Annotated in this window: 98 protein-coding genes, 6 tRNA genes and 4 pseudogenes (2 of these 108 only partly in view); 68 read left to right on the top strand and 40 right to left on the bottom strand. The window is 66.8% G+C overall.

Going from position 1 to position 113,697, the window contains the following annotated elements:
- A protein-coding gene (locus BTH_RS25460; RefSeq protein WP_009891584.1) for a LysR family transcriptional regulator crosses the window boundary here: on the top strand, positions 1 to 798 show its 3' portion. 108 nt of this gene lie to the left of the window's left edge; the window shows 798 of its 906 coding nt (coding positions 109-906); the start codon falls outside the window, past its left edge; it ends in the stop codon at positions 796 to 798.
- A gap of 53 nt (positions 799 to 851) precedes the next feature.
- Here BTH_RS25460 and BTH_RS25455 read toward each other — a convergent pair whose 3' ends face one another.
- The 3 genes from BTH_RS25455 to BTH_RS35335 all read right to left on the bottom strand — a co-directional run bounded on the left by BTH_RS25455 (position 852) and on the right by BTH_RS35335 (position 2,780).
- Positions 852 to 1,283, bottom strand: coding sequence for a DUF1641 domain-containing protein (locus BTH_RS25455; protein WP_009891582.1), 432 nt, complete (start codon positions 1,281 to 1,283; stop codon positions 852 to 854).
- Between the two features lie 31 nt (positions 1,284 to 1,314).
- The gene (locus BTH_RS25450) at positions 1,315 to 2,505 is read right to left on the bottom strand and encodes an NAD(P)/FAD-dependent oxidoreductase (protein ID WP_009891580.1); all 1,191 of its coding nucleotides are present in this window, start codon (positions 2,503 to 2,505) and stop codon (positions 1,315 to 1,317) included.
- Positions 2,506 to 2,636: 131 nt separating this feature from the next.
- Positions 2,637 to 2,780, bottom strand: coding sequence for a hypothetical protein (locus tag BTH_RS35335; RefSeq protein WP_009891579.1), 144 nt, complete (start codon positions 2,778 to 2,780; stop codon positions 2,637 to 2,639).
- A gap of 88 nt (positions 2,781 to 2,868) precedes the next feature.
- Between BTH_RS35335 and BTH_RS25445 the strand changes: the two are divergent.
- The 12 genes and pseudogenes from BTH_RS25445 to BTH_RS25390 all read left to right on the top strand — a co-directional run bounded on the left by BTH_RS25445 (position 2,869) and on the right by BTH_RS25390 (position 14,975).
- Positions 2,869 to 3,922: pseudogene (locus BTH_RS25445) on the top strand (alpha/beta fold hydrolase).
- 72 nt (positions 3,923 to 3,994) lie between these two features.
- Complete coding sequence (locus BTH_RS25440; RefSeq protein WP_009891575.1) at positions 3,995 to 4,348, top strand: RidA family protein; 354 nt, start codon at positions 3,995 to 3,997, stop codon at positions 4,346 to 4,348.
- A 45-nt stretch (positions 4,349 to 4,393) separates the two neighbouring features.
- Positions 4,394 to 6,637, top strand: coding sequence for a RelA/SpoT family protein (locus BTH_RS25435; RefSeq protein WP_009891574.1), 2,244 nt, complete (start codon positions 4,394 to 4,396; stop codon positions 6,635 to 6,637).
- A 109-nt stretch (positions 6,638 to 6,746) separates the two neighbouring features.
- A tRNA-Val gene (locus tag BTH_RS25430) sits at positions 6,747 to 6,823 on the top strand.
- Between the two features lie 267 nt (positions 6,824 to 7,090).
- Positions 7,091 to 8,998: a threonine--tRNA ligase gene (thrS, locus tag BTH_RS25425; RefSeq protein WP_009909663.1), complete on the top strand. Its 1,908-nt coding sequence runs from the start codon at positions 7,091 to 7,093 to the stop codon at positions 8,996 to 8,998.
- 49 nt (positions 8,999 to 9,047) lie between these two features.
- A complete protein-coding gene (gene infC / locus BTH_RS25420; RefSeq protein WP_071810680.1) occupies positions 9,048 to 9,572 on the top strand; it encodes a translation initiation factor IF-3 in 525 nt (174 codons plus the stop codon).
- A gap of 193 nt (positions 9,573 to 9,765) precedes the next feature.
- Positions 9,766 to 9,963, top strand: coding sequence for a 50S ribosomal protein L35 (rpmI, locus tag BTH_RS25415; protein WP_004191477.1), 198 nt, complete (start codon positions 9,766 to 9,768; stop codon positions 9,961 to 9,963).
- 30 nt (positions 9,964 to 9,993) lie between these two features.
- Entirely contained in the window at positions 9,994 to 10,353 is a 360-nt protein-coding gene (gene rplT / locus BTH_RS25410) for a 50S ribosomal protein L20 (RefSeq protein ID WP_004192938.1), read from the top strand.
- A 148-nt stretch (positions 10,354 to 10,501) separates the two neighbouring features.
- Entirely contained in the window at positions 10,502 to 11,515 is a 1,014-nt protein-coding gene (gene pheS / locus BTH_RS25405) for a phenylalanine--tRNA ligase subunit alpha (RefSeq protein WP_009891560.1), read from the top strand.
- Between the two features lie 87 nt (positions 11,516 to 11,602).
- Positions 11,603 to 14,035, top strand: coding sequence for a phenylalanine--tRNA ligase subunit beta (pheT, locus tag BTH_RS25400; RefSeq protein ID WP_009891558.1), 2,433 nt, complete (start codon positions 11,603 to 11,605; stop codon positions 14,033 to 14,035).
- A 72-nt stretch (positions 14,036 to 14,107) separates the two neighbouring features.
- Entirely contained in the window at positions 14,108 to 14,512 is a 405-nt protein-coding gene (locus BTH_RS25395; RefSeq protein ID WP_009891557.1) for an integration host factor subunit alpha, read from the top strand.
- A gap of 58 nt (positions 14,513 to 14,570) precedes the next feature.
- Positions 14,571 to 14,975: a MerR family transcriptional regulator gene (locus BTH_RS25390; protein WP_009891556.1), complete on the top strand. Its 405-nt coding sequence runs from the start codon at positions 14,571 to 14,573 to the stop codon at positions 14,973 to 14,975.
- Between the two features lie 134 nt (positions 14,976 to 15,109).
- Here BTH_RS25390 and BTH_RS25385 read toward each other — a convergent pair whose 3' ends face one another.
- The gene (locus BTH_RS25385; protein WP_009891554.1) at positions 15,110 to 17,191 is read right to left on the bottom strand and encodes a hypothetical protein; all 2,082 of its coding nucleotides are present in this window, start codon (positions 17,189 to 17,191) and stop codon (positions 15,110 to 15,112) included.
- On the opposite strand from BTH_RS25385, the gene BTH_RS35330 reads away from it, so the two are divergent.
- The 4 genes and pseudogenes from BTH_RS35330 to BTH_RS25365 form a co-directional block, all read left to right on the top strand.
- Positions 17,118 to 17,291 (top strand): hypothetical protein, encoded by a 174-nt coding sequence (locus tag BTH_RS35330; RefSeq protein ID WP_223297060.1) that lies wholly within the window; start codon positions 17,118 to 17,120, stop codon positions 17,289 to 17,291. The genes BTH_RS25385 and BTH_RS35330 overlap by 74 nt on opposite strands.
- Before the next feature lie 339 nt (positions 17,292 to 17,630).
- Positions 17,631 to 18,131 (top strand): annotated as a pseudogene (locus tag BTH_RS25380) (helix-turn-helix domain-containing protein); the annotation flags it as partial.
- A gap of 85 nt (positions 18,132 to 18,216) precedes the next feature.
- Positions 18,217 to 19,427 (top strand): IS3-like element ISButh2 family transposase gene (locus BTH_RS25370; protein ID WP_085952878.1). Its coding sequence is split into 2 segments (ribosomal slippage): positions 18,217 to 18,532 and positions 18,532 to 19,427, totalling 1,212 coding nucleotides; the frame shifts between segments, so codons are not numbered across the junction.
- Between the two features lie 33 nt (positions 19,428 to 19,460).
- Positions 19,461 to 20,192, top strand: a pseudogene (locus tag BTH_RS25365) (ISL3 family transposase); the annotation flags it as partial.
- Positions 20,193 to 20,492: 300 nt separating this feature from the next.
- On the opposite strand, the gene BTH_RS25360 reads toward BTH_RS25365, so the two are convergent.
- The 4 genes from BTH_RS25360 to BTH_RS25345 all read right to left on the bottom strand — a co-directional run bounded on the left by BTH_RS25360 (position 20,493) and on the right by BTH_RS25345 (position 23,659).
- Entirely contained in the window at positions 20,493 to 21,260 is a 768-nt protein-coding gene (locus BTH_RS25360; protein ID WP_009905747.1) for an FkbM family methyltransferase, read from the bottom strand.
- Positions 21,261 to 21,659: 399 nt separating this feature from the next.
- Positions 21,660 to 21,736, bottom strand: a tRNA-Pro gene (locus BTH_RS25355).
- A 215-nt stretch (positions 21,737 to 21,951) separates the two neighbouring features.
- Positions 21,952 to 23,160, bottom strand: a complete 1,209-nt coding sequence (locus BTH_RS25350) for a DUF3443 domain-containing protein (protein ID WP_011402425.1) — start codon at positions 23,158 to 23,160, stop codon at positions 21,952 to 21,954.
- Between the two features lie 10 nt (positions 23,161 to 23,170).
- On the bottom strand, positions 23,171 to 23,659 hold the full coding sequence (locus tag BTH_RS25345; RefSeq protein ID WP_009891537.1) for a DUF2844 domain-containing protein: 489 nt from the start codon (positions 23,657 to 23,659) through the stop codon (positions 23,171 to 23,173).
- Between the two features lie 313 nt (positions 23,660 to 23,972).
- On the opposite strand from BTH_RS25345, the gene bamC reads away from it, so the two are divergent.
- Together bamC and BTH_RS25335 are read left to right on the top strand one after the other, a co-directional pair.
- Positions 23,973 to 25,178 carry an outer membrane protein assembly factor BamC gene (gene bamC / locus BTH_RS25340; RefSeq protein WP_009891532.1) on the top strand — a complete coding sequence of 402 codons (1,206 nt, stop codon included), beginning with the start codon at positions 23,973 to 23,975 and terminating at the stop codon, positions 25,176 to 25,178.
- Positions 25,179 to 25,737: 559 nt separating this feature from the next.
- The gene (locus BTH_RS25335; RefSeq protein WP_009891531.1) at positions 25,738 to 26,028 is read left to right on the top strand and encodes a putative quinol monooxygenase; all 291 of its coding nucleotides are present in this window, start codon (positions 25,738 to 25,740) and stop codon (positions 26,026 to 26,028) included.
- 44 nt (positions 26,029 to 26,072) lie between these two features.
- Here BTH_RS25335 and BTH_RS25330 read toward each other — a convergent pair whose 3' ends face one another.
- The 3 genes from BTH_RS25330 to BTH_RS25320 all read right to left on the bottom strand — a co-directional run bounded on the left by BTH_RS25330 (position 26,073) and on the right by BTH_RS25320 (position 27,718).
- Positions 26,073 to 26,330, bottom strand: a complete 258-nt coding sequence (locus BTH_RS25330; protein WP_004191628.1) for a hypothetical protein — start codon at positions 26,328 to 26,330, stop codon at positions 26,073 to 26,075.
- 148 nt (positions 26,331 to 26,478) lie between these two features.
- The gene (locus tag BTH_RS25325; RefSeq protein WP_009891529.1) at positions 26,479 to 26,751 is read right to left on the bottom strand and encodes a hypothetical protein; all 273 of its coding nucleotides are present in this window, start codon (positions 26,749 to 26,751) and stop codon (positions 26,479 to 26,481) included.
- Positions 26,752 to 26,995: 244 nt separating this feature from the next.
- On the bottom strand, positions 26,996 to 27,718 hold the full coding sequence (locus tag BTH_RS25320; protein WP_009891528.1) for a YdcF family protein: 723 nt from the start codon (positions 27,716 to 27,718) through the stop codon (positions 26,996 to 26,998).
- A 200-nt stretch (positions 27,719 to 27,918) separates the two neighbouring features.
- On the opposite strand from BTH_RS25320, the gene BTH_RS25315 reads away from it, so the two are divergent.
- Complete coding sequence (locus BTH_RS25315) at positions 27,919 to 28,236, top strand: hypothetical protein (protein ID WP_009891527.1); 318 nt, start codon at positions 27,919 to 27,921, stop codon at positions 28,234 to 28,236.
- A gap of 163 nt (positions 28,237 to 28,399) precedes the next feature.
- On the opposite strand, the gene BTH_RS25310 is transcribed toward BTH_RS25315, so the two are convergent.
- Together BTH_RS25310 and BTH_RS25305 are read right to left on the bottom strand one after the other, a co-directional pair.
- Complete coding sequence (locus tag BTH_RS25310; RefSeq protein WP_011402422.1) at positions 28,400 to 28,645, bottom strand: hypothetical protein; 246 nt, start codon at positions 28,643 to 28,645, stop codon at positions 28,400 to 28,402.
- A gap of 215 nt (positions 28,646 to 28,860) precedes the next feature.
- A pseudogene (locus BTH_RS25305) lies at positions 28,861 to 29,256 on the bottom strand (transposase); the annotation flags it as partial.
- 420 nt (positions 29,257 to 29,676) lie between these two features.
- Here BTH_RS25305 and BTH_RS25300 point away from each other — a divergent pair.
- The 8 genes from BTH_RS25300 to truB all read left to right on the top strand — a co-directional run bounded on the left by BTH_RS25300 (position 29,677) and on the right by truB (position 40,678).
- A complete protein-coding gene (locus BTH_RS25300) occupies positions 29,677 to 30,579 on the top strand; it encodes a LysR family transcriptional regulator (RefSeq protein WP_009891520.1) in 903 nt (300 codons plus the stop codon).
- A gap of 311 nt (positions 30,580 to 30,890) precedes the next feature.
- On the top strand, positions 30,891 to 32,267 hold the full coding sequence (gene scpB / locus BTH_RS25295; RefSeq protein ID WP_009891518.1) for an SMC-Scp complex subunit ScpB: 1,377 nt from the start codon (positions 30,891 to 30,893) through the stop codon (positions 32,265 to 32,267).
- A 62-nt stretch (positions 32,268 to 32,329) separates the two neighbouring features.
- Positions 32,330 to 33,982, top strand: a complete 1,653-nt coding sequence (gene rluB, locus BTH_RS25290; protein ID WP_025369412.1) for a 23S rRNA pseudouridine(2605) synthase RluB — start codon at positions 32,330 to 32,332, stop codon at positions 33,980 to 33,982.
- Positions 33,983 to 34,286: 304 nt separating this feature from the next.
- Positions 34,287 to 34,748: a ribosome maturation factor RimP gene (gene rimP, locus BTH_RS25285; protein WP_004193908.1), complete on the top strand. Its 462-nt coding sequence runs from the start codon at positions 34,287 to 34,289 to the stop codon at positions 34,746 to 34,748.
- Positions 34,745 to 36,220: a transcription termination factor NusA gene (gene nusA / locus BTH_RS25280; protein ID WP_009891501.1), complete on the top strand. Its 1,476-nt coding sequence runs from the start codon at positions 34,745 to 34,747 to the stop codon at positions 36,218 to 36,220. The genes rimP and nusA overlap by 4 nt, the downstream gene beginning before the upstream one ends.
- A 91-nt stretch (positions 36,221 to 36,311) precedes the next feature.
- Positions 36,312 to 39,242: a translation initiation factor IF-2 gene (gene infB / locus BTH_RS25275; protein ID WP_011402420.1), complete on the top strand. Its 2,931-nt coding sequence runs from the start codon at positions 36,312 to 36,314 to the stop codon at positions 39,240 to 39,242.
- Between the two features lie 105 nt (positions 39,243 to 39,347).
- Positions 39,348 to 39,716 carry a 30S ribosome-binding factor RbfA gene (gene rbfA / locus BTH_RS25270; RefSeq protein WP_009891499.1) on the top strand — a complete coding sequence of 123 codons (369 nt, stop codon included), beginning with the start codon at positions 39,348 to 39,350 and terminating at the stop codon, positions 39,714 to 39,716.
- 53 nt (positions 39,717 to 39,769) lie between these two features.
- The gene (truB, locus tag BTH_RS25265) at positions 39,770 to 40,678 is read left to right on the top strand and encodes a tRNA pseudouridine(55) synthase TruB (RefSeq protein ID WP_009891497.1); all 909 of its coding nucleotides are present in this window, start codon (positions 39,770 to 39,772) and stop codon (positions 40,676 to 40,678) included.
- Between the two features lie 183 nt (positions 40,679 to 40,861).
- Here the strand turns inward: truB and BTH_RS25260 are convergent, their stop codons facing one another.
- The 5 genes from BTH_RS25260 to BTH_RS35325 form a co-directional block, all read right to left on the bottom strand.
- Entirely contained in the window at positions 40,862 to 42,421 is a 1,560-nt protein-coding gene (locus BTH_RS25260; protein ID WP_011402418.1) for a DHA2 family efflux MFS transporter permease subunit, read from the bottom strand.
- A gap of 22 nt (positions 42,422 to 42,443) precedes the next feature.
- A complete protein-coding gene (locus tag BTH_RS25255; protein ID WP_009891493.1) occupies positions 42,444 to 43,676 on the bottom strand; it encodes an EmrA/EmrK family multidrug efflux transporter periplasmic adaptor subunit in 1,233 nt (410 codons plus the stop codon).
- A gap of 68 nt (positions 43,677 to 43,744) precedes the next feature.
- Positions 43,745 to 45,244 carry an efflux transporter outer membrane subunit gene (locus tag BTH_RS25250; protein WP_009891491.1) on the bottom strand — a complete coding sequence of 500 codons (1,500 nt, stop codon included), beginning with the start codon at positions 45,242 to 45,244 and terminating at the stop codon, positions 43,745 to 43,747.
- Positions 45,245 to 45,331: 87 nt separating this feature from the next.
- The gene (locus tag BTH_RS25245; RefSeq protein ID WP_009891489.1) at positions 45,332 to 45,829 is read right to left on the bottom strand and encodes a MarR family winged helix-turn-helix transcriptional regulator; all 498 of its coding nucleotides are present in this window, start codon (positions 45,827 to 45,829) and stop codon (positions 45,332 to 45,334) included.
- A 199-nt stretch (positions 45,830 to 46,028) separates the two neighbouring features.
- A complete protein-coding gene (locus BTH_RS35325; RefSeq protein WP_161654478.1) occupies positions 46,029 to 46,169 on the bottom strand; it encodes a pyridoxal-dependent decarboxylase in 141 nt (46 codons plus the stop codon).
- On the opposite strand from BTH_RS35325, the gene typA reads away from it, so the two are divergent.
- From typA to BTH_RS25215, 6 genes are all read left to right on the top strand, one after another.
- Positions 46,122 to 47,948: a translational GTPase TypA gene (typA, locus tag BTH_RS25240; protein ID WP_009891488.1), complete on the top strand. Its 1,827-nt coding sequence runs from the start codon at positions 46,122 to 46,124 to the stop codon at positions 47,946 to 47,948. The two genes, BTH_RS35325 and typA, sit on opposite strands and share 48 nt — an antisense overlap.
- A 352-nt stretch (positions 47,949 to 48,300) precedes the next feature.
- Positions 48,301 to 51,165, top strand: a complete 2,865-nt coding sequence (locus BTH_RS25235) for a 2-oxoglutarate dehydrogenase E1 component (RefSeq protein WP_009891486.1) — start codon at positions 48,301 to 48,303, stop codon at positions 51,163 to 51,165.
- A gap of 133 nt (positions 51,166 to 51,298) precedes the next feature.
- A complete protein-coding gene (gene odhB / locus BTH_RS25230; protein WP_011402416.1) occupies positions 51,299 to 52,576 on the top strand; it encodes a 2-oxoglutarate dehydrogenase complex dihydrolipoyllysine-residue succinyltransferase in 1,278 nt (425 codons plus the stop codon).
- A 99-nt stretch (positions 52,577 to 52,675) separates the two neighbouring features.
- On the top strand, positions 52,676 to 54,106 hold the full coding sequence (lpdA, locus tag BTH_RS25225; RefSeq protein ID WP_009891480.1) for a dihydrolipoyl dehydrogenase: 1,431 nt from the start codon (positions 52,676 to 52,678) through the stop codon (positions 54,104 to 54,106).
- A gap of 106 nt (positions 54,107 to 54,212) precedes the next feature.
- Positions 54,213 to 55,310 carry a cell division protein ZapE gene (gene zapE / locus BTH_RS25220; RefSeq protein ID WP_011402415.1) on the top strand — a complete coding sequence of 366 codons (1,098 nt, stop codon included), beginning with the start codon at positions 54,213 to 54,215 and terminating at the stop codon, positions 55,308 to 55,310.
- Between the two features lie 197 nt (positions 55,311 to 55,507).
- On the top strand, positions 55,508 to 55,918 hold the full coding sequence (locus BTH_RS25215; RefSeq protein WP_009891476.1) for a transposase: 411 nt from the start codon (positions 55,508 to 55,510) through the stop codon (positions 55,916 to 55,918).
- A gap of 135 nt (positions 55,919 to 56,053) precedes the next feature.
- On the opposite strand, the gene BTH_RS25210 is transcribed toward BTH_RS25215, so the two are convergent.
- The 4 genes from BTH_RS25210 to BTH_RS25195 all read right to left on the bottom strand — a co-directional run bounded on the left by BTH_RS25210 (position 56,054) and on the right by BTH_RS25195 (position 61,520).
- Complete coding sequence (locus BTH_RS25210; protein ID WP_009891474.1) at positions 56,054 to 56,515, bottom strand: DUF2147 domain-containing protein; 462 nt, start codon at positions 56,513 to 56,515, stop codon at positions 56,054 to 56,056.
- A 244-nt stretch (positions 56,516 to 56,759) separates the two neighbouring features.
- Complete coding sequence (locus tag BTH_RS25205; RefSeq protein ID WP_009891472.1) at positions 56,760 to 58,415, bottom strand: ShlB/FhaC/HecB family hemolysin secretion/activation protein; 1,656 nt, start codon at positions 58,413 to 58,415, stop codon at positions 56,760 to 56,762.
- A 182-nt stretch (positions 58,416 to 58,597) separates the two neighbouring features.
- Positions 58,598 to 59,860, bottom strand: coding sequence for a collagen-like triple helix repeat-containing protein (locus tag BTH_RS25200; protein ID WP_009891470.1), 1,263 nt, complete (start codon positions 59,858 to 59,860; stop codon positions 58,598 to 58,600).
- A gap of 52 nt (positions 59,861 to 59,912) precedes the next feature.
- The gene (locus BTH_RS25195; RefSeq protein WP_011402413.1) at positions 59,913 to 61,520 is read right to left on the bottom strand and encodes a collagen-like triple helix repeat-containing protein; all 1,608 of its coding nucleotides are present in this window, start codon (positions 61,518 to 61,520) and stop codon (positions 59,913 to 59,915) included.
- Positions 61,521 to 62,159: 639 nt separating this feature from the next.
- Here BTH_RS25195 and BTH_RS25185 point away from each other — a divergent pair.
- The 14 genes from BTH_RS25185 to BTH_RS25120 all read left to right on the top strand — a co-directional run bounded on the left by BTH_RS25185 (position 62,160) and on the right by BTH_RS25120 (position 75,835).
- On the top strand, positions 62,160 to 62,357 hold the full coding sequence (locus BTH_RS25185) for a Flp family type IVb pilin (protein WP_006026550.1): 198 nt from the start codon (positions 62,160 to 62,162) through the stop codon (positions 62,355 to 62,357).
- A gap of 81 nt (positions 62,358 to 62,438) precedes the next feature.
- Complete coding sequence (locus BTH_RS25180) at positions 62,439 to 62,939, top strand: A24 family peptidase (protein WP_011402411.1); 501 nt, start codon at positions 62,439 to 62,441, stop codon at positions 62,937 to 62,939.
- Entirely contained in the window at positions 62,936 to 63,403 is a 468-nt protein-coding gene (locus tag BTH_RS25175) for a TadE/TadG family type IV pilus assembly protein (protein WP_009891464.1), read from the top strand. The genes BTH_RS25180 and BTH_RS25175 overlap by 4 nt, the downstream gene beginning before the upstream one ends.
- A gap of 85 nt (positions 63,404 to 63,488) precedes the next feature.
- Positions 63,489 to 64,400, top strand: coding sequence for a Flp pilus assembly protein CpaB (gene cpaB / locus BTH_RS25170; RefSeq protein ID WP_009891462.1), 912 nt, complete (start codon positions 63,489 to 63,491; stop codon positions 64,398 to 64,400).
- 64 nt (positions 64,401 to 64,464) lie between these two features.
- Positions 64,465 to 65,790, top strand: a complete 1,326-nt coding sequence (locus BTH_RS25165; protein WP_009891455.1) for a type II and III secretion system protein family protein — start codon at positions 64,465 to 64,467, stop codon at positions 65,788 to 65,790.
- A 66-nt stretch (positions 65,791 to 65,856) separates the two neighbouring features.
- Complete coding sequence (locus BTH_RS25160; protein WP_009891453.1) at positions 65,857 to 67,095, top strand: fimbrial protein; 1,239 nt, start codon at positions 65,857 to 65,859, stop codon at positions 67,093 to 67,095.
- A gap of 3 nt (positions 67,096 to 67,098) precedes the next feature.
- Positions 67,099 to 68,439, top strand: coding sequence for a CpaF family protein (locus tag BTH_RS25155; protein WP_009891450.1), 1,341 nt, complete (start codon positions 67,099 to 67,101; stop codon positions 68,437 to 68,439).
- The gene (locus BTH_RS25150) at positions 68,432 to 69,442 is read left to right on the top strand and encodes a type II secretion system F family protein (RefSeq protein WP_011402409.1); all 1,011 of its coding nucleotides are present in this window, start codon (positions 68,432 to 68,434) and stop codon (positions 69,440 to 69,442) included. The genes BTH_RS25155 and BTH_RS25150 overlap by 8 nt, the downstream gene beginning before the upstream one ends.
- A gap of 5 nt (positions 69,443 to 69,447) precedes the next feature.
- Positions 69,448 to 70,467: a type II secretion system F family protein gene (locus BTH_RS25145; RefSeq protein ID WP_019256495.1), complete on the top strand. Its 1,020-nt coding sequence runs from the start codon at positions 69,448 to 69,450 to the stop codon at positions 70,465 to 70,467.
- Positions 70,468 to 70,503: 36 nt separating this feature from the next.
- A complete protein-coding gene (locus BTH_RS25140; RefSeq protein ID WP_025369410.1) occupies positions 70,504 to 71,415 on the top strand; it encodes a tetratricopeptide repeat protein in 912 nt (303 codons plus the stop codon).
- Between the two features lie 21 nt (positions 71,416 to 71,436).
- A complete protein-coding gene (locus tag BTH_RS25135) occupies positions 71,437 to 71,808 on the top strand; it encodes a DUF3613 domain-containing protein (protein ID WP_009891444.1) in 372 nt (123 codons plus the stop codon).
- Positions 71,809 to 71,815: 7 nt separating this feature from the next.
- Positions 71,816 to 73,624 (top strand): TadG family pilus assembly protein, encoded by a 1,809-nt coding sequence (locus BTH_RS25130; protein WP_009905686.1) that lies wholly within the window; start codon positions 71,816 to 71,818, stop codon positions 73,622 to 73,624.
- Positions 73,625 to 73,640: 16 nt separating this feature from the next.
- Positions 73,641 to 75,032 (top strand): sigma 54-interacting transcriptional regulator, encoded by a 1,392-nt coding sequence (locus BTH_RS25125; protein WP_009891442.1) that lies wholly within the window; start codon positions 73,641 to 73,643, stop codon positions 75,030 to 75,032.
- Between the two features lie 89 nt (positions 75,033 to 75,121).
- Complete coding sequence (locus BTH_RS25120) at positions 75,122 to 75,835, top strand: DUF2968 domain-containing protein (protein WP_009891440.1); 714 nt, start codon at positions 75,122 to 75,124, stop codon at positions 75,833 to 75,835.
- Positions 75,836 to 75,973: 138 nt separating this feature from the next.
- Here the strand turns inward: BTH_RS25120 and hfq are convergent, their stop codons facing one another.
- A complete protein-coding gene (gene hfq / locus BTH_RS25115) occupies positions 75,974 to 76,600 on the bottom strand; it encodes an RNA chaperone Hfq (protein ID WP_009891438.1) in 627 nt (208 codons plus the stop codon).
- Between the two features lie 305 nt (positions 76,601 to 76,905).
- On the opposite strand from hfq, the gene BTH_RS25110 reads away from it, so the two are divergent.
- Positions 76,906 to 77,175 (top strand): hypothetical protein, encoded by a 270-nt coding sequence (locus BTH_RS25110; RefSeq protein WP_009909620.1) that lies wholly within the window; start codon positions 76,906 to 76,908, stop codon positions 77,173 to 77,175.
- A 133-nt stretch (positions 77,176 to 77,308) separates the two neighbouring features.
- Here the strand turns inward: BTH_RS25110 and BTH_RS25105 are convergent, their stop codons facing one another.
- From BTH_RS25105 to BTH_RS25090, 4 genes are all read right to left on the bottom strand, one after another.
- Entirely contained in the window at positions 77,309 to 78,274 is a 966-nt protein-coding gene (locus BTH_RS25105) for a DUF1571 domain-containing protein (RefSeq protein ID WP_011402404.1), read from the bottom strand.
- 59 nt (positions 78,275 to 78,333) lie between these two features.
- Positions 78,334 to 80,106 (bottom strand): AMP-binding protein, encoded by a 1,773-nt coding sequence (locus BTH_RS25100; RefSeq protein WP_009891432.1) that lies wholly within the window; start codon positions 80,104 to 80,106, stop codon positions 78,334 to 78,336.
- Positions 80,107 to 80,278: 172 nt separating this feature from the next.
- The gene (locus BTH_RS25095; RefSeq protein WP_009891430.1) at positions 80,279 to 81,232 is read right to left on the bottom strand and encodes a TetR/AcrR family transcriptional regulator; all 954 of its coding nucleotides are present in this window, start codon (positions 81,230 to 81,232) and stop codon (positions 80,279 to 80,281) included.
- Positions 81,233 to 81,448: 216 nt separating this feature from the next.
- Positions 81,449 to 82,675 carry an MFS transporter gene (locus tag BTH_RS25090; protein ID WP_009891428.1) on the bottom strand — a complete coding sequence of 409 codons (1,227 nt, stop codon included), beginning with the start codon at positions 82,673 to 82,675 and terminating at the stop codon, positions 81,449 to 81,451.
- A gap of 357 nt (positions 82,676 to 83,032) precedes the next feature.
- On the opposite strand from BTH_RS25090, the gene BTH_RS25085 reads away from it, so the two are divergent.
- From BTH_RS25085 to BTH_RS25075, 3 genes are all read left to right on the top strand, one after another.
- Positions 83,033 to 83,587: a GNAT family N-acetyltransferase gene (locus tag BTH_RS25085; protein WP_011402403.1), complete on the top strand. Its 555-nt coding sequence runs from the start codon at positions 83,033 to 83,035 to the stop codon at positions 83,585 to 83,587.
- Between the two features lie 124 nt (positions 83,588 to 83,711).
- Entirely contained in the window at positions 83,712 to 84,338 is a 627-nt protein-coding gene (locus BTH_RS25080) for a ParB-like protein (RefSeq protein ID WP_009891424.1), read from the top strand.
- A 46-nt stretch (positions 84,339 to 84,384) separates the two neighbouring features.
- Entirely contained in the window at positions 84,385 to 86,097 is a 1,713-nt protein-coding gene (locus BTH_RS25075) for a SulP family inorganic anion transporter (RefSeq protein WP_009891422.1), read from the top strand.
- A gap of 202 nt (positions 86,098 to 86,299) precedes the next feature.
- Here the strand turns inward: BTH_RS25075 and BTH_RS25070 are convergent, their stop codons facing one another.
- Positions 86,300 to 87,886 carry a PA domain-containing protein gene (locus tag BTH_RS25070; protein ID WP_009891420.1) on the bottom strand — a complete coding sequence of 529 codons (1,587 nt, stop codon included), beginning with the start codon at positions 87,884 to 87,886 and terminating at the stop codon, positions 86,300 to 86,302.
- Positions 87,887 to 88,808: 922 nt separating this feature from the next.
- Between BTH_RS25070 and BTH_RS25065 the strand changes: the two genes are divergently transcribed.
- The gene (locus tag BTH_RS25065; protein WP_025404086.1) at positions 88,809 to 90,551 is read left to right on the top strand and encodes a methyl-accepting chemotaxis protein; all 1,743 of its coding nucleotides are present in this window, start codon (positions 88,809 to 88,811) and stop codon (positions 90,549 to 90,551) included.
- A 265-nt stretch (positions 90,552 to 90,816) separates the two neighbouring features.
- Here the strand turns inward: BTH_RS25065 and BTH_RS25060 are convergent.
- Positions 90,817 to 90,903, bottom strand: a tRNA-Leu gene (locus BTH_RS25060).
- Positions 90,904 to 91,059: 156 nt separating this feature from the next.
- Positions 91,060 to 91,146: transfer RNA gene (locus tag BTH_RS25055), tRNA-Leu, on the bottom strand.
- 224 nt (positions 91,147 to 91,370) lie between these two features.
- Here BTH_RS25055 and rnr point away from each other — a divergent pair.
- The 6 genes from rnr (at position 91,371) to BTH_RS25025 (ending at position 98,974) form a co-directional block, all read left to right on the top strand.
- Positions 91,371 to 93,806 (top strand): ribonuclease R, encoded by a 2,436-nt coding sequence (rnr, locus tag BTH_RS25050; protein ID WP_009891414.1) that lies wholly within the window; start codon positions 91,371 to 91,373, stop codon positions 93,804 to 93,806.
- 131 nt (positions 93,807 to 93,937) lie between these two features.
- Positions 93,938 to 94,681, top strand: coding sequence for a 23S rRNA (guanosine(2251)-2'-O)-methyltransferase RlmB (rlmB, locus tag BTH_RS25045; protein WP_009891412.1), 744 nt, complete (start codon positions 93,938 to 93,940; stop codon positions 94,679 to 94,681).
- Positions 94,682 to 95,017: 336 nt separating this feature from the next.
- On the top strand, positions 95,018 to 95,917 hold the full coding sequence (locus tag BTH_RS25040; RefSeq protein WP_009891410.1) for an N-acetylmuramoyl-L-alanine amidase: 900 nt from the start codon (positions 95,018 to 95,020) through the stop codon (positions 95,915 to 95,917).
- A gap of 232 nt (positions 95,918 to 96,149) precedes the next feature.
- A complete protein-coding gene (gene rpiA / locus BTH_RS25035; protein ID WP_009891406.1) occupies positions 96,150 to 96,845 on the top strand; it encodes a ribose-5-phosphate isomerase RpiA in 696 nt (231 codons plus the stop codon).
- Positions 96,846 to 97,182: 337 nt separating this feature from the next.
- Complete coding sequence (locus BTH_RS25030) at positions 97,183 to 97,896, top strand: FadR/GntR family transcriptional regulator (protein WP_009891404.1); 714 nt, start codon at positions 97,183 to 97,185, stop codon at positions 97,894 to 97,896.
- Between the two features lie 94 nt (positions 97,897 to 97,990).
- On the top strand, positions 97,991 to 98,974 hold the full coding sequence (locus BTH_RS25025) for a Gfo/Idh/MocA family protein (RefSeq protein WP_009891402.1): 984 nt from the start codon (positions 97,991 to 97,993) through the stop codon (positions 98,972 to 98,974).
- 199 nt (positions 98,975 to 99,173) lie between these two features.
- Here the strand turns inward: BTH_RS25025 and BTH_RS25020 are convergent, their stop codons facing one another.
- The 7 genes from BTH_RS25020 to BTH_RS24990 form a co-directional block, all read right to left on the bottom strand.
- Positions 99,174 to 99,833 (bottom strand): amino acid ABC transporter permease, encoded by a 660-nt coding sequence (locus BTH_RS25020; protein WP_009891400.1) that lies wholly within the window; start codon positions 99,831 to 99,833, stop codon positions 99,174 to 99,176.
- Positions 99,834 to 99,961: 128 nt separating this feature from the next.
- Entirely contained in the window at positions 99,962 to 100,756 is a 795-nt protein-coding gene (locus BTH_RS25015) for a cystine ABC transporter substrate-binding protein (protein ID WP_009891398.1), read from the bottom strand.
- Positions 100,757 to 100,865: 109 nt separating this feature from the next.
- Positions 100,866 to 101,903 (bottom strand): quinone-dependent dihydroorotate dehydrogenase, encoded by a 1,038-nt coding sequence (locus tag BTH_RS25010; RefSeq protein WP_009891396.1) that lies wholly within the window; start codon positions 101,901 to 101,903, stop codon positions 100,866 to 100,868.
- A 105-nt stretch (positions 101,904 to 102,008) separates the two neighbouring features.
- Positions 102,009 to 102,839: an arginyltransferase gene (locus tag BTH_RS25005; protein WP_009891394.1), complete on the bottom strand. Its 831-nt coding sequence runs from the start codon at positions 102,837 to 102,839 to the stop codon at positions 102,009 to 102,011.
- Positions 102,840 to 102,872: 33 nt separating this feature from the next.
- A complete protein-coding gene (gene aat / locus BTH_RS25000; protein WP_009891392.1) occupies positions 102,873 to 103,640 on the bottom strand; it encodes a leucyl/phenylalanyl-tRNA--protein transferase in 768 nt (255 codons plus the stop codon).
- Between the two features lie 8 nt (positions 103,641 to 103,648).
- The gene (locus BTH_RS24995) at positions 103,649 to 104,194 is read right to left on the bottom strand and encodes an NUDIX hydrolase (RefSeq protein ID WP_004193229.1); all 546 of its coding nucleotides are present in this window, start codon (positions 104,192 to 104,194) and stop codon (positions 103,649 to 103,651) included.
- Positions 104,195 to 104,526: 332 nt separating this feature from the next.
- Positions 104,527 to 104,603, bottom strand: a tRNA-Met gene (locus BTH_RS24990).
- A 266-nt stretch (positions 104,604 to 104,869) separates the two neighbouring features.
- Between BTH_RS24990 and BTH_RS24985 the strand changes: the two genes are divergently transcribed.
- Genes BTH_RS24985 through BTH_RS24975 form a run of 3 tightly spaced genes read left to right on the top strand, consistent with a single transcriptional unit; the run spans position 104,870 to position 106,882 of the window.
- Positions 104,870 to 105,367 (top strand): heme-degrading domain-containing protein, encoded by a 498-nt coding sequence (locus BTH_RS24985; protein ID WP_009891381.1) that lies wholly within the window; start codon positions 104,870 to 104,872, stop codon positions 105,365 to 105,367.
- Between the two features lie 11 nt (positions 105,368 to 105,378).
- A complete protein-coding gene (locus tag BTH_RS24980) occupies positions 105,379 to 105,711 on the top strand; it encodes a DMT family transporter (protein ID WP_373365264.1) in 333 nt (110 codons plus the stop codon).
- Between the two features lie 28 nt (positions 105,712 to 105,739).
- On the top strand, positions 105,740 to 106,882 hold the full coding sequence (locus tag BTH_RS24975; protein WP_009891377.1) for an enoyl-CoA hydratase/isomerase family protein: 1,143 nt from the start codon (positions 105,740 to 105,742) through the stop codon (positions 106,880 to 106,882).
- A 430-nt stretch (positions 106,883 to 107,312) separates the two neighbouring features.
- On the opposite strand, the gene BTH_RS24960 is transcribed toward BTH_RS24975, so the two are convergent.
- Positions 107,313 to 107,747, bottom strand: coding sequence for a hypothetical protein (locus BTH_RS24960; RefSeq protein WP_038708022.1), 435 nt, complete (start codon positions 107,745 to 107,747; stop codon positions 107,313 to 107,315).
- Between the two features lie 332 nt (positions 107,748 to 108,079).
- On the opposite strand from BTH_RS24960, the gene ssuD reads away from it, so the two are divergent.
- The 6 genes from ssuD (at position 108,080) to BTH_RS24930 (ending at position 111,978) form a co-directional block, all read left to right on the top strand.
- Complete coding sequence (ssuD, locus tag BTH_RS24955) at positions 108,080 to 109,234, top strand: FMNH2-dependent alkanesulfonate monooxygenase (protein ID WP_009891371.1); 1,155 nt, start codon at positions 108,080 to 108,082, stop codon at positions 109,232 to 109,234.
- 17 nt (positions 109,235 to 109,251) lie between these two features.
- Entirely contained in the window at positions 109,252 to 110,058 is an 807-nt protein-coding gene (gene ssuC / locus BTH_RS24950) for an aliphatic sulfonate ABC transporter permease SsuC (protein ID WP_009891370.1), read from the top strand.
- Positions 110,055 to 111,062: an ATP-binding cassette domain-containing protein gene (locus tag BTH_RS24945; protein ID WP_009909606.1), complete on the top strand. Its 1,008-nt coding sequence runs from the start codon at positions 110,055 to 110,057 to the stop codon at positions 111,060 to 111,062. The genes ssuC and BTH_RS24945 overlap by 4 nt, the downstream gene beginning before the upstream one ends.
- Before the next feature lie 82 nt (positions 111,063 to 111,144).
- Positions 111,145 to 111,360, top strand: coding sequence for a TOBE domain-containing protein (locus tag BTH_RS24940; RefSeq protein ID WP_006026606.1), 216 nt, complete (start codon positions 111,145 to 111,147; stop codon positions 111,358 to 111,360).
- 117 nt (positions 111,361 to 111,477) lie between these two features.
- On the top strand, positions 111,478 to 111,675 hold the full coding sequence (locus BTH_RS24935; protein WP_009891363.1) for a hypothetical protein: 198 nt from the start codon (positions 111,478 to 111,480) through the stop codon (positions 111,673 to 111,675).
- A gap of 48 nt (positions 111,676 to 111,723) precedes the next feature.
- Positions 111,724 to 111,978, top strand: a complete 255-nt coding sequence (locus BTH_RS24930) for a hypothetical protein (RefSeq protein WP_009891361.1) — start codon at positions 111,724 to 111,726, stop codon at positions 111,976 to 111,978.
- Between the two features lie 665 nt (positions 111,979 to 112,643).
- Here BTH_RS24930 and BTH_RS24925 read toward each other — a convergent pair.
- Together BTH_RS24925 and dusA are read right to left on the bottom strand one after the other, a co-directional pair.
- A tRNA-His gene (locus BTH_RS24925) sits at positions 112,644 to 112,719 on the bottom strand.
- A gap of 72 nt (positions 112,720 to 112,791) precedes the next feature.
- A protein-coding gene (gene dusA / locus BTH_RS24920; protein ID WP_009891353.1) for a tRNA dihydrouridine(20/20a) synthase DusA crosses the window boundary here: on the bottom strand, positions 112,792 to 113,697 show its 3' portion. The gene runs 114 nt beyond the window's last position; the window shows 906 of its 1,020 coding nt (coding positions 115-1,020); the start codon falls outside the window, past its right edge — the gene reads right to left on this strand; its stop codon occupies positions 112,792 to 112,794.

Below are 113,697 nucleotides of genomic sequence, written 5' to 3'. Positions count from 1 at the left end.
AAGCGGCTCGCGCAACTCGAGGCGCGACTGGGCGTGCGTCTGTTGCAGCGGACGACGCGCCAGCAGACGCTGACCGACGAGGGGGCGCTGTTCCATGCGCAAGTGGTGAGGATCCTCGCGGAGATCGAGCAGGCGGAATCGCTGATGCGCGAGCGGCGCGGCAGCGTGAGCGGCGTGCTGCGGATCACGGCGCCCGGGGAGCTCGGACGGCTGCGGATCGCGCCCATCGTCGCCGCGTTTCGGCGGCAGTATCCGCAGGTGACGGTCCAGATGCAGCTCACCGACGCCGTTGTCGACCTGATCGCGCACGACGTCGACGTCGCGGTGCGCATCGGCATGCTCGCGGATTCGTCGCTGATCGCGCGCGAGCTCGCGCCGAACTATCGCGTGCTGTGCGCGTCGCCCGCGTATCTCGCCGAGCACGGCGCGCCCGAGCGGCCGGCCGACCTGCTCGCGCATCGCTGCATCGTGATGGGCGAGCAGCCGCGCGTCGAATGGCGCTTCGACGGGCCGCAGCCCGTGGCGGTCGAGGTATCGGCCGCGCTCCTGACGAACGACGGCGGCGCGGCCCGCGCGCTCGCGCTCGAAGGCGCGGGCATCGCGCTGAAGTCGATCTGGGACGTGGGGCCGGACATCGCCGCGGGGCGGCTGCGGCGTGTGCTGCCCGAATGCGCGTCGAGCGCCGCGCCGCTGCACGCGGTATATCCGAGCGGGCGGCACCTCGCGCTGCGCGTGCGGACGTTCGTCGACTATCTCGGCGTCGAGCTGCGCCGCGCGTGGTGCTGGGACGAGCGATGAGCGGCTTGCGGCCGGCGCGCGGCCGCAGGGGCGGGCGATCGGGCGAGCGCCGGTCAGACGGCCGTATTCGCGTCCGCCGCCATTTCTCCATGCAGGCGTCCCGCGATCTGCAGCGCGCGCAACAGCACGCCGATGCCGCGCCGCGTGTCGGGATCGTGCAGCAGGCTCCATAGCGCGCGCAGGGACGGCGCATCGCGCTGCCGGCGCGCCTCGGCGCTCGCGACACGCAGCGCGCCGCCCGCCGTCGAGCCCGCCGCGACGACGTCCTCGAACAGCATGCTCAGCTTCTCGACGGCGGCCTGATCGGCGAAGTCGACGAGATCGGCGACGAGCGCGAGCAGGTCGACGAGATTGCCGAGCCGATCGCCGACGAAAAGCGGCTGCAGGCCGGGCGCGATCGCGGCCCAGGCGGCCGGGCCGGGTGCGCCCGGCGCGTCGAGCGTATCGGGGTGCGCATCGTGCGTGGGCGTGGGGGATGACGGCATGGCGACTCCTCGAAGCGGCGGGCGATTCGATTCACGCGAGGCCGCGCGCGACCGCCCAGTAAATGCCGCGATTGAAGCCGCCGCGCAGCAGGCCGCCCAGCTTCGTCGGCGGCGTCGGCTGCACGTCGCGGCGGTAGTCGTACCAGAGCGGCATGCCGGCGTCGAGGCCCATTTGCGCGACCGCCTGCACCTTGCCGTCGTAGCACGCGACCGGATGGCCGAGCCGGATTTGCGCGGCGATGTTCGCGGCGATCACGGGCGCCTGGTTGTGACACGCGCCGCCCGCCTTGCTGACGGGCAGATCGACCGTGTCGCCGATCGCGTAGACGTTCTCGACGCCGCGCACGCGCAGCGTTTCGTGATCGGTCGGCAGCCAGCCCTCGCCGTCGGCCGCCTCGGACACGCCGCTTTCGCGCACCGCGTCGACGGCGCGAATGGGCGGCGTCGCCATCAGGATGTCGAACGGCTGCTCCGCGCCTTCGTCCGAATACGCGATCTTGCGCGCCGGATCGACGCGCGCGAGCGTGAAGCTGCGTTGATAGCGGATGCCGCGCCGCTCGAAAATCGCAGGCAGTGCGTCGCAGGTCGGCTTTTGCAGGAACAGGCAATTGCGCAGCAGTTGCGAGACGCTCGGATACGTGTAGACGATCTCGACCTTGTCGCGCACGCCGCGGCGGCGCAGCAGGTCGTCGAGCATCAGCGTGGTCTCGATCGGCGCGATTCCGCACTGATGCGGCACGTTGTGCGTTTTCGGAAACGTGACGGTGACGAACACGGTGCCGCGCTCGATCGACGCGATCCGTTCGGCGAGCCGCCGTGCGGGTGCGTACTGGTAGAAATGGTCGCCCGCTTCGGCGAGGCCCTCGATGCGCTCGGGCGAGGGCACGCAGCCTGTCGCGATCACGAGATGGTCGTAGCCGTAGCGCTGGCCGCTCTTCGTGCGCACGTGCTGTGTCGCGAAATCGAAATGCGTGGCGCGATCGACGACGAACGCGATCTCGGGGCGCAGCAGCGAGCGCTCGGCGCGCACGAGCTCGTTGCGGAAGTACGCGCCGAACGCGACGTACATGAATGCCGGCTTGTAGTAGTGGTCCGGTGAATCGGACAGCAGCGTGATCCGCACGTCGCCGCGGACGACTTCGTCGAACAGTCTCGACGCGAGCTGGTTGGCGAGCATCGTGCCGCCGAGCCCGCCGCCGACGATCAGAATCTGCGTGGACATCGTTCTACTCCTTCTGCCTGCCTGACCTTGGAGGGCATCGGCGAGCAGCCGGCTGAATCGAGTGAAAAATGGGCGAGCTGGGTATGTGTTTTTGCTGAGCCGAGCGTAGGAAACGAATCAGGCAAAGTCAATTACACGGCGGCGTTGTCGCACGCGCCGCGGATGCGGGCCGCGCCGTTCTCGGGGCGCGGCATCGGCGTGCATGGGGGCAGGCGTGCGGCATATTGCAGCGGTGGCGGCGCGAGCGGAAGGGCGGGCTCGTCGAACACGCGCATCGACGATCGATTGGAGGCGAATCCGGCTTTTCAATAGCGCGATTGCCGAAACGGATCGGCCGCCCGTTTCTGTTTTGACGCAGATCGCGTGGGCCGTTTGGTGATCGCGCGATCATCCGTTCGGCCGACCGGCCGCGCATGGCGAAGCGGTTTACAATCGGCTCATGTGTTCGGCGGCCCGTCGCCACCGGGGCGCCGAGCGTCTGACCATGCCGATCGTTCGTCAGGATGCGCCGATGCCATCGAATCCCGTCACTTCCGTTGTTCCGCGCGAGCGTCGCGTGCAATGCGCGAACCCGCTGGGCCTGCATCATGTCGCGTACACCGAATGGGGCGACCCCGCGAATCCGCGTGTGCTCGTCTGCGTGCACGGCTTGACGCGCTCGGGCCGCGATTTCGACCGTCTCGCCGCCGCGCTGTCCGACGTCTATCGCGTTGTCTGCCCCGATGTGGCCGGGCGCGGCCGGTCGGATTGGCTGCCGGACCCGAAGCTTTACGCCGTGCCGCAATACGTTTCCGACATCGTCACGCTGATCGCGCGTCTTAACGTCGCGCGCGTCGACTGGTTCGGCACGTCGATGGGCGGCCTGATCGGCCTCGCGCTCGGTGGGCTGCCGGGCACGCCGATCGGCAGGATGCTCGTCAACGACATCGGGCCGCACATCGAGCCCGCCGCGCTCGCGCGCATCGGCGAGTACGTCGGGCTGGACAAGCGTTTCGCGACCGAGCAGGAGGGCATCGATTACCTGACGTCGTTGTCGTTGCCGTTCGGCCCGCTCACGCCGGACGAGTGGCGCGCGCTGAACCGGCCGCTCCTCGTGCGTGACGCGGACGGCTCGTGGCGCGCACGCTACGATCCGCGAATTGCCGAGCCGTTCAGGGCGGCCACGCCGGAGGCCAACGCGCAGGGCGAGGCGTGGCTCTGGCATGCGCTCGAGGCATTCGCGGGGGCGTTGCTCGTCGTGCGCGGCGCGCAGTCGGACCTGCTGTCGCGCGAGACGCTCGATGCGATGACGGCGCGCGGGCGAGCGGTAACGAGCGTCGAGATCGCGGGAGCCGGCCACGCGCCCGCGTTCGTGAGCGCAGAGCAAATTGCGATCGCTCGCCAATTTTTCGTCGGAGACGCGCCGTACGCGTCATAATATGCGGTTCGGCGCCGCACGCCCGCCGCATGCGGCGTCGCTCCCCGATCAACCATTCAACCGGGAATTCTCATGGCAGTTACTCGTCACCACGTCGGTCCCCGTCTTTCCGAAATCGCGATTCACAACGGTACCGTCTACCTCGCGGGCCAGATCGCAGAGGACACTGCGCAGGACATCAAGGGCCAGACGCGCGAAGTGCTCGCCCACATCGACCGCCTGCTCGGCGAGGCGAACAGCGACAAGTCGCATCTGCTGTCGGTGCAGATCTTCATCTCCGACATGGCGAACTTCCCGGGCATGAACGAAGTGTGGGATGCATGGGTCGCCCAGGGCGCGACGCCGCCGCGCGCGACCGTCGAGGCGAAGCTCGCGAATCCCGCCTGCCTCGTCGAGGTGGTGGTGGTCGCCGCGCAATGCACCTGAGCCGGCGCACGGCACGTTTTTTCAGGCAACTTGCAGTACCCGACGATGACAGCCGAATCCGCATCCTCCGCCACCGCCGCGGCGCCGTCGCTTGACGACGTGCTCGCGTTCGTGCGCGAGCACGCGGGCGACGCGCGCCTGCCGTCGGGAGAGCTGCTCGCCGATCATGCGACAGGCACGTCGACGATCATGCAGCGGCTGAACGTCGATCCGCCCGCGACGCAGGCGGCGGCGCTTTTCGCTCTCGCGCCGTATCTGAGCGACCCCGAAAAGCAGATTGCCGAGCGCTTCGGTGATGAGGTTGCGCACCTCGTCACCGACGTGCGCAAGCTGCTGCGTCTCGGCACCGTGAGCCTGCGCGCCGCGCAGAGCGTGCCCGTCGACGCGGGTCGCGACGCGCAGGCGGAGCGGCGCGCGCAGATCGAGGCGCTGCGCAAGATGCTGCTCGCGTTCGCGCAGGACATCCGCGTCGTGCTGATCAGGCTCGCATCGCGCCTGCAATCGTTGCGCCACTATGCTGCCGCGAAAATCGAGCCGCCGCCCGACGTCGCGCGCGAGACGCTCGAAATCTACGCGCCGCTCGCGAACCGGCTCGGCATCTGGCAGCTGAAGTGGGAGCTCGAGGATCTTGCATTCCGCTTCGAAGATCCCGTCACCTACAAGCGCATCGCGAAGCTGCTCGACGAGAAGCGCGTCGAGCGCGAGGCGTACGTCGCCGACGCGATCGCGCAACTGCAACGCGAACTCGCGGCCGCGCACATCCAGGCCGAAGTGAGCGGTCGGCCGAAGCACATCTACAGCATCTGGCGCAAGATGCGCGGCAAGGAGCTCGACTTCTCGGAGCTCTACGATGTGCGCGCGTTTCGCGTGATCGTGCCGGACATCAAGGATTGCTATACGGTGCTCGGCATCGTTCATCACCTTTGGCAGCCGGTGCCGAAGGAATTCGACGATTACATCTCGCGGCCGAAGCCGAACGGCTACAAATCGCTGCATACGGTCGTGATCGGCGACGACGGCCGCGCGTTCGAGGTGCAGATCCGCACGCATGAGATGCACCGCTTCGCCGAATACGGCGTCGCCGCGCACTGGCGGTACAAGGAGGCGGGCGCGCGCGGCTACGGCGGCCAGTTCTCGGCCAGCGAGAAGTACGACGAGAAGATCGCGTGGCTGCGCCAGTTGCTTGCGTGGAAGGACGAGATCGCGGACAGCGGCGGCGCGGACGCGAGCGGCCATGAAGCATGGGCGCAACTGCGCGAGACGACGCTCGACGACGATCACATCTACGTGCTGACGCCGCAGGCGCGCGTGATCGCGCTGCCGCAGGGCGCGACGCCGGTCGACTTCGCATACCACCTGCACAGCGAACTCGGTCATCGATGCCGGGGGGCGCGCGTCGACGGTGCGATGGTGCCGCTCAACACGCCGCTCGCGAACGGCCAGACGGTCGAGATCGTCGCGGTGAAGGAGGGCGGCCCGTCGCGCGACTGGCTCAATCCGCAGCTCGGCTATCTGAGCAGCTCGCGCGCGCGCCAGAAGGTGCGCGCGTGGTTCAACGCGGTCGATCAGCAGGAGAACGTCGCGCACGGTCGCGCGCTCGTCGAAAAGACGCTGCAGCGCGAGGGCAAGACGTCGGTGAATCTCGAGCACCTCGCGGCGAAGCTCGGCTTCAAGTCGCCGGACGAGCTGTTTTCGGTCGTCGGCAAGGAAGAGTTCAGCCTGCGCAACGTCGAGCAGGCGCTGTCCGACGCGCCGGCGCCCGAGCCCGAGCCGGAGGCACCCGCGCACTTCGAGAAGCGCGCGAGCGGCGCGAACGTCGCGCACGGCGCGTCGACGGGCGTGCTCGTCGTCGGCGTCGATGCGCTTCTCACGCAGCTCGCCCGCTGCTGCCGTCCGGCGCCGCCCGATCCGATCAGCGGTTTCGTCACGCGCGGCAAGGGCATGTCGATCCACCGCAGCGATTGCGCGACGTTCCGCCGGATGGCCGAGCGCGCGCCCGAGCGCGTGCTGCAGACCACCTGGTCCGCCGACGTGCTGGGCGGGCGGGGCGCGTCCGTCTATCCGGTCGATCTGATGATCGAGGCGAGCGATCGGCAAGGGCTGTTGCGCGATATCTCCGAGGTATTCGCGCGCGAGAAGATGAACGTGATCGGCGTGAAGACGCAAAGCCGCCGGAACGCGGCCTTCATGCAATTCACGGTCGAGGTGTCGAGCGCGTCGCAGGTGCAACGCGCGTGCACGCTGCTCGGCGAGGTTCAGGGGGTCGTTCGGGCGGCCCGCAAGGCGTGAGCGCCCGCCGCCCAATGCCTTGCGGCAACGGCTTGCGCATTTCCCCCCAGCGAAATGCACGAAAACACTTGCCAAGACCAAAAGAGCCCCATATAATTTCAGCTTCTTCAGGCTCGTAGCTCAGTTGGTTAGAGCACCACCTTGACATGGTGGGGGTCGTTGGTTCGAATCCAATCGAGCCTACCAACGACATTCGGCTGAGGCTCGGTTTTCCGGGCTTTGGCGGCAGTAGAAAATTTCTACGCAAAAGGCGAATACGGTTATGACACCGCGAACGTTGACCGAAACCCATTCGGAGCGACGCTAGTCGAGGAACGTTTTCGCCTTGTGATTTTGAAGTATCGGAATGCGGCCCCTCGAGAGCGGGGCCGCATTTTTTTTGTCGCGCGTTTTCGTTGTGGCTTCGCGCGTTGATAGTCTGCCGGTCACTGACGGCATCACGGAGATTGCTATATGGTTTCGATACGCTTGCCTGACGGCTCGATTCGCCAATACGAGCATCCGGTGACGGTCGCCGAAGTGGCGGCGTCGATCGGCCCCGGCCTTGCGAAGGCCGCGCTCGGCGGCAAGCTCGACGGCGAACTCGTCGATACGTCCGCGCTGATCGATCGCGACGCGTCGCTCGCGATCGTCACCGACAAGGACGCCGACGGCCTCGACATCATTCGCCATTCGACCGCCCACTTGCTCGCCTACGCGGTGAAGGAATTGCACCCGGACGCGCAGGTGACGATCGGCCCCGTGATCGACAACGGCTTCTACTACGATTTCTCGTATCACCGCCCGTTTACGCCCGAGGATCTGGAGGCGATCGAAAAGCGCATGCAGGAACTCGCGAAGCGGGATGAGCCCGTCACGCGCCGCGTCGTGTCGCGCGACGAGGCCGTGTCGTACTTCCGCAGCATCGGCGAGAAATACAAGGCTGAGATCATCGAATCGATTCCCGCGAGCGACGAGATCAAGCTGTATTCGCACGGCGGCTTCACCGATCTGTGCCGCGGCCCGCACGTGCCGTCGACGGGCAAGCTGAAGGTCTTCAAGCTGATGAAGGTCGCGGGCGCGTACTGGCGCGGCGATTCGAAGAACGAGCAACTGCAGCGGATCTACGGCACTGCCTGGACGAAGAAGGAGGACCAGGACGCGTACCTGCACATGCTCGAAGAGGCGGAAAAGCGCGATCACCGCAAGCTCGGCAAGCAACTCGACCTGTTCCACATTCAGGAAGAGGCCCCCGGCATGGTGTTCTGGCATCCGAAGGGCTGGACGCTGTGGCAGCGAGTCGAGCAGTACATGCGCCGTCGCCTCGACGCAGCCGGCTATCTCGAGATCAAGACGCCGATGATCATGGATCGTTCGCTGTGGGAGGCGTCCGGCCACTGGCAGAACTATCGCGAGAACATGTTCACGACGGAATCGGAGAAGCGCGACTACGCGATCAAGCCGATGAACTGTCCGGGCCACGTGCAGGTGTTCAAGCACGGGCTGCGCTCGTATCGCGATCTGCCGCTGCGGTACGCCGAGTTCGGCTCGTGCCACCGCAACGAGGCGTCGGGCGCGCTGCACGGGTTGATGCGCGTGCGCGGCTTCGTGCAGGACGATGCGCACATCTTCTGTACCGAAGACCAGATCAACTCCGAGGCGATCGCGTTCAACAAGCTCGCGATGAGCGTCTACGAGGATTTCGGCTTCGATCGGATCGACATCAAGCTGTCGCTGCGTCCCGAGCAGCGGATGGGCTCGGACGAGACGTGGGATCACGCGGAAGAGGGCCTGCGCAACGCGCTGAAGGCATGCGGCCTCGAATGGGAGGAACTGCCGGGCGAGGGCGCGTTCTATGGCCCGAAGATCGAGTACCACATCAAGGACGCGCTCGGCCGCTCGTGGCAATGCGGCACGCTTCAGCTCGACATGATGCTGCCTGAGCGGCTCGGTGCCGAGTACGTGGCCGAGGACAACAGCCGCCGCCGGCCGGTGATGCTTCACCGGGCGATCGTCGGCTCGATGGAGCGTTTCCTCGGGATTCTGATCGAGCACCATGCTGGTGCAATGCCGGCCTGGCTCGCGCCCTTCCACGCGGTTGTGCTGAATATCGCCGAAAGTCAGGCGGAATATGCTCAGACTGTTGTTCAATCGTTGCAAAAACAAGGGCTTAGAGTGTCGGCCGATTTGCGCAACGAGAAAATTAGCTATAAAATACGCGAGCACACGCTCGAAAAAGTTCCCTACCTGCTCGTCGTAGGCGATAAAGAGCGTGAAGCACAAACGGTAGCCGTGCGTGCCCGTGGCGGCGTCGATCTGGGTGTCATGCCCGTCGAGGCCTTCGTTGAGCGTCTGCGTGAGGACATCCAGGCGTTCAAGTAACCGCCCTGGCAGCGCGGCTCGTTTTTTTAATTTTTAGAGGAAACGTAACATCGCTACTGATAAGTCGTCGCATCGCATCAACGGTGAAATCACCGCACCGGAAGTGCGTCTGGTCGGGGTCGATGGCGAGCCCATCGGCATCGTGAAACTCGCCGAGGCTTTCCGTAAATCGGAAGAGCTGGATGTTGACCTGGTGGAGATTGCGCCGCAGGCGGCTCCGCCGGTTTGCCGTCTGATGGATTACGGCAAGTTCAAGTACCAGGAAGCCAAGAAGCAGCACGAGGCGAAGCTCAAGCAAAAGGTCATCCAGGTCAAGGAAGTGAAATTCCGCCCGGGGACCGATGACGGCGATTACAACGTCAAGCTGCGCAATCTGGTGCGCTTCCTCGAGGAAGGCGACAAGACGAAGATCACGTTGCGTTTCCGCGGCCGTGAAATGGCTCACCAGGAAATCGGCATGCGCATGCTCGAGCGTCTGCGCGGCGATCTCGACGAGGTCGGCCAGGTCGAGCAGATGCCGAAGATGGAAGGGCGCCAGATGATCATGGTGCTCTCGCCGAAGAAAAAGAAGTAACGAGCGTGCCGCGCGAGCGCGGCGGTTCGATGTAGTGGTTCGGCGCGTCGTCCGGTCAGGGCGGCGCGCCCGAAACGACGGCGGTCGCGCGAGCGCACGCGCCGTACACAAGTGGACTGGGTTCCGAAGGGCGGGTTGAGGGCGCAAGCCAACCGCACACCCACCTCCATCAAATAAACTGGAGTTGTTCGTCATGCCTAAGATGAAGACCAAGAAGAGCGCTGCGAAGCGCTTCGTGGTGCGTCCGGGCGGTACCGTCAAGCGCGGTCAAGCCTTCAAGCGTCACATCCTGACCAAGAAAACCACGAAGAACAAGCGTCACCTGCGCGGCGCCACGGCAGTTCATGATTCCGATCTGAACTCCGTCCGCGCGATGCTCCCGTTCGCGTAACCCCTCAACCGATACTCACAGGAGAGAAACATGCCTCGAGTCAAACGTGGGGTAACCGCACGGGCCCGTCACAAGAAGATCATCAACCTGGCCAAGGGTTATCGCGGCCGTCGCAATAACGTCTACCGCATCGCCAAGCAGGCGGTGATGCGTGCTGGTCAGTATGCGTACCGCGACCGCCGCAACAAGAAGCGTGTGTTCCGCGCACTGTGGATCACGCGTATCAATGCGGCCGTGCGTCAGCACGACATGACCTACAGCGTGTTCATCAACGGCCTGAAGAAGGCGTCGATCGAACTCGACCGCAAGGTGCTGGCCGACATGGCGGTGTTCGACAAGGCAGCCTTTGCCGCGATCGTGAAGCAGGTGAAGGCCGCCGTTGCAGCCTAATTGCGAAATTAGCACTGCGTGGTGAGCTGCAGCGATGTTCCGGTAGTCGCGGCCGCTGCAGCGAAAACGGGGCTCTTCCGAGCCCCTTTTTTGTTGGGTCGGGCGTTTCGCTCGACGAGCACAACTGACGTTGGAAGTGATGGGATCAATGGATCTGGACCAGATTGTCGCCGACGCGCAGCAGTCGTTCGAAGGGGCTGCGGATATCACCACGCTCGAGAACGAGAAGGCGCGGTTTCTCGGTAAGTCGGGCGCGCTGACCGAGCTGCTGAAGGGCCTCGGCAAGCTCGATCCCGAAGCGCGCAAGACGGAAGGCGCGCGCATCAATGTCGCGAAGCAGCAGGTCGAAGCCGCGCTCAACGCGCGCCGCCAGGCGCTCGCCGACGCGCTCCTGAACCAGCGGCTCGCCGCCGAGGCGATCGACGTCACGCTGCCCGGCCGCGGCGCGGGGGCGGGGAGCCTCCATCCGGTGATGCGCACGTGGGAGCGCGTCGAACAGATTTTCCGCTCGATCGGTTTCGACGTGGCCGACGGCCCCGAGATCGAAACCGACTGGTACAACTTCACCGCATTGAACAGCCCGGAGAACCATCCGGCGCGCTCGATGCAGGACACGTTCTACGTCGACGGCAAGGACGCGGACGGTCGTCGGCTGTTGCTGCGCACGCATACGAGCCCGATGCAGGTCCGCTACGCGCGGATGAACCGGCCGCCTATCAAGGTGATCGCGCCCGGACGCACGTACCGCGTCGACAGCGACGCGACGCACTCCCCGATGTTCAATCAGGTCGAAGGCCTGTGGATCGACGAGAACGTCAGCTTCGCGGATCTGAAGGGCGTCTATACCGATTTTCTGAAGAAATTCTTCGAGCGCGACGACATCCTCGTGCGCTTTCGTCCGTCGTATTTCCCGTTCACCGAGCCGTCGGCCGAGATCGACATGATGTTCGAGCATGGCAAGAACGCCGGCAAGTGGCTCGAGATTTCCGGCTCCGGCCAGGTGCACCCGACGGTGATCCGCAACATGGGGCTCGATCCCGAGCGCTACATCGGCTTCGCGTTCGGCAGCGGCCTCGAGCGGCTGACGATGCTGCGCTACGGCGTGCAGGATCTGCGCCTGTTCTTCGAGAACGACCTGCGCTTCCTGCGGCAGTTCGCGTAACGGCGCGACCGTCCCGCTCCGCGCCCGGCCGGCCCGTCGAGGCGGCGCGCCGGGCCTCGATCTAACCTGTTTCGAACGTGGATATCCATGCAATTCCCTGAATCCTGGTTGAGAACCTTTGTCGATCCGCAGTTGACGACGGACGAGCTGTCGCACGCGCTGACGATGGCGGGGCTCGAGGTCGAATCGCTGCGCCCGGCCGCGCCGCCGACCGAGAAGATCGTCGTCGGCCGCGTGCTCGAGGTGGTCAAGCATCCGGATGCCGACAAGCTCAACGTCTGCCAGGTCGACGCCGGCACCGGCGCGACGCTGCAGATCGTCTGCGGCGCGCCGAATGTCGCGCCGGGCATCAAGGTGCCGGTCGCGCTCGTCGGCGCGAAGCTGCCGCCCGCCGAGGAAGGCGGCGCGCCGTTCGCGATCAAGCTGTCGAAGCTGCGCGGCGTCGAGAGCCAGGGGATGCTCTGCTCGGCGCGCGAGCTGAAGCTGTCCGAAGATCACGGCGGACTCATGATCCTGCCCGAGGACACGCCCGTCGGCCAGGACATCCGTGACGCGCTGAATCTCGACGACACCGTCTTCGAAATCAAGCTGACGCCGAACAAGGCGGACTGTCTGTCCGTGTTCGGCATCGCGCGGGAGACGGCCGCGATCACGGGTGCGCCGCTCGCCGCGCCCGACATTCGTCCGGTGCGCGCCGAGCTGACCGAGACGCTGCCCGTGAAGATTTCCGCGCCCGATCTGTGCGGGCGCTTTTCCGGCCGCGTGATCCGCGGTGTGAACGCGCGCGCGAAGACGCCGCGCTGGATGGTCGAGCGCCTCGAGCGCGCGGGCCAGCGCAGCGTATCGGCGCTCGTCGACATCTCGAACTACGTGATGTTCGAGCTGGGCCGCCCGTCGCACGTGTTCGATCTGGACAAGATCCACGGCGGCATCGACGTGCGCTGGGGCAAGCGCGGCGAGTCGTTGAAACTGCTGAACGGCAACACCGTCGAGCTCGACGAGACGGTCGGCGTGATTTCCGACGACGCCCAAGTCGAAAGCCTCGCGGGCATCATGGGCGGCGACAGCACGGCCGTGACGCTCGACACGACGAACATCTATCTCGAAGCGGCGTTCTGGTGGCCGGACAGCATCCGCGGCCGTGCGCGCAAGTACAACTTCTCGACCGACGCGGCGCATCGCTTCGAGCGCGGCGTCGATTATTCGACGACCGTCGAGCACGTCGAGCGGATCACGCAGTTGATCCTCGACATCTGCGGCGGCCAGGCGGGCCCCGTCGACGACCAGATCGTGAACCTGCCGCAGCGCGCGCCGGTTTCGATGCGTGCGTCGCGCGCGAACCGGATCATCGGCGTCGAGATCGACAAGGACGAAATCGCGCAGATCTTCACGCGTCTTGGCCTCGCGTTCGAACGCGACGGCGACGTGTTCCGCGTGACGCCGCCGCCGCACCGCTTCGATATCGAGATCGAAGAGGATCTGATCGAGGAAGTCGCGCGGATTTACGGCTTCGAGAAGATTCCCGCGCGTCCGCCCGTCGCGCGAAGCGAGATGCGCGCGACCGACGAGACGCGCCGCTCGGTCCACGCGATCCGTCACGCGCTTGCCGCGCGCGACTATGCGGAAACGGTCAACTTCAGCTTCGTCGATGCCGAATGGGAGCGCGATTTCGCCGGCAACGACAACCCGGTGCGCCTGCTGAACCCGATCGCGAGCCAGCTGTCGGTGATGCGCACGACGCTGTTCGGCAGCCTCGTCGGCGTGCTGCGCCACAACCTGAACCGCCGCGCCGAGCGCGTGCGCGTGTTCGAAGCGGGGCGCGTGTTCATCGCCGATCCGGCGGTGAAGGCGGGCGAGCTCGCGGTCGAAGGTTATGCGCAGCCGAAGCGCATCGGCGCGCTTGCGTACGGGCCGGTCGTCGACGAGCAATGGGGCGCGACGACGCGCCAGGTCGATTACTTCGATGTGAAGGGCGATCTCGAGGCGCTGCTTGCGCCCGTCGTCGCGCGCTTCGTGAAGGCCGAGCACTCGGCGCTGCATCCGGGGCGCGGCGCGCGGATCGAGGTCGACGGCCGCGCGGTCGGCTGGATTGGCGAACTGCATCCGCGCCTGATGCAGAAGTACGAGCTGCCGCACGCGCCCGTGATGTTCGAGATCGACGCGGATGCGCTTGTCGCGCGCGCGCTGCCGGCGCCGTCGGAGGTGTCGAAGTTCCCGCCGGTGCGTCGCGACATCGCGGTCGTCGTCGATCAGAAGGTCGAAGTGCAGGCACTTTTCGACGAGATGAAGAAGGCGCTTGCCGAGGACGCGTGCAAATTCGTCCAGAAAGTTGCGCTCTTCGATGAATTTCGTGCAAAATCAAATACTTCCAGTGGGATGTCAGCCCACGAGAAAAGCCTTGCGTTCCGCGTCACGCTCCAGGATGCGGCCGGAACCCTGCAGGACGAGACGGTCGATCAGGCGATTCAGACCCTCGTGGACCGCATGGCTCGAGTCTATGGCGCGCGTTTGCGCGGATAGGGCGCAAAAGCGGCGGAAGTCGCCGCTTTTGTCAGTGTTTTTGTCCAAGTTTGACGCGCTAGTTTTGCACATATGAACGACATGAACTCGAGTGAATTTGAAGCCCTTCTGACGGCGCAGCGCAGCGCCATGTCACGCGACGTTCCGGCCTCGCCGCTCCCCGGCGATACGCCGACGCTGACGAAGGCCGAGCTGGCCGAACTGCTGTTCGACAGCGTCGGCCTCAACAAGCGCGAGGCGAAGGACATGGTCGAGGCGTTTTTCGAGGTGATTCGCGATGCCCTCGAAAATGGCGAGAGCGTGAAGCTGTCGGGCTTCGGCAATTTCCAGCTGCGCGACAAGCCGCAGCGGCCGGGGCGCAATCCGAAGACGGGCGAGGCGATTCCGATTGCCGCACGCCGTGTCGTGACGTTCCATGCGAGCCAGAAGCTGAAGGCGCTCGTCGAAAACGGCGCCGAGCCGGATCTCGTGCGTTAAGCCGGCGCTTTGCCTCCTGCGCGCTGCGCCCGCGCCCCTTACCGACGGTTAACTGACGATGACGTCGACGGTTGAGAAAGTCGTGTTGCCCCCGATTCCCGCAAAGCGCTACTTCACGATCGGGGAAGTGAGCGAATTGTGCGGCGTGAAGCCTCACGTGCTGCGGTATTGGGAGCAGGAGTTCACGCAGTTGCGTCCGGTGAAGCGACGGGGGAACCGCCGTTATTATCAGCATCATGAGGTGCTGCTGATCCGGCGGATTCGCGAGTTGCTGTACGAGCAGGGGTTCACGATCAACGGCGCCCGCAACCGGCTCGACACGGTCGGCAGCGAGCGAAGCGCGCCGCCCGAGCCCGATGAGCTCGAGCAGCACGCGGCCGAGCTGGCCGCGCGCGAGGCCGTCGACGTCGCGCAGTTGCGCCGGGCGCTGCTCGACGTGATCGACGGACTCAAGCGCGGCTGAACGCCGGGCAGGCCTGCGCGCGATTCGTAACTCAGGCGGCTGAACGTCATGGAAAAGCCCGAGCGAACCTTCGTTCGCTCGGGCTTTTTTTCGAGCTGTTTCGCCCCGGAGGCCGTGCCGCGCGTGCGGCACGGTCAACGCGCGAGCGGGTCCTTCCTGCCGACGTCGACGTATAGCGTGCCGTCGTGCACCATCCGCACGGAGCCGCGCGAGACGACGTCACGGTAGTCGTAGAGGTCGAAGCGCACCCGCTGCTTCGCCGTGTCCTGAACGAGAATGCGCATGTTCAGCACGAGTACGTTGAACATCTTCGTGTCGCCGCCTTCGAGCCACAGGTAGCTATTCGGGAGGTTCGCGGGCGGCCGCAGCACGGGCGCGTTCGGCGCGGAACGGAACGTGAGGCGCAGGCCGTCCGGCTCGACCGTCGCTTGCGACATGTGACCAACCAGCATGGGTGGCGGGAACACCGTGTACTGGTCGAGCACGAGCGAATTGCCGCGCAGCTCGGCGCCGCGGCGCTTGAGCGGCGCGAGCGACGACAGCTCGATGTCGAGCGCGCGCAGCAGCTTCGCCTGCGGGATGCCGAGCACCGATACCTGGGTCGGCGTGAACGCGAGATGGCGGTCGTCCAGCAGCGTGAGCGAACCCTTCATGTCGGCCGGCAGCCAGACGCCGGGCGGCACTTGGTTCCACAGCTTGATGCCGCCCTGCACGCGCAGCGCGTTGCCGTTCGCGCTTAGCTTCAGGTCGTTCAGCGAGCGCGGCGAATAGTCGAGCAGATGGCGGTTGAAGAGGTCGGACATCGCGTCCCATGGCGCGAGCACCGAGCCGCTCAGGATGCGGATGTCGTACTGGTTCGGATCGTCGAGATCGACGGGGTCGCCCGCGCGCTTCGACACGAGCTGGACGACGAGATCGTCGACGCGAAAGCCGATGTTGCCCGCGATGTAGAAGTCCGCGTTGTGCAGGTGGATCGTCGTCGTGCCGTTCGAGATATGGCGCGGTCCGAACGTCGATACGTCGCCGCCGCGCTTGGCGGTCACCTTGCGGAAGCTCGGCTGCGGCGCGCTGCCGTTCGGCATGATCGCGAACGCCTCCCACTGACGGCGCGCGTCGTTGAGGCTCGACTGCTGCGCGTCGATCAGGCTGTCGTTCATGTGCGCGGATGCACTGCCGACGCCGGGCGTGACGGGGCGCGCAACCTGCTGATACGACGGCATCAGGATCGACAGCGCGCCGCTCGGCTCGAAGTTGAAATAGCCGGCGACGAGCTGGTCGCGATAGTGATACATGTCGAATACGAACGGGGCGTTGGGCGGCGACTCGCGCGGCGGGTAGATCACGATGTCCGCGTTCATCGGCATTGTCCGCATGAATTTCACGTCGCCGCCGCGCAGATACATCGCATGCTTGGGCGCGTTCTCGGGCATCGCGAAGCCCGCCTTCGTGCCGTCGTCGAGCACGAGGTCGAGCCCGGCGGAAGTCAGCTTCAGCGCGACGATGTTGATCTTCAGATGGGGCGGCGGCAGCAGCTTGTCGACGTTGAGCACGAGGTCGTTGCCGTTCAGGCGCACGATCGGCGTGTCGATCTTCAGCAGGTCCGACACCTGCACCTTCGCGGCGCGCATCACGGGGCCCGCGTCGATGCCCGATACGTGCACGTCGGTCGGGCGGAACACGAGCGTCGAACCGTCGCGGATCTCCAGCCTGCCTCGCAGCGAGAACGGCACCCAACCGTCGCGCTGCATTTCGCCACGGATGTCGAGGACGCCGTCGCCCGCCGTCACGCGCACGTTGCGCAGCGGCGCGTTGCGATAGCCGAAGATGTAGCCGCCGAACAGCGCGTTGAGCTTCGTGTTGTCGAGCGTCACGGTGCCGTGGTGCACGGCGATGTCGAAGCTCGTGGGGTCGTCGAACACTGCGGGAGAGCCGGGATGCGTCGGCACGAGCGTCGCCGACAGTTCGTGGACCAGGAAACCGAGATCGCCGACGATGCGGAAATCGACGTCACGCAGGAACGCGAGCGTGCCGCTTTGGCCGGAATCGCGCAGCGTGAGCGGGCGCGGCTGATCGATCTTGATCGACGCGAGTGCTGGCACGGTTCGCGCGATCTGCTGTTCGCGCGCGAGGCGATCGGCTTTCGTGCGCTCGATCGTCGTCGAGGCGGTAACGCCGTTGCCGGATTTGGGCGTCGATTCCGCGCATCCCGCGCTCAAAACGGCGAGCGTGACCGCGGTTCCCGCGCACGAGCGCAAGAACCAGCGCGAAGCCGAAACGGCCGTGCGCATGACACGCCACGCGCCGGGCGTGCGGTGAGATGGCGCGCGATGGACCGGTGTCCACATCGTTGATGTCTCCCTATCTTTGTCGTGAATGGCGCGCGTGCGCGCGCGTCGGCTGACGCCGATGTTTGGGGGCAGTGTGGCATAGCCGTGCTAGAGAGGCGCTACCAAACGTTGGCGGTTGGTGCTGCGGTGCAAGAAGGCACATCGCAGCGCGGATGTCGCGATGTCAATGATACGAATCAAACGTCTATATGACGGGCGTGTGGCGGGCCGGGGTGCGGAAAAAATGGGTTCAACGCAGGAAACCGTGGAGGGTTTTCGAGTGATTGCATAATCTGACACCTGATTCTAAGGATGTCGGAGGAAGCAATTGCTCGATCGAAAGGCACTTCAGGCACTGGGCTGCTGGACCGGCTACCGGTTGGAACGGGTGGAGTGGCCGCAAGGAGAAGAGCGCACGCTATCGCTGTATCTGAAGCCGGTCAGCAAGGTCATGTACTGCGAGCAATGCGGGGCGCGCTGCCAGCAGATCCACGAGACGACCGTTCGTCGAGTGCGCGATCTGCCGCTGTTCGAATACCGGGTGGTGTTGCATGTGCCTCGTCGCCGGGTCTGGTGTGAGCACTGCGGTGGCCCGCGACTGGAGAAGCTGGCGTGGCTGGGCCGCTACCAGCGCGTGACGGAGCGGTTCGCCAAGGCCTGCGAGAAGCTGCTACAAGCGGCCAGCGTGCAAGCGGTCGCAGCCTTCTACGAGTTGGGTTGGCACACGGTGAAATCGATCGACAAGATACGCTTGCGAGCGCGCGTGGCCGAGCCGGACTGGTCGACGATCCGCTATCTGGCGATGGACGAGTTCGCGCTCTGGAACGGCCCCCTGAATCTCCGGACACAGTCTCCCGCTTAAACTAACGGGTAGGCATAGGACTGTGTTTTTGACTAACACCAGGCAGGAAGTGATGGAAGTGTTGACGGGCCCGGAGCGTCGGCGGCGCTGGACGGCGGAACAGAAGCTGGCGATGGTTCGCGAGAGTTTGGAGCCGGGGACGTCGGTTTCGATGGTCGCGCGCCAGCACGGCGTGAACCCGAACCAGCTGTTCCACTGGCGCAAGCTGTACCAGGACGGGAGCCTGTCAGCAGTCAAGGCTGGCGAGGAAGTAGTTCCGGCATCGGAGCTGGCCGACGCGCTCAAGCAGATTCGCGAGCTGCAACGGATGCTCGGCAAAAAGACCATGGAGAACGAGATTCTCCGGGAAGCAGTCGAGTACGGCCGAGCAAAAAAATGGATAGCGCACTCGCCCTTGCTGCCGGAGGACGGCCAGTGAAACTGGTTTGTGAAGTTCTCGGCGTGTCGCGCTCGAACGTATCGGCACGACTGTCGCGCCCGGCGACGTGGCGCGATGGCCGTCAATCGAGACAGGCCGACGATGCGAGCGTGGTCGAGGAAATCCGCCGTGTCGTCGGCGATTTGCCCAGCTATGGCTATCGCCGGGTTTGGGGCACGTTGCGCAACGAGCGTGTTGCCGTTGGGCTGGTGCCGTTCAATGCCAAGCGCATCTATCGCGTCATGCGTACGCACGGGCTACTGATGCAGCGCCGACCGATTCCACCTCGGCCGCAACGTCGCCATGACGGCAAGGTGGCTGTCGGTCGCAGCAATCAGCGATGGTGCTCCGACGGCTTCGAGTTTCGCTGCGACAACGGCGAGCCGCTGCGCGTAACGTTCGCGCTGGACTGCTGTGACCGCGAGGCGATGAGTTGGGCGGCCACGACGGCAGGCCATAGCGGCGACATCGTGCGCGACGTGATGCTGGCTGCGGTGGAAAATCGTTTCGGCAATGCGTTGCATACGCCATCCGAAATCGAGTGGTTGAGCGACAACGGTTCGGGCTACACGGCCGACGACACGCGCCGGTTTGCGATGGACATAGGCCTGAAGCCGTTGACCACGCCGGTGTGCAGCCCGCAAAGTAACGGCATGGCTGAGAGCTTCGTGAAAACCATGAAGCGCGATTACGTCGCCTTCATGCCGAAGCCGGACGCGGCGACCGCTGCACACAATCTGGCCATCGCGTTCGAGCATTACAACGAGAAGCACCCCCATAGCGCGCTGAAATACCGCTCGCCTCGCGAGTTCCGGCGCTCGATGGATTCAGCAACCTTAGTGTGAAGCTGTGTCCGGGATTACAGGGTCAATTCCACGCTCCATAAAGGCCATCGCTACGCCACGGTGGTGGTCGATCCGATCGGCCGGCAGGTGCTCTGGGTCGGGCCAGGACGCTCACGGGAAACGGCGCGAGCCTTCTTCGAACAACTCCCTGAAGGCGTGGCCGAGCGTATCGAAGCGGTTGCGATCGACATGACCACGGCCTACGAGTTGGAGATCAAGGAGCAGTGCCCGCAGGCGGAAATCGTCTTCGACCTGTACCACGTCGTGGCCAAGTACGGGCGCGAAGTGATCGACCGGGTACGGGTGGATCAGGCCAATCAACTCCGACATGACAAGCCGGCGCGGAAGGTCCTGAAGTCCAGTCGTTGGCTGCTGCTGCGCAACCGCCACAATCTGAAGCCGGATCAGGCCGTGCACCTGAAGGAGTTACTGGCCGCCAATCAGTCGCTGTTATGCGTCTACGTGCTGCGCGACGAACTCAAACGGCTCTGGTTCTACCGAAAGCCAGCCTGGGCGGAAAAGGCCTGGGGGCAATGGTTCGAGCAGGCTCAGCAAAGCGGGATTGCCGCCCTACAAAAGTTCGCCCAGCGCTTGCAGGGGTACTGGCACGGAATCGTGACTCGCTGTCGTCATCCGCTCAACACCAGCGTCGTTGAAGGCATCAACAACACCATCAAGGTCATCAAGCGCAGGGCTTATGGGTACCGCGACGAGGAGTACTTCTTCCTCAAGATCCGCGCCGCATTCCCCGGAATTCCACGATGAACCAAAAAATGGGGGGAGGTCAGGCACAGGCGCGGTGTCTACCGATATCGGGGCCGAGCCGAATGGATGCCGCGTGCGGCACGGGGCGGCTATCGGGAGGGCGCGTCGCGACTGGAGGCGCGCATCGTATGCTGATGTGCGTTGCGAGCGATGCATCCGGGATGCGATCGATGCGGGAGCGGTTGTATCGACGTCAGCGCGGGATTGCCGCCGTGCGGTCGCGGAAGGCGATGCCGGCGCCGCGTCGATGCCAGCCCGCGGCGCGGGCCGGCATCGGCGATTTGACGTTCGGTTTCTGCGTCAGAATGCCCGTCGGGCGACTCTCTCGGTAAAGACGTCGAGTTTCTCGGCGGGAACCAGGAAATAATCCCAGCAGATCGAATCGCAAACGATATGCCATTCGTCGCGCGTATCGATTCTATTGAGGAAAATATCAAATAGGACGTAATTCTTGGAGCTGGCGAAATTGAACAATGAATCTTTTGTCAGCCCATAGACGCTGTAGCTCGGATAGCCGTATTCAGTGGAAATGAGTGGGCGGAACTTGTCGATCGTCCTGGTTGCGCCTTCGAGGCAACCGATTTCACCCCCCTCGATGTCGATCTTGATGTAATCGACGGAACGCAGGTTCTCGGTGTGCATGTCGAGCGTGTCGACCTTGACGGGGATCAGCGTAGGCGTGACCGTCTCCGGCGAAATGTACAACCGCTTGCGCAGCCCGCTTTCTCCGGGACTGCCTTGTGCAAACGTGAATTCGGCATGCCCGGGCTCGTGTGCGAGTGCGACGTTGTTCAGCGTAAGAGTAGGGCAAGCGTGTTGTGTTGAAAGAATGTCGAACGCGAAGGGGAGCGGCTCGAAGCCTATGACCTGACCAGTCGGGCCGGCCAGTTCGATGAAGCGTGAAAGATGAAGGCCGAGATGCGCGCCGACGTCGATTACCGTATCGCCGGGCTGGATCCATCGGCGATAGTGCTTGGCCAATACCTCCTCGTAATCGAGCTGGATAATGCCGAAACTCATCAAATCGCCGATCTGGCTCAGCCTTGCTTGAATATACGGACTTCCCATCGCACCCCCTTGATGCGCTGCACTAGTTGATTTTCAGGAATCCTTTGCGGAGGTCATTGTAGTTCGATTTGCACGCTATGAGGTTGTTCGATTTTCGAGTAGGTACATGAGGAAGGCACATGCCTGACGCTAGCCCGGAATGCGTCGGCCTTCGGCTGACAGATCTTGGATCGCTGGCGTGTGGTTGCAGGTCTTTGTGCGCGCCGATCCGGCGATCGAATACGGACGAGCCGAGGCGCAAATGGACGCCAGTGGGCGGCGTTGCCAAGTCAGTCATCTCCGCGTTCTCGCGCGGCGGAATTGACACACCAAATTGACGCACCCGGAAAAAGGAAAGGCCCGGAAAGCTATGCCAGATAAGGAAACCCTTGGCTGACAAGCTTTCCAGGCCTTGATTCCTGGTCGGGGCGAGAGGATTTGAACCTCCGACCACCTGCACCCCATGCAGGTACGCTACCAGGCTGCGCTACGCCCCGAAAGCGTGAAAGTATAACAGACACTTTTCGTAAATAGAACTGTATCGACGTAAATTCTGTTCGATGCTCGTGTGCGGCTTGTTTTGACGTGATGCTGTCTGCCGCGGATCGACTTCGTCGAGCGCGGGGCATTGCGGATCAATACGAGTCGACACATCACTGCCGAGCTTTACGCCGCGTCCTCAACCGTGGCGTCGCACGTTCCGCGCATTCGTTCAGTACGCGTAGTACGGCCCCGGCCCTGCGGGCGTCGCTCTTCCTTCGATCGCCGTATAGATATTGCGTCCATAGAAGAGCGGCAGTCCGAGATCGACGACATTGCCGATCGGCCCGGCAAGGTCGTTGAAGGCGAAGTTGAACGTCGAGAACAGCACTTGCGAACTTGCGACCTGGAACGTCGTCGCTTTCGACGCGCCGTTGCCGCTGCTCAGTGTGATGCCGAACGTCTGCGTGCTCGCCGGGCAGAACCATGAACCGCACTGCGGCAGCGACGTGTCCGCGAAGAAGATCCCGTTCGAGCCGCTATCGAAGAACGTGCGTGCGTTGGTGTTGCCGTTGAGCAGGCTCGTCACGTAAGCGCCCGATGCGGTGGTCGCGAGCGGCGTAGCGGCGCCGAGCCCGTTGTTCGCCTGGGTGCCGATGCCGAAGATCAGCGAGCCGTTGACCGTTGCCGAGCCCGTTGCCGGAATCGCCGGCAACACGATTACCGAGCCGTTGTTGTCGCTCGAGAATGCGCCGACCGGATTCGCGATCTGTTGTGCGATCGGCTGCGATGTGCTCGCGCACGCGCCGCTCGCCGTGCATCCGTAATACCAGCCGGGCGGCGCGCTGTTCGCGCACGCGGTGCCGCAGTCGGTGACGAAGAGGCCGATGCCGAGAATGCCGTTCGCGCGCAGCGCCCCTTGGGTTTGCATCGGTCCGGCGCTTTGCGTGCAGTCGGCCGGCGCGTTCGGCGTGCTTGGATCGGCGATCACCTGGATCGGAATGTTCGCCGCGACTTCGCCCGCGATCCTCACGTCGGCACGACGCACCGAGCCCCATGTGAAACCCGTGCCGAATATCGCGCACGCGCCCGTGATCGGCGCATTCGCGGCCGGCACGACGGGCAGCGCGACGCTCGACGGCAGCGCGGCCGCGAGAATGCGCAAGCCGTCCGAGCCGGTATCCACCTGCACGTTGTCGATCGTCTGGCATTGGTTCGTATTCGGCGCACAAACGGTGACGGTCGTCATCAGCATGTTCGCCGCGCCGGTGATGCCTTCGGACACCGTGACGGGCCGCACGTTCGCCGCATTGGACGGCGTGATGCCGCTACCGCTCGAGTTCGGCGTCGACGAGCCGCCGCCCCCGCCGCCGCCGCCGCCGCCGCATGCGGCGAGCGTCACGGTCAGTGCGGCGGCGCGCCAGGTGATCTTGAGGGTCATGGTCGGCTCCTCACCGCAAGTCGTCGATCGATACGCCGGACGGCACCGCGCCGGGCAGCCATGCGCGGCCGACATACGCGCGCATGCGGCCGCCGGCCTCGACGACGAAGTCGGATTGCGCGACGCGTCCGGCATGCAGGCTCACGCGGGGGCGCGCGTCCGTCGAGACGGCGTGGCTCTGGTAGGTCGAGAAGCGTTCGCCGAGCAGTTGCCGCAGGTTGGGCGACGTCGGGCCGTCCCACGTGTAAGCGAAGACGAGTCCGGCGCGAGTCGCATACTCGCGAATCGTCGTGCCGCCCGCGTCGACATGGCTTCGCATCGTGACGGCGCCGCCGAGCAGCGGGGTCGACGTTTGCGCGAACGCGCGCGCAGACGAATCCGTGACGGTGCGTCCGAGCTGCGATTGTGCGGAAACGGGTACGAACGTGAGCGCGGCGGCAACGAGAAGGGCGCAAGCCGGGCGGCGCCGTACCGGGGGAAATGACTTCTTGTTGTTCATGCGACTGCCCTCCGCGGGGGGGATACGGTTGGGGTCACTGTTCAATCAATGATAGTGAGTCGCGGTGCGCACAGCCCCCAAAATTTCGGGAATCGGATGCTCGTTATCCCTAGTCGGCGACGCGGGTGCGCCGAGCATCGCGCGGACGCCGCACGCGCAGCGCGGCCCTCGCGCGAACAAGCGAAACGGCGGACGTGCAAACAAGCGCGCGAATGAGACAGTGCGCTTTTTGCACGGTCCGCCGCCGGACCGGTAAAATAGAAAGTTGACTCACGGAAAAGTCGCCGTGACCTAGTGGAAGGATTCCCAGAACATGACTGATCTTCGTCTTACCAAGCGGTTCGCAGCACTGCTTGCAACCGGCGCGTTCGTTGCCGGCTGCAGTTCGCCGTCGCCTACGAAAATCGACTACAAGAGCGATTCGAAATCGAAGGAGGTGTCGCTCGCGGTGCCGCCCAACATGCTCGACGAGACGCCGGATCAACGTTCGCTGCCGCCGCAGGGCGGCGCGACGTCGCTTTCCAGCCTGCAGCAGGTGCAGCAGGCCGCGCCGCCCACCGACTCGGTCGCGCCCACCGTGCCGGGCATGCGCATTCAGCGCGACGGCACCGAGAGCTGGCTCGTGATCGACGACAAGTCGCCCGCGCAAATCTGGCCTCAGGTGCGCCGCTTCTGGCAGGAGCAGGGCTTCCTGCTCGTCGTCGAACAGCGCGACAAGGGGGTGATGGAAACCGACTGGAACGAAACCCATCCGCAGATCAACGACGGACTGATTCGCGGTGTGATCTCGAAGGCTATGGGCAACTCGTACGTGACGGCGGAGCGCAACAAGTACCGCACGCGCCTCGACGCCGCGCCGAACGGCGGCACGTACGTGTTCATCAGTCAGAAGGGGATGCGCGAGGCGCTGACGGGCGCGAACAACGATTCGAGCAAGTGGGAGCCGAAGCCGAACGATCCCGGTCTCGAAACCGAATACCTGAAGCGCCTGATGGCCGTGATCGCGCAGAACGACGCGCGCGTGAAGGCGGGCGGCGTGTCGATCACCGACGATGCGGCGCCGTCGCGCGCGAAGGCGTCGACCAGCAAGAGCAAGGACGCGGCAGCGGCGATCGCCGCGAAGAACGTCGCGAGCGCGTCGACGTCGAGCGCCCCGAGCGGAGCGGCCGTGCCGGACGTGCCGCCCGAAGTGACGCTTGCCGAGCCGTACGATCGTTCGTGGCTGCATGTGGGCCTGGCGCTCGATCGCGCGAACTTCACGGTCGACGATCGCGATCGCACGAAGGGGCTGTACTACGTCCGCTACGTCGATCCGAAGGACTTGAGCGTCGAGGAGCAGGGCTTCTGGAGCCAGCTCTTCCACGGCAAGAAGGAAAAGAAGGCGAAGCAGTACCTCGTCAACGTGAAGGCTGTGACGGAGGGCGAGACGCGCGTCGCGGTTGTCGATGACAAGGGCAATGTCGACGCATCGGCGCCCGCACGGCAGATCATGTCGCTCCTCGTCAATCAGTTGCGCTGAGGTTGCCGCGCGCGGCACACCGCCGCCGAACTCAAGAAGCCCGCCTTTTGGCGGGCTTTTTTTCTGTGCCGATGCCGATGCGGGACCGAGCGCGTGCGCGTTCGCCTGTCACGCGCCTGTCGTGTTACGTAACGTCACCTCGTAACGAACGGAATGAATACACATTTTTATCGGCTCTTTGAGGATTATTCGTTAAAAATCAATCGTTTGGTGATCCGCTTCTAGCTGGCACGGAAGCTGCTTCTTTTGTCTTCAACAAGTCATCAGGGAGGCACCGCAAGACAGCGAGGCTCGACCACGCGTGCCTTCCGCCTAGTGTGGATATCGACGTTTCTGGCAGTCGCCGTTGCCGGCGAAGCTGCCGTACTGGACGATGACCCGCGCGTTCGCGCGGGTTTCGGTGGCCCCGTCGCCTATCCTCGTAGGGCGACGGTTTTGCCCGCGCTTCTCGTGAAGCGCGGGCTATTTTTTTTGAGGCAGGTGGGCCTCGAAACGCGAAAGCCCGCTTGCACCGATTCGCGTATGCTGGCCCCTTTGTCACGAAGCAAAGGAGATCTCCATGTCCGAAGTCGCCGTCGTCGCGCTGATCGTCGCCAAGCCCGGTGCGGAAGCGAAGCTGTTGGAACAGCTCGAGGGAATCGTCGGGCCGACGCGCAACGAAGAGGGCGCGCTGCAATACGATTTGCATCGCGATCTGCAGGAGCCGCGCCGCTTCATTTTCATCGAGCGCTGGGCGAGCGAAGCCGCGCTCGCCGCCCATGCGCGTTCCGCGCATATCGATGCATACAAGCGCGTCGCGGCGGATTGGATCGAGAGTTCGGAAATTCGCGTCGCGTCAAAGATCGCATAGCGAGGCGAGCGGCCGCGCGTCGCGCGGCCTGGCAGGCGGAAAGGTCAGTGCGATGCGTTCGGGACGTCGAGGATCAGGATGATCGTCCAGTCGGCGTCGCCGTCGTGGTGATATTGCCGTTCGGCGACGATGAACGGCTGCTGCTTGCCTTGCGGCCCGAGGAAAAGCACGTCGCCTTCCATCGGCAGGCATTCGATCGGCGGCAACGCGAGGAATGCGTCATCGGAGCCGCGCGGCATCAATTGCTTGATCTTGCGCGTCGCGGCTTCGGTCCATTCGATGTCCAGTTGGATGTTGCTCATTCAGTCCTCCGCACCGGAGTGCGCACGGTTGGAAAAGTCGGTGCGCGACTTTAGCACAATGCGCTGCACGCTCATTCGGGCGCGCCAATGAAAAAGCCGAACCCGGCAGGCCGGATTCGGCTTTCGCGCAAGCGGGACAGGCCGTGCGTTATTGGCTGGCTGCGCTTGCCGGAGCCGCCTTGGCTGCCTTCTTCGCGACCTTGTGAGCCTTCTTCGCGTGACGCTTGTGTTGCTCGTGCATCGGCTTCGCCTCGGCGGCCGGTTCGGCGGCCTGCTGCTGTTGCAGCGCTTGAGCGCGTTGCTCGATTTCAGCGATCTTCGCCGGATCGGTGATCGTCTTGATTTCCGTGCTCTCTTGCGCATGGGCCGCGCCAGCCAGAGCCGACATCGAAACCAGGATAGCCATGGTCATCTTCTTCATTGCTTACCTCCGCTAAGTGGTGATGGACCCGAGTGTTGCCGATTTGTCTGGCGTCTGCAATCGAGTGAGCCGAGTTTATCAAAAGTGACGGATCAGTGCATTCGATTGCGTCATGGCGCTTAGGCGCGTGGATCGAGCGCAACAGTGGCGCAATCCGTCATCGCCGCGCCGTTCGCGCGGCTGTAATGGGCATGGGCGGCGTCGAAGCCGCGACGATCCGGCGCGGGCAAACGGGCGCGCGCCGCTAAAACCAGCCGAGGCGGCGGTACACGTGAAACTGCGCGACGCCAATGATCTCGTGCAGCGCCAGCTCGGCGTTCACGAGGTTGACCGCGCGCGGCAGCCAGCCGAGCCGTGCGTCCCTGCGGTTCGCATAGACGGGTTGCGGCACGATTCCGAATCGTCTGAAATCGAGGAGCGCGCGTTTCATCTGATATGACGAAGTAACGAGAATCAGATCATCGTAATGTTGGGCGCGTAATATGGGAGCAGTGAAGCGCGCGTTTTCGTAGGTCGTGTGACTGCTGCTTTCGCGGATCAGGTCGGCGTTTGCGACGCCGCGCGCAAGCAAATAGGGCGCATACGTGTCCGCTTCGGTGATGCCGCGCACCTGCGGGTCGCCACCCGACACGACGACCGTGCAGCGCTTCGCCGTTCGTTGGCATGCCGAATAGAGTTCGGCGGTCTTGTCGATGCGCGCGAGTGCGTCGTGCGGTGGTGCCGCGACACCGTCGCGGCGCTTGATGCCGGCGCCGAGCATCACGATCGCGGTGTTGCCTGTCATCATTGGATGCGTGACCGGCTGTACGCCGGCTTGCGCGAGCGCGACGAGCGGCGCGGCGAGCCAGCCGGAAGCAATCAGCCATAAGAGTGCGATGCCGGCCGCGAGTATCGCGAATGCGCCACGCCGTTTGCGGCAGAGCAGAAAAACGACGAAGAGAAGTCCAAATGAATTAAACAGGATCAATTTGATTGGGGTAAGGTAGCTTTTTGTGGGAGCGGTTAATGATCTGTCCCCGTGAGATGAGAGCGAAGCACCAGGGAACAGGTCGGAAGGAGTGGAGGGATTATAAGGACCCCTCTTGAGCTGCGTGGCGGCGCCGGCGGGCGGAGACCCGCTTGGCTGGGCCGCTTTGCAATGTCGCCGCACTTTAAGAAAGAATCGAGATGGCCACGTATTCCAACGAAGCAGTGCTCGACGCGCTCAGGCGCGTCCAGTACCGTCAGGTTCCGTGGGCGAGGCGTCCGGGTGTATTCGAATACCTGCGTGCGCTCGGCTTGATGGATACGGTTCGGCAGAAGACTGTCGCACCCGCGCCCGGTTTCCATGCGCCCGTCGATATTGCCGTTTTGACGGATAACGGCCGGGCCGAATTTGCTCGGCTCGAACGAGGCGAGAGACAGCCCGATTGGGAGGCTCGCCGGATCGAAGACTATGCGCTCAGCGAAGCGAGCGCCGTCTCGATTCTCGAAAGCCGCTTATAGCGCAGGCAGCCGAGCATCGCATCTTTAGCACGAAAAAAAGCCCGTATCGCGAGGATACGGGCGGTACCGGGTACATTGCTGCTGCCACGCTGTGCTCATGGCAACTATCAGACTCGGCGTGCGTCGCGCAGTTCCCGGACGCGCGGATTTTTCCCGCGCAGCGTTAGTGATCGTTCGGGCGGTTGGGCTGGCGTGGCGTGTCGTTGCGCGCGCGCGCGTTGCTGGTGATGTCGCCGCGCAGATCGCCGCGCGGCACGTTCGGTCGCGCGCTTGGCGAACCTGCCTGCGAGCGGGTGACTTGTTCCCGCGGACCGTGCTGCCTGGGAGGAAACTGGTCGGCGCGCGAAGGAGCGGCGAGCGCCAGCGAAACGACAATGCCGCATGCCGTGAGCGGTGACATGGGTTTCATCGTTGGCGCTCCCTTTCAAGCCGTCGAACGGCTCGTTCGTCTATTGCTACGTTAAGCGGGGGAGCGAAGGCGCGCTGTAAATATTAGTAAATAGATGTATCGCCGGATCGCATCGTCAGGAATCCGTGCGAATGGGCGAGCGGGCGGCCGTGCGCCGAGAAAGTGGCCGCCAAAAATGATTCTGGGCGGCTAGTGCCGCCCAGAAATCGGGTTCATGCCATCTTGACGGGAGCGCGCCAGGATTCCGGATTGGTCCAGAACGCGCCGCGCAGACGGTCGCGGCTCGGCGGCGCGGGTGGTTTGACCGCGCTTGCGCCGATGCGCCCGCGCAGCGAGATCTGGCGGCCGCTCGTCCCGAGGCGCTTCACCACTTCGGCAAGCGTGCCGTCGGCCTGCCATTCGTCGAAGCGGCGGCGGCAAGTCGGCGGCGACGGGTAGCGGCCGGGCAGCTTCGACCAGCCTTCGCCCGTCGACAGCACCCAAAGAACGGCGTTCACCACCGAGCGCGCTTCCACGCGGGGACGACCGCGACGCTCACTGCGTGCGGGCTCGGAGCAGAATAGTCCCTCGAGCAGCGCCCATTCGTTGTCTCTCAAATCGTCGAACAGCATCATGTCCTCACCTCAGCGAAGCTAACTCCGGTGCGCCGCCCTGCGCCGCGCACTCGTCGAGCACTCGATCCAACGAGTGCCGGGTGAGGGCATCGGCTTCATGGAGCGGCGGATGTTGCGCGATCCGCCGCGAGAAGTCCGAGCGCCCGCAGCCCTGTGCGCCTGCTAATGCAGGAAGCGTGCCACGTTGGCGACGACCGCCCCAAAGCCGCCTGGCAGCGAGCTGACAGCCGCGTCAGCTAGGGGCGTATAAGACGCCAAAAAGGCGGTCGAGCAAATAAGGACAATCACCAATCTTGTGCAGTCCGGCCCGCGAGACGTGCGTTTCAGCCGGGTGCTGCACCGCACCGACACACGGCACGCGATCGTCGAGACGCAATACAATCGCGCATCGATGCGTCCGATTGATGAGGGAATCCCATGAATATCACGCTCAGGCAGTTACGCGTGTTCATCGAGGTCGCGCGGCTCAAGAGCTTCAGCCGGGCGGGCGACGAGATCGGTCTTACGCAGTCGGCCGTCAGTCGCTCGGTGCGCGAGCTGGAGGGGGAGATCGGACTCAAGCTGATCGATCGAACCACGCGCGACGTGCAGTTGACCGATGTCGGCACCAATCTGATCGCGAGCGTGTCGCGTTTGCTCGGCGACCTCGACGATGCGCTGCGCGAGATCCGCGAGATCGGCGAGCAGCGCCGCGGGCGCGTGATCGTCGCGGCGAGCCCGACGATCGCGTGCCGGCTGATGCCGCGCGTCGTCGCCGCATGCGAGCGGCGCTTTCCGTTCGTCGCGCTCGGCCTGCGCGACGACGTGCAGAGCGACGTGCTGCGCAAGGTGAAATCGGGCGAGGTCGACTTCGGCGTCGTGATCGGGCCGCTCGCGACGAGCGATTTGATCAGCGAGCCGTTGATGACCGATTCGTTTTGCCTCGTCGCGCGCGCCGACCATCCGCTTGCCGCGCGCGATCGCGTGCCGTGGACGGCGCTCGCCGGCGAGCGGCTCGTGTTGCTCGATTACGCATCGGGCAGCCGGCCGTTGATCGACGCGGCGCTCGCGACGCATCGGGTCGCGGCGAGCGTCGTGCAGGAGCTCGGCCATTCGGCGACGGTGTTCGGCCTCATCGAGGCGGGCGTCGGCGTGAGCGTGCTGCCGTGGCTGTCGTTGCCGCTGCCGGCCGGCTCGTCGCTCGTCGCGCGTCCGCTCACGCCGCGCGCCGAGCGTACCGTCGAGCTCGTGCGGCGGCGCGACCGCTCGCTGTCGCCAGCGGCGGACGCGGTCTGGGGCCTCGTGACGGAAATGCCGGCGCGAGTCGAGAATCTGGGCTGACGAGGCGCCGTGCGAAGGCTGCGCGGCGTGTCGCCGCGCCGTTCGCGCGGGGTGCCGGGGATATGTCTTTTGCCGTACGTTCTTTGTCTTTACGCACCGGATGATTTTGCGTAAGATGGCGCTCAGTCACGCGGTTCCGACGTGGTTCCGCGCTGTTCCGTCCGGTTTGGGTTGGGCTTGAGAGTTGGTTCGCCGCCCCCGGTTCGTGCTCCCATCAATATGACCGATCAGAATCGGGCGAGCGCGTCTTCCGTTCCTTTCGTCTGTTCGATTGATCCGGTTCGCTTGACCACAGGGTCTGACCTAGCTGCATGAATACCCAAGAGGCGAAGATCGTCCTCGAGACTGCTTTGATCTGCGCGCAGGAACCGCTGAAACTCGGCGATTTGCGCAAGCTCTTTGCCGACGGCGTGTCGGCGGACACAGTCCGAACACTGCTCGAAGATCTGAAACAGGAATGGACCGGACGTGGGGTCGAACTCGTCGCTCTCGCGTCGGGCTGGCGCTTCCAGAGCAAGCCGGCGATGCGCACGTATCTGGACCGGCTGCATCCGGAGAAGCCGCCGAAATATTCGCGGGCCGTGCTGGAGACGCTCGCGATCATCGCGTACCGGCAGCCGGTCACGCGCGGCGACATCGAGGAAATTCGCGGCGTCACGGTGAACACGCAGGTCGTCAAGCAGCTCGAGGATCGCGGCTGGATCGAGGTGATCGGTCATCGTGATGTGCCGGGCCGTCCGGCGCTCTACGCGACGACGAAGCAGTTTCTCGACGACCTCGGCCTGAAGGCGCTCGACGATCTGCCCGCGCTCGAGGAGCCGGCCGCGCATCTGGAGGCGAGCCTCCTCGCGCAGCAGGCGATCGACTTTCCCGATGATGCACGCGACGACGGCGAGGCGCTTGCCGGCGCATCCGACGAGGGCGTGACCGGCTCGGAAGCGGCAGGCGCGGAGGCGGGCGAGGCTATCGAACAGGCAATCGAGCCGTCGGTTTCGCCGGACGAGGGCTTGGCACGGGCCGGTGATGAGCCGGCGCGAGCGGACGTCGCGGCGGCGAGCGCCGGAGAGGCGCGACCCGAAGGGGCGGACGGCTCGGCGGCACGAATCGTCGATCCCGCCGATAATGACAAGCGAGCCGGCGCCGAGGCGGCGCAGGCCTTCGACGAAGCCGATGCACCGCACGACCACGACGCGGGGCAGGCGGCCGGCCGAGCCGCTCGCGAGACCGAATCGGGCGGCATGCGCGAGCCGGCGTTCGCGGGCGGCGAAGAGGTCGACGCGGCCGCGTCGCACGAGCACGCGGCCGAGCAGCTTGCAGCGGACGCAACCGCGGAGACGCATGCCGAGGCGGCGGGCAATGCCGCCGGCGACGGCGAGCGCATCGAATCGTCCGCGCGGGCGAACGAAAACGCAAACCCCGCCGCGCGGCCGGACGCAGAACCGGCCGGCGCGGCACACGCAGCAACCCGCGAGGCGGCCGCCGACCCGGCGGCGGGCCGAGCGACGAAGGAAGACCACGGCGCGATCGGCGGCATCCCGCACGATGCCGAGCCGGTCCGGGCGCACGCGGAGGAGATGTTGGACGATACGTCCGGCAGTCTCGCCGACGCCGTGCGCAGTGCAAGCGAGGCGGTCCCCGAGCGCGAGCAGCAGGACGACGAAGAAGCGCCTGCGAAGCGTCGCGCCTGAGACGGCGGCCGAACCCCAGCCGTGCCCGCGACGGGCGCGAGACCTGACATTTTGAGGTTGTTTTGACTGATACCCACGACATCGATTCGTCCGAATCCGCGCATGCCGTTGCGACGGCGCGCGCCGACGGCGCACCCGAGCAGTCCGCCGCGGACGCGGGCGGCGAAGACCGCCCGCGCCGCGGCCTGCGGCGCGGGCCGCGCAGCTTGATCGCGCGCCGCCGCGCGGCCGCGAAATCGAAGAATCCCGAGGCGGCGGAGAGCGCCGACGCACCTCCGGCGGCGGAAGCCGGGGCGGACGCCGGCGTCGCGAAAGCGCCGGCTCGCGCGCCGCGCAGCAAGGAGGGCGCGGCGAAGGCGCCGCGCAAGACAGCAGGCAAGCGGGAAGGCGCGGCGCGGCAAGGCGGCCAGGCGAAGCGCGGCGCGCCGGCGGCGGCCGCGCCGTCCGTCGAGGCTGGCCAGGACGATGTGTTTGCCTATGTGATTTCGCCCGCATTCGATGCCGACAACAACGCGTCGGGCGGCGGCGTGCGCGCGCCGATGCTGCGCCGGGGCCGCCAGAATCAGCCGAAGCGCGTGCTGTCGCCGGACGACGACGCGCCGAAGTTGCACAAGGTGCTCGCGGAAGCCGGCATGGGCTCGCGCCGCGAGATGGAGGAGCTCATCATCGCCGGCCGCGTGTCGGTGAACGGCGAGCCGGCGCATATCGGCCAGCGGATCATGCCGACCGACCAGGTCCGGATCAACGGCAAGCCGGTCAAGCGCAAGCTGCCGAACAAGCCGCCGCGCGTGCTGCTTTACCACAAGCCGACGGGCGAGATCGTGAGCCACGCGGACCCTGAGGGCCGCCCGTCGGTGTTTGACCGGCTGCCGCCGATGAAGACCGCGAAATGGCTCGCGGTCGGCCGCCTCGACTTCAATACCGAGGGCCTGCTGATGCTGACGACGTCCGGCGACCTCGCGAACCGCTTCATGCATCCGCGTTACAGCGTCGAGCGCGAGTATGCGGTGCGCGTTGTCGGCGAGCTGTCCGAGGCGTCGCGCCAGAAGCTGCTGCACGGCGTCGAGCTCGACGACGGCCCGGCTAACTTCCTGCGCATTCGCGACGGAGGCGGCGAAGGCACGAACCACTGGTATCACGTCGCGCTCGCCGAAGGGCGCAACCGCGAGGTGCGGCGGATGTTCGAGGCGGTCGGCCTGATGGTGAGCCGCCTGATTCGCACGCGTCACGGCCCGATTCCGCTGCCGCGCGGGTTGAAGCGCGGCCGCTGGGAGGAGCTCGACGAGGCGCAGGTGCGGCGCCTGATGTCGACGGTCGGCCTGAAGGCGCCGGTCGAGGAGAAGGGCAAGCGCGGCGGCGCGGCCGAGCGCCGCCAGCCCGATCCGATGCAGACGTCGATGGGCTTCATCAATCGCGAACCGGTGCTGACGACTCACGGCCAGCTCGACCAGCCGCGGCGCGGCCGGCGCGGCCCGGCGGGCGGCGGCTTCGGCGCGGGCCTCGGCGGCGGCTATGCCGGCCTGCCGGGCTACGGCGGCGCGCCGCGCCAGGGCGGCCGCGACGTCGACGGCAACCGTGCGCCCCACGGAGGCGCGGGCGCGAACAAGCGCGGCGCGGGCAAGGGCGCGCGCAACCCGAACGGCAATCGCGCCGAAGGCGGCGCGCGCGGCGGCCAGCGTTCGCCGCAGCAGCGCAATCGTTCGCGCAGCCGCTGATTGCGCGAGAACGGCATTCGCAACCGCCGCGTGCGTTGCGAATGCCTCGCAAAATCGCCGTTTCGGGCTGATTTTGCGGGGCCGAGCTTTGCGTTCGGGCCAAAAATCGCTATAATCGCGGAGTCGCTGGGCGTACGGATTCGATGTGTAGCTCAGGTGCGACCACCGGTAACAAGATGGGCGTTGCGCCCATTTTTTTTTGCCGAAACGGTTGGGCATCTCGGGTAGCGCTTCCTGCGCCGGCTAAGGCGCGCGTTCAGCGGGTGAATCGCGAGGGGCGGGCGCGGACACCTGAGAGGACACTGTGCAACTGACGGAACTGATAGAAACTACGGTCACGGGGCTCGGCTACGAGCTCGTCGATCTCGAGCGCACCGGGCGCGGCATGGTCTGCGTCTACATCGATCAGCCCGCCGGCATCACGATCGACGATTGCGAGAAGGTCACGCGTCAGCTCCAGCACGTACTGACGGTCGAAAACATCGATTACGAACGGCTCGAGGTCTCGTCACCGGGGCTCGACCGGCCGTTGAAGAAGCTGGCTGACTTCACGCGTTTCGCGGGCAGCGAGGCCGTCATCACCTTGAAAAAGCCGTTGGACGGGCGCAAGACGTACCGGGGCATTCTGCACGCGCCGAACGGCGAGACGATCGGTTTGGAATTTGAGAGGAAGAAGGGCGAGGCGGCCATGCTGGATTTCACGCTGGCGGACATCGACAAAGCCCGCCTGATTCCGCACGTTGACTTTAGGAGCCGCAAACAATGAGTCGCGAAGTGTTGATGTTGGTGGATGCGCTGGCGCGCGAGAAGAACGTCGACAAGGACGTCGTGCTGGGCGCGCTCGAAGCGGCCCTCGCGTCGGCTTCCAAGAAGCTGTTCGACGAAGGCGCCGAGATCCGCGTACATATCGATCGCGAGAGCGGTGAACACGAGACGTTCCGTCGTTGGCTCGTCGTGCCCGACGAGGCGGGCCTCCAGGAGCCGGATCGCGAGATCCTGCTGTTCGAGGCGCGCGAGCAGAAGCCCGGCGTCGAGGTCGGCGACTACATCGAGGAGCCGGTGCCGTCGATCGAGTTCGGCCGGATCGGCGCGCAGGCCGCGAAGCAGGTGATCCTGCAGAAGGTGCGCGACGCGGAGCGCGAGCAGATCCTGAACGACTACCTCGAGCGCGGCGAGAAAATCATGACGGGCACGGTGAAGCGCCTCGACAAGGGCAACTTCATCGTCGAATCGGGCCGCGTCGAGGCGCTGTTGCGCCGCGACCAGCTGATTCCGAAGGAAAACCTGCGCGTGGGCGACCGCGTGCGCGCGTACATCGCGAAGGTCGACCGCACCGCTCGCGGCCCGCAGATCGAGCTGTCGCGCACCGCGCCCGAATTCCTGATGAAGCTCTTCGAGATGGAAGTGCCGGAAATCGAGCAGGGGCTTCTCGAGATCAAGGCGGCGGCTCGCGATCCGGGCGTGCGCGCTAAGATCGGCGTCGTCGCGTACGACAAGCGGATCGATCCGATCGGCACGTGCGTCGGCATCCGCGGCTCGCGCGTGCAGGCCGTGCGCAACGAGCTCGGTGGCGAAAACATCGACATCGTGCTATGGTCGGAGGATCCTGCCCAGTTCGTGATCGGCGCGCTCGCGCCGGCGGCCGTCCAGTCGATCGTCGTCGATGAAGAAAAGCATTCGATGGACGTCGTCGTCGACGAGAACGAATTGGCTGTCGCGATCGGCCGCAGCGGCCAGAACGTGCGTCTTGCCAGCGAACTGACCGGCTGGCAGATCAACATCATGACGCCGGACGAATCCGCCCAGAAGCAGAACGAAGAGCGCGACGCGCTGCGCGGCCTGTTCATGGCGCGCCTCGACGTCGACGAGGAAGTTGCGGACATCCTGATCGACGAGGGCTTCACGAGCCTCGAAGAGATCGCTTACGTGCCGCTCAACGAAATGCTCGAGATCGAGGCATTCGACGAGGATACCGTCCACGAGCTGCGCAACCGCTCGCGCGACGCGCTGCTCACGATGGCGATCGCGAACGAGGAGAAGGTCGAGACGGCCGCCCTCGATCTGAAGAGTCTCGACGGCGTCACGCCCGAACTGCTCGCGAAGCTGGCCGAGCAGAGCGTGCAGACGCGCGACGATCTCGCGGAGCTTGCCGTGGACGAGCTGGTCGATATGACCGGCATGGAAGAGGAAGCCGCGAAGGCGCTGATCATGAAGGCGCGCGAACACTGGTTCCAGTGAGAAATGACCATGGCGCACTGATTTGCTGGCGGCCGGAAGGCCTGACCCGATGCTAACCGCAAGGAATCGGTCCTTGCACTAAGAGGAATGAATGGCGAGTAACAACGTAGCCCAATTTGCCGCGGAACTGAAAATGCCTGCTGGTGTGCTGCTCGAACAGCTGCAGGCAGCGGGCGTCCAGAAAGCGAGCGAGGACGATGCGCTGTCGGAGACGGACAAGGCGCGTCTGCTCGATCATTTGCGCAAGTCGCACGGTGCGACCGATGGCGACAAGCGCAAGATCACGCTGACTCGCCGGCACACGTCGGAGATCAAGCAGGCCGACGCGACGGGTAAGGCTCGCACCATTCAGGTCGAGGTGCGCAAGAAGCGCACGTTCGTCAAGCGTGACGACGTGAGCGAGACGGGCGCCGACCAGGCACAGGCGCAGACCGACGAGCAGGCGGAAGCCGAACTGAAGCGTCGCGAGGAAGAAGCGCGCCGCGAGGCCGAGCTGCTCGAGAAGCAGGCGCAGGAACTGCGCGAGCGCCAGGAGCGTCTCGAGCGCGAGGAAGCCGAGCGCCGCGCGCGTGAAGAAGCGGCCGAGGCCGAGCGTCGCCGCGCGGAGGAAGAAGCCGCGGCGAAGCGCGAGGCGGCTGCCGCGCAGGCGGAAGCCGCGCAGCAGGCCGCGGCGGCTCGCGAAGAAGCGCAGCGCGCGCAGAGTGAGCAGAGCGAACAGAGTGCTCAGGACGAAGCGCGCGCGGCCGCCGAGCGCGCCGCGCAGCGCGAAGCGGCGAAGAAGGCCGAGGACGCCGCGCGTGAAGCGGCCGACAAGGCGCGCGCCGAGCAGGAAGAGATCCGCAAGCGCCGCGAAGCCGCCGAGGCCGAAGCGCGCGCGATTCGCGAAATGATGAATACGCCGCGCCGCGCGCAGGTCAAGGCGGTCGAGCCGCCGAAGCCGGCCGAGCAGCCGGCTGCGAAGGCGGCCGAGGCCAAGGGCACGCTGCACAAGCCGGCGAAGCCCGCCGGCGAGGCGGCCGCGGCCCGCCCCGCGGCGAAGAAGCCGGCAAGCGGTGCGCCGGCGCCCGCCGCTGCGCCCGCGGGCGACCGCAACAAGAAGCCGGGTACCGGCAAGAGCGGCTGGCAGGACGACGCGGCGAAGCGGCGCGGAATCAAGACGCGCGGCGATTCGAGCGGCGGTGTCGACCGCGGCTGGCGCGGCGGCCCGAAGGGGCGCGGCAAGCATCAGGACAGCGCGTCGTCGTTCCAGGCGCCGACCGAGCCGATCGTGCGTGAAGTGCACGTGCCGGAGACCATCTCCGTCGCGGATCTCGCGCACAAGATGGCAATCAAGGCATCGGAAGTCATCAAGGTGATGATGAAGATGGGTCAGATGGTCACGATCAACCAGGTGCTGGACCAGGAAACGGCGATGATCGTCGTCGAGGAACTGGGCCACCGCGCGCTCGCCGCGAAGCTCGACGATCCTGAGGCGCTCCTCGTCGAGGGTGAGATCGGCAGCGATGCGGAGCAACTGCCGCGGCCGCCCGTCGTCACCGTCATGGGTCACGTCGATCACGGCAAGACGTCGCTGCTCGACTACATCCGCCGCGCGAAGGTTGCCGCGGGCGAAGCGGGCGGCATCACGCAGCACATCGGCGCGTATCACGTCGAAACGCCGCGCGGCGTCGTCACGTTCCTCGATACGCCGGGTCACGAAGCGTTCACGGCGATGCGTGCGCGCGGCGCGAAGGCGACCGACATCGTCATCCTGGTGGTGGCGGCCGACGACGGCGTGATGCCGCAGACGAAGGAAGCGATCTCGCACGCGAAGGCGGGCGGGGTGCCGATCGTCGTCGCGATCAACAAGATCGACAAGCCGGAAGCGAACCCCGATCGCGTGAAGCAGGAGCTCGTCGCGGAAGGCGTCGTGCCGGAAGAGTACGGCGGCGATTCGCCGTTCGTGCCGGTGTCGGCGAAGACGGGCGTGGGTATCGACGATCTGCTCGAGAACGTGCTGCTGCAGGCGGAAGTGCTGGAGCTGAAGGCGCCGGTCGAGTCGCCGGCGAAGGGCATCGTGATCGAAGCGAAGCTCGACAAGGGCAAGGGCCCGGTCGCGACGGTGCTCGTGCAGTCCGGCACGCTCAACCGCGGCGACGTCGTGCTCGCCGGCACCGCCTACGGCCGCGTGCGCGCGATGCTCGACGAGAACGGCAAGCCGACGAAGGAAGCCGGCCCGTCCATCCCGGTCGAGATTCAGGGCCTGTCCGAAGTGCCGGGCGCGGGCGAGGAAGTCATCGTGCTGCCGGACGAGCGCAAGGCGCGCGAAATCGCGCTGTTCCGCCAGGGCAAGTTCCGCGACGTCAAGCTCGCGAAGCAGCAGGCGGCGAAGCTCGAAAGCATGCTCGAGCAGATGGGCGAGGGCGAGGTGCAGAACCTGCCGCTCATCATCAAGGCGGACGTGCAGGGCTCGCAGGAAGCGCTCGTGCAATCGCTGCTCAAGCTGTCGACCAACGAAGTGCGCGTGCAGATCGTGCACAGCGCGGTGGGCGGCATCAGCGAAAGCGACGTCAACCTCGCGACCGCGTCGAAGGCCGTCATCATCGGCTTCAACACGCGTGCGGACGCTCAGGCGCGCAAGCTCGCCGAGGCGAACGGCATCGACATCCGCTACTACAACATCATCTACGATGCGGTGGATGAGGTGAAGGCGGCGATGTCGGGCATGCTCGCGCCGGAGAAGCGCGAAGTCGTGACGGGCATGGTCGAGGTGCGCCAGGTGTTCAAGGTGCCGAAGGTCGGCGCGGTCGCCGGCTGTATGGTCACGGACGGCGTCGTCAAGCGCTCGTCGTCGGTGCGCGTGCTGCGCAACAACGTCGTGATCTTCACGGGCGAGCTCGATTCGCTGAAGCGCTTCAAGGACGATGTCAAGGAAGTGAAGCAGGGCTTCGAATGCGGTATGTCGATCAAGAACTTCAACGATATCGTCGAAGGCGACCAGTTCGAAGTGTTCGAGGTCACGGAAGTCGCGCGTACGCTGTAACGCAGGCGTGACGGCTTGAATGGGCGGGTCGGGCTTGGGCCCGTCCCGCCCATTTTCATGAATGGTGTCGCGCGCCTTGCCGATCAACCGGATGACGGATTTATCATGTCGAAAAAACGCAGTTCACCCAATCGCAACGTGCAGATCGCCGATCAGATCCAGCGGGATCTGTCTGAGCTCATCATGCGCGAGGTCAAGGACCCGCGCATCGGGATCGTGACGATCCAGTCGGTCGAGCTCACGCCCGACTACGCGCACGCCAAGGTCTACTTCACCGCGCTCACGGGCAATCCCGCGGACACGCAGGAAGCGCTCAACCATGCGGCCGGCCACTTGCACAATCTGCTCTTCAAGCGCCTGCACATTCACACGGTGCCGACGCTGCATTTCCACTACGACCAGACGATCGAGAAGGCCGTCGCGATGTCGCGCCTCATCGACGAGGCGAACGCGACGCGCGCGAAGGACGACTGACCAACGAACGAGCCTTGGCGCAGACCATGACGACTGTTTCGCCCCGCCCCCGGATGGCTCGCCGCGCGCTCGACGGCGTGCTGCTGCTCGACAAGCCGGTCGGGCTTTCGAGCAACGACGCGCTGATGCGTGCGAAGCGTTTGTACCTTGCGAAGAAAGCGGGCCACACGGGCACGCTCGATCCGCTCGCATCGGGGCTGCTGCCGCTTTGCTTCGGCGAGGCGACGAAGTTCTCGCAGGATCTGCTCGATGCCGACAAGACCTACGAAGCGACGATGCGGCTCGGCGTGCGCACGACGACGGGCGACGCCGAGGGCGACGTGCTCGACACGCGCGACGTGGCCTGCGACGAAGCGACGGTCGGCGCGGCGCTTGCGCGCTTCGTCGGCGATATCGTGCAGGTGCCGCCGATGTACTCGGCGCTCAAGCGCGACGGCAAGCCGCTCTACGAATATGCGCGCGCCGGCCAGACGGTCGAGCGCGAGGGCCGCACGGTGACGATCCGCTCGCTCGCGCTCCTGTCGTGCGCGTTGCCCGACGTCACGTTTCGTGTCACGTGCAGCAAGGGCACGTATGTGCGCACGCTCGCCGAGGATATCGGCGAAGCGCTCGGTTGCGGCGCGCATCTGACGATGTTGCGCCGCACCGGCGTCGGCTCGCTGACGCTCGAGCATGCGGTGACGCTCGACGCGCTCGACGCCGCGACGCAGGAAGAGCGCGACGCGCGGCTCGCGCCCGTCGACGCGCTGCTGTCGACATTCCCCCTCGTGAGGCTCGACGCGGCGCTCACGAAGCGCTTCCTGCACGGCCAGCGGCTGAAGCTCGCCGAGCTCGCGGCGCGACCCGAGGCGGACGAAGGCGAGCGCGTGCGCGTCTATGATGCCGATGACCGGCTGCTCGGCGTCGCGCGCGCGTCGGAAGGCGTGCTTGCCCCGGAGCGCCTCGTCGTGACGGGCGCGTAGTCGCGCGGATGCACGGGCGCGCGGCGTGGATGCGCGCTCGCATGGCGCATGCTGTACGGCAGGCGTTGCGGACGACCGGCGCGCTCGGCGCCGCATGTCGCATCGGCAAAACGAAAACGCCCGGCTTGAAAGCCGGGCGTTTTGCTTCGCGCGCCACGCGTGACGCGCCACGTGTGACGCCGCTCAGTGCGCGGCCGACGCCGCCGCGCTCGAATCGCCGCCGCCCGCGCGCTCGGGCTTCGTGATCCAGATGAGCGCGATCAGCAGCACGAAGATCGCGGCCGAGATGTAGAACAGATCGTTCACGCCCAGTTGCGCGGCCTGCTGCGTCGCCATGTTGTTGATGAGCCCGTGCGCTTGCTCGCGCGTGAGCCCGAGCTGTCCCATCTGCGTGACCGCCTGGCTGAACGTCGGGTTGTACGGGTTCGCCTGCTCGACGAGTTGCGCGTGGTGGAAGTTGTTCCGATGGTCCCACGCGGTCTGGAAGATCGACGTTCCGATGCCGCCGCACATGATCCGCACGAAGTTCGACAGGCCCGACGCCGCAGGAATCCGATGGCCGGGCAGACCGGACAGCGTGATCGACACGAGCGGGATGAAGAAGCCCGCCATCGCGATACCTTGCACGAAGGTCGGCGCCATCAGCGACCATTCGTCGACGCCCGTCGTATAGCGCGAGCGCATCCAGAAGCACAGCGCGAACGTGAGGAACGCGGCCGTTGCAATGTAGCGCGGATCGGTGCGCGACAGGAACTTGCCCGTGAGCGGCGACAGCAGGATCGCGAAGAAGCCGACGGGCGCCATCACGAGCCCCGCGTCGGTCGCCGTGTAGCCGATCTGCGTCTGAAGCCACAGCGGCAGCAGCACGAGGTTGCCGAAGTAGAGCCCGTAGCCGACCGACAGCGCGATCGTGCCGCCGGAGAAGTTGCGCATCCGGAACAGCGACAGGTCGACGACCGGATGCTCGGCCGTCAATTCCCAGACGACGAAGAACGCGAACGCGATCAGCGCGGTGAGCGCGAGCACGACGATCGTCGTCGACGCGAACCAGTCGAGGTCCTTGCCCTTGTCGAGCATGATCTGCAGCGAGCCGACCCAGATCACGAGAAGGGCGAGCCCGACGCCGTCGATCGGCGCGCGGCGCACGGCCGACTCGCGGCTGCGGTAGATCATCCACGTGACGGCCGCGGCGGCGATGCCGACCGGAATGTTCACATAGAAGATCCACGGCCACGAGTAGTTGTCCGAGATCCAGCCGCCGAGAATCGGGCCGGCGACGGGCGCGATCAGCGTCGTCATCGACCAGAGCGCGAGCGCCATCGGCGCTTTCGCGCGCGGATAGCTCGACAGCAGCAGCGCTTGCGACAGCGGGATCATCGGGCCGGCGACCGCGCCCTGCAGCACGCGCGATGCGAGCAGGAACGGCAGCGTCGGCGCGAGTCCGCACATCCAGGACGAGATCACGAACAGGATGATCGACGCGAGGAACAGGCGCACCTGACCGATGCGATCGGTCAGCCAGCCCGTGAGCGGCACCGAGATCGCATTCGCGACCGCGAACGACGTGATGACCCAGGTGCCCTGGTCGGACGACACGCCGAGGTCGCCCGAGATCGTCGGGATCGCGACATTGGCGATCGACGTGTCGAGCACGTTCATGAACACGGCGAGCGATACCGCGATCGTGCCGAGTATCAGCTGTCCGCCCTTGAGCGGAGGAAGGGGAGCGTGTGGCTGTGCCATGCTTGGTCCGACCCGGCGGCGCTTACATCAGGTTCGACGTGCGGCCGCCGACGACCTTCGCCGCCGGCGCCGGCGTCGGCGTCGGCGCACCGCCGCCCGCGTTCTGCTCGATGATGCGCGCGATCTCGGCGTTCGCTTCGTCGCCGTATTTCGCGAACACGTCGGTTTCGTAGACGGTGTTCTGCACGTTGCCGAGCTGGTTGCCGCTTTCGTCCTTGATGTCGACGTCGACCTGCATCGACAGGCCGATGCGCAGCGGATGATCCTTCAGCTCCTTCGGATCGAGCTCGATGCGCACCGGCAGGCGCTGGACGACCTTGATCCAGTTGCCCGTCGCGTTCTGCGCCGGCAGCAGCGAGAATGCCGCGCCCGTGCCCGCCGAGAAGCCGACCACCTTGCCGTGGTACTTGACCGACGAGCCGTAGATGTCGGCCGTCAGCTCGACCGGCTGCCCGATGCGCATGTGCTTCAGTTGCACTTCCTTGAAGTTCGCGTCGATCCACACGGCGTTCAGCGGCACGACCGACATCAGCGGCGTGCCCGGCGACACGCGCTGGCCGACCTGCACCGAGCGCTTCGCGACGTAGCCCGCGACGGGCGCGGGCAGCGTGTTGCGCGCGTTGTTCAGGTACGCGTCGCGGACCTTCGCGGCGGCGGCGAGCACGTTCGGGTGATTGGCGATAGTCGTGTTCGCGGTGAGCGCGCGGTTCGACGCGAGTTGCTGGTTGGCTGCGTCGAGCGATGCCTGAGCCGCCTTCACCGCGTCGCGCGCGTGCGAGATTTCCTCCTGCGATACGGCGCCCGTTTGCGCGACGGCGAGCCGGCGGCGCAGATCGTCCTGCGCCTTCGACAGATCCGACTGGCGCAGCGCGACCTGCGCGCGGTATTGATCGTCGTTCACATAGAGGCCGCGCACCTGGCGCACCGTCTGTGCGAGGTTCGCCTCGGCCTGCTGCAGCGCGACCTGGGAATCGGCCGGATCGAGCACGACGAGCGGGTCGCCCGCCTTCACGGTCTGCGTGTCGTCCGCCTTTACCGCGATCACGGTGCCCGTCACCTGCGGCGTGATCTGCACGACGTTGCCGTTCACGTAGGCGTCATCGGTGGTTTCGTGGAAGCGCGCGACGAGCAGGTAATAGAGGCCGTACGCGATCGCGGCGATCGCGATCACCACGACGAGCAGCGTCATCATCCGCTTGCGCTTGCCGTTGTTCTGCGGCTGCGCGGGCGCTGCGTTTTGTTGAGGGTCGCTCATGGCGAGTTTCTCCGTCTTGTATCTAAGCGATTGAAGCGATGAATCCGGCGTGCCGGGAATGATGCGGGTCAGTTCGACGCGTGCCGCGCGGGTGCGGCGGCCGCCGCCACTGCCGGTGCGGGCGTGGCGAGCCGCGTGCCGGTCGCGTCGAAGCCGCCGCCGAGCGCCTTCACGAGACCGATCTGCAGATCGCGGCGGCGCATCTTCAGGTTCGTCACCGTCTGCTCGGCGGCGAGCCGGTTGCTGTCCGCGTTCAGCACCTGCAGCTGCGGCGACAGGCCCGCCTTGTAGCGGATCACCGCGAGCTCGTACGCGCGCGTCGACGCATCGAGCGCGCGCTGCGCGTCGCCCATCTGCGTGTCGATCGAGCGGATCGACGCGACTTGCGTCGCGACGTCGTTCAGCGCGCTCACGAGCGTCTGGTTGTAGTTCGCGACCGACAGATCGAAGTCCGCGTAGCGGCCCTTCAGTTGCGCGCGCAGCGCGCCGCCGTCGAAGATCGGCAGATGGATCGCCGGGCCGAATTGCGCCTGGCGGCTCGCGAAGTTCAGGAAGCGGCCCCAGCCGAACGCGTCGAAGCCGAGGCCCGCCGCAAGATTGATGTCCGGGAAGAACTCGGCCTTCGCTTCCTTCACGTCGTGCATCGCCGCCTCGACTTGCCAGCGCGCGGCGACGAGGTCCGGGCGGCGCGATACGAGATCGGCGGGCAGGTTGTCCGGCAGCGCGACCCCGCCGCCCGGGCTCAGCACCGGCGCGGCAATCTGCAGCCCGCGGTCCGGGCCCTTGCCGAGCAGCGCGGCGAGCTGATAGCGGACGTTCGTGATCTGGCCGTCGAGATCGGACAGCGTCGACTGGCTCGTCGCGATGTTGCCGAGCGCGGTCTGGCGCTCGACGTTCGTGTCGAGGCCCGCGCCGACGCGGCCGTCGGTGATCTTGCCGACCGTCTGCCGGTTCGAGATCTCGCGCTCGGCGATGTCGCGCAGCGCGTACAACTGCGCGAGCTGGTTGTACGTGCGCGCGACCGACGTCGCGAGCGTCACGCGCGCCTGCTGCATGTCGGCTTCGGCGGCCTTTTCCTGCGACACGGCCGCATTGAGGCGCGCGCGGTTCTTGCCCCACAGGTCGAGTTCCCACGACGCGCTCGCGAGCGCGTTGTTCTCGCTGTACCACTGACCGCCGAAGGGCGGCGGGACGAGGGCGTTGCTCGAATACAGCTCGCGGGTCCACGAGTACTTCGCGTCCGCCTTCGGCAGCAGCGTCGAGCGCGACGATTCGATGTACGACGATGCCTTCGCGATGCGCGCCTGCGCTTGCGCGATCGTCGGATTGCCTTCGAGCGCCTCGTCGATCAGCTTGGGCAGTTGCGGATCGCCGAACTGGTTCGCCCAGTCGAGCGACGGCCACCGGCCGCCTTGCGCCGGCAGGCTCTGCGCGCTCTCGAACTGCGTCGCGGGCGCGATCGCCTTGTCGCTCTTGATGCCGAAATAGTTCGCGCATCCCGCGAGCGCGAGCACGGCGACCGCGACGGCCGTGGCGGTTCGGCAAGCGGACAACGGGAAGGTTTTCATCGCTGTGTTTCCTGACTCGGAATGAATAATGGACACTGCAAGGATTTCCTTACATTTATCTGTCTGAATTACTTGTTGTGGCAATATTTACGACGTGCTTCCGGTCGAGCCCGGACATTCGCCGGAATTGACGAGAATGCGGCGCAGCATGCTCTTGAGGAAGCCGACTTCCTCGGGCGTGAAGCCTTCGAGCACCTGATCGAGCACGCTGCGAAAGATCTCCGGCATGCGCTTCGTGAGTTCGCGCCCCTCGTCGGTCAGCTCGAGCCGCACGACGCGCCGGTCTTCGCTGCTGCGCACCCGTTGCAGCAAGCCGCGCTTCTCGACGCGATCGAGCAGGCGCGTGATCGCGCTCGCATCGATGCCGTATTCGCGCGCCAGCTCGGCCGCCGTCGAACATTTGCCGACGGCGAGCATGAACAGCATCGTCGCCTGCGTGCCGGTGATGCCGAGCTCGGTCTGCGTGCGCTGCGTGACCATGTTCGTCATTAGCGATTTCACGCGCGACATCAGGTAGCCGACGCTGTCGTTGATCTGGTACAGGGACAGAGCCTGATCGGGCTGCGGAGAAGAGGGATCCGACATAAATTCTCTGAAGCTGCAATAGTTGACTAGGCAGCAGTATAGGCGCGATTAGTTGCTGCGGCAAATGTTAATTGAAGCGGGATTTGGTTGCAGATCCGCAAAAATGGCCCTGATGCGAGTGGGCCCATCGGCGGACGCTCGCGCGGTTGCGCCGATGCCGCGAGGCAATGGATGGCGCAGTCCGCGACATCTTGACGTGCTATAATTTCAGGCTTTCCAAGCTGCAAATCGCGCGCGCATCGAGCAAAACGGTGCGCGCGCGCTTGCGCGTTCCATCCGTTTCCAGGTTTCTATGACCCGCGCCCTTCGCAACATCGCCATCATCGCCCACGTCGACCACGGCAAGACGACGCTCGTCGACCAACTGCTCCGCCAGTCCGGCACCTTCCGCGAGAACCAGCAGATTGCCGAGCGGGTGATGGACTCGAACGACATCGAAAAGGAGCGCGGGATCACGATTCTCGCGAAGAACTGCGCGGTCGAATACGAGGGCACGCACATCAACATCGTCGACACGCCAGGGCACGCGGACTTCGGCGGCGAAGTGGAGCGCGTGCTGTCGATGGTCGACTCGGTGCTGCTGCTCGTCGATGCGGTCGAGGGCCCGATGCCGCAGACCCGCTTCGTGACGAAGAAGGCGCTCGCGCTCGGCCTGAAGCCCATCGTCGTGATCAACAAGATCGACCGCCCGGGCGCGCGCATCGACTGGGTGATCAACCAGACCTTCGACCTGTTCGACAAGCTCGGCGCGACCGAGGAGCAGCTCGACTTCCCGATCGTCTACGCATCGGGCCTGAACGGTTACGCGTCGCTCGATCCGGCCGCGCGCGACGGCGACATGCGCCCGCTCTTCGAGGCGATTCTCGAGCACGTGCCGGTCCGTCCGGCCGATCCGGAGGCGCCGCTGCAGTTGCAGATCACGTCGCTCGACTATTCGACGTACGTCGGGCGCATCGGCGTGGGCCGCATCACGCGCGGGCGCATCAAGCCGGGCCAGCCGGTTGCGATGCGCTTCGGCCCGGAGGGCGAGGTGCTGAACCGCAAGATCAACCAGGTGCTGTCGTTCAAGGGGCTCGAGCGCGTGCAGGTGGAGTCGGCCGAGGCGGGCGACATCGTGCTGATCAACGGCATCGAGGATGTCGGCATCGGCGCGACGATCTGCGCGGTGGACGTGCCCGAGGCGTTGCCGATGATCACCGTCGACGAGCCGACGCTGACGATGAACTTCCTCGTCAACTCGTCGCCGCTCGCCGGCCGCGAAGGCAAGTTCGTGACGAGCCGCCAGATCCGCGACCGCCTGATGAAGGAGCTGAACCACAACGTCGCGCTGCGCGTGAAGGACACGGGCGACGAAACCGTGTTCGAGGTGTCGGGCCGCGGCGAGCTGCACCTGACGATCCTCGTCGAGAACATGCGCCGCGAGGGCTACGAGCTTGCGGTGTCGCGTCCGCGCGTCGTGATGCAGGAGATCGACGGCGTCAAGCACGAGCCGTACGAGCTGCTGACGGTCGACCTCGAGGACGAGCACCAGGGCGGCGTGATGGAGGAGCTCGGCCGCCGCAAGGGCGAAATGCTCGACATGGTGTCCGACGGGCGCGGCCGCACGCGTCTCGAATACCGGATTCCGGCGCGCGGCCTGATCGGCTTCCAGGGCGAATTCCTGACGCTCACGCGCGGCACGGGCCTGATGAGCCACATCTTCGATTCGTACGCGCCCGTCAAGGAAGGCTCGGTCGGCGAGCGCCGCAACGGCGTGCTGATCTCGCAGGACGACGGCGCTGCGGTGGCGTACGCGCTGTGGAAGCTGCAGGATCGCGGCCGCATGTTCGTGAAGCCGGGCGACGCGCTTTACGAGGGCATGATCATCGGCATTCACAGCCGCGACAACGACCTCGTCGTGAATCCGATCAAGGGCAAGCAACTGACCAACGTGCGCGCGTCGGGCACCGACGAAGCGGTGCGTCTCGTGCCGCCGATCCAGATGTCGCTCGAATACGCGGTCGAGTTCATCGATGACGACGAGCTCGTCGAGGTGACGCCGCAGTCGATCCGCCTGCGCAAGCGTCACCTGAAGGAGCATGAGCGTCGCCGCGCGAGCCGCGAGGCCGAAGCCGGCTGAGCGTTCGCCGCGCGCCGCCCGAGCGTTGCGCCGCATTCGCCGCGCATCGAAAAAGCCGCCTCCGGGCGGCTTTTTCGCATCCGCGAAAAGGCGGCGGCACGCCGTTTGAAAAACAGTGTTACGGGCTCCGGCGCGAATATGCGCGATGCGCGCGAAAGCCCGTCGCGGCGGGCTTTCAGGGCGCTATCGCCGTGCTCGCCGCAGGGTTTTTTGTGCTATGCTGCGCGCACGCAAGTTTTAGGTCCTTCCAAGCAAGACTTGATTCGCGCAATCCGCTAAACGGTCAGGCCGTGTCGCGGAAGGTTGAGTAACCCGCTATTTCTCGAGAAGCTCGAAGAAAGGTGAGCGTCAAATGTCAGATGTAATGAAGCAGTTCCAGCTGAACTCATATTTGTTCGGCGGCAATGCTTCGTATGTTGAAGAACTGTACGAAGCCTATTTGGATAATCCGGCGTCGGTGCCGGACAATTGGCGCGAATATTTCGACGCGCTGCAAAACGTCCCCGCAACCGACGGCTCGAATGCGAGCGACGTGGCTCATAACCCGATCGTCGAGTCGTTCGCCCAGCGCGCGAAAGCCAACGCTTTCATCCCGCGCGAAAGCGGTGCCAATCTCGCCACCGCCCGCAAGCAAGTTCACGTTCAGTCCCTCATCAGCGCGTATCGCTTCCTCGGCTCGCAATGGGCCAACCTCGATCCCCTGAAGCGCCGCGAACGCCCCGCGATTCCGGAACTGGAACCCGCGTTCTACGATTTCTCCGAAGCCGACCTTGACCAGACGTTCAGCGCGAGCAACCTGTATTTCGGGTTCGAGCAGGCGTCGCTGCGCGACATCGTCAAGGGGCTGCGCGACACGTACTGCGGCACGATCGGCGCCGAGTTCATGTACATCAGCGATCCCGAGCAGAAGCGCTGGTGGCAGGAGCGTCTGGAGTCGACCCGTGCGACGCCGAACTTCTCGGCCGACAAGAAGAAGCACATCCTGAACCGTCTGACGGCGGGCGAAGGCCTCGAGCGCTATCTGCACACGAAGTACGTCGGCCAGAAGCGCTTCTCGCTCGAAGGCGGCGAGAGCTTCATCGCGGCGATGGACGAAGTCGTCCAGCACGCGGGCTCGAAGGGCGTGCAGGAAATCGTCATCGGCATGGCGCACCGCGGCCGCCTGAACGTGCTCGTGAACACGCTCGGCAAGATGCCGGCGGATCTGTTCGCCGAATTCGAAGGCAAGCACGTCGACGACCTGCCGGCCGGCGACGTGAAGTACCACAAGGGCTTCTCGTCCGACATCGCGACGGAAGGCGGCCCGGTCCACCTGTCGCTCGCGTTCAACCCGTCGCACCTCGAAATCGTGAACCCGGTGGTCGAAGGTTCCGCGAAGGCGCGGATGGACCGCCGCGGCGACGCCGACGGCCTGCAGGTGCTGCCCGTGCAGATCCACGGCGACGCGGCGTTCGCGGGCCAGGGCGTCGTGATGGAAACGCTCAACCTCGCGCAGACGCGCGGTTACGGCACGCACGGCACGCTGCACATCGTCATCAACAACCAGATCGGCTTCACGACGTCGGACCCGCGCGACGCGCGCTCGACGCTGTACTGCACGGACGTCGTCAAGATGATCGAGGCGCCGGTGCTGCACGTGAACGGCGACGATCCGGAAGCCGTGGTCCTCGCGACGCAGATCGCGATCGACTACCGGATGCAGTTCCACAAGGATGTCGTGATCGACATCGTCTGCTTCCGCAAGCTCGGCCACAACGAGCAGGACACGCCGGCCGTCACGCAGCCGCTGATGTACAAGAAGATCGCGCAGCACCCGGGCACCCGCGCGCTGTACGCGGAGAAGCTCGTCCAGCAAGGCGTGATCAGCGCCGAAGACGCGGACGGCTTCGTGAAGGCGTACCGCAAGGCGATGGACGACGGCCACCATACGGTCGACCCGGTGCTGTCGAACTACAAGAGCAAGTACGCGGTCGACTGGATGCCGTTCCTGAACCGCAAGTGGACGGACGCGGCCGACACCGCGGTGCCGCTCGCCGAGCTCAAGCGCCTCGGCGAACGCATCACGACGGTGCCGGAGAACTTCAAGGTCCACCCGCTCGTCGAGCGCGTGATCAACGATCGCCGCAACATGGCGCGCGGCGACCAGCCGCTCGACTGGGGCATGGGCGAGCACCTCGCGTACGCGTCGCTCGTCGCGTCCGGCTACGCGGTGCGCCTGACGGGCCAGGATTCGGGCCGCGGCACGTTCACGCACCGCCACGCGGTGCTGCACGACCAGAACCGCGAGCGCTGGAACGACGGCACGTACGTGCCGCTGCAGAACGTCTCGGAAGGCCAGGCGAAGTTCAACGTGATCGACTCGGTGCTGTCCGAAGAGGCGGTGCTCGGCTTCGAATACGGCTACTCGACCGCCGAGCCGAACACGCTCGTGCTGTGGGAAGCGCAGTTCGGCGATTTCGCGAACGGCGCGCAAGTCGTGATCGACCAGTTCATCTCGTCGGGCGAAGTGAAGTGGGGCCGCGTGTCGGGTCTCACGATGCTGTTGCCGCACGGCTATGAAGGCCAGGGTCCGGAGCACTCGTCGGCGCGCATTGAGCGCTACCTGCAGCTGTGCGCGGAGCACAACATGCAGGTCGTCCAGCCGACGACGCCCGCGCAGATCTTCCACCTGCTGCGCCGCCAGATGATCCGCCTGTTCCGCAAGCCGCTCATCGTCGCGACGCCGAAGTCGCTGCTGCGCCACAAGGAAGCGGTGTCGGATCTGTCGGAGCTCGCGAAGGGTTCGTTCCAGCCGGTGCTGGGCGAAGTCGACGGCGGCATCGACGCGAAGAAGGTCAAGCGCGTGATCGCATGCTCGGGCCGCGTGTATTACGACCTCGTCGCGCATCGCCGCGAAGCGAAGGCGAACGACGTCGCGATCGTGCGGATCGAGCAGCTCTACCCGTTCGCGCACAAGCAGTTCGAAGCGGAGATGAAGAAGTACGAGAACGCGACGGAAGTGGTCTGGGTGCAGGACGAGCCGCAAAATCAGGGGCCGTGGTTCTATGTCGAACACCACCTGAAGGAAGGCATGAAGGAAGGGCAGAAGCTCGCGTACAGCGGCCGCCCGGCTTCCGCCTCGCCGGCCGTCGGCTATTACGCGAAGCACTACGAGCAGCAGAAGGCCCTCGTCGAAGGCGCATTCGGCCGCTTGAAGAGCGCATCGATCGCGAAATAAAGAGACGTAGCGAAGCGGGAAGGCGCGGTGCGCTTTCCCGCGCGCTTTCGAACGCAGGCGCCGCGCGCCGCGATATTCGACAGCGCACGCGCACGCCTCGTCGTTACCCAGATTAAGCATCCAGGAAATTCACATGGCTATCGTAGAAGTCAAAGTCCCCCAGCTCTCCGAATCGGTTTCGGAAGCGACCATGCTGCAGTGGAAGAAGAAGCCCGGCGAAGCCGTCGCGCAAGACGAAATCCTGATCGAGCTCGAGACCGACAAGGTCGTGCTCGAAGTGCCGGCGCCCGCCGCGGGCGTGCTCGCGCAAGTGCTGCAGAACGATGGTGACACGGTCGTCGCCGACCAGGTGATCGCGACGATCGACACCGAGGCGAAGGCAGGTGCGGCCGCAGCGGCAGCAGGCGCGGCCGAAGTCCAGCCGGCCGCCGCGCCCGCCGCCGCGCCGGCGCCCGCCGCGCAGCCGGCCGCCGCCGCCGCGTCGAGCACCGCGTCCGCGTCGCCCGCCGCATCGAAGCTGATGGCCGAGAAGGGCTTGGGCGCCGCCGACGTCGCCGGCTCGGGCCGCGACGGCCGCATCACGAAGGGCGACGTGCTGTCCGCGGGCAGCGCGCCGAAGGCCGCACCGGCCGCCGCGCCGGCGAAGGCCGCGGCAAAGCCGTCGCTGCCGGACGTGAAGGTGCCGGCGTCGGCGACGACGTGGCTCAACGACCGTCCGGAGCAGCGCGTGCCGATGTCGCGCCTGCGCGCGCGCATTGCCGAGCGTCTGCTCGAATCGCAGCAGACCAACGCGATCCTCACGACGTTCAACGAAGTGAACATGCAGCCGGTGATGGACCTGCGCGCGAAGTACAAGGACAAGTTCGAGAAGGAACACGGCGTGAAGCTCGGCTTCATGTCGTTCTTCGTGAAGGCGGCCGTTCACGCGCTGAAGAAGTTCCCGCTCGTGAACGCGTCGATCGACGGCAACGACATCGTCTACCACGGCTACTTCGACATCGGCATCGCGGTCGGTTCGCCGCGCGGCCTCGTCGTGCCGATCCTGCGCAACGCGGATCAGCTGAGCCTCGCCGAGATCGAGAAGAAGATCGCCGAATTCGGCCAGAAGGCGAAGGACGGCAAGCTGTCGATCGAGGAAATGACGGGCGGCACGTTCTCGATCTCGAACGGCGGCGTGTTCGGCTCGATGCTGTCGACGCCGATCATCAACCCGCCGCAGTCGGCCATCCTCGGCGTGCACGCGACGAAGGAGCGCCCGGTCGTGGAGAACGGCCAGATCGTGATCCGTCCGATCAACTACCTCGCGCTGTCGTACGACCACCGGATCATCGACGGCCGTGAAGCGGTGCTGTCGCTCGTCGCGATGAAGGACGCGCTCGAAGATCCGGCGCGCCTGCTGCTCGACCTGTAAGCGCGCTTTTCACACCGTATCGAACCGCTCCGGCGGGCCGCGCGGGCGCCCATTGCGAGGCGCCTGCTCGGCTTACCGGAGCCAAACCAAAGGATTGTCATGTCGAAGGAATTTGACGTCGTCGTGATCGGTGCGGGCCCGGGCGGCTATATCGCCGCGATCCGCGCCGCTCAACTGGGCAAAACGGTTGCCTGCATCGAAAAATGGAAGAACGCGGCCGGCGCGCTGAAGCTGGGCGGCACGTGCCTGAACGTCGGCTGCATCCCGTCGAAGGCGCTGCTCGCGTCGTCGGAGGAGTTCGAGAACGCGCAGCACCATCTCGCCGACCACGGCATCAGCGTCGACGGCGTGAAGATGGACGTCGCGAAGATGCTCGCGCGCAAGGACGGGATCGTCGAGAAGATGACGGGCGGGATCGAGTTCCTGTTCAAGAAGAACAAGATCACGTGGCTCAAGGGCCACGGCAAGTTCGCCGGCAAGACCGACGCCGGCGTGCAGATCGAGGTGAGCGGCGAGGGCGAGACGGAAGTCGTCACCGCGAAGAACGTGATCATCGCGACGGGCTCGAAGGCGCGTCACCTGCCGAACGTGCCGGTCGACAACAAGATCGTCGCGGACAACGAAGGCGCGCTGACGTTCGACTCGGTGCCGAAGAAGCTCGCCGTGATCGGCGCGGGCGTGATCGGCCTCGAGCTCGGCTCGGTGTGGCGCCGTCTCGGCGCCGAAGTGACGGTGCTCGAAGCGCTGCCGGCGTTCCTCGGCGCGGCCGACGAGGCGCTCGCGAAGGAAGCGGCGAAGCTGTTCAAGAAGCAGGGCCTCGACATCCACCTCGGCGTGAAGATCGGCGAAGTGAAGACGAGCGCGAACGGCGTGTCGATCGCTTACACCGACAAGGACGGCAACGCGAAGACGCTCGACGCCGACCGCCTGATCGTGTCGGTCGGCCGCGTGCCGAACACCGACAACCTCGGCCTCGAGGCGATCGGCCTGAAGGTGAACGAGCGCGGCTTCATCGACGTCGACGACCACTGCCGCACCGCGGTGCCGAACGTGTACGCGATCGGCGATGTGGTGCGCGGCCCGATGCTCGCGCACAAGGCGGAAGACGAGGGCGTGCTGGTTGCGGAAGTGATCGACGGCCAGAAGCCGCATATCGACTACAACTGCATTCCGTGGGTGATCTACACGTACCCGGAAATCGCGTGGGTCGGCAAGACGGAGCAGCAGTTGAAGGCCGAGGGCCGCGAGATCAAGTCGGGCAAGTTCCCGTTCTCGATCAACGGCCGCGCGCTCGGCATGAACGCGCCGGACGGCTTCGTGAAGATGATCGCGGATGCGAAGACCGACGAGCTGCTCGGCGTGCACGTGATCGGCGCGAACGCGTCGGACCTGATCGCCGAAGCCGTCGTCGCGATGGAGTTCAAGGCGGCGTCGGAAGACATCGCCCGCATCTGCCATCCGCACCCGTCGATGTCCGAAGTGATGCGCGAAGCGGCGCTCGCCGTCGACAAGCGCTCGCTCAACAGCTAAGCGCGACAACGCAGCACCGCGCGCCGGCCCTCGCGGCCGGCGTCGCAGTTTCTCGGCGAAGGCGGGCGGGGTTTCCCGCTCGCCTTCGTTTTTGCCGGTTTGCATGATGAACGTCACCGAATACTACGAGCACGAGCTGAAGACGCGCGGCTATCAGTCCGATGCCGCGCAGCGCGCCGCGGTCGAACGCCTGCAGCGTTGCTATGGCGAATGGGTTGCCTACAAGGCGCGTCGCTCGAATGCGTTCAAGAAACTCGTCATCCGCCCGGACTTGCCGCGCGGCGTCTACATGTGGGGCGGCGTCGGGCGCGGCAAGAGCTTCCTGATGGACAGCTTCTACGCGGTCGTGCCGGTGCAGCGCAAGACGCGGCTGCATTTCCACGAGTTCATGCGCGAAGTGCATCGCGAGCTGGAGGAGCTCAAAGGGCAGGCCGATCCGCTCGACGAGCTCGCGCGCCGGATCGCGAAGCGCTACCGGCTCATCTGCTTCGACGAATTCCACGTGTCGGACATCGCCGACGCGATGATCCTGTATCGCCTGCTCGACCGGTTGTTCTCGAACGGCGTGCAGTTCGTGATGACGTCCAACTACGATCCGGACGACCTCTATCCCGACGGCCTGCATCGCGACCGGATGCTGCCCGCGATCGCGCTTCTGAAGGACCGGCTCGACGTGCTGAACGTCGATGCGGGCGTCGATTATCGGCAACGCACGCTCACGCAGGTGCGGATGTATCACACGCCGCTCGGCGCGCAAGCCGATCGCGAGTTGCGCCATGCGTTCGCGCAGCTCGCCGCGGTGCCGGACGAGAGCCCGATCCTGCACATCGAGAAGCGCGAGATCAAGGCGCTGCGCCGCGCGGACGGCGTCGTCTGGTTCGATTTCGCGACGCTCTGCGGCGGCCCGCGCTCGCAGAACGATTATCTCGAGCTTGCGAGCCGCTTCCATGCGATCGTGCTGTCCGACGTGCCGCAGATGTCGCCGCGGATGGCGTCCGAAGCGCGCCGCTTCACCTGGCTCATCGACGTGCTGTACGACCACAAGGTGAAGCTGCTGATGTCGGCCGCGGTGCCGGCGGACGATCTTTACGTCGAAGGGCCGATGGCGAACGAATTCAGCCGCACGGTCTCGCGGATCGTCGAGATGCAGTCGAAGGAATATCTCGAGGCGCCGCGCCGCCTGATCGATACGTCGCTGACCTGATCCGGGTGATGCGGGCGGCGGGGCGCTTTCGGCGCGCCGTGCGCCGCGAACGAACCGACCCGAATTCGAAAACGCGCGCAGACGGTTAACTTCGGTTAATTCGGTATTAACTATTCTTAAATCGGCGCGCGTCGTGTATCCAACGCCGGTTCGTCTCGATATCGTTGCGGTCATGTTCTTCATGAACGGAGAAGTACATGACGCCGTATCGCGATATCACCGATGAGGAGTGGCAGCGCGTCGCTCCGCTATTGCCCGAGTTGCGCCCGCGCAAGGAATTGCGCGGCAGGCCGCTCGCGGATACGCGCGCGGTGCTGAACGGCGTGCTCTGGGTGATCTACAGCGGCGCGAACTGGTCGGCAATGCCGCGCCGCTTTCCCGCGTATCAGACCTGCCATCGCCGCTTCAAGGCATGGTACGAATCCGGCGCGTTGAAGCGCGTGCTCATCGAGCTGTTCGGCGAGCGGAGCGACGATCTTTGCGAGCTGATGGCGCTGCGCATGCGCACGCATGCGCGCTCGAAGGCTGCGCAGGCGCGTAGCGGCGCGGCATCGACGGCGACCTCGCCCGCGCCGCGTCACGATCACGCGCTCGAGCAAGTCGCCTGACGCAACGCGCGCGACGTATCGCGCGCATGAAAAAACCGGCCTCGCGTACGCGCGCGAGGCCGGTTTTGTTTTTGCCGCTCGGCGCGCGCGGGACGCGGCGCGCAAGCGGCGATCTGCGCAACGAGGGAAGGGCGCTTATTGAGCGCGCGTCCACGTCTGCGAACGGCCAAGCAGCGATATGCCGATGTAGCCGCGCACGACGAGCTTCTGGCCGGCGTCCTCGAGCTTCATCTTGCACTTGTAGATTTTGCCGTTTTCCGGGTCGAGGATGTTGCCGCCGTCCCAGCCTTCGCCGTCCTTCTTCATCGCCTTGATGATCGTCATGCCCTTGATGAGCTGATCCTTGCGCTCGTCGGTGCACGCGGTGCAGCGGCGGTCCGGCGTGTCGTTCTCGCCGAGGCCCTTGACGACCTTGCCCGACAGTTCGCCGCTCGAGTCTTGGGTGATCTGCACGAGCGCCTTCGGCTTGCCCGTGTGATCGTCGATCGTCTGCCACGTGCCGACCGGGCTGTCCGCCTGAGCGAACGCGCTCGCCGCGCACGCGAGAAGCGCGCCGGCCACGGTGATCGAGCGCAGTGAACGGGTCATTTGAAACATGTCTTCCTCCTTGGATCGCACGATGTCGTTTTCGTCAGCTCGCGGGCCGTCTGCGTCGGACGGTGATGCACGCGAGCTTTGCGCAGAATACGTGAATCCGCGCGCGGCGTTTGATACAAGTGCTTCTAATCGAAGTGAATGAAGCGAAGACGTGCAACATGCAACGGGAAACTGAAAACTTGCAAACGCGCGCGGCCCGTCGGGCGACGGGCCGCGAAGCGCGAGCGCGCGGCGCGGGCGCGCGTCAGTAGAGCTGATACGAGAACGATGCGTTCACGCGCGGGCTGCGCGATGCGCTTTCGATCGGCGCATCGCCGACGGGTTTCGCGATCGATACGTCGAGGTTGTAGAAGCGGTTGTCGGTCAAGCGCACGCCGAGCCCGACCGACGACAGGCGGCGCGGCACCGGCGTGCCGGAATGCAGATACACCCGCGCCATGTCGTACACGATGTACGGCGTGATGTTCTTCAGGAATGCGAAGCCTGGCGCGAACGCGCGATTGAGTTCGAGCGACGCCCCCCATCCCGAATCGCCCGACGTCTCGCCCGGCTGATAGCCGAGCGCGAAACGCTGCGCGCCGAACGAGATCTGCTCGGTGGTCGGCAGCGAATCGGGGCTGTACTGGCCGGTGAGCTGCACGGTCGAGCCGATCTTGAACGGCCATTCGTTCGTCTGCACGAACGTCGCGCCCGTGCGGACGAACGTCGTCGAGGCGGGGTTCGTCGCGACGACGCCCGGCAGGTTCGTGAAGCCCGATTTCGACGCGCCGAGGATGTCGAACGCCTTCGCGACGTTGAAGCTCAGCTTCTGCACCTGCTTCGGCTGCACGCTCGTGTAGTCGAGCTGCATCTGCAGCACGCGCACCTGCGAGCGCATGCCGATCGTCGCGCCCGTGCCTCGGTTCTGATAGCGGTCTTCGTTGTGCGACGCATAGCCCGACACCGTGCCGAGCAGGCTGCGCTGATTGCTCAGCATCAGCGGATACGACGCGGACAAGCCGAGCTTGTCGTTGATCACGGTGCGCTGCACGTTCGGCAGCACCGTCTGGTCGACAGACGGATTGCCGCGGTAATGGCTTGCGTCGAGTCGCGTGACGAGGCCGTTGCTGCCGATCGGCACGGCGCCGCTGAACGATACGTACGTCTGGTTGTTCGGCCCTTTCGGGAACAGCGCGGAGATGCTCATCTGCTCGCCGAGCGACGTGAGGCCGTTCTCGGTCACGGTGAAAAGCCCCTGCAAGCCCGGGTTGTTCGTGTTGAGGCCCGCGCTCACGTTGAACGGCTTGCGATCGACGTTGAGCTCGAGCGTCGTCGCGCCGTCGGTATTCTGCGGCGGCGGCACGTTCGCCTTCACCGTCACGCCGGGCAGCAGGCCGAACGTGTTCACGTAGCGCTCGAACGTCGCGCGGCGCAGCGGGCGATCGTCCATGATGTGCGCGGCGATCGCGCGCACCTTCGGCTCCATCGCGCCGGGGCGGCCCGTGATCTTCAGGTTCGCGACATAGCCCTCGACGACCGTCACGCGCACGACGCCGCCCTCGAACGTCTGCGCGGGAACGAACGCGAACGACAGTGCGTAGCCGCGCTCCTGGTACAGCTTCGTCACGCCGTTCGCCGTCTCGATCAACTGGCCGATCGTGATGTCCTTGCCGACGAGCGGCGTGAAGCGCTGCGAGATCTCTTCGAACGGAATCGACTTGACGCCCTCGACCTGGAACGAGGTCGGCGTCAGATGGCGCGCGAGCAGCGCCTGCACCTGGACTTCCTGCGGCGCGACCTGCACGGTCACGCTCGGCGTGCGCGGCGTGTTGATCTGCGGCAGCGCTTCGAGCGGATTGCCGCCCGAGCGGCTTTGCGCATGCGCGGCACCGGCGGCCGCGACGAGCGCGAGCAGCAGCATCCAAGAGTCGTGTCTGGATTTCATCGTGATTCCTCGTGGGCCTCTTTTTGCTTGTGATCTTCTAATGCCGTTGCGCGGCGCCTGGCGGGCCGCGCAACGTGGTCTTCCGTTGTTCTGATCGTCTGATCCGACTGCCACTGCGCCGCGCGCTCCTTGCCGGAAGGAGCGCGCGGTATTTCGCGTCACTTGCCAAAACTGCCCAGCGTGCCGAGCGTGCCCGTCACGGGGGCGAGGAGCCCCGTCGAGCCGCCCGTCGACGACGTCGCGCCGGACAGCGAGCCCGTGACAGTATTGAGCAAACCGGTGACGGGCGCGAGCGGGTTTGTACCAGCACCCGTGCCGCCGCTCGCGAGGCTCGTGATCGGCGCGAGCGGGTTGCTCGCGCCGCCCGACACCGCGCTGCCGCCGAGCGAGCCGGTCGGCAGCGCGCCGCCGCCGACGCTCGACAGCAGGCCGCTCAGCGGGCTGCCGAGCGTCGAGCCCGAGCTCGTCGAGCCGCTCGCGACCGTCGCCGTCGAGCCGCCGACGAGGCTCGTGATGAGGCCCGGGATCGGCGCCGCGCCGTTCGGTGCGGCCGGATTCACGAGGCCGCCCGCGTTCGTCACGGTGTTGCCGACCGCCGACACGAGCTGGCCGACGTCGCCGACGAGCGGCTGCGACGGCGAGGTGCCCGCGATCTGCTTGCCGGCCGAGCTGATCGCGCCGCCGACTTGCTGCAGCAGGCCCGATACCGGCTGGCCGACGCCCGTCGTCGTGCCGACCGTCTGCGTGACCTGGCCCGCCGTGATGACGAGCGGCGTGACCGCCGAGCTGATCGGCTGCGTGATTTGCTGAACGGGTCCCGTCGACAGCGCGTTGCCGAGCATCGTGCCGGCCGCGTTCACGCCGTTCGCCGCCGTCGCGAGCGCACCCGCCACCGGCGTCGTGACGGGCGAGAGCGGGGCGAGCGGGCCCGTGCCGAGCGCCTGCACCGTTTGGCTGAGGCCCTGCACGGTGTTGCTCGCGGCGCTCACGACGTTGCCGAGGCCAGCGACCGTCGTGCCGACCGGATTCTGTGTCGAGCCGATCTGGCCGAGGCCGTTGCTGAGCGCGTTCGCCGCGGCGTCGACGATGCCGCCCGTGCTGCCGACCGTCGCGCCCACGCCTTGCGTGACGCCGCTGCCGAGGCCCGGCACGCTCGTCGAGCCGATCGTGTTGCCGATATCGGTCGCGGTCTTGCCGAGCGTGTTGACGACGCCCGACGTGCCTGCCGTGCCGCTGGTGCCGCTCGTGCCACTGGTGCCGCTCGTGCCGCTGGTCCCGCTGGTGCTGCCGCCGCCGGCGGACGGCGGCGCGGTGACGTCGCTGCCGCCGCACGCGGCGAGCACGCACGCGGTCGCGAGCGCGGTGAGCGGAACGCGCCAAGCCGCGAGCGCGAACGACGGGACGAAACGTTGCTGGTTCATGATGCTGCTCCTCGCTGTCTTCTCTGATGCTGCTGGATGGGCGCGGGCCCTTCTACTTCTTGATGCCGCCGAGCAGGCCGCCGACGAGCGACGTGACGGGCGACAGCAGGTTGGTCGAGCCGCTCGTGCCGCTGCTCGTGCCGGTCAGCGGTGCGGTGAGGCTTGCGACCGGGTTCGTCGCGCTCGTCGTCGTGCTCGTCGCCGGTGCGGCCGTCGCGCCGCCGAGCGCGCCCGTCGCGGTCGAGACGAGGTTCGTGACGGGGGCGAGCGGGCTCGTCGCCGCCGCGCCGCCGGTGGCGCCCGAGAGCGCGCCGGTGAGGGTCGACACGAGGCCCGTGACCGGAGCGAGCGGGCTGCTGCCGCCGCCCGCGCTGCCCGCGGCGCTCGTGAGCGCGCCCGTGACCGTCGACACGATGTTCGTGAGCGGCGCGAGCGGCGAGCTCGAACCGGCGCTGCCCGCGGCGCCCGAGAGCGCGCCCGTGACCGTCGATACGACGTTCGTGAGCGGTGCGAGCGGGGTGCCCGACGTCGCGCCGCCGACGCCGCTCAGCGTGCCCGTCAGGCCGCCGACGGCGGCCGTGATCGGCGCGAGCGGATTCGTCGAGCCGGTGCCGCCCGTCAGCAGGCCGCCGACCGAGCTGATCGTGTTGCCGGTTGCCGAGACCGTCTGGCCGAGGCCCGTCGTGACCGGGTTGTTGCCCGTCTTCGCGATCAGCGCGCCAGCCTGGTTCAGGCCGCCGCCGATCGTGCCGAGCAGCGTGTTGACGGGCGCGCCGAGGCCCGTCACGTTGCCGACCGTCTGCGTCGTGCCCGCGACCATCGACGTGATCGGCGTGATCGCCGAGCTGACCGTCTGCGTCAGTTGCTGGACGGGGCCCGTCGACAGCGCGGTGGTGAGCGTCGTGCCGCCCGCGGTGATCGTGTTGCCGAGCGTGCTGACCGCGCCGCCGAGCGGCGACGTGAGCGGCGACAGCGGCGCGAGCGGGCCGGTGCCGAGGCTCGTCACGAGGTTGCCCGTCTGCGTGACGGCGCCGCCGAGCTGGCTGACCACGCCGCCCGTGCTCGCGACGGTCGTGCCGATCGGGTTGGTCGACGAGCCGAGCTGGCCGATGCCGCTCGTCACGCCCGAGCCGAGCGCGCTGACCGCGCCGCCGAGGCTCTGGACGACGCCGCCGATCGCCTGCGTCGTCTGCGGATTCACGCCCGGCAGCGTCTGGCTGCCGACGACAGTGCCGAGGCCCGATACGGTCGAGCCCGCGCCGCTGATGATGCCGCCCGTGTTGCCGGCAACCGTGCCGAGCGCGTTGATGCTCGACGTGGTCGACGTCCCGCCGGAGGTCGAGCCGCCGCCCGACGTGGAGCCGCCGCCGGAGGTGGAGCCGCCGCCGGAGGTGGAGCCGCCGCCGCCCGACAGGCCGCCCGTCGAGCCGGAGCCGCCGGTGCCGCCCGAACCCGAGCCGCTCGTGCCGCCCGAGCCGCCCGAGCCGGAACCGCCGTCACCGGTCGTGGAAATCGCGTTGCCGCCGCCGGAGCCCGAGCCGTCGAGCCCCTTGCTGATCGTGCCGGAGCCGCCGCACGCGGAGAGGGAGAGCATGGCTGCCACGGTGGCCGCGATCAAAGTCGTCCGGAGCGTGCCATGGGAAATCGTGTTGATGTTCATCATCGTCCTCGCATTGGTGTGTTGTCTGTTGATTGATTTGCTGCGCTTGCGGACGATTACTCTGCAACTGGCGTGCCATTTCGCTGGACGGTCTTTTCGGTGCGTGCGGGGAGATTCTGCAAACCCTTGCCGGTAAAGGGTCGCGACGGGATGGGATGACGGAGGGGCGGCGGCGGAGTACGTGCGGTGAGGGCTGGTTTTTATGCGTTCGTAACGTAACGCGGCGTGCCGCGCGTTACGCGCGCGGCGTAACGCGCGGCAAAAACCAGGCGCGCGCCGTCGATATTTGAACCGTCCGTTTTACTGATGGATTAGGTATGTAGATCTAACCTATCGTAAGTCCTTATGTGTAAGGCCTACCGACAGGTCGTAAAAATAAGCGTGCGCACGGTCATAATGTCTGAGCAAAACTGACGAAAATGTGGAACAAAAAAAGGTTCGGATATAAGATGCGCTCATGCGCTATTTGTACGACCTAGTACATCAGGGAATACGAGGAGGACGCCGCCGACATGAATGTTAACTTGTATCAAATTGTTAGAAACTCTTGAAAAAAGAGTTATAACGAAATCGCCCGAGCCGGAGTAATTAAAGCCGGACTGGCGGGGCAAGGTCGGCCGATAGCGAAAAGCAAGGCCAATGAAGACTCAAGGCACGAGGATCAACATGAAACAACTGATGCATCGCTTCTTCAAGGAAGAGGCCGGGGTAACCGCGATCGAATACGGGTTGATCGCAGGTCTTATCGCGGTGGCTATCGCGACGACGGTCGGCACGGTCGGTACCGATCTCAGCTCGCTGTTCAGCACGATCGCCAGCAAATTGCCGGCGGCCTGACTTTCACATCCAATTACGCATGACCACGAATTGCGGATTGCCTCGGCAGTCCGCAAGCGTCGCTGGGCGGCTGGGGCTGAAATGATTCATCTATTCAGTATTGGATTCTTTTTCGCCTGGGCTGCGGCTGTTGCAATTGCTGATTGTCGCGATCGCCGTATTCCCAACGAATTGGTGCTCGCCGGTCTCGCCGCCGTTATCATTTTTACAGTCTGCCGACAAAATCCATTCGAAACGACATTGGTCGGCGCATTGATCGGCGGCGCAGTTGGTCTCGTTTCCCTTTTCCCGTTTTTCGCGCTGCGCTTGATGGGCGCCGCCGACGTGAAGGTATTCGCGGTGCTCGGCGCGTGGTGCGGGCTGCCGGCGTTGCCGCGGCTATGGATCGTCGCGAGCGTCGCGGCGGGTATCCACGCGCTCGGGCTGCTGCTCCTGACACGCACGCCGCTCGGCTCGCTCGGGCGCAACGGCGCGCCCGCGTTCGCGCTCGGCGCGCGCCGCTCCGCGCCTTATGCGGCGTTTCTCGTCGCGCCCGCCGCCGCGTGGCTCGCCTATCTGATTCAGACCGGAGGCACGCGATGACGCACGCGCCCGGACGGTTCCGCTCGCCGCGCCGCCAGCGCGGCGCGACCGCGATCGAATTCGCGATCCTGTTTCCGATGTTCTTCCTGATCCTGTACGGGATCATTACGTACGGCATGATCTTCGCCGCGCAGCAGAGCCTGACGCTCGCCGCGACGGAGGGCGCGCGCGCCGCGCTCAACTATCAGGTCGCGCAGACCCAGTCGGCGGCGCTCGGCCTGCGCGCCGCGGCCGCGTGCACGGCCGCGAACAACCTGACGGGCTGGCTGTCGGGCGCGACGTGCTCGACTTCGTCGAATTACACATGTTCGTACGATTCGACGATGTACTGTATCCAGGTCACGGTCACGTATCCGTATGCGGCCAACCCGCTCGTGCCGGCGGTCGCGCTGTTCGACGCGGTGCTGCCGAACACGCTGACGAGCCAGGCGACGGTGCAGATCAATCCGACGAACATCATATGAAACGCACGATCGACTAGGCCGGGCCGACTCGCCGCGCCGCCGTTTTTCTCCAACGTTTTTCCTTGCCGCTGCACTGATAACAATCATGGCCAATCATCTGATCAAGATCATCGCGGGGTTGCTGATCGGGATCGCGATCCTGCTCGGCATTTACGCGTGGCTGCTCGGGCGCAAGCCGGCGCCCGTCGCGCCGGGCGCCGCGCCCGCCGTCGCGACGGCGTTGGTGCCCGTCGTCGTCGCGACGCGCGCGCTGCCCGCCGGGCAGCCGATTCCCGCCGATGCGCTGAAAGTGCAGCAGACGCCGGCGCCCATCGCCGGCGCCTTCCCTAATCCAACCCTCGTCACGGGCCGCATCCCGGCGAACGACATCGTCGCGCAGGCTCCGGTGCTCGAGAGCGAGCTGATGTCCGGCCTCGCCGACCAGATCGCGCCCGGCGAGCGCGCGGTCGCGATCAAGGTCGACGACACGAACGCGGTGGGCAACCGGCTGCGTCCCGGAAACTTCGTCGACGTGTTCGTGAACCTGAAGCGCGAAAGCGGCTTCGGCGCGACCGGCTCGGAAATCTCGCAAACGCAGGCGCGGCTGCTGTTGTCGCGGGTGCGCGTGCTGTCGTTCGGCGACGCGACGGCCGATCGCGACGGCACGCCGGGCCCGACGGGCGCGGGCGCGCGCACCGCGGTGCTCGCCGTGCCGACCGCGCAGGTCGACGCGCTGACGCTCGCCGAAGCGAGCGGGCGGCTCGTGCTCGCGCTGCGCAGCCCGCGCGACGACGACGTGGCCACGCGCACGGTCGCGATGCGCGCTTCGGGCGCCGGCGGGCCGTCGAATGAGGCGGCGACGGGACTCGTGCTGGGCGAACTGTCGGGCAGCGGCGGCGCGCCCGCGCAAGTGCCGCGCGCGGCGCCCGCGAGGGTGGCGACGGCGTCGGCCGCGCCGCGTGCGGGCGGCAGCATCGAAGTGATCCGGGGTGGGCGGGCCGAGACGCTCGCCTATTGATCGACATAGCGGTTTCGAACAGTGACGGCAGGGAGATGGCCGGCTCGCGCCGGTCTCCGACACGATGAAAAATAAACTGATTGCATGGGCGGTGGCGTTTGGCGTGTTGCTGTCGTTCGCCGCGCGCGCGGCCGAGATGGGGACGATCGAGCTCGCGACGGGCGCGCAGCGGCAGATCGCCGTCGGGCGCGGCGTGCAGCGGGTCGCGATAGGCGATCCGAGCGTCGCCGACGTGGTCGTCATCAAGGGCGGGCGCGGCGGCGTGCTGCTCGTCGCGAAGGCGGCCGGCTCGACGAACCTGATGGTGTGGGAGCGCGGCCGCGACGAGCCCTCGGTCTATACGGTCAACGTCGCGAGCGGCGCGGCGCGCGCGCTGCTCGACGGCGGCTCGCCGAGCGTGAAGGCGTACAACGGCACGGCGGTCGTGTCCGGCTCGGCCGCGACGCTCGACGCGCATGCGCGCGCGCTCGCCGTCGGCAAGGGGATGGCGGGCAAGGACGGCGGCGTCGTCGACGCGTCGACAGTCGGCGGCAAGAACGTCGTGCAGGTGGACGTGCGCGTCGTCGAGTTCAGCCGCTCGGTGCTCAAGCAGGCGGGCCTGAATTTCTTCAAGCAGAGCAACGGCTTCACGTTCGGCTCGTTCGCGCCCGCCGGCCTCGCGTCGGTGACGGGCGGCGGCACGTCGTCGATGTCGGTGTCGGCGAACATTCCGATCGCGTCCGCGTTCAATCTCGTCGTCGGTTCCGCGACGCGCGGCCTGTTCGCCGATCTGTCGATCCTCGAGGCGAACAACCTCGCGCGCGTGCTCGCGCAGCCGACGCTCGTCGCGCTGTCCGGGCAGAGCGCGAGCTTCCTCGCGGGCGGCGAGATTCCGGTGCCGGTGCCGCAGTCGCTCGGCACGATCTCGATCGACTGGAAGCCGTACGGCGTGGGCCTCACGCTGACGCCGACCGTGCTGAGCCCGCGCCGGATCGCGCTGAAGGTCGCGCCGGAATCGAGCCAGCTCGACTTCGTCCATTCGATCACGATCAACGGCGTGACGGTGCCCGCGCTCACGACGCGCCGCGCGGACACGACGGTCGAGCTGGGCGATGGGGAGAGCTTCGTGATCGGCGGGCTGATCGACCGCGAGACGACCTCGAACGTCGACAAGGTGCCGTTCCTCGGCGATCTGCCGATCATCGGCACGTTTTTCAAGCACCTCAGTTATCAGCAGAACGACAAGGAACTCGTGATCATCGTGACGCCGCATCTCGTCGCGCCGATCGCGAAGAACGCGTCGCTGCCCGCGACGCCCGGCGAGTTGTCCGAGCAGCGCGACGGGCCGGTGTGGCGGTCGTATCTCGGCGGCGTGCTGTCGCCGGACGCGGGGCCGGGGTTCTCGAAATGAGCGCGCGAGGCCACGACGGCGCACGCGCGAGCGCCGCGACGCGGCGCGCAACCGGAATGCATCAATATGAACGCGAGAACATTATCCTTGGCTGAGCCCGCCGTCACCGACTACTTCGTCTGCGCGTCGCCTCACGGCGAGCATGTGCGATGGCTCGCGCAGACGCTCGTTTCGGCCGGCGCGGTCGAGCCGGCGCCGCTCGAGCCGGCGGGGCTCGCGCAGCGGATCGCCGGGCTCAATCCGGTGCTCGTCTTCGTCGATTTCTCGGGCGGCCACGCGCAGGCGGCGAGCGCCGCGGCGGCCGCGCTGCGCGTGTCGCATCCGGGGCTGCCCATCGTCGCGCTCGGCTCGCTCGGCGAGCCGGAAAGCGCGCTCGCGGCGCTGCGCGCGGGCGTGCGCGATTTCATCGACTTTTCCGCGCCCGCCGAGGACGCGCTCAGGATCACGCGCGGACTGCTCGATCACGTCGGCGATCAGCCGAGCCGCCACGGCCGGCTGATCGCGCTCCTCGGCGCGCGCGCCGGGATGGGCGCGAGCACGCTCGCCGCGAACCTGTCGGTGCTGGTGCAAAAACGCTCGGCGGCGCAGGGCCGCCAGACGGCGCTCGTCGATCTCGGGCTGCCGGCGGGCGACGGCGCGCTGTTCCTGAACACGCGCTGCGAATTCGATTTCGTCGAGGCGGTGCGCAACCTGCGCCGCTTCGACCGGACCTTCGTCAACACGGCGCTCGCGCGCCATTCGAGCGGCGTCGCGCTGACGTCGCTGCCGCCGAACCTGGCCGGGCTGCGCGACGTGTCCTACGCGTCGTGCGTCGGCCTGCTGAACCGCCTGCGCGCGTTCTTCGATTGCCAGATCGTCGACCTGGGCGGCTTCTCGAACCGCGATTTCGTCGCGCAGACCGCGAACGCGGCCGACGAGTCGTGGCTCCTGTGCGACCAGGGCGTCGCGTCCGTCGTGTCGGCCGTCGAGCTGCTCGAATCGCTGCGCGACGCGGGCGTGGACACGGACAACGTGCGCCTCGTCGTCAACCAGTACGATCCGGCGCTCGGCCTCGCGCCCGCGCAGATCGCCGAGCGCCTCGGGCTCGCGCTCGCCGCGACGCTGCCGTCGCGGCGCGTGCCGATCGGGCATGCGGCCAATCAGGGCAAGCTGATCGTCGACGTTGCCGAGCGCGACCCGTACGTGCGCGCGCTCGAGCCGCTCGTCGAACGCGCGACGGGCGGCGCGGGGGCCGCCGCGCCGCGCCCGGCGGGCGGCCTTTCCGCGCTCAGGCGCTTCATTCAACCCACCTCCAAGCGGTCGTAAGAGATGGCACACGACATTCAATTTGCCGACGGGGCGACGCCGTTCTCGCAAACGCAGCAGTTTCACGACATCAAGAACGCCGCGCACGAGCATCTGCTGACGCGCATCGAGGAGCTGGGCGCGGAGTTCGGGCGCTGGTCGCGGCAGGCGATCAACCAGTTCGTCGATCTCGAGATCGACAGCTTTGTGCGGTTGCGCCGCATTCCGCTCAACGAGAACGAGGTGCGCGCGGTCGCGCAGGCGCTGACCAAGGAGCTCGCGGGTTTCGGGCCGATCGAGGACCTGCTCGCCGATCCGAACGTCGAGGACATCCTGATCAACGGCTACAGCGACGTCTACGTGTCGAAGCACGGAATCCTGACGAAGCTGCCCGTGCGCTTCACCGACAACGCGCACCTGCTGCGCATCGTGCGGCGCATTCTCGCGCCGATCGGCCGCCGGCTCGACGAGTCGAATCCGATGGTCGACGCGCGGCTGCCGGACGGCGGGCGCGTGAACGTCGTGATCGAGCCGCTGTCGATCGACGGCCCGGTCGTGTCGATCCGCAAGTTCCGCAAGGACCCGCTGAAGCCGGCCGATCTGCTCGCGAACGGCACGTTCAACGAAGAGATCGGCGCGCTGCTCGAAGCCGCGGTCGCCGCGCGCTGCAACATCCTCGTGTCGGGCGGCACGAGCTCCGGCAAGACATCGCTCCTGAACGCGCTCGCGTTCCACATTCCCGAAGCCGAGCGCGTCGTGACGATCGAGGACACGGCGGAGCTGTCGCTCAACCACCCGCATGTGGTGCGGCTCGAGAGCCGGCCGGGCGGCTTCGACGGCACGGGCGTCGTGTCGATCCGCGACCTGCTGCGCAACACGCTGCGGATGCGCCCGGACCGGATCATCGTCGGCGAAGTGCGCGGCGGCGAGGTGCTCGAGATGATGCAGGCGATGAATACCGGCCACGATGGCTCGATGGGCACGATCCACGCGAGCTCGCCGCGCGAGTGCCTGTACCGCCTCGAGATGCTCGCCGGCTTCGCGGGCTTTCAGGGCACCGAATCGAGCCTGCGCCGGCAGATCTCGAACGCGGTCGACTTCATCGTCCAGATCGGGCGGCTGTCGAACGGGCGGCGGCGTATCCTGTCGGTCACCGAGGTGACCGGGCTGTCCGACAACATCATCGCGACGCAGGAGCTCTATCGCTACGAGCCGCGCGTGAACGCGGACGGCGATGAGATCGACGCGTGGGAATCGCTCGGCATCCATCCGCATTCGCCGAAGCTCGCGCGCTTCAGGCAGGCGCTGTCGGGCGGCGGCTTCGGCGGCGAGCCTTACGGCCGCGGCGGGGGCTTCAATGTCTAGCGCGGCGCTTTGGGCGCTTGCGCTCGCGCTGCTGTGCGTCGCCGGGGCGCTCGCACTGTGGCGGCGCGGCGAGGCGAACAAGGAGCGCGCGCACGCGGCGCGCTATATCGACAGCCGGCTCGAGCCCGGCGCACGCCCGGGCGCGCAGCCGAAGATGCCGGCCGCGGCCGAGCCGAAGCGCGCGGCCGCGCCGATGCCGGCGGCGGGCGCGGCGGGCGGCGCGCCCGCGGCGAAGCCCGCTGAAGGTCTCGCGCGCTGGCGCGAGCGCGTGGCCGATGCGTGGCTCAACGTATCGAATCGCGCGGGCGTGTCCGAGATTCGCACGCCGCTCGTCGCGCTCGGCGCGGTGACGGCCTTCGCGACGCTGTGGGCGGGCCTGCGCGGCGGGCTGCTCGCGGCCGTCGCGGCGTTCGTCGCGGGCGCGACGCTCGTGGTCTTCTGGCTCGCGTCGCGGATGCAGAAGCGGCGGCTGCGGATCGTTCGCCAGTTGCCGTCGTTTCTCGACGGCATCGTGCGCCTCGTCACGCTCGGCAACAGCGTGCCCGCCGCGTTCCAGGCGACGCTGCAGACGACCGACGCGCCGCTGCGCGGCTGCCTCGATCACGTGTCGCGGATGCTGCGCTCGGGCGTCGAGATCGACCGCGCGATGGTCTACGTCGCCGCGCTCTACCGGATCAAGGAGTTCGAGCTCGTGGGCTCGGTGCTGCGGCTGTCCGTCAAGTACGGCGGGCGCGCCGACGTGATGCTCGACCGGATGGCCGTGTTCATGCGCGATCTGGAGCAGGCCGAGCGCGAGCTCGTCGCGATGTCGGCGGAGACGCGGCTGTCGGCGTGGGTGCTCGGCGCGCTGCCCGTGGGCATCGGCAGCTTCGTGATCGCGACGAATCCGAAGTATTTCAGCGCGATGTGGCTCGATCCGATGGGCCGCCAGCTCGTGTATCTGGCGTTCATCCTGCAAGTCGCCGGCGGCTACTGGCTGTACCGGCTCGCCCGGTTGAGGTGACCACGATGGATTCGAGCCGTCTTGGCGCAATCGCGCTCGTCCTCGGCGCAATCGGCGTGCTGATGCTCGCCGCGCTCGCGATCATGCAGGCCGTGCTCGCGCGGCGCACCGGCCGCACGCTCGCGGACGCGCTCGACCAGCGCGCCGCCGCGCTCGAGGCCGCCGCCGCGCGTGCGACGACGGGCGCGGCGGCGGCCTCGAGCGCGGCGAGCGCGAGCGCCCCCGACGCGGCGCCGCACGCGCGCCGTTCGCGCTTCGCGACGTTGCTCGATCGCGCCGGCAAGTTCGGGATGCGCCTGCTCGACACGCGGCTCGGCAAGCAGATCGTCGCCGAAGAGGACCGGATGCTGCTCGAGCAGTGCGGCTACGTCGACGCGCACACGCGCGGCATCTTCCTGAGCGCGCGGATCGCGTGCTCGATCGCGCTGCCCGCCGCCGTCGCGCTCTTCGGCAGCGCGACGGTCCGCACGCATCTGAGCGCGTGGGTCGCGCTGTCCGTGATCGCCGGCTTCATGCTGCCGAAGATCTACGTGCGCCGCCGCGCGGCGGCGCGCCGCCAGTCCGTCGTCGACGAGATGCCGCTGCTCGTCGACATGCTGCGGCTCTTGCAGGGCGTCGGGCTGTCGCTCGACCAGAGCATCCAGGTCGTCACGAACGATTTCAAGGGGATGCTGCCCGTGCTGTCGTCGGAGCTTGGGATCGCGCAGCGGCAGTTCGTCGCGGGCCGCACGCGCGAGCAGTCGCTGCAGCGCCTCGCGACCAGCTTCGACAATGAGGATCTGCGCGCGATCGTGCGTCTGCTGATCCAGGTCGACAAGCACGGCGGCGCGGTGCAGGAGCCGCTCAAGCAGTTCGGCGACCGGCTGCGCGAGGTGCGCCGCGCGATGCTGCGCGAGCGGATCGGCCGCCTCACGGTGAAGATGACGGGCGTGATGATTCTCACGCTGCTGCCGGCGCTCTTCATCGTGACCGCGGGGCCGGGGATGCTCGCCGTCACGCACGCGCTCACGGCCGCGCGCCGCTAGCCGCGTTTGCCGCCGCGCAACGAAGGAAGGAACGACATGAGACGAAGCAGCTTTTCACCAATGACGACGACGGCGGCGCTCGCGGCGCTTGCGTTGTCGCTCGCCGCGTGCGGGTCGTTCAAGGAGTCGGGCTACGGGATCGGCGCGCAGGCCGAGCGCGCGGCGCTGATGCAGGCCGCGGCCGACAAGAACGCGACGCCCGACACGCCCGGCATGTATCTCGGCCTCATCGGCCGGATGCAGTCGCAGGGGCTCTATTACGCATCGCTCGCGCATATCGACGCTTACGAGAAGCAGTACGGCGTGTCGCCGGACACGATCCTGCTGCGTGCGGACGCGCTGCGCGCGACCGACCAGCCGGCTGCGAGCACGGTTGCGTACAAGCAGTTGCTCGGCACGCCGCTCGCCGCGCGCGGCTACCGCGGGCTCGGCCTGCTGGCCGGCGCGTCGGGCGATTTCGACGCGGCGTCGCAGGCGCTCGCGCAGGCGAGCGCGCTTGCGCCGACCGATTCGCTGACGCTGTCCGATCTCGCGTATGCGCGCATGCGCGGCGGCGACATCGGGGGCGCGCGCGTGCCGCTGATGAAGGCGGCGGAGCTCGACCAGAACAATCCGAAGATCCTCAGCAATCTCGCGCTGTTCCTGCTCGCGACGGGGCAGACGCGCGACGCGCTCGGCCTGATGAACCAGTTGAAGCTCGCGCCGGCGGTGCGCGCCGAAATCCGCAACGACGCGACGAAGATTGCCGCCGCGTCGCGTGCGCGGCAGCGGGCGCTCGCGCGGCCGGGCGCGCCGGGCGCGGGCGCGGGCGTGGGCGCGACGATCGCCGCGAATGCGGCGGCGCCCAGGCAGGCCGCGGCCGGCGCGGGAGCGTCCGCGCCCGTTGCGGCCGCGACGGCGTCGGCGTTCGAGCCGACGGTGCCGCTCTTGCAGCGATTCTCGCAATGACAGACGTGACACGGAGTCGACATGACGACGCATGACCACATCCAGACCGCCGCGGCCCGTTTCGGGCGCGGCCGCGCGCTTTGCGCGGCGGCGCTCGCGCTCGCGCTCGCATGCGCGGCGAGCGCCGCCCGCGCGCAATCGCCGCAGCACGATGCGCCGAGCGCATCGGAAATCGGCCACGCGACGCAGACGTGGTTCGCGCTGCAGGCGAGCAACCGCGAGGCGGCGCCGGCGCAGCCGATGATCGGCGAGGCGGCGTCGCTCGCGTACGCGCGCTATCTCGATTCGTTCAAGACGAAGATCCCGGCGTTCTACGAATCGGCCGCCGGCATGAGCGGCGGGGGCGGGGCGGGCGCGGACGCTCTCCTCGCGCCGGCGTCGCATTCGCAGTGAGGATCGTATGCCGTTAGCCCGCCGTCGCACCGAGCATCGACTTTCCGCCTGCGGACGCGGGACGCGCGCGCGCGAGCGCGGCTCGTTCGCGGTCGCCGCGGCGATCTGGATGCTCGTCGCGATCGCCGCGCTCGGCGTGGTCGACATCGGCAACGTGTTCTTCGTGCGCCGCGACTTGCAGCGTGTCGCCGACATGGCCGCACTCGCCGGTGCGCAGAGAATGGACGACCAATGCTCGCAGCCGAACGCGGCCGCCGCCGCGAACGCGAGCTCCAACGGCTTCGATCGGGCGGCGAGCGGCAACACGCTGACGGTGTCGTGCGGGCGCTGGGACACGCAGAGCAACGCCGCGCCGAGCTACTTCAGCACGACGTCGACGCCGCTCAACGCGGTGCAGGTGACGGCGACGCAGAACGTGCCGTATTTCTTCCTCGGCCCGTCGCGCACGGTGAGCGCGACGTCGACCGCGAAGGCGACCAACGTCGACCAGTTCACGATCGGCACGACGCTCGCGAGCCTGCAGGGCGGCCTCGTGAACAGTGTGCTCAACGCGCTGCTCGGCGCGAATCTGGGCTTGAGCGCGCTGTCGTATCAGGCGCTCGCGTCAACGCAGATCAAGGTCGGCGACCTGATGGCGGCCGCGAACGTGCTGACCGTCAACGAGCTGCTCGCGACGCAGGTGACGGCCGGACAGTTCGCCCAGCTGATGCTGACCGCGCTGTCGCGCACGCAGGTCGTGAACGCGAACCTGCAGGCGAGCGTCGCCGCGCTGCAGGCGATCGCCGGCGCGAATCTCGGCGGCGGGAAATTCAGCATCGGCAGCCAGTTGGGCGGGCCCGGCGTGTTCGCGCTCGGGCTGTCCGACACGCAGGCGGCCGTCGACGCGAAGATCAACGTGTTCGACGCACTGATGGTCGGGGCCGAGGTGGCGGCGGCGGGCAAGCCGGCCGTCGACGTCGCGACGGGGTTGCAGCTCGCGGGCCAGGGCGCGGCACTCAAGCTGCAGATCATCGAACCGCCGACGATCGTGATCGGCGAGGCGGGAACGAACCCGAAGACGGGGGCGTGGCGCACGCAGGCCAATAATGCGCAGATCCGGTTGTTCGTGACCGTGAATCTCGGCACCACGGGGCTGTCGCCCACCGGCGTGCTGTTGCCGCTCGCGCCGCTCGTGAGCCTCGTGCAGAACCTCATCCAGGTTGATCTGAGCCTGCCGCTCACGCTGCAAGTCGCGACGGGGTCCGCGTGGCTGCAGTCGACGAGCTGTGCGGCAACCGCCGCGTCGAGCCGCGCCACGATCGGCGTGCAGCCGGGCCTCGCGAACCTGTGCATCGGCGACGTGCCGACCGACCTCCCGGCGCAGCAGACGTTCGCTTGCAACGTGCCCGCGACGCTCGCGACGCTCGGCGTGCTGGACGCGCCGCTCCTGCAGGTCAAGTCGGCCGTCGCGCTGCCGGCGGTCGTGCCGCAGGCGAGCGCGGCGACGCTCACGTTCAACGGCGTGGCGGGCGACGCCGACGACTATCAGACGACGAATTCGAACGCGGTGGGCTCGGTGATCTCGAACGCGCTGTCGGGCGCCGCGCAATCGCTGACGGGGCCGAACGGCCTCACGCTCTACGTGCTCGGCATTTCGGTGCCGGTCGGCACGGTGCTCAATCCGGTGGTCTCCGTGCTGCTGAACCTGCTTGGCCCCGTGCTGAGCTCGCTCGACCAGGTCGTCGTGCCGCTGTTGAACCTGCTCGGCGTGCAGCTCGGCGCGGCGACGGTCCACAATCTGGCGCTGACCTGCGGCACCGCGCAAACGGTCTATTGAAGATTCACGCATAACGATGAGAAACACGAACGCAATCGAAGGGCTCGATCTGTACGTCTGGGAGGGCAAGGCCGATATCGTCGACCGGGTCGCGCGCTGCATGTCGAGCTTCGACGTCGAAGTGATCCGCGCGGACAACGAGGAACTGTCGGCCGAACGAACCGCGATGCGGCCGTCGCTCGCGATCATCAGCGTATCGATGATCGAAAGCGGCGCGGCGTTCCTGCGCACGTGGCAGGCGGACATCGGCATGCCGGTGGTCTGGGTCGGTGCCGCGCGCGATCACGATCCGTCGCTGTATCCGCCCGAGTATTCGCACATCCTGCCGCTCGATTTCACGTGCGCGGAGCTGCGCGGCATGATCTCGAAGCTCGCGGTGCAGTTGCGCGCGCACGCGGCGAAGACGCTCGAGCCGAGCACGCTCGTCGCGCATTCGGACTGCATGCAGGCGCTGCTGCTGGAGGTCGACACGTTCGCCGACTGCGATACGAACGTGCTGCTGCACGGCGAGACGGGCGTCGGCAAGGAGCGGATCGCGCAGTTGCTGCACGAGAAGCACTCGCGCTACAGCATGGGCGAATTCGTGCCCGTGAACTGCGGCGCGATTCCGGACGGCCTGTTCGAGTCGCTGTTCTTCGGGCATGCGAAGGGCTCGTTTACGGGCGCGGTCGGCACGCACAAGGGCTACTTCGAGCAGGCGGCGGGCGGCACGCTCTTTCTCGACGAAGTGGGCGATCTGCCGCTCTACCAGCAGGTGAAACTGCTGCGCGTGCTCGAGGACGGCGCGGTGCTGCGCATCGGCGCGACCGCGCCCGTCAAGGTGGATTTCCGGCTCGTCGCGGCGAGCAACAAGAAACTGCCGCAGCTCGTCAAGGACGGCTTGTTCCGGGCGGACCTATACTACCGGCTTGCGGTGATCGAGCTGAGCATTCCGTCGCTCGAGGAGCGCGGGCCCGTCGACAAGATCGCGCTGTTCAAGTCGTTCGTCGCGTCGATCGTCGGCGAGGACCGGCTCGCCGCGCTGCCGGAGCTGCCATACTGGCTCGCCGAAGCGGTGGCCGATTCGTACTTCCCGGGCAACGTGCGCGAGCTGCGCAACCTGGCCGAGCGCGTCGGCGTGACGGTGCGGCAGACGGGCGGCTGGGACACGGCGCGGCTGCAGCGGCTCGTCGCGCATGCGCGCAGCGCCGCGCAGCCGGTGCCGGCGGAGAGCGCGCCGGATGTGTTCGTGGATCGCAGCAAGTGGGACATGGCCGAGCGCAACCGCGTGATCGCCGCGCTTGACGCAAACGGTTGGCGTCGGCAGGATACCGCGCAGCATCTCGGAATCAGCCGCAAGGTGCTGTGGGAAAAGATGCGCAAATACCAGATTTTCGACGAGGAGCCTGAGGCACGGGAAAGCGAGTGAAAGAGGGCTGCGATGCAGCCGACGAACATGCATTCGAAAAACTACAACACTTCGAAGCAGGAATAAACAGAATGAGCCACATACGGGGAATGGGGCGCGTCTTCGTCGCGATCGCGGCGGCGGGCGGCCTCTGCGGCGCGCATGCGCAGGCATTGGAAGGCGACGGCGGCGCTGCGTCGCCGGCGTTGACGGCATCCGCCGCGACGGCGTCGCCGGGCGTTTCGGCGCCGGCCGTCGTCAATCTGTCGGCGCCCGGCGGCGCGCCGGCGGCGGCCGCGAACGCGGATGCGAGCGGCAAGAGCACGATCGACGAACTGCAACGCCAGATTCAGGCGCACGAGCTGACCGAAATGCGCACGACGTACAACGGCAGCTACGGTGCGAGCCTGCTGCTCAACATCCAGGACAGCACGTATTTTGTCGCGCTGTTCCAGCAAAAGGCGTTCTGGCGCGTGATCAGGACGGCGAGCGAGGCGCGCGCGGAAGCGGTCTATCGTGATTTCGCGAAGCAATCCGAGATGCTCGCGGTCAACGAGTTGCAGGCAGCGAAGCTCGAATCGCAGAAGGCGCAGACCGATCGGCAGATCGCCGCCGCGCAGGAGCGGGCGAGCCGGCTGCAGGCGGATCTGACCATCGCGCGCGAGCAACGCGCGGCTGTCGCGACCCGGCAGAAGGACAAGCTCGACGAGGCGGTTGCGCTGCGGGAGCAGAAGAACGAGCGCGAGGGTCAACTGCGCAAGTTGCAGCAACAGGTTCGTTCGTTGCAACGGCAGGCCGACGCAGGATTGCCGAAGGTACGGTGATCGCGCCACCGGCGGGGCGGGGGCGGCCGGTCCCGCTTCGTGCACGTCCCGGGATTCGACGTGGCGCGGGCTCGCGAGACCAGGGAAGAAAAAGGGCAAGCCGGTGACGGCTTGCCCTTTTGATTTTGCGGAGTCGGCTTATTGACCGTCGGTCGGGCCGAGCGAGCGGCGGCGGCGCGTGACGATCACGGGGCCGTTGCTGTTGCGATCTTGCGTGCCGGACGGCGTCGATGCGCCTTCTTGCGGCGCGCCGTAAGACTCGCGGGGCTCGCGCGGTTCACGCGTGCCATATCCGCCGTCGCCACGGGATTCGCGGGAGCCGTAACCGCCGCCGTCGCCACGGGGCTCGCGGGAGCCATAACCGCCGTCGCCACGGGGTTCGCGGGAGCCGTAACCGCCGTCGCCACGGGATTCGCGGGCGCCATAGCCGCCGCCTTCACCCCGCGACTCGCGGGGGCCGCCGTGCGAGCCGTACGGACCGTGACCACCGCCTTCGCGTCCGCCGGGACGACCGCCGCCGCCCGTGCGCGGGCCGCGGCCGCCCGGACGTGAGCCGCCCGTGTCGAGCTGGATCGTCGAGATGGCGCGTTTATAGATGCCTTGCAGGCCGACAGGCGTGCGCAGCATCACCAGATACTGGTCGAACGACTCGATGCATCCCGTCAGGCGAATACCGTTGACGAGATAAATTTCGACGCGCTTGCGTTCCTTGCGCGCGGCATTGATGAAGTCGTTTTGCGGATGGGATTCTGCAGGATTGGCCATTAAAAAGCGGCAGGTGCCGGCGTCAATTAAGAGTTATGCGTTTCGCCGCATGCGAACTTACACAGCGTTTGGCGGGATTTTACCCTGTTCGAACCCGATGCGCGCGCGAGCGTTTGTGTCCAACCGTTACCCACTATAGACGGTCCCGCGCGTTTGCGCGATCCGTCCGATCGGCCAATGCGCGTTGGCGCGCATTCTTGTTACGTCGGGTTACAGGTCTCGCATGGCCGTTGCACCTGCGTTTGAGCGGTTTCGATAGAGTGCGCGCAGGAGGCCGGCCGTGCCGGCGAAACAAGGTGACGAACATGAAAAAATGGCTGACGATCATGACGCTCGGCATCGCGTCGCTTGGCGCATCGGGCGCCGCGACGGCGGGCGGCGTCGATCTGTCGATCGGCTTGGGCTTGCCGGTCGCACCCGTCTACGTGGCGCCGCAGCCCGTCTATGTCGAGCCGCAGCCGGCGGTCGTCGGTTATCCGGCGTACTACGGCTGGCGTGGCGACGATGAAGACGATGACTGGAAGCACGACCGCAAGCGCTGGCGCAGGTGGCACCGCCATCATGACGACGATTGACCTCGCGATCCGGCCGCCGCGGCGGCGAGCCTGCCGCGCCGCCGATACGAGAAAGCGCCGCGCGGGCCGCAAAGGCCGCGCGGCGTTTTTCATCGCCGCCCGCCGACGCCGTTCATGACGGGACGATGACGGATCAGAATTTGTAATCGGGGTTTTTCGGATCGAACGCCGTTTCGTCGAGCGATTTCGGCGTGATCTTCTCGAACACGACTTTCTCGAACACACGCCCGTCGTTGTCGTACGATTCGACGGTGCGGAAGTACGGTAGCCGCAGGTCGAGCCCGAGCGTTTCCTTCTTCGCATAGAACTGCGGCCGGCCGCCGGGCGATTCGTAGGTGAGGGCGACGACGCGCACGCCCTTGACCGTCTTCGCCTCGACGTGCGTCGGCTTCAGCACGCCCGCGTCGCGGTACTTCTTCGCCTCGCTCAGGAACAGGTTCGCGACGAATTCGGTGCCGAGATCGCGCACCTGGTGATTCGACTGCGCTCGCGCGAGCGTGCCGTCGACGGCTGTCCACATCGGCAGCTTGCCGAGCAGGCCGCCCAGGTGGCCGTACATTTCGTCGACGCGCTTCGTCGAGTCATAGATCACTTCCTGGCCCGAGTGCGCGCCGTCCGGCAGCCACTTTGCGTAGACGCGCAGCGGGCTGCGCGTCACCTTGACGAACATGTGATCGGGCGTATCCGACCATTTGCCGCTGATGCGCTCCTGACGCAGCATCGTGAATTCGTACGACGGATGACCGATCGGTCCCGCCGCGACGTAATCCGGCACGGTCTGCGGGTCGAGCGACTTGAAGAGCGCCGTGAGCGTCGCGTCGTCGAGCTTCTCGAGCGTGCCCTGCCGCGCGGCCGTGCGCAGCCAGCGCGTCTGCTGGTCGACGGGCAGCTTCGCGACCTTCTCGAGCTCGGGGGGAAGCGCTGAGTCCGGCGCGCCGGATTCGACGGCGGCGGGCGCCTCGGCGTTGGCCTGCGCGTGCGCGGCGCCGTGGCCGAGCATGAGCGAGAGCGCGGCCGCGGCCGACGCGCAGGCAAGACGGCGCCGCGCGAATCGCGTTCGCGACGACGAAGACGGGTGCTGCGGTGACGCGTACGGCATGCATTCCTCCCAGAACGCGATCAAGAATCTTGTTGTCGTGCTTTCGCGGCCCGCTCGGCTCAGTGCTTCGCCGACGCAGCGGCGGGCGCGTTGGCGAGCTTCGCGAGTTCCTCGTCGCGCAGCGCGCGGCGCAGGATCTTGCCGACGTTGGTCTGCGGCAGCGCGTCGCGGAACTCGACGGCCTTCGGCATCTTGTAGCCCGTCAGGTTCTTGCGGCAGTGCGTGAGCACGTCCTCGACCGTGAGCGACGCGTCGCGCGGCACGACGAACACCTTGATGCGCTCGCCGTGCACGGGATCGGGAATGCCGATCGCCGCCGCCTCGCGGATGCCCGGATGCGACACGAGCACGTCTTCGATCTCGTTCGGATACACGTTGAAGCCCGACACGAGGATCATGTCCTTCTTGCGATCGATCAGCCGGATGAAGCCTTGCTCGTCCATCACGCCGATGTCGCCCGTCGCGAGCCAGCCGTCGGCGTCGATCACCTTCGCGGTTTCGTCGGGGCGCTGCCAGTAGCCGCGCATCACCTGAGGGCCGTGCACGCACAGCTCGCCCGGCTCGCCGATATTCGCCCACGCGCCGTCCTCCTTGCGAAAGCGCACGGTCGTCGACGGCGCGGGCAGCCCGATCGAGCCGCTGAACGAGCGCTTCTCGTTCGCGTCGTACGGATTCATCGTGACGATCGGCGAGCACTCGGTGAGTCCGTAGCCTTCGACGATCGGGCAGCCGGTCACCTGCTCGAAGCGCTCGGCGACCGCGCGCTGCATCGCCATGCCGCCCGCCATCGCGAGCTTGAGCTTCGAGAAGTCGCGCTTGCGGAATTCCTCGTTGTCGAGGAACGCGTTGTAGAGCGTGTTGATGCCGGTAATGCCCGTGAAGGTCTCGTGGCGCAGGATCTTCATCATCATCTTCGTGTCGCGCGGATTCGCGATCAGGATGTTGCGTCCGCCGAGGCCGAGGAAGATGAACGCGTTCACCGTCAGCGAGTAGATGTGATAGAGCGGCAGCGGCGTGAGCACCGTCTCGACGTCGCCCGTCAACTGATCCTCGACCCACGCCTTCGCCTGCAGCAGATTCGCGATCAGGTTGCCGTGCGTGAGCATCGCGCCCTTCGCGACGCCTGTCGTGCCGCCCGTGTATTGCAGGAACGCGAGATCGTCGCGCTTGAGCGCAACGGGCGACGGCGCCTGCCTCGCGCCCGCCGCGAGCGCCGCGCGCAGGCGCACGGCTTGCGGCAACTGATACGACGGCACGAGCTTCTTCACGTGCTTGAGCACGAAATTGATCATCCGGCCTTTCGGGTTGAGGCCGTCGGCGAGCAGATCGCCGAGCGCGGTCACGACGACGTGCTTGATCTGGGTGCCGGGCAGTGCGTCCTGCAGCGTCTTCGCGAAGTTCTCGAACACGACGATCGTCTGCGCGCCGCTGTCCTTCAACTGATGCGCGAGCTCGCGCACCGTGTAGAGCGGATTCACGTTGACGACGATCGCGCCCGCCTTCAGCGTGCCGAACAGCGTGACCGGATACTGGAACGTGTTCGGCAGCATGATCGCGACGCGGTCGCCCGGCTTCACGCCGAGGCTTTGCAGATACGACGCGAACGCGGCGGCCTTGCGCGCGAGCGCCGCGTAGGTCATCCGCGCGCCCGCGCTGATGAAGGCGACGCGCTGCGCGTAGCGCGTCGTGCATTCGTCGAAGTACTGAGCAAGCGATTCGTACTGCGTGACGTCGATGTCGTGCGGCACGCCTTTCGGGTACGACGCATACCAGATGCCGTCGGTATTCGGCGTTTGCGTGGGGGCGTGGGCGGGCGCAACGGGGGCGGTCATCGCTTGTCTCCTGAATCGTTGGTATGGGCCGGCGTGCGGGTGTCGGCGGCGCACGGCGCGAACTTGCCGCGCGACGCGCCGGTTGGGGTGGACGGCAACAAGGCGGGCGCCGGAACGCGACATGTCCGGCGCCGCCTCGCGCGGCTGGTGCTCGTCGCGCGGGGCCTTTGCGTCAGGTCGCGTGCGTTTCGTGCGCGGCCGCGACGATCGGCTCGTCCGCGAACGCATCGGTGTGCGGTGCCGTCGGCGCCGCAGCGGCCGCCGGCATCGGCGCGGCGGATGCCGGCGCGACGGGAGCAGACGGCGCGGCGCTCGGCGCGGGCGTCGACGCGAAAGCGGCCGGCGCGAGCGCTGCGGCCGGTGCGGACGGCGCGAAGGCGGCCGGCGCACGCGGTGCGGCAGGCTGCGTCGCGACGGCCGAGGCCGCCGCGCCGTCGAGCACCGATGCGAAGATCGCGAGCTGCGTCGAATCGGGCATCGGCGCCTTCAGCGCCGCGACGATCAGCGCGGACAGCCGCGCGATCATCTGCACGTCGTTCATCGTGCGGCCTTGCGTGAATTCGTCGATGAGGCTCTCCGTCTCCGCGCCCGCGAGCGCGCCGGACAGCGCGCCGATCGCGTAGTGCAGCCGCCAGCCGAGCTCCGCGCGCGGCAGGTTCGGCAGCGCGCGCTGGAACGCGTCGAAGAAGCGGCCGGCAACGCTCGCGTAGTGCGCGGTCAGGAAGTTGCGCACGAAAGCCGACGGATCGGTGTATGCGCGCCCGATGAGCCTGAGGAACGCGCGGCCGCCGCGTTGCGGATCGCGCGAGGCCTGCAGCGCCGGAATGAACATCGCGCCCAGCACGTGCTCGCACGTGACGTGCGGGCCGAGCTGCGCGTCGAACCGGTCGAGGATGCGCAGGCGCTCCTCGTTCAGTTGATCGAGACGCCGCGACAGCATCGCGTGGATGAGCGCTTCCTTGCTGCCGAAGTGATAGTTGACCGCAGCAAGATTCACCGCTGCGCGCGATGTGATTTGCCGCATCGACATCGCTTCGAAGCCATGCTCGATGAAAAGATCTTCGGCCGCATCGAGGATGCGCGCCTTCGTCCCGCCGGATTGCCGGCTGGCTTGTCGAACTGCCATGTTCCGCCTCCCTTGCCGGTTTCCCGGTACGCGAACAAGCGATTCAAATCTGTAATTGAAACAGCCGTTTTCATTAAGATAAAAAGCGGCGCGGGGCGGCGGCAAGCGTTCTTTATGGACAAACTCCTCTAGAGTAGCCAGTGCGATGCAGCATGAACGGCTCGCGGCGCGCAGCGCGACGCGCGCTTGCGCGATGGTGCGCCGCGGCGCGCGAGGTCATCCGGTCGTCGGGCCCATCTTGGCCGTCTGTGTCATGTCGATGCCGCGTCGCTCGCGGCTGAAGACAATTAAAACGCAGATGACGACGGCGACGGTGCCCGCGACCGTCGCGAGCGCCGTGCTGTAGTCGTTGCCGTGATTGACGGCGAGCTGCGCCTGCATCGTCGCGTTGCCCGACGCGAGCAGATTGCCGAGCTGATAGACGAAGCCGGGGAACGTCGCGCGAATCTCGTCCGGCGAAATCTCGTTCAGGTGCACGGGAATCACACCCCATGCGCCCTGCACCGAGATCTGCATCAGGAACGCGCCCGCGGCGAGCGCGAGCGCGCCCGTCGAGAACGCCCACAGCGGCAGCACGGGCAGCGCGATCAGCGCGGCGATGAAGATCGCGCGGCGGCGGCCGATGCGCTCGGACAGCCAACCGAACGTGAGCCCGCCGGCGATCGCGCCGACGTTCAGCACGATCGTGATCCACGACACCGTATGCGGATCGAAGTGATGCTGCTCGCGCAGGAAGGTCGGATAGAGATCCTGCGTGCCGTGCGAGAAGAAGTTGAACGCGGTCATCAGCACGACCGCGTAGATCGACAGCTTCCAGTTCTGCTTGAGCGTCGAGACGAGGCTCGGCCGCGCGCGCTTTTCCATTTGCCGCCACGCGGGCGACTCGGGCACTTTCGCGCGCACGTACAGCACGAGCAGCGCGGGCAGCACGCCGATCATGAACATCCCGCGCCAGCCGATGTACTGGTAGAAGAGGCCGAAGACGACCGACGCGAGCAGATAGCCGCTCGGATAGCCCGCCTGCAGCAGGCCCGACACGGCGCCGCGCGCGCGCGGCGGAATCGTCTCCATCGTCAGCGCGGAGCCGACGCCCCATTCGCCGCCCATCGCGATGCCGAACAGCGTGCGCAGCACGAGGAGCGCGGCGAGGCTCGGCGCGAAACCGGATGCGAGCTCGAGCAGCGAGTAGCACGCGATGTTGATCATCAGCGTCGGCCGGCGGCCGAAATGGTCGGCGAGGCGGCCGAAGATCAGCGCGCCGATCGGGCGCGCGGCGAGCGTCAGCGTGATCGCGAACGCGACGGCGGGAATCTTCGTGTTGAATTCGGCGGCGATGTCCTTCAGCACGAAGACCATCAGGAAGAAGTCGAATGCGTCGAGCGTCCAGCCGAGGTAGGCTGCGATCGTGACGTTGCGTTGTTCCCGGGTCCAGCTCATGGTCATGGCGGCGGTCTCCTCGAGGGGGAAGCGCCGTCGTGCCCCGCACCGTCCGGCTGGCGCTGCGCGCGGGCGGTAACGCGAGTGTACGCCGCTCGCCGCGCGCGTGAAGGCTCCGAGCGGCCCGATCCGGATTTATCCCTATGAAATGGACTGTTGCGGGTCCTGCAATCGCAGCGGGCGGAGTATCGCGATGCGCGTGCGCCGCGCGACGCAGGGGCATCGCGCGGCGTCGGGGCGAAGTCGCACGCGCATCGGGCGAGCCGTAAGCGATGCGACGGGATTCGCACCGGTTTTCGCGACGCGGCGAGCGATGCTAAGGTAGCGTCGTGTTCTTTCTTTCATGCGCTTACAGGTTGACAGATGGGTCCAGATTCGCAAGCTCGCTCGGTGCTGCCGATACTCGAAACCGACCGCCTGTGGTTGCGCCCGCGCGTGCTTGCCGATCTCGACGCGTGCATCGCGATGGACCGCGATCCGGACGTGACGCGCCACATCGCCGGCCCATGGGACGACCCCGTCGCGCATCGCCGCTTCGTCGAGCATCGGATCACGTGCGCGTATCCGCCGGGGCTCGGCTACTGGTCGATCTTCGAGAAGGCGCGGCCCGGCCGGTTCGTCGGCTGGACGCTGCTGATCCCCGATTACGTCGAAGGCGGCCGCGACGTCGAGATCGGCTGGCGGCTCGTGCGCGCCTCATGGGGGCGCGGGATCGCGAGCGAAGCCGCGCAGCGCGTCGTCCGGCACGCATTCGAGACGGTCAGGCTGCCGCGCATCGTCGCGGACATCGCCGCGGCGAACGACGCGTCGCTGAACGTCGCGCGCAAGCTCGGCATGCGGCGCGTCGGCATCGTGCAGGACGGCATCCCGTACGTTCGCCACCGGCTCGAGCGCGCGGATCTGGCCGCGCGCGGCTGAACGCGCGGCCGGCAGCCGCGCAGCGTGCGGCAGTGCGCTTTGCGCAAACTTCAAGGGCAACGCGGTATTAACGCGAAAGCCGATCCCATGTATCGTTGCCGACATCCTATTCGGGACCCCCATCATGACGATCGGCCAGGACGTGCATCTCATCCCCGCGAAGCTCGACGCGTTGCGCCCGACGCAGATCACGGTCGGCTATCGCGAAGTGAAGGCAAAGCGCAAGCATTGGAAATCGCTCGGCAAGAAAGCCCGCCGCGCGGCGATCGATTCGCACTGGTTCCCGGCCGTGCTCGGGCCGGGCGGCCATTACTTCATCACCGATCATCATCATCTGGGGCTCGCGCTCATCGAGGAGGGCGTGACCGAAGTGAAGGCGATGCTGCTGAAGGATCTGTCGTGGCTCGACGAGACGCTCTTCTGGCGGATGATGGAGCACAACCAGTGGGTGCATCCGTTCGGCGCGAACGGCGCGCGCCATGATTACGACCATCTGCCGACGTCGCTCGTCGGCCTGAAGGACGATCCTTACCGCAGCCTCGCGGGCGAGCTGCGCACGGCGGGCGGCTACGCGAAGGATGCGATGCCGTTCAGCGAATTCCTGTGGGCCGACTTCCTGCGCACGAAGATCGCGCTCACGCAAATCCGCAAGGAATTCGCGAAGGCGCTCGAGGCGGCGCTCGGCTACGCGCACACGCAGGAGGCGCGCTATCTGCCGGGCTGGTCCGGCGTGATCGCCGCGCCGCGCTGAGCACCGCGTCTTCGTTTGCACGACGGGCAACGCTTACGGAGCGCGCATGGATCTTCGCTCGAAACACATCGACGCGCCGCCGCAGCAGGCCGCGCATTTCGCATCGCTCGACAAGCCGCCCGCGCCGCGCGGGCGGCGCGCGGTGCTCGACGCGCTCGCGGGGCTGTCGATCGCGGGCCTGCTGATACCGGAGGCGGTCGCGTACGCGGGGCTCGCGAGCCTGCCGCCGCAGGCGGGGCTCATCGCGCTCGTCGTTGGGCTCGTCGTCTACGCGATCGCGGGCAGCAGCCGCTTCGCGATCGTGTCGGCGACGTCGTCGTCGGCCGTCGTGCTCGCGGCCACCGTGATGTCCGAGGCCGGGCCGGGCGCCGCCGCGCAACTGATGCTCGCCGCCGCGCTCGTCGCGACGACGGGCATCCTGTTCGTGTTCGCGGGCGCCGCGCGTCTGGGCGGCATGTCGGATTTCATCGCGCGGCCGGTGCTGCGTGGGTTCACATTCGGTCTTGCGCTCACGATCGTGATCAAGCAGGTGCCGAAGGTGCTCGACGTGCGGATTCATCACGGCGATACGTTGCGCGTCGTGCTCGACCTGCTGCTCGGCATACCGGACTGCAACGTCTACAGCACGGCGCTCGGCGCGACGGCGCTTGCGATCCTGTTCACGCTCGGCAGGCGCACGCGCGTGCCGGCGACGCTCGTCGTGATCGTGCTCGGCATCGCGGCGGGCTACTGGATCGACTGGCATCGTTACGGCATCGCCGTCGTCGGCGCGATCGATCTGCAGAACCTCGCGTTCGGCATGCCGGTGCTCGGCCGCTCCGGCTGGATGCAGACAGCCGAGTTCGGCTTCGCGCTGATGCTGATCCTGTACGCGGAATCGTACGGCTCGATTCGCAATTTCGCGCTCAAGCACGGCGACACGATTTCCCCGAACCGCGATCTCGTCGCGCTCGGCTGCGCGAATCTCGTATCGGGGCTGCTGCACGGGATGCCTGTCGGCGCCGGCTACTCGGCGACGTCGGCGAACGAGGCGGCGGGCGCGCAGACGCGCATGGCGGGCTTGTTCGCGGCCGCCGTGATCGCGCTGATCGTCTGGCTGCTGCTGCCGCAGCTCGCGCGCATCCCCGAGCCCGTGCTCGCCGCGATCGTGATCTTCGCGGTCAGTCATTCTCTGCATCCCGAAGTGTTCCGGCCGTACTGGGCCTGGCATCGCGACCGGATCGTCGTGGTCGCCGCGCTCGCGGCCGTGATCGTGCTCGGCGTGCTGCACGGCCTGCTCGCCGCGATCGGCGTGAGCCTGCTGCTGACGTTGCGGCAGTTGTCCGAGCCGAACGTGAGCGTGCTCGGGCGGCTGCGCGAGAGCCACGATTTCGTCGACGTGTCGATGCACGAGGATGCAAAGCCGATTCCCGGCGTGCTGATCGTGCGGCCGGAAGCGCAACTGTTCTTCGCGAACGCGGAGCGCGTGCTGACCATGGCGCGGCGTCTCGCGCGCGACGCGCAGCCGCCCGTGCACACGGTGATGCTGAGTCTCGAGGAGTCGCCCGATGTGGACGGCACGACGATCGAAGCGTTGAAGACGTTCGGTGCCGAGTGCGACGCGCGCGGCTGGCGTCTCGTGCTCGTGCGCCTGAAGCCGAACGTGCTGCGCGTGCTGCAACGGGCGGCGGACGGGGCGCTGCGCGCGAATGCGCTGTCGGAGCTGAGCGTCGACGAAAGCCTGCAATCGCTCGCGGCGGGTGAGCCGCAGCGCGCGTGACGCATCGACTCCCGACGCGGGGTGCCGGGTGCGCGTGTCCTGCGCTCGGGCGGGCGTTCGGCGCCCGCGTGCCGTTTGCGGCATCGGCGAGCCGGGCCATTTCGTCTCTCGTATCGTCGACGCCGGCGGCTGCCGGGTCCAACCGCGATGCGTACCGTTCGTGCCCGTGCCGCCTTCCCGGACGCGATGCGGCACGCACGCGTCACGGTGCCGCCGCGCGCATGGCCAGCTGCACCGCGCGCAGCGCGGCGAACGGCACTCGCGACAGATCGAGCAGCGCCTGCGTCGTCGCCGCGATTTCGCGCCGCAGGCGCGCATAGTCGATCTTGTCCGCCGTCGTCACGCCGTAGTCGAGGAGATACGTGGGGCCCGTGATCAGATTGATCGTCGGCACGTGCGCGAGACCCCAGAAGTACTGCCCTTCGCCGGGCCAGACCGCGTCGTCCGCGCTGCCGTCTCCATTCGGATTCAGCGGCGGCATCACGAACGCGGGCGCGGCGTTCGCGCGGCGCACGAGCGCGTCGGCCGCATCGACGAGCGCCGGCACGGCGGGCATGAAGAGCGCGGTCGGCTCCGCGCGGCCGGTGGGCGCGAGCGCGCCGCGCGCGTTCGGCAGCCATTCCTGCGCGCCGAGGTGCTCGATCGTCACGATGCACGCGATGCGCGCGACAAGGCCGTCGCGCGCATGTCGCGCGAGGAAGTCCTCGGCGCCGACGCCGCCCGCGAAATGCCCGCTCGACAGCAGGATCATGACCGTGCGCGGCAGCGCCGCACGGGGCAGGCGGCTCAGGTATTGCGCGATCGCGACGATCGCGTTCGGGCCGTTGTCCTCGATCCCGTTCGTGCCGTCCGTATGGCTGTTGACGATCGTCAGCTCGTCGCTCATGCCCGGGATGATGCCGATCAGGTTGCGGGTGCGCACGTGCTCGACGCTCGAGTCGAGCGACAGCCGCAGCGTCGCGCCGCGCTGTGCGAGCAAGGCGAGCCTCGCGCCCGTCGCGCGATCGACGAAGAGGCCCGGCACGCGGCGCAGCCGGCCGTCGTAGGGCGCGTACAGATCGGTCGCCTCGGCGCTCGACGTATCGGCGACCATCACGACGCCCGCCGCGCCTGCTGCCTGCAGGCTGTCGAGCATCGCGGTGAGCGAGCCGAGCATGAAGCTCGTGCGGACATAGGGCGCGGACGGCGGAAACGCATTGTCCGGATCGAACACGCGCAGCGCGTGCTCGCGAAAGAACGCGCCCGACAATGGCAGCGACGGCCATTCGACGACGGCGATCTTGCCCGCCACGTCCGCATCGGGCATCTGTCCGGCCGCGAGATAGCGGATCGGCGCGACGATGCCGTCGCGTCCGGTGTCGCCGGAATAGGGCAGGTAGCCCGTGACGTCGATGCGTTCGCGCGGCGCGCCGTCGGCGACGTCGAGGCGCCAGTGCCGCGCGGTCCAGCGCGTGAGCGCCGCCGCCTCGGTGTAGATCTGCGGCACGCCGGCTCGCGCGAGGCGGCGGTGCAGCACGTCGATGTAGCGTTCGTGCGCGGGCGAGCCGGTGGATCGCAGGCCGCGGCGGTCGAGGTCGATCTGCCATCGCACGAGCTGCGGCGTCGGCAGCAACTGCGACGCGTCCACGTCGACGGCGGCGCGATCGGGCAGTGCGGCGCTCGGCCATGCGCTCGGCGGTGCGTCGGGTGCGGAGTCCGCATGCGCGGCGCCGAGCGTCGACAGCGCGAGCGACAGTGCGCATCCCGAAGCGCCGAGCAGGCGGCGCGTCCATGATTTGAGCGAGGCCATTCGCGTTTCCTCCAGGACCTGTTCATGTTGACGACGGGCTTGCGAACGTGCATTGCCGGCCGCAGTGCAAGGAGCATGGGGCGCCGTTTGGCCGAGCCAAACGGGCGACGGCCAACGGAAGTCCCGGTGGGGCGTCGCGATGCGGCCGGCGGGGTGCGTTCCGCAGATTTTCAGCGTGCATTCGCGGCGCTGGCCGAATCCGCCGACACGTTTCCGGGCGCTCGGCGGTGTGGACGACACAATGCCGCCCGGCGCCCGCGCGATGCGATGCGCGACGGCACGTCCCGCGCGCATCGGGCCGCATCGGGGCAGGAGCGGCGCTTGCCGCCGTCCGCGCATTCCGGTGCCGCCGCTTGCGCGGCGGCGTGTCAGGGAACATCAGATCGACGACGCGTTCGATCCTGGAGAGCGGATTCGCCACGAACGGGCTCCGTTAGCGGGCCGCCGGCGTGCATTCGGACGGTTGCGCATGACGGCGGCGATGGGCTTCCCGGCTCGTGCCGGGCCTGTGATCGTTATACGAATGCCGGCGCCGGAGATCAAACGCATTGTGCCGGAAACGCGATCGAGCGCGCGCTCGATGTCGGGGCGGCGCGCCCGCGAGCACGAGGCCGCACGCGTGCCGGAGCCGCCGGGGCTCGGCTTTCGCGGCTCAGCGCGTATGCGATGCGCGCTCGACGCACAAGCAGCCTATTCGAGGCGAAAGCGATTCGTTGGCGTTCCGAACGAGTTCGTTTGGCGAAGTCGGCCGGACCCGTTTGCGAGATGGGCGACGCGCGCACGGCAAGAAAGATGAAATCTCTCCTCGTACGGAACGAGCGGTCATCGCGAAGACAACGCATTGGGAATGCCACTTATTCAGCGCGCCTCCCCACGGTCGATATACAGGGGACGCCGCGTCGCACCCAAACCGGAGAACATCGTGGGCTTCTTGAACACCTTTTCGTTGCGCAGATACGCATCCTTGCTGCTGGGCTTGCTGGCCGTCGCCGCGGTTGCCATCGGTTTTTGCCAATGGCGGCTCGACGTCGCGAATCGCCGCGTCGCGCACGCGTATCAGCAGCGCTATGTGTCGACGCAGCTCGCGAACGAGCTGCGCCGCAGCTCCGATGATCTGACCCGGCTTGCCCGCACCTATGTCGCGACGGGCGACGCCAAATGGGAACAGCAATACAACGAGGTGCTCGCGATTCGTTCGGGCAAGGCGCCGCGCCCGCTCGACTACGATCGGATTTACTGGGACTTCCGCGCGGCCGACGAACCGATGCGGCCGGGGCACGGCGAAACGATTTCGCTGCAGGACATGATGAAGCGTGCCGGCTTCACCGATGAGGAATTCGCGAAGCTGCACGACGCCGAGCAGAACTCGAATGATCTCGTGAAGACCGAGACGATCGCGATGAATCTCGTCAAGGGATTGACGCCCGACGACGCCGGCAATTTCACGAAGCAAGGCCCGCCCGATCTCGACAAGGCCCGGAGCCTGATGTTCGACGCGAACTATCATCGGTTCAAGGCGAAGATCATGCATCCGATCGACGACTTCCTGAAGCTGCTCGACGCGCGCACGGAGGGCGCGATCGCCAGCGCGCAGGCCACGGCGCAAACATGGAAGACCGTTTCGGCCGGGGTGGCGATCGGCGCCCTCGCATGCTTCGCGCTGATGCTCCACGCGTTGTTCCGGCGCGTGATCGCGGGGCTCGAGGTGGCCGCCTCGACGGCGGGGCGCGTCGCGGCGGGCGATCTGACGTCTCACTTCGACGCGGACCGCGTCGATCCGCAGGCGAAGAACGAAATCTCCCGCGTGATGCGCTCGCTGCAGACGATGAACGACGGTCTCGTGCGGATCGTATCCGACGTGCGCTCGGGCACCGATGCGATCGCGACGGTGTCCCACGAAATCATGGCCGGCAACAACGACCTGTCCGCGCGGACCGAGCAGCAAGCCGCGTCGCTGCAGGAAACGGCCGCGAGCATGAGCGAGCTCACCGCGACCGTGAAGCTGAACCTCGAGAACGCACGGCAGGCGAACATGATCGGCTCCGATGCCGTGTCGACCGTCGAGCAGGGCGCCGTCTCGGTCGAGCATCTCGTCACCACGGTCAACGCGATCAGCGCGAGCTCGGGCAAGATCGCCGACATCATTTCGTTGATCGAGGGCATCGCGTTCCAGACGAACATTCTCGCGCTGAACGCGGCCGTCGAGGCGGCGCGCGCGGGCGAGCAGGGCCGCGGCTTTGCCGTCGTCGCGAGCGAGGTGCGCAGTCTCGCGCAGCGCTCGTCGGCGGCGGCCAAGGAGATCAAGGACCTGATCGAGACGTCGATCGATACGGTTCGGGACGGCGTCTCGAAGGCCGACGAGGTGGGGCGGCACATCGTGGAGGTGAAGCGGGCCATCCGGCGCGTCGCCGATCTCGTCGGCGAGATCACGTCGGCATCGGAGGAGCAGAGCCGAGGCATCGAGCAAGTCGATGCCGCCGTCAGCCAGATGGACCGCGTGACGCAGCAAAACGCGGCGCTCGTCGAGCAGGCGGCGGCCGCATCGAAGGCGATGGACGATCAGGCCGGCAACCTGCGCGCGGCGGCGTCGATTTTCAAGCTGCCGGGCGGCGCGGGCCTGCATGACCACGCGCAGCCCGGGGCGTCCGGGCGGTTCGCAACGTGAGGGCGGGATGGCGTTTCGGCGAGATGCGGGCGGAGCCGTTGACGATATCGCGGATGTTGGAGCGAGAGTGGGCCGCTTCCAGTTCGCGAACCGCGACGGAGATCGTGCGCGCATTGCGCGATCCGATCTCGAACTGTCGACGTACTCGGCAACGCCCTCATTGGGTTCCGGCTCGTGGCGTTCCGGATCGCGAACAACAAAAAACCCCGTAAATCGTAAATTTACGGGGTTCTTCGGATTGCTCGATATCGCGTCATACAGCTTATGGTGCCCAGGAGAGGACTCGAACCTCCACGGTGTTGCCACCGCTAGGACCTGAACCTAGTGCGTCTACCAATTCCGCCACCTGGGCACTGCTGCATCGAGCAAGACCGCCATTTTAGACGTCTTATGAAATCTGTCAACAGAAATTTAGGGAGAGACCAAAAATTCTTGAAGACCGTGTTCACGAGACGCATGCAGCCTCACACTCAAAAAGAAAAAGCCAGCTTTCGCTGGCTTTTGAATCTGGTGCCCAAGAGAGGACTCGAACCTCCACAGTGTTGCCACCGCTAGGACCTGAACCTAGTGCGTCTACCAATTTCGCCACCTGGGCAGGTGTGTGCTGCAAAGACCGCTATTATAGACGGCCGATTGATCCTGTCAATACTTTTTCATCGGCTGCGCGCACCGCCGCGCGTGCGGCGCAATACGCGGTGCGCGGTCCGTTCGCCGCAGCGGCGGGTGTTAGAATGGGGCGGCATGAGCGGCGCGCCCGTTCGGCTCCGCTTGCCGCGGTCGCGCAAGCCAAACGCAACGAGAAAAATCATCGACAAGCCCTTGAGCAAGTATCCGTATCCCATCCCGAGCCGCGAAGAGATTCTCGGCGTGCTGCGCACGAGCGACGCGCCGCTTGCCGCGAACGACATCGCTGAAGCACTGTCGATCAAGCGTCAGGAGCGCGAAGGATTTTTCCGCCGCGTCGCCGCGATGGAGCGCGACGGCCAGATCCGTCTCGACAAGCGCGGCCATTATCAGCTCACGCATCCGTCCAACTTCGTCGCCGGTCGCGTGCAAGGCCATCGCGATGGCTACGGCTTCGTGATCCGCGACGACGGCCAGGACGATCTGTTCCTGCCGAATGCCGAGATGCAGAAGGTCATGCACAACGATCGGGTGCTCGCGCGGATCGTCGGCTATGACCGGCGCGGCCGGCCGGAAGGGCACGTCGTCGAGGTGACCGAGCGCGCGAACAAGCGGGTGATCGGGCGTCTGCTGAACGAGAACGGCGCGCTCATCGTCGCGCCCGAGGACAAGCGGATCAGCCACGACATCCTCGTCACGCAAAACGTGAAGAAGGCGAAGGTCGGCCAGGTGGTCGTCGTCGAGCTCACTGATTTCCCGAGCCGTCATTCGCAGCCGCTCGGCCGCGTCGTCGAGGTGCTCGGCGACATCGACGATCCCGGCATGGAGATCGAGATCGCGGTGCGCAAGTACGGCGTGCCGCACGAATTCGGTCCGAAGGCGCTCGGCGAGGCCGCCGCGTTGCCGGACAAGGTGCGGCCCGCGGATTTGCGCTATCGCGTCGACCTGCGCGACGTGCCGCTCGTCACGATCGACGGCGAGGACGCGCGCGACTTCGACGACGCCGTGTACTGCGAGCCCGTCGCGGTCGGCCGCGGCGAGGGCTTTCGGCTCATCGTCGCGATTGCGGACGTGTCGCACTACGTGCAGCCCGGCAGCCCGCTCGACGTCGACGCGGTCGAGCGCAGCACGTCGGTTTATTTCCCGCGCCGCGTGATTCCGATGCTGCCGGAGAAGCTGTCGAACGGGCTTTGCTCGCTCAATCCGCAGGTCGACCGCTGCGTGCTCGCGTGCGACATGATCATCAACGCGCGCGGCGACATCAAGGCATACCAGTTCTATCCGGCCGTGATCCATTCGGCCGCCCGGCTCACGTATACCGAAGTGGCCGCGGTGCTCGCGAACACGAAGGGGCCGGAGGCCGCGCGCCGCGCCGAGCTGATGCCTCACCTGCAGAACCTGTACGGCGTCTACAAGGCGCTCTTCACCGCCCGGCAGAAGCGTGGCGCGATCGATTTCGACACGACCGAGACGTACATCGTCTGCAACACGCAAGGCAAGATCGAGCAGATCCTGCCGCGCCAGCGAAACGACGCGCATCGGCTGATCGAGGAGTGCATGCTCGCCGCGAACGTCTGCGCGGCCGATTTCCTCAAGCGCAACAAGCACCCGGGCCTCTACCGCGTGCATGCGGGCCCGACTCCCGAGAAGCTCGAGAACCTGCGTGCGTTCCTGCGCGACATGGGGCTCACGCTGGGCGGCGGCGACACGCCGCACGCGAGCGATTACGCGGCGCTGATGGCGCACATCCGCGACCGGCCCGATGCGCAGATGCTGCAGCCGATGCTGCTGCGCTCGATGCAGCAGGCGGTCTACAGCCCCGACAACATCGGACACTTCGGTCTCGCGTACGACGCGTACGCGCACTTCACGAGCCCGATCCGCCGCTATCCCGATCTGCTCACGCATCGCGCGATCTATGCGATCCTGTCCGGCAAGAAGTACACGCCGAAGTCGCCGGAAGGCGTCGAGCTCAATACCGCGCTGTCGCCGCGCGCGCGCGCGATGCAGCGCGAGGAAGACGAGACGCGCGGCCGCGCGCGGTCGAACGCGGCGATTTGGGAGGAGCTCGGGCTTCACTGCTCGGCGAACGAGCGGCGCGCGGACGAAGCGTCGCGCGACGTCGAAGCCTGGCTCAAGTGCTATTTCATGCGCGACAAGCTCGGCGAGGAATACGGCGGGATGGTGAACGGCGTCACATCGTTCGGCATCTTCGTGCAGCTCGATGCGCTTTTCATCGAAGGCCTCGTGCACGTGACCGAGCTCGGCGCCGACTACTTCCAGTACGACGAAGTCAAGAACGAACTGCGCGGCGAGCGCACGGGCATTCGCTACCGGCTGTCCGACCGCGTGCGCGTGCAGGTGAGCCGCGTCGATCTCGACGCGCGCAAGATCGATTTCCGCCTCGTGCGCGAGACGCCCGTGAAGGCGCCGCGTCCGGCGGCGCCGGCGGGCGCCGGCGAATCGGGCGGACCGCGCGTGCGCGCGCTGCCGTCCGCCGAAGGGGCCGCGCGGCGCAAGAAGGCCGCGAGCGCGCCGAGCGCGGCGGTGAAGGAGGCCCGGGCCGCCCGCAAGAAGGGCGCCGCGTCGAAGCCGGCCGCGAAGAAGGCGCGTTCGCGCAAGAAGTACTGATCGAGCGCGTCGCCGATCCGGCGGCGCCGACCGAAACGCCGCGCGCCCCGCCAGGGCGCGCGGCGCTTTCCATTTTCCATGCGGCGCGTGCGATGCGCGGCCGCGCGTTTTGATCGAAGGTTGTTCCAGCCATGTCACGTCTGAAGGTTCTCTACGGTTTTCATGCAGTGACCGCGCGCATGCGGCACGATGCGTCGACGGTCGCGGAGGTGTTCTACGATTCGACGCGTCGCGATCGCCGCATGCAGGATTTCCTGCATGCGGCGAAGGAAGCGGGCGTGCGCCTCATCGCCGCCGACGAGACGCGGCTTTGGGGGCTTGCGCACACCGAGCGCCATCAGGGCGTCGTCGCGCGCGTCGAGGATCTGCCGCTCGCGCAGAATCTCGCCGAGCTGCTCGACGGCGTCGCCGGGCCCGCGCTTCTGCTCGTGCTCGACGGCGTGACCGATCCGCACAACCTCGGCGCATGCCTGCGCGTGGCCGATGCGGCGGGCGCGCACGCGATCATCGCGCCGCGCGACCGCGCGGCCGGCCTGAATGCGACCGCGGCGAAGGTCGCGAGCGGCGCGGCCGACACGGTGCCGTACATCACGGTGACGAACCTCGCGCGTGCGCTGCGCGAGCTGAAGGACGCGGGCGTGTGGGTGATCGGGACGTCGGACGACGCGACGGCGAGCCTTTACGACACGAAGCTCGACGGCCCCGTCGCGCTCGTGATGGGCGCGGAAGGCGAGGGAATGCGGCGCCTGACGCGCGACACGTGCGACGAAGTGATGTTCATCCCGATGGCGGGCAGTGTCGAGAGCCTGAACGTGTCGGTCGCGAGCGGCGTGTGTCTGTACGAGGCGGTGCGCCAGCGGGGCGTGCGCAAGTAGGCGCGCGGCGCGTACGCTCAGCCCGCTGACGGCTTTGCGGGTGAGCGGCGCGCGCTGCTCGTTCGTGGCGCTCTATCGGCTGCGCAGTGGCGGCGGGCGAACGCGCCGCCGACGCCGATGCGGCGCGAATCGCAATGCGACGGCGGCGATCGAGCGAGTCGCTCGCACACATGCTTCGCATGTCGCGGCGCATGGCCGTCATGTCGCCGCAACGTGCGCCGCTTTCGCAAAAGAGGTGCGAAACGCGCAGGAATGCGATCGACGAAGCGTCTAGAATGAAGCGCTCGTGCCGGGACGACCGTCCCGGCGACTGTCGATTCACCGAGCGCCGTCATCATGAAATTTCCTTTGCGCCATACGCTTCTCGCGAGCCTCAGCGTGCTCGCCGCTGCCTGTACGACGCCCACGCTCGTCAATCGCGGCGACTACTACGCCGACACGAGCCTTCACGCGCGCAGCGCCGATTCGCGCATCCGTTTCCTCGTCATGCATTACACCGAGATCGGCGAGGCGCAATCGCTGCGCGTGCTGACGCAGGAGAACGTCAGCGCCCATTACGTCGTGCCGGATGCCCCGCGCACCAAGCGGCACGCGCCCGTCGTCTATCAGCTCGTGCCGGAAAGCGAGCGCGCATGGCACGCGGGCGTGAGCTCGTGGCAGGGCGCGACCGAGCTGAACGGCGTGTCGATCGGCATCGAGAACGTCAACCGCGGCCCGATCGACACGCCGCACGGCCGCATGTGGGCGCCGTATCCGCCCGCGCAGGTCGACGCGATCGTTCGGCTTGCGAAGGATATCGTCGCGCGCTACCAGATTCCGCCGACGCGCGTCGTCGGCCACAGCGACATCGCACCGCAGCGCAAGATCGATCCAGGCCCGCTGTTTCCGTGGCGTGCGCTCGCGAAGGCGGGCGTCGGCGCGTGGCCGGACGACGAGACGGTGGCCGCGCGCCTCGCCGGCCGCCCGCCGAAGTCGCTCGTCGACGTGCGCGAGCTGCAACTGAAGCTCGCGCGCTACGGCTACGACGTCGCGACGGACGGCGTGCTCGACGACCGCACGCGGCGCGTGTTCGCCGCGTTCCAGATGCATTTTCGTTCGACCGATTACGCGGGCAATCCGGATGCGGAAACCGACGCGATCGCGCAGGCGCTGCTCGACAAGTACATGCCGTCGCAGCCGGTGCCCGAACGCGACGCGGCGGCGGTCGATGCGGCGAGCGGCGTGGCCGCGCAGTGAGCGCTTCGGGCGCTCGCGCGGCAGCGGACGTGTCGGCGTCGGGCAATCGGCAAGTCGAACGATGACGGTGACGCGGCTGAACGATTCTCAATCTGAACGACGGTAGCGCGGCGGCGGCGCGTGTCACGTCGCGCCGCGATCGCCGCCGCTGCCGTCGCAACGAAAATATCCGTCGGACGGAGCGTCTCCGGTAAACTTGTGCTTTTCGCACTTCGATTGCTTGACGCTTCTCATGACCCAAGACGAACTCAAACGCCTCGTCGGCGAGGCCGCCGCCCGATACGTGACCGACAACGTGCCGCAAGGCGCGGTGATCGGCGTCGGCACGGGCTCGACCGCCAACTGCTTCATCGACGCGCTCGCGGCCGTCAAGGATCGCTATCGCGGCGCGGTGTCGAGTTCGGTGGCGACGACCGAGCGCCTGAAGTCGCACGGCATCCGGGTGTTCGATCTGAACGAGATCGAATCGCTGCAGGTGTATGTCGACGGCGCCGACGAGATCGACGAAAGCGGCGCGATGATCAAGGGCGGCGGCGGCGCGCTTACGCGCGAGAAGATCGTCGCTTCGGTCGCGGAAACGTTCGTCTGCATCGCCGATGCGAGCAAGCGCGTCGCGATGCTCGGCCAGTTTCCGCTGCCCGTCGAGGTCGTGCCGATGGCGCGCACCGCGATCGGCCGCCGGCTTGCCGCGCTGGGCGGCGTGCCCGTGCTGCGCGTGAAGCAGGACGGCACGCCGTACGTGACCGACAACGGCAACGAGATTCTCGACGTGAAGGGCTTGCGGATCGACGATCCGCGCGCGCTCGAAGCGGCGATCAACGGCTGGCCCGGCGTCGTGACGGTCGGCCTGTTCGCGCAACGCGGCGCGGATCTCTGCCTGCTCGGCACCGAGCACGGCGTCGAGACGCTCCGTTACGCGGCACGTTAAATAAATCATTCAATAATGAATTCGATGCGCTAAAGCAATAAAGTCGGTTAATTCCAATCATAAAAAATTGATTGCCGACGCTTTGCCGCACCGTTCGATCCGAGGTCCAGCAAGCTTGCAACAAGCTTGCTGGACCTGTTTTTTTAAGGCTGTTTTTTTCTGGATATAGTAAGAGGGATTACCCTGTCAGGTGTTTACCAGATAGCGCAATTGCGACGAACTCAGCAACGTATCGTTCATAAGAACAAAGGCTGATAGTCGTGTCATTTCGATACAGAGGGCCGGCGAGACTGCGAGGGCATTGTGCCAACACAGGTGATGTTCGGGGAGAGGTCTCATGGAGCAGGGAAAGGACCGGTCACTGGTCAGTAAAGTGATGGATGGGCTTGTCACGGGAATCGTCGAGGACAAGTATGGCGGCGTATTGCCGCCGCAGGACGTGTTGTCGAAGGAGTTCGACGTCAGCCGCACCGTGATGCGCGAAGCGCTCTCGATGTTGCTGGCGCGCGACATGCTGGACGTGCGTCCGAAGGTCGGCACGCGCGTGCGGCCGATGAATCACTGGAGGATGATCGACGAAGACGTCGTGAACTGGCGTTTCCGGGCGAAGCCCGATCGGCAGTTCATTCGCGACGTGATCGAATTCCGGACGCTGATCGAGCCGCGTGCGACCGCGCAGGCGGCGAGTCGCGCAACGGCGGCGGAAATCGCCGGCATAAGGGAGGCATACGAGCTGTTCAAATTGGCCGAGCCGGGAACACCGGCCTATGACGAGGCGGATGAGCTGCTGCATACGCGGATCGTGCATGCGAGCGGCAATCAGTTTTTCCAGCAAATGGCGGCGATCATTCGCGGCGCGCTGCGTGTCGTGAACCCGCGGATGAGCCAGCGCGACGACATTCGCGCGCTCGCGCTCAAGTCGCACGGGCGCGTCGTCGACGCGATCGAGCGGCGCGACGCGCGCGACGCGGAGGCGGCCGCGCTCGAGTTGATCGACTACACGGCGGAGGAAATGCGCGACTTCGCGGTCGACATGCCCGAACGCAACTGAGCGCCGCGCCGTGTCGCACGCCGGCCGTTTATCATGACGGCCGGCCGGGCCGCGGGCCCGATGCCGGTTCTTTGTGCGACACGGAATGGATTCGATGACCGATTATCAACCGACGCCGATTCGCTTCGGCATCGTCGGCGCGGGCAGCATCGCGCGCCGGTTCGCCCAGAGCGTCGCGCACGTGCGCGGCGCGGAGTTGTCGCGCGTATGGGCGCGTCGCGCCGACGCGGCCGCCGCGTTCTGCGCCGCGTATGGCGGCGCGCCGTGCGGCAGCGCCGACGCGCTCCTCGCGTCCGACATCGATGCCGTCTATATCGCGACGCTGAACGACAGCCACGCGCAGTATGCGCTCGCGGCGTTCGCGGCCGGCAAGGCGGTGCTCTGCGAAAAGCCCGCGACCGTCAACGCGCGCGAGCTCGAAACCGTGCTCGACGCTGCGCACGCGGCGAAACGCCTCTTCATGGAGGCGATGAAGCCGCCGTTCTATCCGCTGTACCGGAAGCTGCGCGCGCATCTCGAGCGCGATCCGATCGGCGAGGTCACGCTCGTGCGCGCCGGCTGTGCGTCGTCGACGGTGCCGGCCGATCACCCCGTCTACCGTTTCGAGCAGGCGGGCGGCGCGCTGCTCGACATCGGCATCTACGAGATGTTTCTTGCCGTCGACTGGCTCGGCGCGCCGCTCGACGTGCAGACGCTCGGCCGCGTCGGCGCGGCGGGCGTGGACGTGTTCGCGAGCGTCAACGCGCGGCACGAGCGCGGCGTGTCGCAACTGTTCTGCGGGCTCGACGTGATGGGGCGCGGCGATGCGCTGCTCGCGGCGGCGGGCGGCTGCGTGACGATTCACGAGAACTGGTGGAATCCGGCGCGCGCGACGATTCGCTATGCGGACGGCCGCATCGTCGAACTCGACGAGCCGTTCGACGGCGGCGGCCTTAATTACGAGATCGCGCACTTCTGCGAGCTGCTGCGCGCGGGCGAGCTCGAGAGCCCGGTGATGACGCACGCCCACTCGCGGCGAATGATCGCGATGACGGACGCCGCGCGTGCGGCGCTCGGCGTGCGCTATCCGATGGATTGACGGGCGCGGCGCCGCTGGACTGACGCGTTCGCGGCGGCGCGTGCGGCGGCGGGCGCGCCGTTCCGTCCGCGCTCGACGCTCGGATGCCCGAGGCGGCCGGGGTCATGGGGCATAGGCCGCGCGGCTTGCCCGCCGCCGAGCGAGCCGGCGGTCGGCGCATGGCGCCACGCCGGTCGCACCGGGCGACGCGCGATTCCGCTCAATGCCGGCTCGGCAGCGCGAGCCGGCGCTCGTACCAGCGCTGCACCCATTCGAGGATCTGGCACAGCACCCAGTAGACCCCCGCCGCGGCGAGATAGAGCGGCAGCGGCTGATAGGTCGATGCGATGATCTCCTGTGCGCTGCGCAAGAGCTCGGTGACGGTGATCACCGACACGAGCGACGTGTCCTTGATCAGGCTGATGAGACTGTTCGACAGGCTCGGCACCGCGATGCGCAGCGCCTGCGGGCCGATCACGTAGCGCAGCGTCTGCCGCCACGACAGCCCGAGGCTGTATGCGGCGAGCCATTGTCCTTTCTCGATCCCGTTGATCGCGCCGCGCATGCTTTCGGACATGTAAGCGGCGACGTTCGCGGACAGCGCGATCACGCCGGCGGGCGTCGGATCGAGCGACACGCCGAGGCTTGGCAGTCCGTAATAGATGACGAAGATCTGCACGAGAAGCGGCGTGCCGCGCATCACGCTCACGTACGCGCGCGCGAGGCCGGCCAGCACCCGGCTGCCGCCGATGCCCATCAGCGCGAGCACGACGGCGCCGACGAGCCCGAACAGCATCGACAGCACGGCAAACTTGACGGTCAGAAGCGCACCCTGGAGCAAGACCGGGAGTGATTGGGCGAGGAGGGAAGTGATCGGCATCTGAAGCGGGGACGAGGCGTACGCGAAAGCGCAATCATAAACCGGGCGCGCAACGCAAAGGGCGGCACCGTTGCGGATGCCGCCCTCGTTTGCCGCCGGATGGCGCGGCGGGACTACGGATGACGCGCTTACTTGACGGGCTTCGTCACGTCGATGCCGAACCACTTGTCGGAGATCTTCGTGAACGTGCCGTCGGCCTCGAGCTGCGTCATCGCGTCGGCGATCGCTTTCGCGAACTTCGGATTGCCCTTCCTGAACGGAATGCCGGACGGGTTCGCCGAGCCGACGTTCGCGCCCGGGCGCAGCGGCAACTGCGAGTTCTTCGTCAGGTACGCGAGCATCAGGCGATCGTTGAGCGCCGCGTCGAGCCGGCCCGCCGCGAGGTCGCGCAGGTATTCGGGCGCGCCCGGATACGTCTTCACGTCGATGCCGGGCACCGATTTCGCCATGTCCATGTAGTTCGTGCCGAGCGCGACGCCGAGCTTCTTGCCCTTCAGGTCCTCGAGCGACTTGAACTGGCGCGCGTCATCCTTGCGCTGGATCAGCTGCGCGGACGAGTACGTGTACGCCGGCGAGAAATCGAGCGTCTGCTTGCGCTGGTCGGTGATGCCGACCTGGTTGACGATCACGTCGAACTTGCCCGCCTGCAGGCCCGCGATGATGCCGCTCCATTCGGTCGTGACGAATTCGGGCTTCACGCCGAGCTTCGCGGCGATCGCCTTCGCGATGTCGACGTCGAAGCCGACGAGTTCGCCTTGAGGGTTCTTCGAGTTGAACGGCGGGAACGTGCCTTCGAGGCCGATCCGCAGCGTGCCGCGTTGCTTGACTTCGTCGAGCAGATCCGCCGCGTGCGCGGTGGCGGCGACGAACGACGCGCCGATCAGGCCGGCGACCAGAAGCTTCTTCAGCGACGCAATTTTCATTGTGTTGTTTCCTTGCCTGGGATGGGGCCTTCGATGAGGCCTTGAGATCGATCGCCCAATGATAGTGAAATAACAATCGATGTCTAAATATCGTTTGTTTATTTCTATATCACCGTGTTTGCCCGCGAGCGATCGCCTTCACGCATTCGGCGACGAGCGCCGGACCGCGATAGATGAAGCCCGTATACAGCTGGACGAGCGACGCGCCCGCGGCGAGTTTCGCACGCGCGTCGTCTCCGGAGAAGATGCCGCCCACGCCGATGATCGGCACGGCGTCGCCGAGCTCCGCATGCAGCTTGCGGATCACCGCGTTCGACGCGTCGAACACGGGGCGCCCGGACAGCCCGCCCGCCTCGTCGGCATGAGGCAGGCCCTTCACCGCGTCGCGCGACAGCGTGGTGTTGGTCGCGATCACGCCTTCGATGTTGTGGCGCAGCAGCGTCGCGGCGATGTCCTTCACCTGCTCGTCGTCGAGATCGGGCGCGATCTTCAGCGCGAGCGGCACGAGCTTGCCGTGCAGGTCGGCGAGGCGCTGCTGCTTGTTCTTCAGCGCGGCAAGCAGCGCGTCGAGCTCGCCCGCGCCCTGGAGCTGTCGCAGATTCTTCGTGTTCGGCGACGAGATGTTGATCGTCACGTAGCTTGCGAACGGGTAGACGCGCTCGAGGCAGTACAGGTAATCGTCGGCCGCGCGCTCGATCGGCGTATCGGCATTCTTGCCGATGTTCAGGCCGAGCACGCCGCGGTAGCGCGCCGCCTGCACGTTCTTCACGAACTGATCGACGCCGCTGTTGTTGAAGCCCATCCGGTTGATGATCGCGCCGGCCTCGGGCAACCGGAACATCCGCGGGCGCGGGTTGCCGGGCTGCGCGCGCGGCGTGACCGTGCCGACCTCGATGAAGCCGAAGCCGAGCGCGGCGAAGCCGTCGATCGCCGCGCCGTCCTTGTCGAGACCGGCCGCAAGCCCGACCGGATTGCGGAACGTGAGCCCCATCACGGTGCGCGGCGCGTCGGGCACGCGGGACGACAGCGCGCGTGCGAGGCCGGTGCGGCCCGCGGCGCCGAGCATGCGCAGGGTCAGATGATGGGCGTCCTCCGCATCCATCTTGAAGAGGGATGCACGGGCAAGCGGATAGAGGGAGCTGAACACGAAAAAGGGGCGGCGGCGGCCGAAAAATTGACAACCCGCTATTTTAGCCGAGAAGCGCCGGCGCGCCTTCGTCGGGCGCGCGGCGACGGGTGCGGCCGCGCGCGCTCAGCGCGTGCCCGAATGGCCGCCCGGCAGCGGCGCGCGCGCGAGCGCGGCGTCGACGGGCGGCAGATCGACGAGCGTCGGATCGAGCACTTTCCAGCGGCCGTCCACGAGTCCCTCGAGCGGATGGAAGTTCGCCTTGTACGCCATTTTCGGGCTTTCGCGAATCCAGTAGCCGAGATAGACGTATGGCAGGCGCAGGCTCTTCGCCTGCTCGATTTGCCAGAGGATGTTGTAGGTGCCGTAACTCGCGTGCGACTCGTCCGGATCGAAGAACGTATAGACGGACGACAGGCCGTCGCCGAGGATGTCGATCATGCTGACCATGCGCAGAGCGCTCGCGCCGTCCTTGGGCGTATCGAGATCGCGGAATTCGACGAGCCGCGAATTGATCCGGCTTTGCAGCAGGAATTGTTCGTATTGATCGCGGCTGTCGCGGTCCATGCCGCCGCCCGCGTGGCGCGCCGATTGATAGCGCATGTAGAGCGCGTAGTGCTCCTCGTCGTAGTGGAGCGGCGACACGGTCGCGACGAGCGCGCGGTGGCGCTTCCACGCGCGCCGCTGTGCGCGGTTCGGCGCGAACGCGTCGACGGGCACGCGAACCGGCACGCATGCGCGGCAGCCGTCGCAGTACGGGCGGTAGGTGAATACGCCGGAGCGGCGAAAGCCCGCCTTCACGAGTTCGGTGTAGATGTCGGAATTGATCAGATGGCTCGGCGTCGCGACTTGCGAGCGCGCGATGCGCCCATCCAGATAACTGCACGGGTAGGGGGCCGTTGCATAGAATTGCAACGCCGAAAGCGGTGAAAGCGGCAGCTCAGTGGGATGAGTCATGGGCAGCTCTCGATGTCTTGATGTTTTGCCGCGCTAACGATCGAACGCATCCGCTGCCGTCGCCGAAGCGGCTTGGCCGAGCAATCCGGCGACGACGGTCTTGTCGAACCGCCAGGATATCGGCGGCTCGGCGACGGCGCGGCGCACGTGGGCGACGAACGCCTTGCGCGCGATCTCGCGGCCGCCGAGCGACGCCAGATGCGACGTGTTCTGCTGGCAGTCTATCATTACTACCCTGTGCTCGCGCAGGTGCGCGACGAGCGCGGCAAGCGCGATTTTCGACGCGTCGCTCACGTCCGCGTACATCGATTCGCCGAAGAACATCCCGCCGAACGACACGCCGTACAGGCCGCCCACGCGGCGGCCGTCCAGCCAGGTTTCGATGCTGTGCGCGTCGCCCGCGCGGTGCAGCGACGAATACGCGTCGATGATCTCCGCGGTGATCCATGTGCCGCGCTGCCCGCGCCGCGGCGCCTGCGCGCACGCACGCATCACGCCGGCGAAGTCGCAATCGACGCGGATTTCCCAGCGCGGCTCGCGCAGCACGCGCTTGAGCGTTTTCCTGAAGGTTGCCGAGATCCTGAACTCGGCGGGCACGAGGATCATCCGCGGATCGGGGCTCCACCAGAGTACCGGCTGGCCGTCCGAATACCACGGGAAAATTCCGCGCCGGTACGCGTCGATGAGGCGCGACGGCAGCAGGTCCGCGCTCGCGGCGAGCAGGCCGGGCGCGCCGCTCGCCGCGCCGAGCGCGCGCTCGACGCTCGGAAACGGATCGTCTGGGCCGAGCCACGGAACCATGCGCGCGCCTAGCCGTTGCGCAGCGAGCGGAAGATGTCGCCCGTGTGGACGCCGTAGTCGCCCGCTTCGCGGTCGGCGAAGAAGAACCGCAGCGTCTGACTCACGGTCGGAAACGCGATCTCGTCCCACGGAATGTCCGCCTCGTCGAACAGCCTCACTTCGAGGCTTTCCTCGCCCGCCTCGAACGACGGATCGACGAGGCGCGCGAGATAGAAGAGATGCACCTGATGAACGTGCGGCACGTTCAGCAGCGTGAAGAGGTTCTGCACCTCGACGCGCGCGCCCGCCTCCTCGAGCGTTTCGCGCGCGGCGGCCTCGGCCGTCGTCTCGCCCATCTCCATGAAGCCCGCGGGCAGCGTCCAGTAGCCGTAGCGCGGTTCGATCGCGCGCCGGCACAGCAGCACCTGATCGCCCCAGACGGGAATCGTGCCCACGACGTTGCGCGGGTTCTGATAGTGGATCGTGCCGCACTGGTCGCAGACGAAGCGCTCGCGATTGTCTCCCGGCGGGATGCGCGCGATGACTTCGTGGCCGCAAACGGAACAGAATTTCATAGAAAGGGGATGGGAAATGGTGATGCGAGTGTATCACCGGGTGAGGGCATTCTCGTGCGCTCGACGCCGAGCGGGCGGGCGCGGCGGCGCAGTCCGGCCTGCGGGCCGCACGCGATCGCGATTCTGTTTCGCGCGCGTTCGGCGCCGGGTTCCGCGCATCGCGCGCCGGTTGCGTGCGATGGCGCGCGGATGCAGATCGGCGACGCAATCGCGCAGGCGCCGGAAAAGCGAAAAGCCCACCGTGGAGGGCGGGCTTTTCGTTTGATTCCGACGCGGATTCATCCGTTTTCGCAGGCTCGCGCGCTTCGGGCTCGCTTGCGAAAGAACTGGCTTGGTTGCGGGGGTAGGATTTGAACCTACGACCTTCGGGTTATGAGCCCGACGAGCTGCCAGACTGCTCCACCCCGCGTCCGTCGAAAAATGAAATTATAAGGAGTTACCCCGATAAACGCAACACCTTCCTGATGATTTCCGTTCGGCGGGCTGCGCGAGCCGCTCGCCGAACGGCTCGCGAGCGGCGCTGCGCTAGAATCGGGCCGTACTGACCGTACTTTCGGGCTGTTCCATCGGGCCGTTTTACCGGCCGCGCCGCAAGCGCCGCGCAGTGCGTGCGCCGTCCGTCGCGGCACGCGCCTTTCCCCTTCGTGTTTTCGCTTTCGTTCGCCTATACGCTTCATGGATATCGCTCTCGATCTGCAGTCGATCGCCGTACAGGAAAAGACCCTCGTGTTCCCGCAGTTCGACGCCGCGCGCGCATGGGCGCTCGGCTCGCAGTTGCGCGAGCTCGCGCTCGCGCGCGGTCACGCGGTCGCGATCGACGTGCGCACGTTCGGTCAGCCGCTCTTCTTCGCGCTGCTCGACGGCGCGACGCCCGACAACGTCGACTGGGCGCGCCGCAAGGGCAACGTCGTCGCACACTTCAGGCGCAGCTCGTATGCGGTCGGGCTGCGGATGCAGCAGGCGGGCGCGACGCTCGCCGACAAGCACGGGCTGCCCGTTGCCGAATATGCGTCGCACGGCGGCGCATTTCCGCTCGCGGTCGCCGGCGCGGGCGTGATCGGCTCGGTCACGGTGTCGGGGCTGCCGCAGCGCGGCGACCACGAGCTCGTCGTCGAAGCGCTGTGCGCGCAGCTTGGCCACGCGTACGAGACGCTCGCGCTCGCAAGGAGCTGACGGCAATGCAACTGCCCGGTTACGCATGGCTCGCGATCGCGATCGTCGCCGAGGTGATCGGCACGTCGGCGCTGCGCGCGGCCGATGGCTTCACGCGGCTCTGGCCGACGCTCGTCGTCGCCGCGGGTTACGGCACCGCGTTCTATTGCCTGTCGCTGACGCTCAGGAGCATGCCCGTCGGCATCGTGTACGCGATCTGGTCGGGCGCGGGCATCGTGCTCATCACGCTCGTCGCGGTGGTGCTCTATCGGCAGGTGCCGGACTGGCCCGCGATCGTCGGGCTCGCGCTCATCATCTCGGGCGTCGCGGTGCTCAATCTCTTTTCGAAAATGCAGGCGCATTGACGGCCGCGCCGGCCCACTTTCCATCGTCATGAACGCATCCCATTCCGATTCGCCCCAGGCCGACGTTCGCGCGCATGTCGCGAACCGCATCGGCTTTCTCGAACTGAACCGTCCGCAGGCGCTCAACGCGCTGTCGACCGACATGATCCGCACGCTGCATCGCGCGCTCGACGCGTGGCGCGACGACGCCGGCGTGCTCGCCGTCGTGATCCACAGTCCGCATCCGCGCGCGTTCTGCGCGGGCGGAGACGTGCGCTTCTTCCATGATGCGCACCGGCGCGGCGATCAAGCGTCGATCGACAGGTTCTTCATCGAAGAGTATTCGCTGAACCACGCGATCTTCACGTATCCGAAGCCGTATATCGCGCTGATGCACGGTGTCGTGATGGGCGGCGGAATGGGCATTTCGCAGGCGGCCAAGCGCACGGGCGGGCTGCGCGTCGTCACCGACTCGACGAAGATGGCGATGCCGGAAACGCGCATCGGGCTCTTTCCGGACGTCGGCATGAGCTGGTTCCTCGCGCGCACGCCGGGCGCGCTCGGCCGCTATCTCGCCGTCACGGGCGCGACGCTCGATGCGGCGAGCGCGCTGTACGCGGGGCTCGCCGACGCCTATCTGCCGGATGCGGCGCTGCCGGCGCTCGTCGACGCGCTGCGCACCGAGCGCTTCGACGACGGCGCGGCGGTGACGGCGCGCGTCGCGGCCGAAGCCGCGCGGCACGCGCCGGCGCCCGCGCCCGATGCGTCGGCGCTCGCGGCCGCGCGCGCGTCGATCGACCGGCATTTCGCGCAGGCGGACGTCGCCGCGATCGCGGCGTCGCTCGACGCCGAGCGCGACGAAGCGGTGCGCGCCGCGTGGGCCGACAAGGCGCGCGACGCGATGCGCGGCGGCTCGCTGTCGCCGCTGTCGATGGCGGTGTCGCTCGAAGTCGTCGAGCGCGCGCGCGGCGCGACGATGGCCGACTGCCTGCGGCGCGATCTCGATCTGACGCGCTCGACGTTCGCGCGCGGCGATGTGATCGAAGGCGTGCGCGCGGTGATCGTCGACAAGGATCACGCGCCGAAGTGGCGCTATCCGGCGATCGCCGACGTGTCGGCGGAGGCGGTCGCGACGATGTTCGAGAGCCCGTGGCGCGCGGACGAGCATCCGCTCAAGGGCTTGCGCGACTGACGATCGCGCGGATCGCGCGCGGCGCGACGCGCGGCGGGAGATCCGACGGACCGCCGGAGGCGGCCGGCACGGCGGCGGGCGCGATTGCCGCGAGGCTCGATGCGTTTGCGACGTCCTGGCGATTCCGTCCGCCCATGCGTGCGTGGCGCGGCGCGTGCGGCATCGCTTGATCGGTTCGCGTTAGGCGGGCGGCACGCGGCGGGTGCGCGCAGGATCGAGCCAAACGCAGTCGCTTCGGACGATCGCTTCGCTGGAAAAAGCTCCGCCGACACGATGCGGGAGCGTCGATCCGTCGGCGTGCGCGCCGATTGACGTCGACGATCGCACGGCCGCCGGCGCGGATGGCGAGCGATCGTTGCAAATCGTCGTACCGCGCGAGACGGCCGGCCGCACGGCGCAGCGCCGCGTCGCGCGCGGCGGCCGGTGATGCTCACGCATCGTCGCTGCCGTTGTCGTCCGACATGAACGCGCGCATGAACACGAGCGCGCCCCAGCCCCAGACCGCATTCGCGACGAAGCCGACGACGAGGGGCGGCAGCATGTTGCCGGCGGGCCAGATGCCGCGCAGCGGATCGATCGCGAACACGCGCGCGGCGGTCAGCACGATGCCGCCGAACACGAGCGACGGCACCCACGGCGCCGCGCGCTCGGGCGAGACGCGCAGCAGCCACGCCATCAGGATCGCCCAGCACGCGCTCATGATCGCGTTCGCGACGAATTCAGGAATGCCGAGCGGTGCGAACGGCGCGGTCGAGAAGCCGGTCGCGTCGATGAGGCCCGCCGTGTGCAAGAGCGCGAGCGTCGCCTCGCGGAAGAACAGAGCGGCGAGGAAGCCGGACAGAAACGGCAGGATCACTTTCTGCATCGAGAGCGCCACGTAAAGGCGCGGCGCCACGAGGCGCGCGCGGGGTTGTCAGGGACTTGGAGCAACATTATAGGGGCCCGTGCGCGCATATTTGCCGCGGCGGCACGCTATGCACGAAAGCGGAAAACCTAAGCTCGAAAAAATCGTTCCTATACGAAACCGCGCTCCCTAGACTGATTTCCCGAGAGACGGCCGGGCCGCCCGCCGCGCGACAGCGCGAGCGGATTGCGCGATCCGCCGCGGCGCGTATTTCCACCGCTCATCCGCGAGCGACGCGCGCGCCGCGTCGCCGCCGTTCATTTTTTGCACGAACAGTCAGGCAGGAGCTTCGCATGAATGTGTTCTGGTTCATCCCCACGCACGGCGACAGCCGCTATCTCGGCACGGCCGAGGGCGCGCGCGCCGCGGATTACGACTACTTCAGGCAGGTCGCGGTGGCGGCCGATACGCTCGGCTACGACGGCGTGCTGCTGCCGACGGGCCGTTCGTGCGAGGATGCGTGGGTCGTCGCGTCGAGCCTGATTCCGGCGACGAAGCGCCTGAAATTCCTCGTCGCGATCCGGCCCGGCCTGTCGTCGCCGGGGCTGTCCGCGCGGATGGCGTCGACGTTCGATCGGCTCTCCGGCGGGCGTCTGCTGATCAACGTCGTGACGGGCGGCGATTCGGCCGAGCTCGAAGGCGACGGTCTCTTTGCCGATCACGACACGCGCTACGCGCTCACCGACGACTTCCTGCACATCTGGCGCAAGCTGCTCGCCGAATCGCACGAGAACGGCAGCGTCGATTTCGACGGCGAGCATCTGCGCGCGAAGGGCGGCAAGCTGCTGTATCCGCCCATCCAGCATCCGCATCCGCCGCTGTGGTTCGGCGGCTCGTCGCCCGCCGCGCACGCGATCGCGGCCGATCACATCGAGACTTATCTGACCTGGGGCGAACCGCCCGCGGCGGTCGCGAAGAAGATCGCCGACATACGCGCGCGCGCGGCCGAGCGCGGCCGCGAGATCAGGTTCGGAATTCGCCTGCACGTGATCGTGCGCGAGACCGAGGAGGAGGCGTGGCGCGACGCGGATCGCCTCATCAGCCGGCTCGACGACGACACGATCGCGCGCGCGCAGCAGGCGTTTGCGAAGATGGACTCCGAAGGGCAGCGCCGGATGGCCGCGCTGCACGGCGGCAAGCGCGGCTCGCGCCAGGAGCTCGAGATCTATCCGAACCTGTGGGCCGGCGTCGGGCTCGTGCGCGGCGGCGCGGGGACGGCGCTCGTCGGGAATCCCGAGCAAGTCGCCGCGCGCATGCGCGAGTATGCGGCGCTCGGTATCGAGACGTTCATCCTGTCCGGCTATCCGCATCTCGAGGAATCGTACCGCTTCGCCGAGCTCGTGTTTCCGCTCGTCAAGGGCGGCGACGCGCGGCGCGCGGGGCCGCTGTCGGGGCCGTTCGGCGAAGTCGTCGGCAACGGGTATTTGCCGAAGGTGAGCCAGAGCTGAGCGAGGAGGGCATCGACATGGCAACGACGCATCCAGGCGCGCGCCGCGCCGGCCCGGCCGCGCGCGCGGTCGCGCCGTGGCTCGTGCCGCTTGCGCTCGCGCTCGCGTGGGAATTCGCCGCGCGCTCGGGCGCGCTGTCGAACCGCGTGCTGCCCGAGCCGTTTGCCGTCGCGCGCGCCGCGTGGGCGCTCGTCGAATCGGGCGACATGTGGGCGAATGTGAAGGTCAGCGCGTGGCGCGCGTTCGTCGGGTTTGCGATCGGCGGCGGCGTCGGGCTCGCGCTCGGTCTCGCGACCGGGCTTTCGAAGGCCGCCGAAGTCGCGCTCGATTCGACGATCCAGATGATCCGCAACATCCCCGCGCTCGCGATGATTCCGCTCGTGATCCTGTGGTTCGGCATCGACGAGAAGGCGAAGCTCTTCCTCGTCGCGCTCGGCGTGTTCTTTCCCGTCTACATCAACACGTACCACGGAATCCGCTCGGTCGACGCGGGCCTTGTCGAGATGGCGAGGAGCTACGGCGTGAAAGGCTTCGCGCTCTATCGCGACGTGATCCTGCCGGGCGCGCTGCCGTCGATTCTCGTCGGCGTGCGGTTCGCGCTCGGGTTGATGTGGGTGATGCTGATCGTCGCCGAAACGATTTCCGCGCAATCGGGCATCGGCTACATGACGATGAACGCGCGCGAATTCTTGCAAACGGACGTGGTGGTGGTGGGCATCCTGCTGTATGCGGCGCTCGGCAAGCTCGCCGACGTGCTCGCGAAGTGGCTCGAGCGCGCGACGCTGCGCTGGCACCCCGCGTATCAACCGGGAGGCCGGGCATGACTGGAACCTCGCTGGCCGCCACGTACGGCCCGATCGCGGGGGCGGATCTCGAAGCCGAACTCGCGCAGCCGCGCACGGCCGACGGTGATGCGCAGGACGCCGCCGTGCTCGAGCGCGACGGCGGCGCGCATGCTCTGCCGTTCGCCTCGGGCGGCGCATTCGGACGTGCGCCGCGCGATGACGACGACGATCGGCGCGGTGCCGGCGATGCGTCGGTGCGCCTGACGCGCGTGAGCAAGCGCTACGGCGAGCGGACCGTGCTCGCCGATGTCGATCTGGCGATCGAGCGCGGCGGCTTCGTCTCGATCGTCGGCCGCAGCGGCTGCGGGAAATCGACGCTGCTGCGCCTCGTTGCGGAACTCGAGACGCCGAGCGCCGGCACGCTCGTCAAGCGCGGAGACGGCGGCGGCGTGCTCGATACGCGGATCATGTATCAGGACGCGCGCCTGCTGCCGTGGAAGACCGTACTGCAGAACGTGATGCTCGGCCTCGGGCGGCGCGCGAAGGACGATGCGCGCGCGGTGCTCGACGAGGTCGGGCTGCTCGCGCGCGCGCACGACTGGCCCGCGCAATTGTCGGGCGGGCAGCGGCAGCGCGTCGCGCTCGCGCGGGCGCTTGTCCACCGTCCGCAACTGCTGCTGCTCGACGAGCCGCTCGGCGCGCTCGATGCGCTCACGCGCATCGAAATGCATGAGCTGATCGAGCGCCTGTGGCGCGAACATCGCTTTACCGCGCTGCTCGTCACGCACGACGTGCAGGAGGCGGTCTCGCTCGCCGACCGGATTCTGCTCATCGAGGCGGGCCGGATCGCGTTCGATCAGCCGGTGCCGCTCGAGCGGCCGCGTGCACGGGCGTCGGCGGCGTTCGCCGAGCTCGAGGATCGCGTGCTGCAACGCGTGCTGACGGGCTCTGATCCGGCGGGGGCGACTTCGGCCGCCGCGAGTGCGGGCGGCGCTGCGCGCGGCCGCGCGGCGCAGGCGAACGGATTGCGCTGGGCGGTATGACGGGCGCGGCGACGCGCCGCCACCCACGCGATCGGATCGATCGCCAAGATCAATCAGACGAACCATTCGGAGCGAATACCCGATGAGCATCACGGCAATCAACGTACGAAACCAATTCCGCGGCAAGGTGAAGGAGATCATCCGCGGGCCCGTCGTGTCCGAGGTCGACGTCGACACGCCGTTCGGCATCGTCACGTCGGTCATCACGACGCGCTCGATCGACGAACTGGAACTGAAGGTCGGCACCGAAGTGGTGGCGCTCGTGAAGTCGACCGAAGTATCGATCGCCCGCCTCTGAGCGAGCGGACGCCGCCCGCGCGGGCGGCGCTTTGCGCCCGTGGGCGCCGGCCTTGCCGTTTTTCCACGCATGAACGAAAGTGCTACGATGGAATGAAATCGACGGCGGAGGCGGGCCATGTTTCCTACCCTGAGTCCCGAAGCGATCGAAGCGCTGAAATGGATCGACCAGTTCGGCTCCGGCCGCCCGCTGCCGGCGGGTTTCCGGCTCGCGCTCGAGGAGCTTCTGAACGACGGCTTCGTCTATCAGAGCGGCCCGGACCGGGTCGACATCACCGACGACGGCAAGGCTTACCTGTCTGAAGCGTACGATTGACGCAGACGCCGGGCATTGGCACGGCTGTCCGGATCGGGAGGCGGCGAAATGGAACCGAAAGGCAGGGACGTCGGCGACTTCGGCGAGCTCTATAAGGGCTATGAGATCGAAGTGAAGACCGAGCAAGTCTGGGCGGGCGAGAAGGCGCATTACCGGGTGCTGCAGGGCGGCGCGGTGATGATCGACTGGCGGCTCGTGCACATCGACGGGCTGTTGCTCAGCGAGCGTCGGGTGATCGAGCAGACGCTCGCCGTCGCGCGATCGGCGGTCGACCGGGAATTGCTCGGCGCCGGGGTTGTGTGACGACGCTTGCCGGCGGCCAGGCCGGCGATTCGTCGGTGGATCGAGGCGTGCGCGGAGCATGCGGTGCGCCGTCGGTTCGCAACGGTTGCGTCTCGGGTGCCGAACGGGTGCCGATATCGCACGCCGGTTGCAGCGTTGCTCCGATTCGCTCGATAGAATCGGTTTTCACGAAAGCGCTTAACTCGCGATACAAATATTCACAAAGAATGACGTGTCACGTGGCGCGCGTCGAATATACTGCAACTGCATCTTCTCCTCGTGCCAAAGGATCTGATGCAAAGAAAGCCCCGGCTGCGTCATGCGGTCGGGGCTTTCGCGTTTTGGGCGTCGAGTGCCACGAGCTTCGGCGCAAAAGCGGCGAGCGAATCGAAGTGGCGTATTGCCTGCGGCGTCAGGCGGGGCGACGTCGGCCCACGGCGGGGGAATTGGCGTCACGATCGCCGCGAAGTTCGATATCGTTGATTCAGCGTTGCCGATTTCGTGTTGTCGGCAAACCGGAGCGGGGCGCGTCGTGCGGCTGACGAAAATCGGAGCGCAAAGGGCGAACGCGCGGCGCTAATACGGTGGCGCGAACGAATGCGAGAATCGGCGCGTCGTTCCCGAATTCAAGTTTCTGGCGCGGAAAGCAAAACAGGCGCCGAAGCGCCTGTTTTGCAATGAAACTTTGGGGTGGCTGATGGGACTCGAACCCACGACAACAGGAATCACAATCCTGGACTCTACCAACTGAGCTACAGCCACCACTCTATTTTTCTCCGTTTGATTCGCCGTGGCGGCGGCATCAACGAAGAAGCGAGATTATACAAAGGCTGTTTAACTTTGCAAAGCCTTTTTTTCAAAAAATTCTTCCGGGCTCGTCAGGTGCGCGCGTGCCTCATCGAAGATCGATAGATCGCCGCGCGCGAGACGCTTGCTGTCCGACAGCACGCGGCGCCAGCCGCGCGCACCCGCGACGCCTCGATACAGGCCGAGCGCATGCCGCACGATCGCGCCGAGATACGTGCCGCGCGCGAGCTCGGCCGCGCAGTATTCGACGAGTTTCGCCTCCACCGCCTCGCGCGTCGGCGCCGGCTCGGTCGCGCCGTAGAAGCGGGCGTCGACGCCGGCGAGCACGTACGGATTGTGATATGCCTCGCGGCCGAGCATCACGCCATCGACGTGCCTCAGATGCTGCTCGACTTCGTCGAGCGTCGTGATGCCGCCGTTGATGACGATTTCGAGTTGCGGAAAGTCGCGCTTGAGCCGATACGCGTAGTCGTACTTGAGCGGCGGAATCTCGCGGTTTTCCTTCGGCGACAACCCCTTCAGGATCGCGTTGCGCGCATGCACGACGAACACTTCGCAGCCGGCCGAGGCGACCGTGCCGACGAAGTCGCGCACAAATGCGTAGTCTTCTATCGCGTCGACGCCGATCCGGTGCTTGACCGTCACCGGAATCGACACCGCGTCGCGCATCGCCTTCACGCAATCCGCGACGAGCTGCGGCTCGTTCATCAGGCATGCGCCGAATGCGCCGCGCTGCACGCGCTCGGACGGGCAACCGCAATTCAGGTTGATTTCGTCGTAGCCCCAGCGTTCGCCGAGTCTCGCGGAATGCGCGAGCTCGGCGGGCTCGCTGCCGCCCAGTTGCAATGCGACGGGCGCTTCGTCGGGGGTGAATGCCAGATGGCGCGCGACGTCGCCGTGGATCAACGCGCCCGTCGTCACCATCTCGGTGTA

The organism is Burkholderia thailandensis E264 (assembly GCF_000012365.1).
In the GTDB taxonomy this organism is placed as follows: domain Bacteria; phylum Pseudomonadota; class Gammaproteobacteria; order Burkholderiales; family Burkholderiaceae; genus Burkholderia; species Burkholderia thailandensis.
The sequence above is the reverse complement of the archived record's forward strand: the minus strand, read 5'-3'. Positions and strand labels throughout refer to the sequence as shown.

Bases quoted from the DNA above. Each gene is read 5' to 3' on its own strand.
- BTH_RS25455 (WP_009891582.1), bottom strand. From the start codon at position 1,283: ATGCCGTCATCCCCCACGCCCACGCACGATGCGCACCCCGATACGCTC.
- BTH_RS25450 (WP_009891580.1), bottom strand. From the start codon at position 2,505: ATGTCCACGCAGATTCTGATCGTCGGCGGCGGGCTCGGCGGCACGATG.
- BTH_RS35335 (WP_009891579.1), bottom strand. From the start codon at position 2,780: ATGCGCGTGTTCGACGAGCCCGCCCTTCCGCTCGCGCCGCCACCGCTG.
- BTH_RS25440 (WP_009891575.1), top strand. From the start codon at position 3,995: ATGGCAGTTACTCGTCACCACGTCGGTCCCCGTCTTTCCGAAATCGCG.
- BTH_RS25435 (WP_009891574.1), top strand. From the start codon at position 4,394: ATGACAGCCGAATCCGCATCCTCCGCCACCGCCGCGGCGCCGTCGCTT.
- thrS (WP_009909663.1), top strand. From the start codon at position 7,091: ATGGTTTCGATACGCTTGCCTGACGGCTCGATTCGCCAATACGAGCAT.
- rpmI (WP_004191477.1), top strand. From the start codon at position 9,766: ATGCCTAAGATGAAGACCAAGAAGAGCGCTGCGAAGCGCTTCGTGGTG.
- rplT (WP_004192938.1), top strand. From the start codon at position 9,994: ATGCCTCGAGTCAAACGTGGGGTAACCGCACGGGCCCGTCACAAGAAG.
- pheS (WP_009891560.1), top strand. From the start codon at position 10,502: ATGGATCTGGACCAGATTGTCGCCGACGCGCAGCAGTCGTTCGAAGGG.
- pheT (WP_009891558.1), top strand. From the start codon at position 11,603: ATGCAATTCCCTGAATCCTGGTTGAGAACCTTTGTCGATCCGCAGTTG.
- BTH_RS25395 (WP_009891557.1), top strand. From the start codon at position 14,108: ATGAACGACATGAACTCGAGTGAATTTGAAGCCCTTCTGACGGCGCAG.
- BTH_RS25390 (WP_009891556.1), top strand. From the start codon at position 14,571: ATGACGTCGACGGTTGAGAAAGTCGTGTTGCCCCCGATTCCCGCAAAG.
- BTH_RS25360 (WP_009905747.1), bottom strand. From the start codon at position 21,260: ATGGGAAGTCCGTATATTCAAGCAAGGCTGAGCCAGATCGGCGATTTG.
- BTH_RS25350 (WP_011402425.1), bottom strand. From the start codon at position 23,160: ATGACCCTCAAGATCACCTGGCGCGCCGCCGCACTGACCGTGACGCTC.
- BTH_RS25345 (WP_009891537.1), bottom strand. From the start codon at position 23,659: ATGAACAACAAGAAGTCATTTCCCCCGGTACGGCGCCGCCCGGCTTGC.
- bamC (WP_009891532.1), top strand. From the start codon at position 23,973: ATGACTGATCTTCGTCTTACCAAGCGGTTCGCAGCACTGCTTGCAACC.
- BTH_RS25335 (WP_009891531.1), top strand. From the start codon at position 25,738: ATGTCCGAAGTCGCCGTCGTCGCGCTGATCGTCGCCAAGCCCGGTGCG.
- BTH_RS25330 (WP_004191628.1), bottom strand. From the start codon at position 26,330: ATGAGCAACATCCAACTGGACATCGAATGGACCGAAGCCGCGACGCGC.
- BTH_RS25325 (WP_009891529.1), bottom strand. From the start codon at position 26,751: ATGAAGAAGATGACCATGGCTATCCTGGTTTCGATGTCGGCTCTGGCT.
- BTH_RS25315 (WP_009891527.1), top strand. From the start codon at position 27,919: ATGGCCACGTATTCCAACGAAGCAGTGCTCGACGCGCTCAGGCGCGTC.
- BTH_RS25310 (WP_011402422.1), bottom strand. From the start codon at position 28,645: ATGAAACCCATGTCACCGCTCACGGCATGCGGCATTGTCGTTTCGCTG.
- BTH_RS25300 (WP_009891520.1), top strand. From the start codon at position 29,677: ATGAATATCACGCTCAGGCAGTTACGCGTGTTCATCGAGGTCGCGCGG.
- scpB (WP_009891518.1), top strand. From the start codon at position 30,891: ATGAATACCCAAGAGGCGAAGATCGTCCTCGAGACTGCTTTGATCTGC.
- nusA (WP_009891501.1), top strand. From the start codon at position 34,745: ATGAGTCGCGAAGTGTTGATGTTGGTGGATGCGCTGGCGCGCGAGAAG.
- infB (WP_011402420.1), top strand. From the start codon at position 36,312: ATGGCGAGTAACAACGTAGCCCAATTTGCCGCGGAACTGAAAATGCCT.
- rbfA (WP_009891499.1), top strand. From the start codon at position 39,348: ATGTCGAAAAAACGCAGTTCACCCAATCGCAACGTGCAGATCGCCGAT.
- truB (WP_009891497.1), top strand. From the start codon at position 39,770: ATGGCTCGCCGCGCGCTCGACGGCGTGCTGCTGCTCGACAAGCCGGTC.
- BTH_RS25260 (WP_011402418.1), bottom strand. From the start codon at position 42,421: ATGGCACAGCCACACGCTCCCCTTCCTCCGCTCAAGGGCGGACAGCTG.
- BTH_RS25255 (WP_009891493.1), bottom strand. From the start codon at position 43,676: ATGAGCGACCCTCAACAAAACGCAGCGCCCGCGCAGCCGCAGAACAAC.
- BTH_RS25250 (WP_009891491.1), bottom strand. From the start codon at position 45,244: ATGAAAACCTTCCCGTTGTCCGCTTGCCGAACCGCCACGGCCGTCGCG.
- BTH_RS25245 (WP_009891489.1), bottom strand. From the start codon at position 45,829: ATGTCGGATCCCTCTTCTCCGCAGCCCGATCAGGCTCTGTCCCTGTAC.
- typA (WP_009891488.1), top strand. From the start codon at position 46,122: ATGACCCGCGCCCTTCGCAACATCGCCATCATCGCCCACGTCGACCAC.
- BTH_RS25235 (WP_009891486.1), top strand. From the start codon at position 48,301: ATGTCAGATGTAATGAAGCAGTTCCAGCTGAACTCATATTTGTTCGGC.
- odhB (WP_011402416.1), top strand. From the start codon at position 51,299: ATGGCTATCGTAGAAGTCAAAGTCCCCCAGCTCTCCGAATCGGTTTCG.
- lpdA (WP_009891480.1), top strand. From the start codon at position 52,676: ATGTCGAAGGAATTTGACGTCGTCGTGATCGGTGCGGGCCCGGGCGGC.
- zapE (WP_011402415.1), top strand. From the start codon at position 54,213: ATGAACGTCACCGAATACTACGAGCACGAGCTGAAGACGCGCGGCTAT.
- BTH_RS25215 (WP_009891476.1), top strand. From the start codon at position 55,508: ATGACGCCGTATCGCGATATCACCGATGAGGAGTGGCAGCGCGTCGCT.
- BTH_RS25210 (WP_009891474.1), bottom strand. From the start codon at position 56,515: ATGTTTCAAATGACCCGTTCACTGCGCTCGATCACCGTGGCCGGCGCG.
- BTH_RS25205 (WP_009891472.1), bottom strand. From the start codon at position 58,415: ATGCTGCTGCTCGCGCTCGTCGCGGCCGCCGGTGCCGCGCATGCGCAA.
- BTH_RS25200 (WP_009891470.1), bottom strand. From the start codon at position 59,860: ATGAACCAGCAACGTTTCGTCCCGTCGTTCGCGCTCGCGGCTTGGCGC.
- BTH_RS25195 (WP_011402413.1), bottom strand. From the start codon at position 61,520: ATGAACATCAACACGATTTCCCATGGCACGCTCCGGACGACTTTGATC.
- BTH_RS25185 (WP_006026550.1), top strand. From the start codon at position 62,160: ATGAAGACTCAAGGCACGAGGATCAACATGAAACAACTGATGCATCGC.
- BTH_RS25180 (WP_011402411.1), top strand. From the start codon at position 62,439: ATGATTCATCTATTCAGTATTGGATTCTTTTTCGCCTGGGCTGCGGCT.
- BTH_RS25175 (WP_009891464.1), top strand. From the start codon at position 62,936: ATGACGCACGCGCCCGGACGGTTCCGCTCGCCGCGCCGCCAGCGCGGC.
- cpaB (WP_009891462.1), top strand. From the start codon at position 63,489: ATGGCCAATCATCTGATCAAGATCATCGCGGGGTTGCTGATCGGGATC.
- BTH_RS25165 (WP_009891455.1), top strand. From the start codon at position 64,465: ATGAAAAATAAACTGATTGCATGGGCGGTGGCGTTTGGCGTGTTGCTG.
- BTH_RS25160 (WP_009891453.1), top strand. From the start codon at position 65,857: ATGAACGCGAGAACATTATCCTTGGCTGAGCCCGCCGTCACCGACTAC.
- BTH_RS25155 (WP_009891450.1), top strand. From the start codon at position 67,099: ATGGCACACGACATTCAATTTGCCGACGGGGCGACGCCGTTCTCGCAA.
- BTH_RS25150 (WP_011402409.1), top strand. From the start codon at position 68,432: ATGTCTAGCGCGGCGCTTTGGGCGCTTGCGCTCGCGCTGCTGTGCGTC.
- BTH_RS25145 (WP_019256495.1), top strand. From the start codon at position 69,448: ATGGATTCGAGCCGTCTTGGCGCAATCGCGCTCGTCCTCGGCGCAATC.
- BTH_RS25140 (WP_025369410.1), top strand. From the start codon at position 70,504: ATGAGACGAAGCAGCTTTTCACCAATGACGACGACGGCGGCGCTCGCG.
- BTH_RS25135 (WP_009891444.1), top strand. From the start codon at position 71,437: ATGACGACGCATGACCACATCCAGACCGCCGCGGCCCGTTTCGGGCGC.
- BTH_RS25130 (WP_009905686.1), top strand. From the start codon at position 71,816: ATGCCGTTAGCCCGCCGTCGCACCGAGCATCGACTTTCCGCCTGCGGA.
- BTH_RS25125 (WP_009891442.1), top strand. From the start codon at position 73,641: ATGAGAAACACGAACGCAATCGAAGGGCTCGATCTGTACGTCTGGGAG.
- BTH_RS25120 (WP_009891440.1), top strand. From the start codon at position 75,122: ATGGGGCGCGTCTTCGTCGCGATCGCGGCGGCGGGCGGCCTCTGCGGC.
- hfq (WP_009891438.1), bottom strand. From the start codon at position 76,600: ATGGCCAATCCTGCAGAATCCCATCCGCAAAACGACTTCATCAATGCC.
- BTH_RS25110 (WP_009909620.1), top strand. From the start codon at position 76,906: ATGAAAAAATGGCTGACGATCATGACGCTCGGCATCGCGTCGCTTGGC.
- BTH_RS25105 (WP_011402404.1), bottom strand. From the start codon at position 78,274: ATGCCGTACGCGTCACCGCAGCACCCGTCTTCGTCGTCGCGAACGCGA.
- BTH_RS25100 (WP_009891432.1), bottom strand. From the start codon at position 80,106: ATGACCGCCCCCGTTGCGCCCGCCCACGCCCCCACGCAAACGCCGAAT.
- BTH_RS25095 (WP_009891430.1), bottom strand. From the start codon at position 81,232: ATGGCAGTTCGACAAGCCAGCCGGCAATCCGGCGGGACGAAGGCGCGC.
- BTH_RS25090 (WP_009891428.1), bottom strand. From the start codon at position 82,675: ATGACCATGAGCTGGACCCGGGAACAACGCAACGTCACGATCGCAGCC.
- BTH_RS25085 (WP_011402403.1), top strand. From the start codon at position 83,033: ATGGGTCCAGATTCGCAAGCTCGCTCGGTGCTGCCGATACTCGAAACC.
- BTH_RS25080 (WP_009891424.1), top strand. From the start codon at position 83,712: ATGACGATCGGCCAGGACGTGCATCTCATCCCCGCGAAGCTCGACGCG.
- BTH_RS25075 (WP_009891422.1), top strand. From the start codon at position 84,385: ATGGATCTTCGCTCGAAACACATCGACGCGCCGCCGCAGCAGGCCGCG.
- BTH_RS25070 (WP_009891420.1), bottom strand. From the start codon at position 87,886: ATGGCCTCGCTCAAATCATGGACGCGCCGCCTGCTCGGCGCTTCGGGA.
- rlmB (WP_009891412.1), top strand. From the start codon at position 93,938: ATGTCACGTCTGAAGGTTCTCTACGGTTTTCATGCAGTGACCGCGCGC.
- BTH_RS25040 (WP_009891410.1), top strand. From the start codon at position 95,018: ATGAAATTTCCTTTGCGCCATACGCTTCTCGCGAGCCTCAGCGTGCTC.
- rpiA (WP_009891406.1), top strand. From the start codon at position 96,150: ATGACCCAAGACGAACTCAAACGCCTCGTCGGCGAGGCCGCCGCCCGA.
- BTH_RS25030 (WP_009891404.1), top strand. From the start codon at position 97,183: ATGGAGCAGGGAAAGGACCGGTCACTGGTCAGTAAAGTGATGGATGGG.
- BTH_RS25025 (WP_009891402.1), top strand. From the start codon at position 97,991: ATGACCGATTATCAACCGACGCCGATTCGCTTCGGCATCGTCGGCGCG.
- BTH_RS25020 (WP_009891400.1), bottom strand. From the start codon at position 99,833: ATGCCGATCACTTCCCTCCTCGCCCAATCACTCCCGGTCTTGCTCCAG.
- BTH_RS25015 (WP_009891398.1), bottom strand. From the start codon at position 100,756: ATGAAAATTGCGTCGCTGAAGAAGCTTCTGGTCGCCGGCCTGATCGGC.
- BTH_RS25005 (WP_009891394.1), bottom strand. From the start codon at position 102,839: ATGACTCATCCCACTGAGCTGCCGCTTTCACCGCTTTCGGCGTTGCAA.
- aat (WP_009891392.1), bottom strand. From the start codon at position 103,640: ATGGTTCCGTGGCTCGGCCCAGACGATCCGTTTCCGAGCGTCGAGCGC.
- BTH_RS24995 (WP_004193229.1), bottom strand. From the start codon at position 104,194: ATGAAATTCTGTTCCGTTTGCGGCCACGAAGTCATCGCGCGCATCCCG.
- BTH_RS24985 (WP_009891381.1), top strand. From the start codon at position 104,870: ATGGATATCGCTCTCGATCTGCAGTCGATCGCCGTACAGGAAAAGACC.
- BTH_RS24975 (WP_009891377.1), top strand. From the start codon at position 105,740: ATGAACGCATCCCATTCCGATTCGCCCCAGGCCGACGTTCGCGCGCAT.
- BTH_RS24960 (WP_038708022.1), bottom strand. From the start codon at position 107,747: ATGCAGAAAGTGATCCTGCCGTTTCTGTCCGGCTTCCTCGCCGCTCTG.
- ssuD (WP_009891371.1), top strand. From the start codon at position 108,080: ATGAATGTGTTCTGGTTCATCCCCACGCACGGCGACAGCCGCTATCTC.
- ssuC (WP_009891370.1), top strand. From the start codon at position 109,252: ATGGCAACGACGCATCCAGGCGCGCGCCGCGCCGGCCCGGCCGCGCGC.
- BTH_RS24945 (WP_009909606.1), top strand. From the start codon at position 110,055: ATGACTGGAACCTCGCTGGCCGCCACGTACGGCCCGATCGCGGGGGCG.
- BTH_RS24940 (WP_006026606.1), top strand. From the start codon at position 111,145: ATGAGCATCACGGCAATCAACGTACGAAACCAATTCCGCGGCAAGGTG.
- BTH_RS24935 (WP_009891363.1), top strand. From the start codon at position 111,478: ATGTTTCCTACCCTGAGTCCCGAAGCGATCGAAGCGCTGAAATGGATC.
- BTH_RS24930 (WP_009891361.1), top strand. From the start codon at position 111,724: ATGGAACCGAAAGGCAGGGACGTCGGCGACTTCGGCGAGCTCTATAAG.